At 68.5% G+C, this 115,343-nt stretch carries 103 protein-coding genes, 2 tRNA genes and 1 riboswitch (1 of these 106 running past the window's edge); of the genes, 44 read left to right on the forward strand and 61 right to left on the reverse strand.

Annotated features, from left to right (window positions below; genetic code table 11):
• The 5 genes in view from ACFVMC_RS04305 to dacB are tightly spaced (at most 55 nt apart) and all read right to left on the reverse strand, a layout consistent with a single transcriptional unit that may run on beyond the window.
• Positions 1–268, reverse strand: the beginning of a protein-coding gene (locus tag ACFVMC_RS04305) for a DMT family transporter (protein ID WP_379206736.1). 644 nt of this gene lie to the left of the window's left edge; the window shows 268 of its 912 coding nt (coding positions 1–268); the start codon lies at positions 266–268; the stop codon falls past the left edge of the window.
• A 41-nt stretch (positions 269–309) separates the two neighbouring features.
• Positions 310–867 carry a hypoxanthine phosphoribosyltransferase gene (gene hpt, locus ACFVMC_RS04310; RefSeq protein WP_379206738.1) on the reverse strand — a complete coding sequence of 186 codons (558 nt, stop codon included), beginning with the start codon at positions 865–867 and terminating at the stop codon, positions 310–312.
• Positions 868–922: 55 nt separating this feature from the next.
• Positions 923–1,909, reverse strand: a complete 987-nt coding sequence (gene tilS, locus ACFVMC_RS04315) for a tRNA lysidine(34) synthetase TilS (RefSeq protein WP_379206740.1) — start codon at positions 1,907–1,909, stop codon at positions 923–925.
• A 12-nt stretch (positions 1,910–1,921) separates the two neighbouring features.
• A complete protein-coding gene (locus ACFVMC_RS04320; RefSeq protein ID WP_379206742.1) occupies positions 1,922–3,040 on the reverse strand; it encodes a zinc-dependent metalloprotease in 1,119 nt (372 codons plus the stop codon).
• Positions 3,041–3,053: 13 nt separating this feature from the next.
• A complete protein-coding gene (dacB, locus tag ACFVMC_RS04325) occupies positions 3,054–4,514 on the reverse strand; it encodes a D-alanyl-D-alanine carboxypeptidase/D-alanyl-D-alanine-endopeptidase (protein WP_379206744.1) in 1,461 nt (486 codons plus the stop codon).
• Between the two features lie 162 nt (positions 4,515–4,676).
• Between dacB and ACFVMC_RS04330 the strand changes: the two genes are divergently transcribed.
• Positions 4,677–5,168, forward strand: a complete 492-nt coding sequence (locus ACFVMC_RS04330) for an inorganic diphosphatase (protein ID WP_379206746.1) — start codon at positions 4,677–4,679, stop codon at positions 5,166–5,168.
• A gap of 135 nt (positions 5,169–5,303) precedes the next feature.
• Here the strand turns inward: ACFVMC_RS04330 and ACFVMC_RS04335 are convergent, their stop codons facing one another.
• The 3 genes from ACFVMC_RS04335 to ACFVMC_RS04345 all read right to left on the reverse strand — a co-directional run bounded on the left by ACFVMC_RS04335 (position 5,304) and on the right by ACFVMC_RS04345 (position 8,368).
• Positions 5,304–6,896 (reverse strand): MDR family MFS transporter, encoded by a 1,593-nt coding sequence (locus ACFVMC_RS04335; protein ID WP_379206748.1) that lies wholly within the window; start codon positions 6,894–6,896, stop codon positions 5,304–5,306.
• A gap of 65 nt (positions 6,897–6,961) precedes the next feature.
• Positions 6,962–7,456, reverse strand: coding sequence for a MarR family winged helix-turn-helix transcriptional regulator (locus ACFVMC_RS04340; protein WP_379206750.1), 495 nt, complete (start codon positions 7,454–7,456; stop codon positions 6,962–6,964).
• A 90-nt stretch (positions 7,457–7,546) separates the two neighbouring features.
• Positions 7,547–8,368 carry a crotonase/enoyl-CoA hydratase family protein gene (locus tag ACFVMC_RS04345; RefSeq protein ID WP_379206751.1) on the reverse strand — a complete coding sequence of 274 codons (822 nt, stop codon included), beginning with the start codon at positions 8,366–8,368 and terminating at the stop codon, positions 7,547–7,549.
• Positions 8,369–8,616: 248 nt separating this feature from the next.
• Between ACFVMC_RS04345 and ACFVMC_RS04350 the strand changes: the two genes are divergently transcribed.
• Positions 8,617–9,081 carry a flavin reductase family protein gene (locus tag ACFVMC_RS04350; protein ID WP_379207814.1) on the forward strand — a complete coding sequence of 155 codons (465 nt, stop codon included), beginning with the start codon at positions 8,617–8,619 and terminating at the stop codon, positions 9,079–9,081.
• Between the two features lie 179 nt (positions 9,082–9,260).
• Here the strand turns inward: ACFVMC_RS04350 and ACFVMC_RS04355 are convergent, their stop codons facing one another.
• Positions 9,261–10,316: an alpha/beta fold hydrolase gene (locus tag ACFVMC_RS04355; RefSeq protein WP_379206753.1), complete on the reverse strand. Its 1,056-nt coding sequence runs from the start codon at positions 10,314–10,316 to the stop codon at positions 9,261–9,263.
• Between the two features lie 189 nt (positions 10,317–10,505).
• Here ACFVMC_RS04355 and ACFVMC_RS04360 point away from each other — a divergent pair, with 189 nt between their 5' ends.
• Both ACFVMC_RS04360 and ACFVMC_RS04365 read left to right on the forward strand, forming a co-directional pair.
• Positions 10,506–10,958, forward strand: a complete 453-nt coding sequence (locus tag ACFVMC_RS04360; RefSeq protein WP_379206755.1) for a DUF2752 domain-containing protein — start codon at positions 10,506–10,508, stop codon at positions 10,956–10,958.
• Positions 10,959–10,991: 33 nt separating this feature from the next.
• Positions 10,992–11,180: a hypothetical protein gene (locus ACFVMC_RS04365; protein WP_379206756.1), complete on the forward strand. Its 189-nt coding sequence runs from the start codon at positions 10,992–10,994 to the stop codon at positions 11,178–11,180.
• Here ACFVMC_RS04365 and ACFVMC_RS04370 read toward each other — a convergent pair.
• The 3 genes from ACFVMC_RS04370 to ACFVMC_RS04380 form a co-directional block, all read right to left on the reverse strand.
• The gene (locus ACFVMC_RS04370; protein ID WP_379206758.1) at positions 11,177–12,505 is read right to left on the reverse strand and encodes a M1 family metallopeptidase; all 1,329 of its coding nucleotides are present in this window, start codon (positions 12,503–12,505) and stop codon (positions 11,177–11,179) included. The genes ACFVMC_RS04365 and ACFVMC_RS04370 overlap by 4 nt on opposite strands.
• Complete coding sequence (locus ACFVMC_RS04375; RefSeq protein ID WP_379206760.1) at positions 12,505–16,422, reverse strand: Pls/PosA family non-ribosomal peptide synthetase; 3,918 nt, start codon at positions 16,420–16,422, stop codon at positions 12,505–12,507. Before ACFVMC_RS04375 ends, ACFVMC_RS04370 begins: the two co-directional genes overlap by 1 nt.
• 203 nt (positions 16,423–16,625) lie before the next feature.
• Positions 16,626–17,261 (reverse strand): LysE family translocator, encoded by a 636-nt coding sequence (locus ACFVMC_RS04380; RefSeq protein ID WP_379206762.1) that lies wholly within the window; start codon positions 17,259–17,261, stop codon positions 16,626–16,628.
• A gap of 125 nt (positions 17,262–17,386) precedes the next feature.
• Positions 17,387–17,501: riboswitch (SAM riboswitch) on the forward strand.
• Positions 17,502–17,548: 47 nt separating this feature from the next.
• Between ACFVMC_RS04380 and ACFVMC_RS04385 the strand changes: the two genes are divergently transcribed.
• The 4 genes from ACFVMC_RS04385 to ACFVMC_RS04400 all read left to right on the forward strand — a co-directional run bounded on the left by ACFVMC_RS04385 (position 17,549) and on the right by ACFVMC_RS04400 (position 22,005).
• On the forward strand, positions 17,549–18,859 hold the full coding sequence (locus tag ACFVMC_RS04385) for an aminotransferase class V-fold PLP-dependent enzyme (protein WP_379206764.1): 1,311 nt from the start codon (positions 17,549–17,551) through the stop codon (positions 18,857–18,859).
• Positions 18,860–18,883: 24 nt separating this feature from the next.
• Positions 18,884–19,516 carry a TetR/AcrR family transcriptional regulator gene (locus tag ACFVMC_RS04390; protein ID WP_379206765.1) on the forward strand — a complete coding sequence of 211 codons (633 nt, stop codon included), beginning with the start codon at positions 18,884–18,886 and terminating at the stop codon, positions 19,514–19,516.
• An 88-nt stretch (positions 19,517–19,604) separates the two neighbouring features.
• The gene (locus ACFVMC_RS04395; RefSeq protein WP_379206767.1) at positions 19,605–20,996 is read left to right on the forward strand and encodes a lipase family protein; all 1,392 of its coding nucleotides are present in this window, start codon (positions 19,605–19,607) and stop codon (positions 20,994–20,996) included.
• Positions 20,997–21,288: 292 nt separating this feature from the next.
• Positions 21,289–22,005 carry a hypothetical protein gene (locus ACFVMC_RS04400; protein ID WP_379206769.1) on the forward strand — a complete coding sequence of 239 codons (717 nt, stop codon included), beginning with the start codon at positions 21,289–21,291 and terminating at the stop codon, positions 22,003–22,005.
• Between the two features lie 137 nt (positions 22,006–22,142).
• Here ACFVMC_RS04400 and ACFVMC_RS04405 read toward each other — a convergent pair.
• The 5 genes from ACFVMC_RS04405 to ACFVMC_RS04425 all read right to left on the reverse strand — a co-directional run bounded on the left by ACFVMC_RS04405 (position 22,143) and on the right by ACFVMC_RS04425 (position 27,517).
• Positions 22,143–22,218: transfer RNA gene (locus ACFVMC_RS04405), tRNA-Thr, on the reverse strand.
• Positions 22,219–22,277: 59 nt separating this feature from the next.
• The gene (locus ACFVMC_RS04410; protein ID WP_379207816.1) at positions 22,278–23,519 is read right to left on the reverse strand and encodes a DNA polymerase III subunit delta'; all 1,242 of its coding nucleotides are present in this window, start codon (positions 23,517–23,519) and stop codon (positions 22,278–22,280) included.
• Between the two features lie 37 nt (positions 23,520–23,556).
• Positions 23,557–24,063 (reverse strand): DUF664 domain-containing protein, encoded by a 507-nt coding sequence (locus tag ACFVMC_RS04415; RefSeq protein ID WP_379206770.1) that lies wholly within the window; start codon positions 24,061–24,063, stop codon positions 23,557–23,559.
• A gap of 69 nt (positions 24,064–24,132) precedes the next feature.
• Positions 24,133–27,015 (reverse strand): type I DNA topoisomerase, encoded by a 2,883-nt coding sequence (topA, locus tag ACFVMC_RS04420; RefSeq protein WP_379206772.1) that lies wholly within the window; start codon positions 27,013–27,015, stop codon positions 24,133–24,135.
• A 295-nt stretch (positions 27,016–27,310) separates the two neighbouring features.
• Positions 27,311–27,517, reverse strand: coding sequence for a cold-shock protein (locus ACFVMC_RS04425; RefSeq protein ID WP_011206895.1), 207 nt, complete (start codon positions 27,515–27,517; stop codon positions 27,311–27,313).
• A 446-nt stretch (positions 27,518–27,963) separates the two neighbouring features.
• On the opposite strand from ACFVMC_RS04425, the gene ACFVMC_RS04430 reads away from it, so the two are divergent.
• The gene (locus ACFVMC_RS04430) at positions 27,964–30,312 is read left to right on the forward strand and encodes a DEAD/DEAH box helicase (protein ID WP_379207818.1); all 2,349 of its coding nucleotides are present in this window, start codon (positions 27,964–27,966) and stop codon (positions 30,310–30,312) included.
• A gap of 287 nt (positions 30,313–30,599) precedes the next feature.
• Here ACFVMC_RS04430 and ACFVMC_RS04435 read toward each other — a convergent pair whose 3' ends face one another.
• From ACFVMC_RS04435 to ssd, 8 genes are all read right to left on the reverse strand, one after another.
• A complete protein-coding gene (locus tag ACFVMC_RS04435; protein ID WP_379206774.1) occupies positions 30,600–31,349 on the reverse strand; it encodes an Rv3654c family TadE-like protein in 750 nt (249 codons plus the stop codon).
• Entirely contained in the window at positions 31,346–31,681 is a 336-nt protein-coding gene (locus ACFVMC_RS04440) for a TadE family type IV pilus minor pilin (protein WP_379206776.1), read from the reverse strand. Before ACFVMC_RS04440 ends, ACFVMC_RS04435 begins: the two co-directional genes overlap by 4 nt.
• The gene (locus tag ACFVMC_RS04445; protein ID WP_379207820.1) at positions 31,678–31,857 is read right to left on the reverse strand and encodes a DUF4244 domain-containing protein; all 180 of its coding nucleotides are present in this window, start codon (positions 31,855–31,857) and stop codon (positions 31,678–31,680) included. Before ACFVMC_RS04445 ends, ACFVMC_RS04440 begins: the two co-directional genes overlap by 4 nt.
• 981 nt (positions 31,858–32,838) lie before the next feature.
• On the reverse strand, positions 32,839–33,447 hold the full coding sequence (locus tag ACFVMC_RS04450; RefSeq protein WP_379206778.1) for a type II secretion system F family protein: 609 nt from the start codon (positions 33,445–33,447) through the stop codon (positions 32,839–32,841).
• A gap of 394 nt (positions 33,448–33,841) precedes the next feature.
• Positions 33,842–34,024: a hypothetical protein gene (locus ACFVMC_RS04455; RefSeq protein WP_379206780.1), complete on the reverse strand. Its 183-nt coding sequence runs from the start codon at positions 34,022–34,024 to the stop codon at positions 33,842–33,844.
• A gap of 201 nt (positions 34,025–34,225) precedes the next feature.
• Complete coding sequence (locus tag ACFVMC_RS04460; RefSeq protein WP_379206781.1) at positions 34,226–34,885, reverse strand: type II secretion system F family protein; 660 nt, start codon at positions 34,883–34,885, stop codon at positions 34,226–34,228.
• Between the two features lie 658 nt (positions 34,886–35,543).
• The gene (locus ACFVMC_RS04465) at positions 35,544–36,728 is read right to left on the reverse strand and encodes a TadA family conjugal transfer-associated ATPase (protein WP_379206783.1); all 1,185 of its coding nucleotides are present in this window, start codon (positions 36,726–36,728) and stop codon (positions 35,544–35,546) included.
• A gap of 28 nt (positions 36,729–36,756) precedes the next feature.
• Positions 36,757–37,869, reverse strand: a complete 1,113-nt coding sequence (gene ssd / locus ACFVMC_RS04470; protein ID WP_379206785.1) for a septum site-determining protein Ssd — start codon at positions 37,867–37,869, stop codon at positions 36,757–36,759.
• Between the two features lie 411 nt (positions 37,870–38,280).
• Here ssd and ACFVMC_RS04475 point away from each other — a divergent pair, with 411 nt between their 5' ends.
• The gene (locus tag ACFVMC_RS04475) at positions 38,281–39,114 is read left to right on the forward strand and encodes an HAD family hydrolase (protein ID WP_379206786.1); all 834 of its coding nucleotides are present in this window, start codon (positions 38,281–38,283) and stop codon (positions 39,112–39,114) included.
• A 404-nt stretch (positions 39,115–39,518) separates the two neighbouring features.
• Here the strand turns inward: ACFVMC_RS04475 and ACFVMC_RS04480 are convergent, their stop codons facing one another.
• The 5 genes from ACFVMC_RS04480 to ACFVMC_RS04500 form a co-directional block, all read right to left on the reverse strand.
• Positions 39,519–40,268 (reverse strand): oxidoreductase, encoded by a 750-nt coding sequence (locus tag ACFVMC_RS04480; RefSeq protein WP_379206788.1) that lies wholly within the window; start codon positions 40,266–40,268, stop codon positions 39,519–39,521.
• A gap of 63 nt (positions 40,269–40,331) precedes the next feature.
• Positions 40,332–42,017, reverse strand: coding sequence for a dipeptide ABC transporter ATP-binding protein (locus ACFVMC_RS04485; RefSeq protein ID WP_379206790.1), 1,686 nt, complete (start codon positions 42,015–42,017; stop codon positions 40,332–40,334).
• A gap of 8 nt (positions 42,018–42,025) precedes the next feature.
• Positions 42,026–43,051: an ABC transporter permease gene (locus tag ACFVMC_RS04490; RefSeq protein ID WP_379206792.1), complete on the reverse strand. Its 1,026-nt coding sequence runs from the start codon at positions 43,049–43,051 to the stop codon at positions 42,026–42,028.
• A complete protein-coding gene (locus ACFVMC_RS04495) occupies positions 43,044–43,970 on the reverse strand; it encodes an ABC transporter permease (protein ID WP_379206794.1) in 927 nt (308 codons plus the stop codon). The genes ACFVMC_RS04490 and ACFVMC_RS04495 overlap by 8 nt, the downstream gene beginning before the upstream one ends.
• A 66-nt stretch (positions 43,971–44,036) precedes the next feature.
• The gene (locus ACFVMC_RS04500; RefSeq protein WP_379206796.1) at positions 44,037–45,635 is read right to left on the reverse strand and encodes an ABC transporter substrate-binding protein; all 1,599 of its coding nucleotides are present in this window, start codon (positions 45,633–45,635) and stop codon (positions 44,037–44,039) included.
• Between the two features lie 387 nt (positions 45,636–46,022).
• Here ACFVMC_RS04500 and acs point away from each other — a divergent pair, with 387 nt between their 5' ends.
• The 4 genes from acs to ACFVMC_RS04520 all read left to right on the forward strand — a co-directional run bounded on the left by acs (position 46,023) and on the right by ACFVMC_RS04520 (position 50,811).
• A complete protein-coding gene (acs, locus tag ACFVMC_RS04505) occupies positions 46,023–47,978 on the forward strand; it encodes an acetate--CoA ligase (protein ID WP_379206798.1) in 1,956 nt (651 codons plus the stop codon).
• Between the two features lie 165 nt (positions 47,979–48,143).
• Positions 48,144–49,382, forward strand: a complete 1,239-nt coding sequence (gene nhaA / locus ACFVMC_RS04510) for a Na+/H+ antiporter NhaA (protein ID WP_379206799.1) — start codon at positions 48,144–48,146, stop codon at positions 49,380–49,382.
• Positions 49,379–49,861: a phage holin family protein gene (locus ACFVMC_RS04515; RefSeq protein WP_379206801.1), complete on the forward strand. Its 483-nt coding sequence runs from the start codon at positions 49,379–49,381 to the stop codon at positions 49,859–49,861. Before nhaA ends, ACFVMC_RS04515 begins: the two co-directional genes overlap by 4 nt.
• 17 nt (positions 49,862–49,878) lie before the next feature.
• Entirely contained in the window at positions 49,879–50,811 is a 933-nt protein-coding gene (locus tag ACFVMC_RS04520) for an alpha/beta fold hydrolase (RefSeq protein ID WP_379207822.1), read from the forward strand.
• Between the two features lie 2 nt (positions 50,812–50,813).
• On the opposite strand, the gene ACFVMC_RS04525 is transcribed toward ACFVMC_RS04520, so the two are convergent.
• The 4 genes from ACFVMC_RS04525 to nth all read right to left on the reverse strand — a co-directional run bounded on the left by ACFVMC_RS04525 (position 50,814) and on the right by nth (position 54,199).
• Entirely contained in the window at positions 50,814–52,007 is a 1,194-nt protein-coding gene (locus tag ACFVMC_RS04525; RefSeq protein ID WP_379206803.1) for a MarP family serine protease, read from the reverse strand.
• A complete protein-coding gene (locus tag ACFVMC_RS04530) occupies positions 52,004–52,711 on the reverse strand; it encodes an NUDIX hydrolase (protein ID WP_379206805.1) in 708 nt (235 codons plus the stop codon). Before ACFVMC_RS04530 ends, ACFVMC_RS04525 begins: the two co-directional genes overlap by 4 nt.
• Before the next feature lie 151 nt (positions 52,712–52,862).
• Entirely contained in the window at positions 52,863–53,495 is a 633-nt protein-coding gene (locus tag ACFVMC_RS04535) for a TlpA family protein disulfide reductase (protein WP_379206806.1), read from the reverse strand.
• Complete coding sequence (nth, locus tag ACFVMC_RS04540; RefSeq protein WP_379207824.1) at positions 53,492–54,199, reverse strand: endonuclease III; 708 nt, start codon at positions 54,197–54,199, stop codon at positions 53,492–53,494. Before nth ends, ACFVMC_RS04535 begins: the two co-directional genes overlap by 4 nt.
• Before the next feature lie 217 nt (positions 54,200–54,416).
• Here nth and ACFVMC_RS04545 point away from each other — a divergent pair, with 217 nt between their 5' ends.
• On the forward strand, positions 54,417–54,659 hold the full coding sequence (locus ACFVMC_RS04545; RefSeq protein ID WP_364988635.1) for a hypothetical protein: 243 nt from the start codon (positions 54,417–54,419) through the stop codon (positions 54,657–54,659).
• Positions 54,660–54,812: 153 nt separating this feature from the next.
• A complete protein-coding gene (locus tag ACFVMC_RS04550; protein WP_379206808.1) occupies positions 54,813–55,487 on the forward strand; it encodes a Crp/Fnr family transcriptional regulator in 675 nt (224 codons plus the stop codon).
• Between the two features lie 70 nt (positions 55,488–55,557).
• Here the strand turns inward: ACFVMC_RS04550 and ACFVMC_RS04555 are convergent, their stop codons facing one another.
• From ACFVMC_RS04555 to ACFVMC_RS04565, 3 genes are all read right to left on the reverse strand, one after another.
• On the reverse strand, positions 55,558–56,349 hold the full coding sequence (locus ACFVMC_RS04555) for an MBL fold metallo-hydrolase (protein WP_379206810.1): 792 nt from the start codon (positions 56,347–56,349) through the stop codon (positions 55,558–55,560).
• A 228-nt stretch (positions 56,350–56,577) separates the two neighbouring features.
• Positions 56,578–57,090, reverse strand: a complete 513-nt coding sequence (locus tag ACFVMC_RS04560; protein WP_379206812.1) for a RidA family protein — start codon at positions 57,088–57,090, stop codon at positions 56,578–56,580.
• A 3-nt stretch (positions 57,091–57,093) separates the two neighbouring features.
• Positions 57,094–57,258: a DUF4177 domain-containing protein gene (locus tag ACFVMC_RS04565; protein WP_194816913.1), complete on the reverse strand. Its 165-nt coding sequence runs from the start codon at positions 57,256–57,258 to the stop codon at positions 57,094–57,096.
• A 259-nt stretch (positions 57,259–57,517) separates the two neighbouring features.
• On the opposite strand from ACFVMC_RS04565, the gene ACFVMC_RS04570 reads away from it, so the two are divergent.
• Positions 57,518–58,474: an ArsA-related P-loop ATPase gene (locus tag ACFVMC_RS04570; protein ID WP_379207826.1), complete on the forward strand. Its 957-nt coding sequence runs from the start codon at positions 57,518–57,520 to the stop codon at positions 58,472–58,474.
• Positions 58,471–59,601: an ArsA family ATPase gene (locus tag ACFVMC_RS04575; RefSeq protein WP_379206814.1), complete on the forward strand. Its 1,131-nt coding sequence runs from the start codon at positions 58,471–58,473 to the stop codon at positions 59,599–59,601. The genes ACFVMC_RS04570 and ACFVMC_RS04575 overlap by 4 nt, the downstream gene beginning before the upstream one ends.
• A 58-nt stretch (positions 59,602–59,659) precedes the next feature.
• Here ACFVMC_RS04575 and ACFVMC_RS04580 read toward each other — a convergent pair whose 3' ends face one another.
• Entirely contained in the window at positions 59,660–59,983 is a 324-nt protein-coding gene (locus ACFVMC_RS04580) for a WhiB family transcriptional regulator (protein ID WP_054816825.1), read from the reverse strand.
• A 334-nt stretch (positions 59,984–60,317) separates the two neighbouring features.
• On the opposite strand from ACFVMC_RS04580, the gene ACFVMC_RS04585 reads away from it, so the two are divergent.
• Positions 60,318–62,711, forward strand: a complete 2,394-nt coding sequence (locus tag ACFVMC_RS04585) for a penicillin-binding protein (RefSeq protein ID WP_379206816.1) — start codon at positions 60,318–60,320, stop codon at positions 62,709–62,711.
• A gap of 57 nt (positions 62,712–62,768) precedes the next feature.
• Here ACFVMC_RS04585 and ACFVMC_RS04590 read toward each other — a convergent pair whose 3' ends face one another.
• Positions 62,769–63,233 (reverse strand): GatB/YqeY domain-containing protein, encoded by a 465-nt coding sequence (locus tag ACFVMC_RS04590; RefSeq protein WP_379206817.1) that lies wholly within the window; start codon positions 63,231–63,233, stop codon positions 62,769–62,771.
• A 125-nt stretch (positions 63,234–63,358) separates the two neighbouring features.
• Between ACFVMC_RS04590 and ACFVMC_RS04595 the strand changes: the two genes are divergently transcribed.
• From ACFVMC_RS04595 to ACFVMC_RS04620, 6 genes are all read left to right on the forward strand, one after another.
• A complete protein-coding gene (locus ACFVMC_RS04595; protein ID WP_379206819.1) occupies positions 63,359–64,321 on the forward strand; it encodes a metallophosphoesterase in 963 nt (320 codons plus the stop codon).
• A gap of 242 nt (positions 64,322–64,563) precedes the next feature.
• A complete protein-coding gene (locus ACFVMC_RS04600) occupies positions 64,564–65,661 on the forward strand; it encodes a hypothetical protein (protein WP_379206821.1) in 1,098 nt (365 codons plus the stop codon).
• 81 nt (positions 65,662–65,742) lie between these two features.
• Positions 65,743–65,816, forward strand: a tRNA-Pro gene (locus tag ACFVMC_RS04605).
• Between the two features lie 107 nt (positions 65,817–65,923).
• Entirely contained in the window at positions 65,924–66,259 is a 336-nt protein-coding gene (locus tag ACFVMC_RS04610) for a hypothetical protein (protein WP_379206823.1), read from the forward strand.
• A complete protein-coding gene (locus ACFVMC_RS04615) occupies positions 66,260–66,844 on the forward strand; it encodes a carboxymuconolactone decarboxylase family protein (RefSeq protein ID WP_379206825.1) in 585 nt (194 codons plus the stop codon).
• A gap of 455 nt (positions 66,845–67,299) precedes the next feature.
• Entirely contained in the window at positions 67,300–68,508 is a 1,209-nt protein-coding gene (locus ACFVMC_RS04620) for an FAD-dependent monooxygenase (protein WP_379206827.1), read from the forward strand.
• 560 nt (positions 68,509–69,068) lie between these two features.
• Here the strand turns inward: ACFVMC_RS04620 and ACFVMC_RS04625 are convergent.
• Genes ACFVMC_RS04625 through ACFVMC_RS04635 form a run of 3 tightly spaced genes read right to left on the reverse strand, consistent with a single transcriptional unit; the run spans position 69,069 to position 72,915 of the window.
• The gene (locus ACFVMC_RS04625; protein ID WP_379206829.1) at positions 69,069–70,535 is read right to left on the reverse strand and encodes a catalase; all 1,467 of its coding nucleotides are present in this window, start codon (positions 70,533–70,535) and stop codon (positions 69,069–69,071) included.
• Positions 70,536–70,589: 54 nt separating this feature from the next.
• Entirely contained in the window at positions 70,590–71,834 is a 1,245-nt protein-coding gene (locus ACFVMC_RS04630) for an ATP-binding protein (protein WP_379206830.1), read from the reverse strand.
• Positions 71,821–72,915, reverse strand: a complete 1,095-nt coding sequence (locus tag ACFVMC_RS04635; RefSeq protein WP_379206832.1) for a tetratricopeptide repeat protein — start codon at positions 72,913–72,915, stop codon at positions 71,821–71,823. Before ACFVMC_RS04635 ends, ACFVMC_RS04630 begins: the two co-directional genes overlap by 14 nt.
• A gap of 345 nt (positions 72,916–73,260) precedes the next feature.
• Here ACFVMC_RS04635 and ACFVMC_RS04640 point away from each other — a divergent pair, with 345 nt between their 5' ends.
• Both ACFVMC_RS04640 and ACFVMC_RS04645 read left to right on the forward strand, forming a co-directional pair.
• Positions 73,261–74,511, forward strand: a complete 1,251-nt coding sequence (locus ACFVMC_RS04640; protein ID WP_379206834.1) for an APC family permease — start codon at positions 73,261–73,263, stop codon at positions 74,509–74,511.
• Positions 74,512–74,551: 40 nt separating this feature from the next.
• Positions 74,552–75,886, forward strand: a complete 1,335-nt coding sequence (locus ACFVMC_RS04645; RefSeq protein ID WP_379206836.1) for a serine hydrolase domain-containing protein — start codon at positions 74,552–74,554, stop codon at positions 75,884–75,886.
• 1 nt (position 75,887) lies between these two features.
• Here the strand turns inward: ACFVMC_RS04645 and ACFVMC_RS04650 are convergent, their stop codons facing one another.
• The 5 genes from ACFVMC_RS04650 to ACFVMC_RS04670 all read right to left on the reverse strand — a co-directional run bounded on the left by ACFVMC_RS04650 (position 75,888) and on the right by ACFVMC_RS04670 (position 80,641).
• Positions 75,888–76,796, reverse strand: coding sequence for an aminotransferase class IV (locus tag ACFVMC_RS04650; RefSeq protein WP_379206838.1), 909 nt, complete (start codon positions 76,794–76,796; stop codon positions 75,888–75,890).
• A 226-nt stretch (positions 76,797–77,022) separates the two neighbouring features.
• Complete coding sequence (locus tag ACFVMC_RS04655; protein WP_379206840.1) at positions 77,023–78,057, reverse strand: aspartate-semialdehyde dehydrogenase; 1,035 nt, start codon at positions 78,055–78,057, stop codon at positions 77,023–77,025.
• Between the two features lie 3 nt (positions 78,058–78,060).
• Entirely contained in the window at positions 78,061–79,326 is a 1,266-nt protein-coding gene (locus ACFVMC_RS04660) for an aspartate kinase (protein WP_379206841.1), read from the reverse strand.
• Positions 79,327–79,451: 125 nt separating this feature from the next.
• Positions 79,452–80,039: a dihydrofolate reductase family protein gene (locus ACFVMC_RS04665; protein ID WP_379206843.1), complete on the reverse strand. Its 588-nt coding sequence runs from the start codon at positions 80,037–80,039 to the stop codon at positions 79,452–79,454.
• A gap of 29 nt (positions 80,040–80,068) precedes the next feature.
• Positions 80,069–80,641: a dihydrofolate reductase family protein gene (locus ACFVMC_RS04670; protein ID WP_379206844.1), complete on the reverse strand. Its 573-nt coding sequence runs from the start codon at positions 80,639–80,641 to the stop codon at positions 80,069–80,071.
• A gap of 74 nt (positions 80,642–80,715) precedes the next feature.
• Here ACFVMC_RS04670 and ACFVMC_RS04675 point away from each other — a divergent pair, with 74 nt between their 5' ends.
• The 4 genes from ACFVMC_RS04675 (at position 80,716) to ACFVMC_RS04690 (ending at position 83,552) form a co-directional block, all read left to right on the forward strand.
• Entirely contained in the window at positions 80,716–81,288 is a 573-nt protein-coding gene (locus ACFVMC_RS04675; RefSeq protein ID WP_379206846.1) for a TetR/AcrR family transcriptional regulator, read from the forward strand.
• 50 nt (positions 81,289–81,338) lie between these two features.
• Positions 81,339–81,527: a DUF1918 domain-containing protein gene (locus ACFVMC_RS04680; RefSeq protein WP_379206848.1), complete on the forward strand. Its 189-nt coding sequence runs from the start codon at positions 81,339–81,341 to the stop codon at positions 81,525–81,527.
• Positions 81,528–81,776: 249 nt separating this feature from the next.
• Positions 81,777–82,259, forward strand: a complete 483-nt coding sequence (locus ACFVMC_RS04685) for a hypothetical protein (protein ID WP_379206850.1) — start codon at positions 81,777–81,779, stop codon at positions 82,257–82,259.
• A gap of 81 nt (positions 82,260–82,340) precedes the next feature.
• Positions 82,341–83,552: a low temperature requirement protein A gene (locus ACFVMC_RS04690; RefSeq protein ID WP_379206851.1), complete on the forward strand. Its 1,212-nt coding sequence runs from the start codon at positions 82,341–82,343 to the stop codon at positions 83,550–83,552.
• Between the two features lies 1 nt (position 83,553).
• Here the strand turns inward: ACFVMC_RS04690 and ACFVMC_RS04695 are convergent, their stop codons facing one another.
• The 5 genes from ACFVMC_RS04695 to ACFVMC_RS04715 form a co-directional block, all read right to left on the reverse strand.
• Positions 83,554–84,360 (reverse strand): ion transporter, encoded by an 807-nt coding sequence (locus tag ACFVMC_RS04695; RefSeq protein ID WP_379206853.1) that lies wholly within the window; start codon positions 84,358–84,360, stop codon positions 83,554–83,556.
• Positions 84,361–84,424: 64 nt separating this feature from the next.
• The gene (locus ACFVMC_RS04700) at positions 84,425–86,071 is read right to left on the reverse strand and encodes a GMC oxidoreductase (protein ID WP_379206855.1); all 1,647 of its coding nucleotides are present in this window, start codon (positions 86,069–86,071) and stop codon (positions 84,425–84,427) included.
• Positions 86,072–86,149: 78 nt separating this feature from the next.
• Positions 86,150–87,820: an alpha/beta hydrolase gene (locus tag ACFVMC_RS04705; RefSeq protein ID WP_379206856.1), complete on the reverse strand. Its 1,671-nt coding sequence runs from the start codon at positions 87,818–87,820 to the stop codon at positions 86,150–86,152.
• A gap of 77 nt (positions 87,821–87,897) precedes the next feature.
• Positions 87,898–88,077, reverse strand: a complete 180-nt coding sequence (locus ACFVMC_RS04710; RefSeq protein ID WP_379206858.1) for a DUF1272 domain-containing protein — start codon at positions 88,075–88,077, stop codon at positions 87,898–87,900.
• A 13-nt stretch (positions 88,078–88,090) separates the two neighbouring features.
• The gene (locus tag ACFVMC_RS04715) at positions 88,091–88,858 is read right to left on the reverse strand and encodes a sulfite exporter TauE/SafE family protein (protein WP_379206860.1); all 768 of its coding nucleotides are present in this window, start codon (positions 88,856–88,858) and stop codon (positions 88,091–88,093) included.
• Between the two features lie 262 nt (positions 88,859–89,120).
• Between ACFVMC_RS04715 and leuA the strand changes: the two genes are divergently transcribed.
• Positions 89,121–90,920, forward strand: a complete 1,800-nt coding sequence (gene leuA, locus ACFVMC_RS04720; protein ID WP_379206861.1) for a 2-isopropylmalate synthase — start codon at positions 89,121–89,123, stop codon at positions 90,918–90,920.
• A 158-nt stretch (positions 90,921–91,078) separates the two neighbouring features.
• Positions 91,079–93,094, forward strand: coding sequence for a MinD/ParA family protein (locus ACFVMC_RS04725; protein WP_379206863.1), 2,016 nt, complete (start codon positions 91,079–91,081; stop codon positions 93,092–93,094).
• Between the two features lie 58 nt (positions 93,095–93,152).
• Here ACFVMC_RS04725 and ACFVMC_RS04730 read toward each other — a convergent pair whose 3' ends face one another.
• On the reverse strand, positions 93,153–94,049 hold the full coding sequence (locus ACFVMC_RS04730; protein WP_379207828.1) for a LysR family transcriptional regulator: 897 nt from the start codon (positions 94,047–94,049) through the stop codon (positions 93,153–93,155).
• 99 nt (positions 94,050–94,148) lie between these two features.
• Between ACFVMC_RS04730 and ACFVMC_RS04735 the strand changes: the two genes are divergently transcribed.
• The 8 genes from ACFVMC_RS04735 (at position 94,149) to ACFVMC_RS04770 (ending at position 102,103) form a co-directional block, all read left to right on the forward strand.
• Positions 94,149–95,075, forward strand: a complete 927-nt coding sequence (locus ACFVMC_RS04735) for an EamA family transporter (protein WP_379207830.1) — start codon at positions 94,149–94,151, stop codon at positions 95,073–95,075.
• Positions 95,076–95,168: 93 nt separating this feature from the next.
• On the forward strand, positions 95,169–96,353 hold the full coding sequence (locus ACFVMC_RS04740; RefSeq protein ID WP_379206865.1) for an RICIN domain-containing protein: 1,185 nt from the start codon (positions 95,169–95,171) through the stop codon (positions 96,351–96,353).
• A 251-nt stretch (positions 96,354–96,604) separates the two neighbouring features.
• Entirely contained in the window at positions 96,605–98,344 is a 1,740-nt protein-coding gene (locus tag ACFVMC_RS04745; protein WP_379206867.1) for an FAD-dependent oxidoreductase, read from the forward strand.
• Positions 98,345–98,405: 61 nt separating this feature from the next.
• Positions 98,406–99,047 (forward strand): pyridoxamine 5'-phosphate oxidase family protein, encoded by a 642-nt coding sequence (locus ACFVMC_RS04750; protein ID WP_379206868.1) that lies wholly within the window; start codon positions 98,406–98,408, stop codon positions 99,045–99,047.
• Positions 99,048–99,171: 124 nt separating this feature from the next.
• Positions 99,172–100,449 carry a MurT ligase domain-containing protein gene (locus tag ACFVMC_RS04755; protein ID WP_379206870.1) on the forward strand — a complete coding sequence of 426 codons (1,278 nt, stop codon included), beginning with the start codon at positions 99,172–99,174 and terminating at the stop codon, positions 100,447–100,449.
• Entirely contained in the window at positions 100,446–101,159 is a 714-nt protein-coding gene (locus ACFVMC_RS04760) for a type 1 glutamine amidotransferase (protein WP_379206872.1), read from the forward strand. Before ACFVMC_RS04755 ends, ACFVMC_RS04760 begins: the two co-directional genes overlap by 4 nt.
• Before the next feature lie 171 nt (positions 101,160–101,330).
• Positions 101,331–101,477 carry a hypothetical protein gene (locus ACFVMC_RS04765; RefSeq protein ID WP_379206873.1) on the forward strand — a complete coding sequence of 49 codons (147 nt, stop codon included), beginning with the start codon at positions 101,331–101,333 and terminating at the stop codon, positions 101,475–101,477.
• Entirely contained in the window at positions 101,474–102,103 is a 630-nt protein-coding gene (locus ACFVMC_RS04770; protein ID WP_379206875.1) for a hypothetical protein, read from the forward strand. Before ACFVMC_RS04765 ends, ACFVMC_RS04770 begins: the two co-directional genes overlap by 4 nt.
• 1 nt (position 102,104) lies before the next feature.
• On the opposite strand, the gene ACFVMC_RS04775 is transcribed toward ACFVMC_RS04770, so the two are convergent.
• The 4 genes from ACFVMC_RS04775 to ACFVMC_RS04790 all read right to left on the reverse strand — a co-directional run bounded on the left by ACFVMC_RS04775 (position 102,105) and on the right by ACFVMC_RS04790 (position 104,244).
• Entirely contained in the window at positions 102,105–102,722 is a 618-nt protein-coding gene (locus ACFVMC_RS04775; protein ID WP_379206876.1) for a LysE family translocator, read from the reverse strand.
• 63 nt (positions 102,723–102,785) lie between these two features.
• On the reverse strand, positions 102,786–103,394 hold the full coding sequence (gene recR, locus ACFVMC_RS04780; RefSeq protein ID WP_379206878.1) for a recombination mediator RecR: 609 nt from the start codon (positions 103,392–103,394) through the stop codon (positions 102,786–102,788).
• An 8-nt stretch (positions 103,395–103,402) separates the two neighbouring features.
• Positions 103,403–103,741, reverse strand: a complete 339-nt coding sequence (locus ACFVMC_RS04785; protein ID WP_379206880.1) for a YbaB/EbfC family nucleoid-associated protein — start codon at positions 103,739–103,741, stop codon at positions 103,403–103,405.
• Between the two features lie 68 nt (positions 103,742–103,809).
• Positions 103,810–104,244 carry an SRPBCC family protein gene (locus tag ACFVMC_RS04790; RefSeq protein ID WP_379206882.1) on the reverse strand — a complete coding sequence of 145 codons (435 nt, stop codon included), beginning with the start codon at positions 104,242–104,244 and terminating at the stop codon, positions 103,810–103,812.
• A 279-nt stretch (positions 104,245–104,523) separates the two neighbouring features.
• On the opposite strand from ACFVMC_RS04790, the gene ACFVMC_RS04795 reads away from it, so the two are divergent.
• Both ACFVMC_RS04795 and ACFVMC_RS04800 read left to right on the forward strand, forming a co-directional pair.
• On the forward strand, positions 104,524–105,936 hold the full coding sequence (locus ACFVMC_RS04795; protein ID WP_379206883.1) for an FAD-binding oxidoreductase: 1,413 nt from the start codon (positions 104,524–104,526) through the stop codon (positions 105,934–105,936).
• Positions 105,933–107,249, forward strand: coding sequence for a class I SAM-dependent methyltransferase (locus ACFVMC_RS04800; RefSeq protein WP_379206884.1), 1,317 nt, complete (start codon positions 105,933–105,935; stop codon positions 107,247–107,249). Before ACFVMC_RS04795 ends, ACFVMC_RS04800 begins: the two co-directional genes overlap by 4 nt.
• Positions 107,250–107,252: 3 nt before the next feature.
• Here ACFVMC_RS04800 and ACFVMC_RS04805 read toward each other — a convergent pair whose 3' ends face one another.
• Together ACFVMC_RS04805 and ACFVMC_RS04810 are read right to left on the reverse strand one after the other, a co-directional pair.
• Entirely contained in the window at positions 107,253–110,834 is a 3,582-nt protein-coding gene (locus tag ACFVMC_RS04805) for a protein kinase (RefSeq protein ID WP_379206886.1), read from the reverse strand.
• A gap of 220 nt (positions 110,835–111,054) precedes the next feature.
• Positions 111,055–111,507 (reverse strand): SgcJ/EcaC family oxidoreductase, encoded by a 453-nt coding sequence (locus ACFVMC_RS04810; RefSeq protein WP_379206888.1) that lies wholly within the window; start codon positions 111,505–111,507, stop codon positions 111,055–111,057.
• A gap of 91 nt (positions 111,508–111,598) precedes the next feature.
• Between ACFVMC_RS04810 and ACFVMC_RS04815 the strand changes: the two genes are divergently transcribed.
• Positions 111,599–112,033, forward strand: coding sequence for a MarR family winged helix-turn-helix transcriptional regulator (locus ACFVMC_RS04815; protein WP_379206890.1), 435 nt, complete (start codon positions 111,599–111,601; stop codon positions 112,031–112,033).
• 55 nt (positions 112,034–112,088) lie between these two features.
• Here ACFVMC_RS04815 and ACFVMC_RS04820 read toward each other — a convergent pair whose 3' ends face one another.
• Positions 112,089–112,874 (reverse strand): lytic polysaccharide monooxygenase, encoded by a 786-nt coding sequence (locus ACFVMC_RS04820; protein ID WP_379206892.1) that lies wholly within the window; start codon positions 112,872–112,874, stop codon positions 112,089–112,091.
• A 248-nt stretch (positions 112,875–113,122) separates the two neighbouring features.
• Entirely contained in the window at positions 113,123–115,270 is a 2,148-nt protein-coding gene (locus ACFVMC_RS04825; RefSeq protein ID WP_379206894.1) for a 3-hydroxyacyl-CoA dehydrogenase NAD-binding domain-containing protein, read from the reverse strand.
• Between the last annotated feature and the right edge of the window lie 73 nt (positions 115,271–115,343).

Here is a 115,343-nt window from a genome sequence, read left to right on the forward strand (position 1 = left end):
CGACGGTGACCACGCCGAATCCCGCCGCGATCACGGTCGCGCGCCGCGTCCACCGCCTGCGCCACGGCCGACGCCACACCAAGAGCACCACCGCGGCCGCCGCCGCGCGCAACCACGCCACCGTCGCCGGTTCGGTGGTATCGAACAGGAACACCCCGAGCCCGGCGCCCACATACTGCGACACCGCCGCCACCACGAAGATCAAGGGGACCGACCATCCGGGAATCCGGCGATGCTCGAGGCGCGGGGCAGACAGCGTGGACGACATCAGCCCACTATGGCGCGTGGCGAACCCACGCGCCCGCCGAACTACTCGCCGCCGTAGACGCGCGGATGCAGCGTGCCGATATAGGGCAGATCGCGGTAGCTCTCGGCATAGTCCAGGCCGTAACCGACGACGAACTCGTTCGGGATGTCGAAGCCCACATGGGCGACCTCGACCGGAGTCTTGAGCGCGTCGGGCTTACGCAGCAGGGTGACCACCTCGAGCGAGGCCGGATTGCGCGTCTTCAGGTTGCGCATCAGCCAGGACAGGGTGAGGCCGGAGTCGATGATGTCCTCGACGATCAGGACATTGCGGCCCGCGATGTCCTTGTCCAGGTCCTTCATGATGCGGACCACGCCGGAGGAGGAGGTGGAGGACCCGTAGGAGGACACCGCCATGAATTCCAACTGGGTCGGAATCGGTAGCGCCTTGGCCAGATCGGTCATGAAGAAGATCGCGCCCTTGAGCACGCCGACCAGCAGCAGATCACCCTCCGGGGCGTCCGGCGGATAGCGCTTGGCGATGATCTCCGCCAGCTCCTGGGTCTTCTCGGCGATTTGCTCCTCGGTGATCAGCACCGATGCGATGTCATCCCCGTACACGTAAGTTGGTTCCCTTCCGTGATTGTTCCCAACCCAGTCACCGCGCAGTCATTCATCAGCGTCTGCGCATGGTCAGCCTGCCATGTTCCCGCTCGGCAACCAACCTGATCCCCGGCGAACCACCGCCCAGGGCCACCCCGCCCTGCCCGCGCCAGTCCGTGACCAGGGCATCTACCGCCCGTAAATGCTTGTCGGTCACCGCTTTCGCGCCGCCGGCCAGCAGCCACAGACGGATCGCGCGGCGTCGCAGCGCCGCGGGCGCAGTGGCGAGGATCTCGACGGCAAGGGTCTCGGCACTGTCCCGGCGCGCGGCGCGCAGCAACCCATCGGCAAGTTCGTCCAGGGCCGCGCCGTCCTCGCGCAGCTGCTCGGCCGTGCGGGCCAGCGCCGGGCCGACCCCGCCGCCGAGCACGTCCTCGAGCAGCGGCAACACCTCGTGACGCAGCCGCACCCGGGTGAATTCGGGAGCGGAATTGTGCGGGTCCTCGTGCGGGGCCAGCTCGGTGTCGGCGCAGAACCGGCGGGTCACCGCGCGGCGGACACCGAGCAGCGGCCGCCCCCACGGCGCGGCGTAGGGCGCCATGCCCTGGATCGAGCGCCCACCCGACCCGCGCGCCAAACCCAGCAGCACCGTTTCGGCCTGATCGTCGAGGGTGTGCCCGAGCAGCACCGGCAACCCCGCGCGGGCCGCGTCCAAGCCCGCGTAGCGCGCGTGCCGGGCCGCCGCCTCCAGGCCGCCCTCCGCGCCGACCCGCACCGTCAGCACCCGCGCCGACCGGCAACCCAACCGGTGCGCGGTCGCCGCGGCCTCGGCAGCCACCCGGGCCGACCCGGACTGCAATTGATGATCGATGATCAAGGCGTCCACCGAGACCGCCTCCACGACGGCCGCCGCGGTCAAGGCCAGCGAATCCGCGCCACCCGACAGCGCGACCGCGACCGCGCCCGACGGCGCGAAAGCACCCAGCCAGCGCCGCACGGCGCGACGGATCTCCAGCACCGCGGCGGTCTCGGGCAACCGCCGCGGGTCAGCCGCGGGCACGGTGCGGCTTCCTCAGTTCAGGACGCGGGCGATCCACAGCTCCGGATCCTCGATTTCGGCTGGGCGGGGCAGGGTTTCACCCGAGGTCCAGATGACATTGAACTCTCGCATGCCGACCCGGCCGACCACATGATCGACGAAAGCCTTGCCGCGCACATACTGCGCGACCTTCGCGTCCACGCCGAGCAGTGCGCGCAGCAACCGCTGGACCGGATTGGCGGGACGGGTGCGGCGTTTGTCGAACGCCGCACGGATCTGGCCGACCGTCGCAACGACCTCGGGGCCGACGGCATCCATCACATGATCGGCGTGGCCCTCCAGCAAGGTGCCGAGCATGAGCAGCCGATCCAGCGCCTCGCGCTGGGCCGGCGGCTGGGAGGCGCGCAGCAGGCCGACCACGCCGCGCGTGGCGGGATCGTCGGCGCCGGTGCGGCGGCGCTCGCGAAGCTCGTCCACCAGGCGGGTCAGCATCTCGGTCATCGGTTCGTCGGCGACCTGGCCGAGCGTCTCGACATTGTGGCGCATGTACTCCGACAGCCACGGCGCGGAGGAGAACTGCACGCGGTGGGTCACCTCGTGCAGGCACACCCACAGCCGGAAATCGCCGGGCGAAACCCCGAGTGCGCGTTCCACGGCCAGGATGTTCGGCGCGACCAGCAGCAGGGTGCCGTCGGGGCCGGTGAACGGATCGTATTGCCCGAGAATGGCGGTCGAGAGGAAGGCCAGCATCGCGCCCGCCTGGACGCCCGCGGGTTTCCCGGCGAGCAGACCGCGCTCCTTGCCCGCCTCGGCGGGCCCGGTCAGCGCCGACATCGACTCGGCGGCGGCGGCGATCCAGCCCGGACGATCCACGATCCGGGCGGACGGCACCGGGCGATCATCGAGCAGACCGCTCACCGCGCGCACCGGGCCCTCCGCGCGCACCGACGCCTCGGCGAGCTCCGCGACCACCTGTTCGGCCGCCCCGCGTGCGACGCGCGGACCGGGGGGCACCAGCGCGCCGCCGGTCCGCGCGGCCAGCTTCCAATCGATCGCACCGGATAGCGACGAGCGGCGTCTCTTCTCCTCCGCTCCGGGACCCGAGGAACCGATCGCCTTGTCGGCGCCTTCGGCCGAACCTGTCTCGAACATGGTCAACCACCCGTCACGAGCATCCACAATTACGCAGGGCGCCGGCGATGGCGTCCAAGGCGGGCCTGCTCACCTCGGGCGGCCGATCGTTCGACATCAGTGCGAAGGTCAGCACCCGGCCGTCACGGTCGAGCACATACCCGACCAACGTGCTCGACACCGACAGAGTTCCGGTCTTGGCCCGCACCCACCCCGCCGCGGCATGGTTCTGGGTGACGTAGCGCACGGCCAGCGAGCCGGTCGCCCCGGCGATCGGCAGATCGTCCAGCAGCGGCGCCAAAGTGGCTGCGAGCTGGCTGTTCTCGGGCACGGCCTTGGTTCCGGCGGGCCGCACCAGCTGATCGCCGGTAGGCCGGGCGGCGGTGGCCAGCACCTGGTCGAGCAGCCGCGGCGGCAGCCGATCGTCGGTGGACAGACCGCTGTTGTCGTGCATGACCAATCCGCTGAGATCGAAGCCCGCCTTCTTCAGGGTGGCGGTCATGGCGGCCACCGCACCGGCGAACGACGGTTCGTGGCCGGTGGCCTTGGCGATCTCGCGGCCCACGGTCTCGGCGAGCACATTGTCCGAATGCACCATCAACTGGTGCAGCCGCTGCTTGAGCGGCGCGGACTTCACCTGCGCCACCTCCGGTGCGGCGGGCGCGGCGACACCGAGCCGCACGTTCGCCGGATCCAGGCCGAGCGCGACGGCCAGCGCCTGGCCCGCAGCCAGGCCGGGAGTCGCTGTGCGCGGCGAGTATTCGACCAGCGGCTCGAGCCGGCCGCCGTCGATCATGACCGATTCGATCGGCGCGATCGAGCCGCCCGGGATATCGCCGTCCTCCCAGCCCTGCGCCATGATCGGGCCCCGGTAGGCCGTGAGGTCCACGACGATGGTGTCGGCCTTGCGCCCGGACTTGCGGATCTGCTCGACCAGATCGGCCAGTCGCGGCCCGTCGGGGTAGTAGCCCTTGCCGTCCGGCAGCGCCGTCAGCGTGGGATCGCCGCCGCCGACCAATACCAGCTCATTCGGCGCGGCGCCCGTCACCACCTTGGTGGTGACCCGGGAATCCGCGGGCAGCGCCAGCAGCGCCGCCGCCGAGAGCAGGATCTTCGCGGTGGAGGACGGGATCATCGGCCGGTCGGCGTCCTGGCTCCACAGGGTCGCTCCGGTATCGGCGTCGGTGACCATCCCGGAGAACGCACCCAGATCCGGATTCGCGACGACCGGCGCCAGCGCCGCCGCCAGACCGGCCGCGCTCGGCGCGGGCGCGTTCGGCGGGGCGGGCACCACCTGCGGCGCCGGTTTCACCGGGGCGGGCGGATCGGCGATCGTCAGCCCGCCGTGCCGGAACTCCGGCGTCCACGGCCGCAGCACTGCCAATCCGACGCCGGCGCCCGCGCCGAGCAGGACCAGCACGAGCGCGATCGGAATCCATGTTTTGCGCCGTCGAGCGGGCGCCAGGCCACCATTGCTGTTGTTGCCACCTACCACGTGCCGCCGTCTCCCTGGCTTCGCCGAAGCGCACTCCCCGTGCACCTGTCCTGCAACCCAACCGCCCACACTATCCTCGTACCGCTAGCGTTCTCCCGAACAACCTGGCGAGTCGGCGGTTCTGCCTGCTCGAGACAACAGCCGTAGCAAGAAGGAGATGGCGTGGAGTTCGACGTCACCATCGAGATCCCCAAGGGTTCCCGCAACAAGTACGAGGTCGATCACGAGACCGGGCGCGTGCGCCTCGACCGCTACCTCTACACCTCGATGGTCTACCCGGCCGATTACGGCTTCATCGAGAACACCCTCGGTGAGGACGGCGATCCGCTGGACGCGCTGGTCCTGCTGCCCGCGTCGGTGTTCCCGGGCGTGATCGTCGAGGCGCGGCCGGTCGCCATGTACAAGATGGAAGACGAGGCGGGCGGCGACGCCAAGGTGCTGTGCGTGCCCGCGGGTGATCACCGCTGGGATCACATCCAGGATCTGGCCGATGTCCCCGCCGACGCGCTGGCCGACATCAAGCACTTCTTCGAGCGCTACAAGGATCTGGAGCCGGGCAAGTACGTCAAGGGCTCGGAGTGGGTCGGCCGGGCCGAGGCCGAGGCCGAGGTGGAGGCGTCGTTCAAGCGCCTGCAGGAAAACGGCGGACACTGATCCGGATCGAAAAGCGGGAAGTCCCACCGGACTTCCCGCTTTTCTGTGCCGGGACCGCCCGGCCTGCTCGGGGATCGCGGACGCGCGGCCCGGCACCTTCCACAACTACCGGAGTATCCGTGAGAATTCCGTGAGTTATTCGGCGGCCCTGGCGGCCTGGATGCCGCCGGCGGTCCGCAGCGGCACCTCCTTCCAGAACAGCACCAGGATCAACCCGATCAGCGCGAGACCGGTCGCCGCGAGGAATACCGAGGACATCGAATCGGCGAAGCCGACCTGGAACGGCCGGGCCAGCTCCGGGCTCAGCTGCTGGATGATCGAACTGTCCTGTAGCACGTCGGCCGCGGCGGAGGTGTCATGCGCGGCAAGACCTTTCGCCAGCGCCGCGTCCGCCGGGTTGCTGCTGTGCAGCCCGGCCGCGACGGCCTGCCCGAACCCCGGATCCTTGGCCGCGGCTGTCATCTGATCGGTGATGTTCGGCGTCAGCTGGGCGAACAGGATGGACAGGAACACCGCCACGCCCAGGGTGCCGCCGATCTGCCGGAAGAACGTCGCCGAGGCCGTGGACACGCCCATGTCCTTGGGCGGCAGCGCGTTCTGCAGTGCCAGGGTCAGCGGCTGCATCAGGTTGCCGAGCCCGAAACCGGTGCAGGCCATGAAGATCATGGCCAGCCACAGCGGGCTGTCCGCGTCCAGGAAGTGCAGCAGGAACAGGCCGAGGGTCAGCATGCTCGCGCCGATGATCGGGAAGATCCGGTAGCGGCCGGTACGCGAGATCAGCTGACCCGACAGCACCGAACCCGACATCAGGCCCAGCACCATCGGCAGCATTTGCAGTCCGGCCAGCGTCGGGCTCGCGCCCTTGACCACCTGGAGGTACTGCGGCAGCAGCGAGATGCCGCCGAACATGGCCGAGCCGACCACGAACGAGATGACCACGCCGAGCGCGAAGGTGCGATTGCCGAAGATCCGCAGCGGGATCAGCGCCGTGTCCTTCAGCCCCTTCTCCACCACGATGAAGCCGAGCACGCCGGCCACGCCGATCACATAGCAGGCGATGGAAGCCGTGCTGCGCCAACCCCATTCGCGACCCTGCTCGGCCACGATCAGCAGCGGCACCAGCCCCACGGCCAGCACCAGCACGCCCCACCAGTCCACCCGGTCGGTCGAGTGCGGCTTCTTCGGCAGCCGCAGCACCCGCGACACCACGGCCAGCGCGACCAGCCCCAGCGGCACATTCACCAGGAACACCCAGCGCCAGCCGGCCACGCCCAGCAGTGTGTCCTGCCCGGCGAACAGCCCGCCCAGCACCGGCCCGATCACGCTGGAGGTGCCGAACACCGCGAGGAAATAGCCCTGGTAGCGGGCGCGTTCGCGCGGGCTCACGATATCGCCGAGGATGGCCAGTGCCAGCGACATCAGACCACCCGCGCCCAGCCCCTGGAAGGCACGGAAGGCCGCCAGCTGATACATCGACTGGGCGAGCGTGCACAGCAGCGAGCCGACGACGAACAGTCCGATCGCGGCCATGAAGAACGGCTTGCGGCCGAACATGTCCGACAGCTTGCCGTACAGCGGTGTCGCCAGGGTCGCGGTGATCAGGTAGGCGGTGGTCGCCCAGGCTTGCATGGAATAGCCGTGCAGGTCATCGGCGATGGTGCGGATCGCCGTGGAGACGATGGTCTGGTCCAGCGAGGCGAGCAGCATGCCGAGCATGAGGCCGCTCATGATCGTAAGGATCTGTCTGTGGCTGAAGCTGGACTGCGTGTCCACCGGCGCCGTGGTGGTGGTGCTCAAGAGGCGTGCTCCGTTTCCCTGTCGTTCGCGTCCGCGACGGTGATCATGGCGGGCCGGGCCCGGTCGAAGTCGTCGACGAACCGCCGCAGCAGCTCGGCGAATTGCGACCGGTCCCCCGGCTCCCATTCGGCCATCACCCGGGTGAGGTTGACGCGCCGCCGCCGCCGGATCTCCTCGGCGATCTCACGGCCGCGGCCGGTGACCACGAGGACCGAGGCCCGGCCGTCGGCCGGGTCGGCGGTGCGCTCGAGCAGTTCACGTTCCACCAGGTGGGCGACCTGTCGACTGATCGTCGAGGCATCGGAGTGCAGTGCCTCGGCCAGTGCGCCCGAGCGCATGGGCCCGTCGCACAGCAACCGGAACAGGATCGCGAAGGCGGCCGGGTCGACGCCGGAGTCGTTGCGCAGTTGCATCGCCGCGCGTTCACGCAGCCGTTGCAGCCGCGTGAGTTGCACCGCGATGGTGTCGACTACCTGCTCGTCAGCGTCCACCCGTGGCCACCTTTACTTGTATCAATCAATTAGTTGCTTGATACAAGTAATACTCAGCGCGTCGCGAAAGGGCAAACGATTTCCAGGGCTTTACCGGCCCTTGAACTGCGGCTCGCGCTTCTGGAACACGGCCTGGATGGCCTCGGTCAGATCCTCCGACGGCAGGAACGCCGCGTTCCACGCCGACACATAGCGCAGCCCCTCGGCCACCGTCGACTTGGCACGCTGATCCAGCACATCCTTGACGCCCTGCACCACCAGCGGCGGGTTCGCCGCGATCTCGCGGGCGGTCGCGTACGCCGCGTCCAGCACCGCCCGCTGATCCGCGAACACCTCGTTGACCAGGCCGATCCGCTCGGCACGCGCGGCATCGATGTCCTTGCCGGTGTAAGCGAGTTCGCGCAGCTGCCCCTCGCCGATGATGCCCGGCAGGCGGTGCAGCGAACCGATATCGGCGACGATGGCGACCTTCGCCTCACGCAGACTGAACTTGGCCTCCGCGCTCGCGTAGCGGATGTCCACGGCCGCGATCAGATCCAGGCCGCCGCCGATGCACCAGCCCGAGACCGCCGCGATCACCGGCTTACCGCAGTCGGCCACCGCCGTGACCGCGGCCTGCATGCTCCGGATCTCCTTGAGGAAATCGGTGCGCGGCGCGGCCAGTGCCTGCTCACCCAGCAGCGGGCCGAAGGTCCCGGCCATGGCGGGCAGATCCAGGCCGTAGGAGAAATGCTCGCCCGAACCGGTGAGCACGATGGCACGCACCTCGGGATCGGCGTCGAGCTCGGCGAAGATCAGCGGAAGCTCACGCCAGAAATCCGGGCCCATGGCGTTGCCCTTGCCGGGACCGGTCAACGTCACCTGCGCGACATGGTCCTCGGTCTCGACAGTGAAGGCTTTCCAGTCAGTCATTTGTACAGCGTACTGCGCGGGTTTCGCCGTGCCCGAACGAGTTCGATTCGACGTGGACCGAATCACTTCCGACGGAATAACCACAGGTCAACGCGGACGCCCAGGCGCGGCGCCGCGACCGGAACCAACCGAGCCGGACGAACGGGGCGTAGGTTCGTCGTGTGACCGAAGTACCACCGCCCGAGACAACCGGCCTCACCGTCCCGGATGACCTGAGCGGCATCACCGCCGAGCTCTATCGCGCCTCCATGCGCCACTATTCGGCCGGCGTCACCGTGGTCACGCTCGACTCCCCCGGCGGCCCAGTGGGATTCACCGCCACCTCGTTCGCGTCACTGTCGCTGACGCCGCCGCTGATCTCGTTCAATATCGCGAACACGTCCTCGAGCATCCGAGCCATGCTCGACGCCGACTCGGTGGTCGTGCACATCCTCGGCGAGCACCAGCGACACCTGGCGCAGCGCTTCTCCCGTCGCGCCCAGGAACGCTTCACCGATCACTCACTGTGGACCACGCTCGACACCGGAGAGCCGGTCCTGCACGGCACCCCGATCTGGTTCCGCGCCGTGGTCCAGCAGCTCATCCCGATCGGCGATCACACCTTCGTGGTCGCCCTGGTCACCCGGGTGCACGACCAGACCGACGAAAAGCCCGCCGCCGCACCACTTCTCTACTACAACGGCCGCTATCACCGCCCGGTCGAACTGGACTGACCCGACAAGGAAAGCCCCGCATCTCCACGAGGAGCTGCGGGGCTTTCCTGTGGCGTTACCTCTGGACCGGGCGTCGTTGACCGCTCCAGGAGAAACGAGTGTCAGACCGCTGCGCCCCATCGGCGGTGTTCGCGACGCCCTTCATGGTCACGCTGCGCTACCTCCTCCGGGCTCTGAGCTCACACCGCAGCAGCGGCCTGCTGGTTCGCGGATTCCAGCACCGACCGGAGTTCGCCGTTGAACCGATCGGCGGCCTCGATATTGCCGAGATGCCCGGTCGGCCAGATGTGATAGCCCACCAGACTTCCGGCGCCACGCAGGGCCGCGACGATCGGCGCGTTCATCCGTTCCGGCAGCAGATGGTCCGCGGATCCGGCGATGACGGTGGTGGGCACGGTCAGATACTTGGCGGAGTCGCCGAGATCGAGGTCGGCGAGCGCGGCGGCGTAGAGCCCACGGATCAGCGGACGGCAGGCCCGCACGATCGAGAGCCCGAAATCCACCTCGTCGGCGGTGGCCCGGCCGGTCAGCACGCGAGCCTTGAACGCCGCGCGCACGGGTGCGATTCCGGTGAGCGGGACCGGGGTGGTCAGCACGGTGCGGCCGACCAGCGTCGGCATGCGCAGCTCGGCACCGAGCAGGCTGACCGGACGCCCGCCGAGCACCAGCGGCTTGTTCAGCAGCGGCAGCAGGTCCATCTCCTGCGGGATATCGGCGGCGGCGGTATTGAGCAGTACGGCCGCGGCGGCGCGTTCGCGCACCTGCTCCGGATAGCGGGCAGCCCAGGCCTGCACGGTGAATCCGCCCATGCTGTGGCCGACCAGCACGGCGCGGCGGCCGCGCGGGAGGGTGGCGTCCAGCACGCTGGCGAGATCGTCGGCGAGGGTGTCCGCGCCGGGCATGCGGCGGCCGAACTGGCTCTCGCCGTGCCCGCGCTGGTCGTAGCAGATCACGCGGTACCGGTCGGCGAAGGCGTTGATCTGCGGATTCCAGTACTCGAGGCTGCAACTCCAGCCGTGGATCAACACCAGGACCTCGCCGTCGGCGGGACCGTAGGCGTGCACCCGCAGACGTACACCGTCGACGGTGGTGACCGGGATAACCTCGGCAGGCGCCGCGGGCTTGTTGAAGGCGGCGGTTTCGAAGGTGCGGTTCCGCAGCGCGGCGCGATAGGCGGCGTTCAGCGGTTCGGCGGCACGCACCCCCGCCAACGTCTTCATTGACGTGACCAGCATTTCGAGCACTCCTTTGTGTCTGCCGCCACAGTAACAGTGCAAGCTGCCTGCTAGCTAGGGCAAGCACTCGATGACGGAAAATCCCGGCTCGAATGCTGGAATACCCGAAAAATCAGCCCGTCGAACCACTTTCGCGGGATCACGCACGGACTGGCCCGCCGGGCGGTTACGCGACTACCGTTGAGACTCGTGGACAGCACGCACCTCTTCTCCGGACCGGCCGTCCCCCCGGCGAAGCATTCGGGCTGGCGCGCCCTGCCCGCGCCCCTGCTCACCGCCGCCGCGGGCATCGGCGCGGTCGCGCTGCTGCACTTCCGGGACCCACACGTGGACGGGTCCTACGGCTACTGCCCGCTCTACTTCGCCACCGGGATCTACTGCCCCGGCTGCGGCGGCATGCGCGCGGTGCACAACCTGACCGACGGCCGGATCATCGATTCGCTGCACAGCAATCTGCTCGCCATCCCGCTGCTGGTCACCTTCGCGATGGTCGTCGGCCTGTGGACGGTCCGGGCCTGGCGCGGGCAGCGCATGACAATCCCGCAGGTCAACCGCCCGGCACTGGTGATCACGCTTATCCTGGTGGTGATCTACTCGGTCCTGCGCAACACACCGTGGGGCACCTGGCTCGCCCCGGTCTGATTGGGCCACCGGCAGAGAGGGCACGCGTCGACCATGAGTGACTCCTTGAAAGCACGTGTCCGCGCCAAGATCCTGCGTCAGCTCGCCGAAGACGGCGCTCCCGACTCCGAACTCGACGATCCACGCCAGATTGCGCTGACCACCGACCTCGATGATCTCGACAGCGTCGCCGACAACGACCCGCTGGTCGAGGAACTCGCTACCCGGTACCTGGTCTCCTAGCGCGCGGGCGGCGGCAGCGCGGGCAGTTGCTCGCGATACAGCCAGCTGTCCCACAGCGGCCGCAGCGGCACCGTGCTGTAGTGCCCGGCCAGATCCGTGAACTCCTCGGTGTCGACCGAGGCGTGCCGGTAGCGCGCGGTCCATTCCCGCAGCAGGTCGAAGAATGCCTGGTCACCCAGTTCCAGGCGTAGCGCGTGCAAGGTCAGCGCGCCGCGTTTGTACACCCGGTCGTCGAACATGTGCAGCGGGCCAGGGTCGCCGAGCAGCAGGTCCTGCGGCTGCCGGGACAGGTTGTGCCGGGCCGCCCGCGCCTGCTGGTCGGCGGTGGGCCCGCCGGACGCCTCGGACCAGATCCATTCCGCGTAGCAGGCGAAACCTTCGTGCAGCCAGATATCGCGCCACTGCCGGATGGTGAGGCTGTTGCCGAACCACTGGTGCGCCAGCTCGTGCGCCACCAACCGCTCCGCGCCCCGGCGGCCGTCGCAGTGATTCGCGCCGAAGACCGAGATCCCCTGCGCCTCGATCGGAATCTCGAGTTCGTCATCGGTGACCACCACCGTGTAGGCGTCGAACGGATATGGCCCGAACCGCTCGACGAACAACTCCATCATCTGCGGCTGTCGCGCGAAATCGTGCTCGAACGCGGCGCGCAGCCGGGTGGGCAGCACGGCCTGCATCGGCACCGGCCCCGGACCCAGCCGGTATTTCTGATAGGGCCCGATCTGGATCGTCGCCAGATAGGTCGACATCGGCTCGGACTGCTCGTACACCCAGGTGGTCTGGCTGGCTTTGGTCTGCTTGCGCAGCAGGGTGCCGTTGGCCAGGGCGTAGAACGGGCTGTCGGTGGTGATCGAAACGCGGAAGCTGGCTTTGGCGCTCGGGTGATCATCACAGGGGAACCAGGAGGCCGCGCCATTGGGCTGACTGGCCACCAGCGCCCCCTCGGTCAGCTCCTCCCAGCCGACCTCGCCCCACGGACCCCGCACCGGCTTCGGCACACCCGCGTATTGGACCACCAGCACCAGCGCACCGCCCGCCGGGATCTTCTGCGCGGGCGTGATCACCAGCTTGCCGCGCTGATGGACGTACCGCGCGGCCTTCGCGCCGTTGACGAAAACCTTACTGACACTCAGTGATTGGGACAGATCCAGGGCGAACCGGTCCCGGGCCGCGGTACTGACCGCGGTGATCTCGGCGCGGCCGGTGAGCCGGTTGCTGGCGACCTTGTACACCAGAGTCAGCTCGTAGCGCGAGACCCGGTAACCGCGGTTGCCGTTCTGCGGCAGGTATTCATCGATCGGGGACTCGTAGAACTTCCCCGGCATCAACGCCCCGTTCCCGGGTCACCCGTCCACGGCGCGATGGGATTGCCCCACCAGCGAGTCGACGGCGGCACCGCGTCACCGCGCATGACCAGCGAGGCGGGCCCGATGGTGGCGCCTGCGCCGATCCGGGAGGCGGGCAGCGCGACACAGTGCGGGCCGAGCGTGGCGCCCGGATCGAGGGTGACGGTGTCCATGGCCATGATGCGATCGTGGAACAGATGGGTCTGCACCACACAGCCCCGCTCCACGGTCGCGCCGTCGCCGAGTGTCACCAGATCCGCCTCCGGTAGCCAGTAGGACTCGCACCATACCCCGCGGCCGATCTTCGCGCCGAGTCCACGCAGCCACACATTGAGCACCGGGGTGCCGGTCGCGGCGCGCGCGAACCACGGCGCGGCCACGGTCTCGACGAAGGTGTCGGAGACCTCGTTGCGCCAGACGAACGAGCTCCACAGCGGATGCTCCTCGGCCGGGATCCGGCCCACCAGCAGCCATTTCGCGGCCACCGCGGTACCGCAGGCGAACGCGCCCGCGACCAGCAGCACCACGCCGCTGAGCAGCGCGGCCGTCAGGTGACCGAAGCGCTGCGCCAGCCAGGCCAGTGCGAAGAGCACCGCGAGCCCGATCGCGAAGGTCACGAAAACCGGTATCAGCCTGCATGTTTCGACGATCGCGCGGGCCACCCGCAGCCGCGTCGGCGGATCGAAGGTGCGTTCGGTATCGGCGCTCTCGGAGGCGCGGCGCAGCCGGACCGGCGGGCTGCCCAGCCACGACGAACCCGCCTTCGCCTTGCTCGGCGCGGCCGAAAGTACCGCTACCAAGCCATTCTTCGGCACTCGGCGACCCGGCGCGGTCATCCCGGAGTTACCGAGAAACGCCCGCTTGCCGACCTTCGCCTCGCCGATTCGCAGCCAGCCGCCGCCCAACTCGTAGCTGGCGATCATGGTGTCGTCGGCCAGGAACGCGCCGTCGGCGACCGTGGTGAATTTCGGCAGCAGCAGTACCGTCGACGCCTCCACCCGCTTGCCGACCTTGGCGCCGAGCAGTCGCAGCCAGACCGGGGTGAGCAGGCTGGCGTACAGCGGGAACAGGAACGTGCGCGCGCCGTCGAGCAGCCGCTCGGTGGACCAGGCCTGCCAGCCCACCCGGCTGCGCACCGGGTGATACCCCTCGGTCAGCCCGATACTGAACAGCCGCACGGCCACGATCGTGATCGCGGCGTAGAGGCCGAGGCTGAGCAGCATGGCCACCGGCAGGATCGCGAAAGCACGGGCCAATCCGGCGGTGAGTGTGGCGGTGTCACGAACCCACCAGGCGATGAACGCGCCGCCCGCGCCGATACCCAGGATCGGCACCGCCGCCAGCACCATCGAGGTGACCCCGAAGATCAGCACCCAGTGCGCGGCCCGGGCCGGGGTGCTGTCGGGCCAGCGATGCCGCGCCTTGCCGACTTTCACCGCGGGCGAGCCCGCCCACTCCTGCTCGGCCTTGACCTTGCCGGACACCGCCGAGCCCGGCGCGATCTCCGCGTTCTTCCCGATCTTGGTGCCGGGCAGCAGGATCGAGCGCGCGCCCACCACCGCGCCCGCCCCGATGGTGATCGGGCCGATGTGCACCAGGTCGCCGTCGATCCAGTAGCCGGACAGATCGACCTCGGGTTCGATGCTGCACCCGTCGCCGAGTTCGAGCATCCCGGTCACCGGCGGCAGCGTATGCAGATCGACGCCCGCGCCGATCTTCGCGCCGAGCGCACGCGCGAACGGAACCATCCACGGTGCGCCCGAAAGGTTCTCGGCGCCACTGGCCTCGGAGAGCCGGACCGCGGCCCACAGCCGCAGGTGCACCCAGCCACCGCGCGGGTGACTGCCCGGCTCGACACCGCGCAGCAGCACCCGCGACCCGAGGACGCACAGCGCCATCCGCCCGGGCGGGGAGATGAACAGCAGGAACGCCGCCAGCGCCCACCACCAGGACAGGTGCGGCAGCCACGGCAGCGCGCCGGAGCGGGCCGCGATATTGCCGACGATCGCCAGCCAGGTCAGCCACTGCATGCCGGTCAGCGTCGTCAGCGGAATGGTGGCCAGGACTTGGAACGCCTGGGCGCGCAACGGTGTCGGGGATACGACGCGTGCGTCGACGGCTTCGGCCGGTGCGCTGGCGTCCAGGAATTCGGCCAGCGCGCCGAGGCGCGGATGATCGTAGAGATCGGCGACCGCCACCCGCGGGTAGCGTTCGCGCAGCGCCGCCACCAGCTGAGCGGCCGACAGCGAACCGCCGCCGAGGTCGAAGAAGTCGCTGCCCGCTCCGGTGGCCTCCGCGCCGAGGATCGAATCCCACAGCCCCGCGACCCACTGCGCGGTCTCGGAGAGCCCTGGGTCCGCGTCGGCGTCTTTGTGCTTGGGTAGCGGCCACGGCAGGGCGTCGCGGTCGACCTTGCCGGAGGTGCGGGTGGGCAGCTCCGCCACCACCGCCAACCGTGGTACCAACGGTGCCGGAAGCTGGTCCGCCAGCAGGGATCTGGCAGCCGCGGCGTCGAAGTCCGGGCCCGGACCGGTCAGGTATCCGACCAGGATCTTGTTGCCCGCCTTCGTGGTCCGAATCGCCGCCGCCGCGCCGGTGACGCCGGGCAGGTGCTGTAGCGCGTTGTCGATCTCACCGAGTTCGATCCGCCGCCCGCCCAGCTTGATCTGATCGTCGGCCCGGCCGAGGAAGACCAGGCCCTGCGGGTCGTTGCGGACCAGATCGCCGCTGCGATAGGCGCGCTCCCACCCGACCGAGGGCAGCGGCGCGTATTTCTCCGCGTCCTTGGCCGGATCGAGATAGCGCGCCAGCCCGACACCGCCGATGACGAGTTCACCGGATTCGCCCGCCCCCACCGGGTTTCCGGCCGCGTCCACCACGGTGAGATCCCACCCGTCCAGCGGCAGGCCGATCCGGACGGGCCAGGTGCCATCGAGCAGCGCGGCGCACGCGACCACCGTGGCCTCGGTGGGGCCGTAGGTGTTCCACACCTCGCGCACCGAGTCCGGATCCCGGTTTCCCGCAAGCTTTTCCGCGAGTTCCGGCGGCACCGCCTCGCCGCCGAAGATGAGTAGTCGGACCGAGTCCAGCGCTTCGGCCGGCCAGGTGGCGGCCAGTGTCGGCACGGTCGACACCACGCTGATCTCCCGGCGCACCAGCCACGGCCCCAGATCCGCGCCGGTGCGCACCAGCGCGCGCGGCGCCGGGACCAGGCAGGCGCCGTGCCGCCAGGCCAGCCACATTTCCTCACAGGAGGCGTCGAAGGCCACCGACAGTCCGGCCAGCACCCGGTCACCCGGGCCGATCGGAGCGTCCTGGAGGAATAGCCGGGCCTCGGCGTCGACGAACGCCGCGGCGTTGCGGTGGGTGACCGCGACGCCCTTCGGCGTCCCGGTGGAGCCCGAGGTGAAAATGATCCAGGCGTCGTCGCCGGGGGTCGGCAGGTTCGTGGATTCGGCTGCGCCCGTAGCATTTTCGCCGCGCTCGATCCCCGCGGCGGTAACGATCGCGCTGACTCGCGCCTCGCCGAAGACCAGCCGGGCCCGCTCGTCGGGATCGTCGGCGTCGACCGGCACGTAGGCGGCACCGGCGTGCAGTACGGCAAGAATCGTGACGTAGAGCTCGCTGGTCCCCGAGGGCATCCGCACCCCGACCCGGTCGCCGGCGCGGACGCCCGCGGCGGCCAATCGCCCCACCACCGTGTCGATCTCGGCCAGCAGTTCGGTGTAGCCGAGCACCGTGGTTCCATCGTCGAGGGCGGGCGCGTCGGGGTAGGTGGCGGCGGTGGCGGCCAGGATATCGACCAGTGTCCGTGCGGGCGGCGCGAATTCCGCGCGCAGCAGCGGATCCGGGAGCGCTCCCCCGCTCGCTACCGCATCGACCTCCGGCTGGAGCATCCGTCCTGCCCACCTCTCATCGACCTACCAGCGCCGAGCTTCCGCGTCGAAACCCTCGTCGCACCCGGCGGCCGCCGGGTGCTGCGCGCGGTCCCGGTTAGCCCGGGACGGCGCAGATGATGCACGACCAGGGTTACCAGTGGGCAAACAAGGCGGTGACCAACTGTCCACGGTACCTCCGGTACCGGTGCCGACGCTGGACGCTAGGCGGCCGAGGTCGCGGTGCCGATACCGAGCGCGGCGAGGATTCCGGCGGAGACCTGCTCGAGCCGGTCCCGCACCGCGGGGCGCCGCAGCAGCGCCACGGCGCGGGACGCGAGCACCGCGACCAGCACCATTTCGATGGCGGCGATACCGGATTCGATGGCGCCGAGGGCCAGCGTGCCGGCGAAGGTGACCTCGGTGAGGAATTGCGGCAGCACGGCCAGATAGAACAGCCCGACCTTCGGGTTGAACAGACAGGAGACCAGCCCGGCGGCGAACGCCGAGCGAATGGGCGCGGGCACGGGCGTGGCCGCCTGCCCCGCCTGGTCCGCCGCCCCCGCCCGGCGTTGCTTGCGCAGGTCGATCAGCGCGCGAATTCCCAAGTACAGCAAGTACATTCCGCCGATCAGCTTGAGCAGCCGATAGGCCGTGGCCGACTGCTCGAGCAGAGCGGCGACCCCCGCCGCGACGACCACCGCCCAGACCAGGCCGCCCAGCGCCGAACCCACCGCCGCCGCGATCCCCGGTCGGGCATCCGCGAACGAGTAGCGCAGTACCAGGAAGGTATCCGGGCCGGGCGTGATCGAGAGCAGGATGCACAGGCCGATGAAGCTGAGCAGCAGCGAGGGAGTCACCTCTCCATGGGACCGCATTCGCCCCAAGAATGCAAGGTTATTCTCTCAATTGCATTTTCATGCAGTGCGCGACTCGGCGAAACTGCGGTTGACAGGCCGCCGATACGTCTGCCACTCTCGTTTCAGGTCATGAGTACCAGCGCTAAGCCCCGGCTAGCTGGTCGGCAACCCTCCTCCGCGGCGGGGTGCTCCGGGTGACGACCCGGCCGTTCGCCCACTCGGGCGCGGCAAGCGCGGACTCGACCGATCTCTCGATTGCGGGTCCCTGAATCGACGGGATTTTCGTGATGACCACTGTGGCCACCCAGACCTGCGCCCCGCTCGCCCGCGTCTCCGGCGACGACCTCCAGGTCCCCCTGGTACAGGGCGGCACCACCACCTACGCCAACTTCGACTACGCCGCCAGCGCACCCGCGCTGGCCCAGGTCACCGACCGGGTCCAACAGCTGCTGCCGTTCTACGCCAGCGTGCACCGCGGCGCGGGCTACGCCTCCCGCGTCTGCACCGAGAGCTACGAGTCGGCGCGCGGCTCGGTCACCCGTTTCCTGGACGCCGAGGACGACCAGGTCGTGATCTTCACCCGCAACACCACCGACTCGCTGAACCTGCTCGCCGCCTGCGTCCCCGGCGACACCGTGGTCCTCGACATCGAGCATCACGCCAACTTCCTGCCCTGGACCCGCCATGGCCGCCGCGTCGTGCGCGCCGCCGACACCCTCGAGGAGACCGTCCGGCTGCTGGTCGCCGAACTGTGCAGCAAGCCCGCCGCGCTGCTGGCCGTCACCGGCGCCTCCAATGTCACCGGCGAGGTGCTCCCGCTGGACCGGCTCGCCCAGATCGCGCACCAGTGCGGCGCGCGCATCCTGGTCGACGCCGCACAGCTGGCGCCGCACCGCCGAATCAGCCTGCGCGACACCGGCATCGACTATCTCGCGTTTTCCGGGCACAAGCTCTACGCCCCCTTCGGCGCGGGCGTGCTGGTCGGCCGACGCGACTGGCTCGATAGGGCCGAACCCTATCTGGCCGGTGGCGGCGCGGTCCGCGAGGTCACCACCACAGACGCGCGCTGGGCGCCCGCGCCGCAGCGCCACGAGGCCGGGTCGCCCAATGTGCTCGGCGCCGCCGCCCTCGCCGCGGCCTGCGACGCCCTGTGTCAGATCGCCCCCGAAACCCTCGTGGCCCACGAGCGCACGCTCGCGGACCGCCTGCGCGCTGGCCTGGCCGCCATTCCGGGAGTCACCCAGTTGCGGCTGTGGTCCGACAGCCCCGACATCGTCGGCATCGTCGCGTTCACCCTCGACGGATTCGCGCCCGGCGAAGTCGCCGCCTACCTGTCCGCCGAACACGGCATCGGCATTCGCGACGGCCGCTTCTGCGCCCATCCCCTGCTCGCTCGCCTGGGCCTGGACGGCGCGCTGCGCGCCAGCGTCGGCCTCGGCACCGGCACCGCCGATGTCGACCGCCTGATCCAGGCCGTCGCCACCCTGGTCGAACAGGGCCCCACCTGGTCCTACGCCAAGACCGACGGCCTGTGGAACCCCACCCCCGAAACCCGCGACTTCGCCGAGGGCAACGCGGGCGCGGCCGCCTGCCTCTGACACCGAGCACTACGCTGAGCGGCGATGGGTACGCCGCAGACCAGACACAGCTACGCCGGACAGTCGGTCCCGGAACGCCGCGCCGAACGGCGCGCCCTGTTCATCGACGCGGCACTGACCGTGTTCGCCGCCAGATCGTATGCGAAAAGCTCTGTGACAGAGATCTGTTCGGCGGCGGGACTGTCCCGGCGGCAGTTCTACGAGGAGTACTCCAGCCGCGAGGACCTGCTGATCGCCGCCTACGACGCGGCGCAGCAGGCCGCGCGGACGGCCGTCGCGGCGGCCGTGGCCGAGCATCCCGGCGGTTCGGCTCGTGAGCTGGTATCGGCCGGTCTGACCGCCTATTTGCACGCGGTGGTCACCGATATCCGCCGCGCCAAGATCGCCTACGTCGAGATCGTCGGCGTCAGCGATCGCGTCGAACAGCACCGGCTCGATGTGCGCGATGAATGGGCGCGCACCATCGAGGCCATCGCCTCGAACATCCCCGAGGTCCACGCCCCCGCCTGCGGCTGGCCCACCGCCATGGCCGGATTCATCGGTGCGCTCAACGGCGCGGCGCACCACTGGAGCATGGACGAGCACCGGCCGCCCGTCGGAGCACTGGTCGACATGCTCTCGACGCTGCTGTTCGCCTTGCTGATTCCCGACCACTGATTGCGATCCCCGTCACGTTCGTGCCATAGTTGCCCCCACCATTGAGACGCAGGTGTCTCAATGCGAAGGCAAGGATGTGGGTCGAGGGATGACCATGTGGAGATCACGCGCGCTACGCCGCACCGCGGCCGCGCTAGTCGGAATGAGCGCGCTACTGGCCGGAACCACCACGGCCGTCGCGGAACCGGAAACCCAACCGAGGATCCAGGCCCCGGCCCCGGTCCCGCTGCCACCGGAATTCGACGCCGCGTTCTACCAGCCGCCCGCCGACGTGGTCGCGAACACCCCGCCCGGCGGGCTCATCGCGGCCCGGCAGATCACGGTCGCCAACCTCGGGATCATCCCACTCAACGTCGACGCCTGGCAGGTCTCCTACCGCTCCAACAACACTGCCGGACAACCGATTCCGTCCGTCGCCACCTTGCTCAAACCGCGCGGCGTCAGTCCCGAGCCCCGCAAACTGCTGTCGGTGCAGATCGCCGAGGACTCGCTCGCGGGCTACTGCGCGCCGTCCTACGCGCTGCAATTCCTGTCCGTCGCCAGCTTCGCCGGTCAGATCGTGGCCCCCGCCGAATTCGTCTTCGCCCAGGCCGCGCTGCAACAGGGCTGGGCCGTCGTCATCCCCGACCATCAGGGACCCAACTCGGCGTACGCGGCCGGGCCGCTCGCCGGGCGGATCACCCTGGACGGCATCCGCGCGGCCACCGCGTTCGAACCGCTCGGCGTCGGTGACGCGCCGGTCGGCATGTACGGCTACTCGGGCGGGGCGCTGGCCACCCAGCACGCCGCCGAACTGAAGCAGAGCTACGCGCCGGAACTCAATGTGGTCGCCGCCGCCACCGGCGGCAACGGTCCCGACCTCGCCGCCGCGCTGAACATGGCCAACAATCAGGCCACCGCCGCACTGGTCTTCGCCGCCGTCATCGGATTGACCCGCGAATACCCGTATTTCGCCGAGTTCATCGACCGCACCATCGATCCGCTCGGCCGCGCGCTCATGATCGCCAAGGGCCCGCTGTGCGTCCAATACCAGTCCGCCCTGCTGCCCTTCCTGAATCTGAAGGGCATGCTGCGCACGCAGGGCGACCCGCTCGACGACCCGGCCGTGCGGCGCGTCATCGAGGAGACCCGCCTCGGCAAAACCGTCCCCGACATGCCGATGTTCGTGTGGCACTCACGCTGGGACGAGATCCTGCCCCTCGGCTCCGCCAACGCCATGGTCGACGCGTACTGCGCCACCCCCGGCACCCAGGTGCAATACACCCGCGACTGGGCCAGCGAACACATCGTCGCCGAAGTGAGCGGCGGCCCCGCCGCCCTGCTCTGGCTGCGTGACCGCCTCGACGGCGTTCCCGCCCAACCCGGTTGCAGCACCACCGACGTCCCGTCCATGGCCGCCGCCCCCGGCGTCCTCCCCTACGCGGGCTCTGTCCTGGGCGAAACCATCATGTCGTTCTTCGGCAAGCCGATCGGCGCCTAGACCGCCGCCCGTCCGATCACCACCACCCGCCTGCCGGCACGTCGTGTTCGCCGCCCCGGATTCGCCGGTCTTCCAGAGCATTCGCCGCGACTGGCCGAGCACCCTGATCGCCAACCCCTACCTCGGCCGTCGATGTCAGCGATAGCGGGCCGCGAAATGGCGCGGCGCCGGGAGAATCGCTGACATGACGGGTCTTGTGCTGACAGCGGAACGGCGGACCGAACTGGCGGAGTTGCTGGGGAATGCGCGGCGTCTGCGCGTCAGGTATCCGAAGCTCGCGGAGTATCTGGACGTGGCGCCTCGGCTGCGCGGGACGGATGATCCGGATGCGGACGCGGCCTTCGACCTGCGCGTCCTGCATTACACGACAGGTGGTGAGTCATCGACGGGTAATCCGTACTGGGACATCGTGAGACCGTCGCTGAGCGAGGTCGACGGTCGGCGCGTGATCGACGGCGGCATGCCAGGTGGAAGTGCGCGGCTGGCGTACGCGGAGACGATCTTGCAGGACATCTTCGCCTACGCGGTGCCGTCACCGGAGACCATCGCGTGGATCCGCGGGTTCGCCGACGGACGCAAGGTACTGGAGTTGGGCGCGGGGCGCGGCTACTGGAGCGGGCGGCTGGCCCACGCCGGCGTGGACGTCTCAGCCTTCGACTCGCATCCGCCCGGCACCGGGAACACGTCGTTCTCCGAAGCACTGATCCGAGATGAATGGTTCCCGGTCCGGGATCTGGCACGGTTCGCGGCAGAACCCGCTGCGGAGGCGGTCCTGTTCATGTGCTGGCCGCCGGGGTGGGGCGATGCGATGGCGTCGAATGCGTTGCGGACCTTCGAAGCAGCAGGCGGAAAGCACCTCGTCTACATCGGCGAACCTCGAGGCGGCCGGACCGGCGATGACGCGTTCTTCGATCGCCTCGACACCGCATGGACATTGGAATCGGTTGATACACAACATGTTACGTGGTGGAACCTCGCCGACATCGCGCAAGCATGGACACTGGGGTAGCCGCGGTCAGGTACACCGAAGCCCCGATGGAATCCCGCGCTTCACCGGAATCCGGGAGTCGCCCCCGCGCTTGTCGCACTCCTGGCAAGCGGAGACGCAGAAGGCCCTCCCCGGCGAACCGGAAAGGGCCTCTGATCTGGAGCCGCCTGGGGGAATCGAACCCCCGACCTTTTCATTACGAGTGAAGCGCTCTACCGACTGAGCTAAGGCGGCGTGCCCTTACGGGCGTCGCGAGTCTATCGTCTTGGTGTCCGGATCGCGAAAACGGCAGGTCAGGTGGACTGGGCGGCGATCAGGGTGGCGACCATGGCGGCCAGGGCGAAACGGGGCTTGACGTTCGTATCGAGGGCTTCGCGGCAGGCCAGGACGGCTTCGATGGAGCGGAGCAGGCCCTCGGGGCGGACACGATCGGCCAGATCATGGACCTGATCGGACAGGTCGGGGTGGGTGAGGGCGACGCCGGAACCGTTGCGGGCCGCGCCGAAACCGACGGCGAGTGCATCGCGGTAGAGACCGGCGATATCGATGAGTGCGCGGTCGAGGGCGTCGCGGCCCGTGCGGGTGGCGCGGGACTTCTGGCGACGCTCGAGATCCTTCAGCACACCCGCCGAACCGCGGGTGGCACTCGCCGCCCCCTTGCCGGTACCACCGGCCCCGAGCGCCGTCGCGAGCTCCTCACGTTCGCGCTCGTCGCGGACCGCGCTCATCTGCTTGGCCTCGTCATCGGCGGACTTCACCAGTTCGTCGGCGGCCGCGTAGGCCGCGCCGGGCCGGGCCACCGCCGCCACCAGCCCCAGCGCGCGCTGCCTGCGGGCGCGCGCGTCCTCGTCGGTGGCCAGGCGGCGAGCCCGGCCGACATGACCGCCGCTGATCGAAGCCGCCCAGGACGCCGTCTGTTCGTCGAGCTGATCGCGGTCGCGCAGCACCTGCGCGATAGCGGGCACCGACGGGGTGACCAGATGCACGTGACGGCAGCGCGAACGCAGGGTGATGGAGATGTCCTCCGGATCCACCGACGGCGCGCACAGCAGGAACACCGTGCGGTCCGGCGGCTCCTCGACCACCTTCAACAGCACATTGCCCGCGGCCTCGGTCAGCCGATCGGCGTCCTCGATGACGACCACCTGCCAGCGCCCGGTACTGGGCCGGCGCGCGGCGACCTGCACGATCTCGCGCATCTCCTTGGTGCTGATACTCAGCCCCTCGGGCACCACCCGCCGCACATCACCGTGCGTTCCCGCCATGGTCGTGGTGCAGGCGTGACAGCGACCGCAACCCGGTGTCCCGGCATCGGTGCATTGCAGCGCGGCCGCGAAACACAGCGCCGCGATCGACCGGCCGGAACCCGGCGGACCGGTGAACAGCCAGGAGTGCGTCATCGCGCCTTCCACCACCCCGGCGCGGGCCGCGATCGCGGCGGCCGTCAGCTCGGCTTCGACCGCATCCTGGCCGACGAGACGATCGAAGACACCTGGGGATTGGTGGGAGGCGGAACCGACGGGGTGGGTATGCACTGCCACGGGATACACCCTAGCGGGCGATACCGACAGCTCAGGACACTCGGCTGTAGGTGCTGTTCTGGCCGTCGAGCTCCTCGCGAATGATGTCGGCGTGCCCGCAATGGTGCGCGATCTCGCGCAGGATGTGCAGGATGGTGGTCCGCACCGACTGCCAGACCTGCCCCTGCACCCACGGATTCGTCGGTGTCGGAATCGAGGTGTCGAGGGTGTCCACCGTGCGGATCAGCTCGGCCGTCGCGGCGGCCGTCGCATCCCAGGCGGCGAGCAGCCCGGCCAGCGTCTCCTCCGGCGCCATCACGTATTCGCCGGCGAACGCGGCGACATCCAGTGCCGCGTGCTCGTCGCGGTCGACGATGACCTTGGTCCAGTGCCGTTCACAGTTGTTCAGGTGATGCAGCAGCCCGCCCAGCGTCAGCTCGCTGGCCGTGGTGCGCTTGCGCGCCTGATCGTCGTCGAGCCCGCGCACCGTGATCTTGAACAGCTCACGCTGGTCGGCGAGCATCGCGATCAGATCCTCGCGCTCCTGGTCGATGGCCATGCGAACCGTCCTTTCACCGTGCGATACCGCCTGAGGCTACGACGATTCCGGGCGCGTGGAAACCCGAACTCAAGCCTTCTTGGCGGCGGTCTTCTTCGCGGCGGCTTTTTTGGTGGTGGTCTTCTTGGCCGCCGTCTTCGCGGTGGTCTTCTTCGCCGCCGTCTTCTTGGCGGGCGTCTTCTTCGCCGCGGCCTTCTTGGCCGTCTTCTTCACCGGCCCGCGTGCGCGCCGATCCGCCAGCAGCTCCGAAGCCCGCTCGTCGGTGATGGATTCGACCTCGTCACCCTTGCGCAGGCTGGCGTTGGTCTCACCGTCGGTGACATAGGGACCGAAACGGCCGTCCTTGATCACCATCGGTTTACCGGTGGCGGCGTCGTTGCCCAGCTCACGCAGCGGCGCCGTGCTCGCGGCCTGACGCCCGCGGCGCTTGGGCTCGGCGAAGAGTTTCAGCGCCTCCTCCAGCGTCACGGTGAAGAGCTGGTCCTCGGTGGCCAGCGACCGTGAATCGCTGCCCTTCTTCAGATACGGGCCGTAGCGGCCGTTGAGCGCGCTGATCTCTTCGCCCGAGGCCGGATCTGCGCCCACCACGCGCGGCAGCGACAGTAGTTTCAGCGCGTCCTCGAGGGTGATCGTCTCCAGATCCATCGTCTTGAGCAGCGAACCCGTACGCGGTTTGGGCGCGTCGGCCGCCTTCTTCGCCGTCTTCTTGGCGGGCGCCTCGGCGGCTTCGGCGGGCGGTTCGGGCAGGATCTCGGTCACGTACGGACCGAAACGTCCTTCCTTGGCCACGATCTCGTTCCCGGACACCGGGTCGACACCGAGCTTGCGGCCCTCCTGCGGAGTCGAGAACAGCTTCTCCGCGACCTCGAGGGTCAGCTCGTCCGGCGGTAGGTCGTCGGGCAGATTCGCCCGCTGCGAGATCGAATCACCTTCCGGGTCATCGGGATTGGTGATCATCCGCTCCAGGTACGGTCCGAACCGGCCGACCCGGACCACCACGTCGCGGCCCTGCGCATCGCTGAACAGCTTGATCGAATTGACCTCGCGGGCATCGATGTCGTCGAGCCGCTCGCCGACCATCTTCTTCAGCCCGCCCGAACGCGCGACCGAACCCTCGACACCGTGATCGCCACCGAAATAGAAGGAGGACAACCAGTTTCCGCGCTGTTCGCGGCCACCGGCGATGGCGTCCAGATCGTCTTCCATGGCGGCGGTGAAGTCGAAGTCGACCAGGCGGCCGAAATACGACTCCAGCAGCCCGATCACCGCGAACGCCACCCACGACGGCACCAGCGCACTACCGCGCTTGTAGACATAGCCGCGGTCCAGGATCGTCTTGATGATCGAGGAATAGGTGGACGGGCGGCCGATCCCGAGCTCCTCGAGCGTCTTGATCAGCGAAGCCTCGGTGAAGCGCGCGGGCGGATTCGTGCTGTGCCCATCGGGATTCAGCTCGACCGCCGTGACGCCCTGCCCCTCGTCCAGTGCGGGCAAACGGGATTCGGCGTCGTCGGACTGGCCGCCCGCCTCCTCGTCCACACTCTCGACATAGGCCTTGAGAAAGCCCGCGAAGGTGATGGTGCGGCCCGAGGCGGAGAACACGCATTCCTCGCCGGTGCCCGCGATGCCGTTGATCCGCAACGTCAGCGTGGTGCCCCGGGCATCGGCCATCTGTGAGGCGACGGTGCGCTGCCAGATCAGCTCGTAGAGCCGGAACTCGTCGTTGTCCAGCCGCGCGTGCAACTCGCCCGGCGTCTGGAAGGTATCGCCGGCGGGACGGATCGCCTCGTGCGCCTCCTGCGCGTTCTTCACCTTGCGGTTGTACTGGCGCGGCGACGGCGAAACGTATTCCGAACCGTAGAGCTGCGTCGCCTGCGAGCGCGCCGCATCGATCGCCGACTGCGACAGCGTGGTCGAGTCGGTACGCATGTAGGTGATGTAGCCGTTTTCGTAGAGCCGCTGCGCGACCCGCATGGTGCGCTCGGAGCTGAATCGCAGCTTGCGGCCCGCCTCCTGCTGCAACGTCGAGGTCATGAACGGCGGATACGGCTTGCGCGAGTACGGCTTCGACTCCGCCGAGGACACCACCAGATCGGCGCCGTCCAGGGCCTCCGCGAGCCGGCGGGCGTGCGCCTCGTCCAGCACGACGACGCCGCTGCCCTTGAGCTGGCCGTCCGCGCCGAAATCCCGGCCGCTGGCCACGCGCGCGCCGTCGACCTGGACCAGCCGCGCACCGAAGGTCCGCGGATTGGCGGCATCGGTTCCAGCGCCCGCGCCCGCATCGAGTTTGGCTGCGATATCCCAGTATTCGGCCGAACGGAACGCCATGCGCTCACGCTCACGCTGCACGATCACCCGGGTCGCGACCGACTGCACGCGGCCCGCCGACAGGCGCGGCAGCACCTTCTTCCACAGCACCGGACTGACCTCGTAGCCGTAGAGGCGGTCCAGGATGCGGCGGGTCTCCTGCGCGTCGACCAGATCGTTGTCCAGCTCGCGGGTATCCGCGGCGGCGGCCCGGATGGCCGGTTCGGTGATCTCGTGGAACACCATGCGGCGCACCGGCACCTTGGGCTTGAGCGTCTCCAGCAAGTGCCAGGCGATCGCCTCGCCCTCACGGTCGGGGTCGGTGGCGAGATAGAGCTCGTCGGCGTCCTTGAGCAGACTCTTCAGCTCGGAGACCTTGGCCTTCTTGTCCGGGCTGACCACGTAGACGGGTTCGAAGTCGTTGTCGACGTCGACGCCAAGGCGGCCCCAGGATTCGTTCTTGTACTTGGCCGGAACGTCCGCGGCATTGCGCGGCAGGTCCCGGATATGACCGACAGAGGCTTCGACCGTGTAGTTGCGACCCAGGTACGGCGCGATCTTGCGGGCCTTGGTCGGGGACTCGACGATCACGAGACGACGCAGGGGACGGCCCTGGTCGGCTGTACCGAGGTCTCGTGCTGCCACCGGCGAATACACCTTTCCTTCTCGACCCGCGTGACGCTGTTGCGTCCTGCACGCGGTTGGGGCAAGCGATGGCACCCTCTGCCGCCGCTACCAGACACGTTTATACCTTGATGTTGGTTGCGGGCGATTGCTTGCGACCCCGAACCACCGAGCGTACGTGGTAACCGAACCCCAGTATGCAGTGTGTGGAGCGGAAGGTGCCGTATGCCACTCGGTGTCGTGCCTTACCCCAGATATAGCTCGTCCCCCACCTCCGTTACCCGGCGGTGAGGGACGAGCTGATGGATTGCGTCGCTCAGCTGAGCGCGCGAACTCCGGTGGCCTGCGGGCCCTTGGTGCCCTGGCCGACCTCGAACTCGACCTTCTGGTTCTCCTCGAGGGTGCGGAAGCCCGAACCCTGGATCTCGGAGTAGTGGACGAAGACGTCAGCGGAGCCGTCCTCGGGCGCGATGAAGCCGAACCCCTTCTCCGCGTTGAACCACTTCACAGTTCCCTGTGCCATTCTGTTCCTTCTCTTTTCTTACCGGAACGGCGGACAACTGGGTTCGTCCACCGGGCCCGTTCCGACCGTTGTACTGTTGGTTCCCCCTGCAAGGAAAGCACCAAGCACACCGTTCGCAACATCGATCCTGCTGACGGTTTGGACTTTGGATCCGTCCCTCGAACACAGAAGCTTGCGACCAGGAACCAGTGAACCATGTCTTCGAGCAATTCAACAGTCGAGTTACCGACAATTTGCAAAAAAGTTGATCTTGCGAATGCGCAGGTGAGGGACACAATGGGTGAATCCAGACTCGTGGTTCGTTTGCCCCTGGATAACCTAGTGAGCATCTGGCAAACCCCCTGTGACCCGGATCGCTATTTGGTATCGAAATGGCAGGTGGGCGTTGCTAACCGCACACGTTTCACACTTACTCGGCGTGTCGGATGCCCCACGTCGTGAATCCACTGGAGTCGGCAACCCTCGCGCACAGCATCCACGAGCCCAGCTACGGGCGATCGTTGCTGAATCGTGTCCTACCCGGTGACCCCCGACTCACCCATGTCGTAGAGCTACCGGCACGGCCTCCCGAGCACACCTCCTGGCCCGGGTGGGCACCGCCCCAAGTGGTCGACGCGCTGCGCGCCACCGGAATAGAACAGCCCTGGAGTCACCAGACGCGGACCGCCGAACTCGCCATGGGCGGACAGCACGTCGTGGTCAGCACCGGCACCGCCTCCGGAAAATCGCTGGGATACCAACTGCCCGTACTCACCGCACTGCACACCGACCCCCGCGCCACCGCCCTGTATCTGGCGCCCACCAAAGCTCTGGGCGCGGACCAACTGCGCGCGATCGGCGCGCTGACCGACGCCGCAACGTTGCGCGATATCCACCCCGCCACCTACGACGGCGACACCCCCGCCGAGGTCAGGCAGTGGGTGCGGGCCAACGCGCGCTGGATCTTCACCAACCCCGACATGCTGCATGTGGGAATTCTGCGCTCTCACCAACGCTGGGCACGGGTGCTGCGGCAGCTGCGCTACATCGTGATCGACGAATGCCACGCCTACCGCGGCGTCTTCGGCTCGCACGTGGCACTCGTGCTGCGGCGGTTGCACCGCCTCGCCCGGTACTACGGAGCGGATCCGGTATTCGTGCTGTGCTCGGCGACTACCGGCGAACCCGCGGCCGCCGCCACCCGGCTGATCGGCGCGCCCTGCGTCGCCGTCAGCGCGGACGGATCACCGCAGGGCGCGCGCACCGTCGCCCTGGTCGAACCACCCCTGACCACACTGACCGGCGAAAACGGCGCTCCCATCCGGCGCTCGGCGACCGCCGAGGCCGCCGGGATCATGGCCGATCTGGTCGCCGAGGGAGCGCGGACGCTGACCTTCGTGCGCTCCCGGCGGGCCGCCGAACTCATCGCGCTGGACACCCGGCAGCGGTTACACGAAGTGGATCCCGAACTCGCCCAGCGGATCGCGGCCTATCGCGCCGGATACCTGGGCGAGGATCGACGCGCGCTGGAAGCGGCACTGTCCGACGGCACCCTGCTCGGCGCGGCGACCACCAACGCGCTGGAACTCGGTGTCGACATCGCCGGGCTGGACGCGGTCGTGATGTCCGGATTCCCGGGGACAGTGGCCTCCTTCTGGCAGCAGGCGGGCCGAGCCGGGCGGCGCACCCAGGGGTCACTGGTCCTGCTGGTGGCCAGGGACGATCCGCTCGACACCTACCTGGTGCGGAATCCGGAAGCGCTGCTGGACAAGCCGGTCGAGGCCACCATCACCGACCCGCACAACCCCTACGTCCTCGGGCCGCAATTGCTGTGCGCGGCGCTGGAACTCCCGCTCACCGACGCCGAGGTGGACGCCCTCGAGGCCCGCGACCTGATGGCTGATCTCGCAGCTCAGGGCCTGATTCGCCACCGGGCCCACGGCGGCGGGCGATGGTATGTGACCGATCCGCAGGCCGGGCCGCACGACGCCGTCGACGTGCGCGGCGGCATCGGGACGCCGGTAGCCATCGTGGACCGCGAGACCGGGCGGCTGCTCGGCACCGCCGACGCCGGGCGCGCACCCGCCACCCTGCACGACGGCGCGATCCATTTGCATCAGGGCGAGACCTATCTGGTCGACGAACTGGACCTCGAGGACGGGGTCGCGTTCGTGACCGCCGTCGATCCCGGCTTCACCACCAGCGCGCGACAGCGCACGTCCATCGAGATCGACGCCATCGCGGTCGAGCACCGCCACGGCGCGGTGACCAGCGGATTGGCCGAGGTCCTGGTGACCAGCCAGGTGATCGGCTACCTGCGCACGCTGCGCACCGGCGAGGTGCTCGACCTCGTCGAACTGGATCTGCCGGCGCAGACCCTGCCCACCCGGGCCGTCTTCTACACCGTCACACCCGAACTGCTGGACCGGGCGGGCATCGAACCGGCCGATGTACCCGGCGCCCTGCACGCGGCCGAGCACGCCGCGATCGGCCTGCTCCCCCTGGTCGCGACCTGCGACCGGTGGGATATCGGCGGCGTCTCCATCGCCGAGCATCCAGACACCGGGCTGCCGACCGTCTTCGTCTACGACGGGCAGCCCGGCGGGGCCGGATTCGCCGAGCGTGGCTTCGCTCGCCTGCGGCAGTGGCTGGCCGCGACGCGGGCGACCATCCGGGGCTGTGGATGCGCCACGGGGTGCCCGTCCTGCGTGCAGTCACCCAAGTGCGGCAACGGTAATCACCCCCTGCACAAGGGGGCCGCGGCCCGGCTGTTGACCGCCGTACTCGGCGAGTTGGGGCCGGAATCCGATTCGTGACGGCGTCGCGTTCGCGGCGTGACCGGGCCGCCACCTGGCTGGTCGATCACCAGGTCGGCGCGGTTCGGGCCGGGTCGGGTCGCCCCGAGCGGTCGGCCCGCGAATAAAAAGGACCGATTTCATGTTAACTGGGTCATTGCCGTAGTCCATTCCAACGCGACGTGCGGTTTTATTCGAATGGCTTGATGGGTTCACGCATAAATAGAACTCGAGTCGCATTTGTCGGTCATCGCAATTACCGGAATTGCGCGCAATCGGTTCGCCGCGCGGTAAGTCGGCAGTGCGTCTCACAGTTCCTCCTCGACCGGTCCGGCTCGGGCAACCGCGCTAACTTCACGAAGACCAAACAGACCCATTGGTACATTTCGTTCGGCCGTCACAGTTACATCCCATTGCGCCGCCTCGCACCCGCGCATCCGCGCACCCATAAGCCGCACGATCTCCCCCGCCGCGGCACACCCCTCCTCCGGACCCGCCACCAATGCACCGGCTCCCGCCAGCGCCCCCAAGTCCGCGGCCGCCTGCACCCGATGCCGCGCCACCACCCCAACCCCCACCTCACCGATCAATCCTGTAGCCACGATCAACCCCGCCAACGCCAAGCACGCCGCGACCGTCGCACCCCCACCGTCCCCCCGCCACCGATCACCACGCGCCCGCACCGTTACCCCTCGCCTCGAAGGCCACCGAGCGATCTCGCCCACCGCTTTCCCCGCCGAACCACGAACGACGATCCGGCACACGGCAGCTCGAAGCGTGCGGGTCCGAGGTGTGGGCGTTCGAGACGCGGCGCGGTTCGAGACGCGGGGGCTCGAGGCGCGGGGCGTCGGGGAAACGGTGACAGGCGGATGATTCGGGCTGGAGTCGTCGCTCCGGGTTCTCGCGCTGCGGGGTCCTGGGCGCGGGAGTTTCGAGGCGCAAGGACTCGGGGCGCAAGGACTCGGGGCGCAAGGGCTCGGGGCGTATGGAGGTTGGAGGCGCAGGGGCTGTGGGACGCGAGAGTTCGGGGAGGGCGGGGCGATTCGGGGTGGGGTCATGGGGTGACTCCGGGTTCTCGAGCGGCGGTGGCGGCTGCACGCAGGACCAGTGGGAGGAGGGGTGGGCGGATGGAGACGACGGCGGTGACGTGGTCGCCTTCGGTGCGCAAGGTGATGTCGGCGCCGGGTGGTGCGACGCGACGGGCGAACGACAGGGCGTTGTCGTGATCGCCGCGGGCAGCCAAGCGGGCGGCTTCCCGCGCGGCGTCGACACAGCGCACCTGTGTCGACGCCGCCAGCAACGCACCGAAACACAGTGCGACCGCGACCATGACCGCACTCAGCGCGATCGCCGCCTCCACCGTCACCGCACCCCGGTCGCCGCGCCTCACACCGCGGTGTTGAGCGCCTTGTCGATGATCTTCGTCAACGCGTCGACAATCGACTCCCCGGTCACCACGGCGTAGAGCACCGCCCCGAACGCCGCCGCCGCGATCGTGCCGATCGCGTACTCCACCGTGCTCATCCCGTCGTCGGCCACCGCAGCCCGGACCACCCGAAACCTCAGCTCCCGGTACGCCCGCCCGACGGCCTCCACCACCCGAACGGTCAGCGGTACGGTCACCGAAGCCAGCGATACGGTCATCGAACCGCTCGGTGCGACGGAACACTCCGATTGTGAAACGCGCGCGGCACTTTCGAGCCCCTCCCGCGCTAGCGACACTGCGGCGCTTCGAGGCCGCTGCACTGGACTCGAGCCGGTGTCGGCCATCTTCTCGCCGCTCGTTGTACCGCCGACCTCGTCCGTGCGCCGTCGTCGACGACCGGTCCAGCGCCCTCCGAAACCACCTCCGCATGGCATAGCGCAGATCGGTCGACCAGGTCGACCCGGGAGCGCGGTGGGCCGAGCCGTGTGGGCCGGGTTCGGAGGCACAACTTGCGAAGCGGCCTCCGAACTGTGGACCACATTCGGAGACACAGGTTGCGAGGTGGGCCCCAAACTGTGGATCAGATCTGAAGACACGGCCTTCGGGCTGGAAACAGGAGTGTGGATCAAGCCCGAGGGCGGAGCCTTTGGGGTGGGCTGAGTGGTGTGGGCCAGGTTCAGCGGCACAGGTTGCGAAGCCATCCCCGAGCTGTGGACCAGATTCGGCGACACAGGTTGCGAGGCGGGCCGTGAACTGTGGGTCAGGCCCAACGGCAGGGCCTGCGAGGTGGGCCCAGTGGCGTGGACCGGGTTCGGAGACACGGGTTGCGAAGCCACCCCCGAGCTGTGGACCAGATTTGGCGACACAGGCTGTGAGGTCGGCCCCGAGCTGTGGATCAAGCCCGAAGACAGGGCCTGCGGGGTGGAAACAGGAGTGCGGGTCGAGCCCGCAGGCACAGGTTGTGGGGCGGGGATCGGGTTGGGGGGCATGGGTTGTGGGGTGGGTGTGGCGGTGGGTGGCGGTCGGTGCACGGTGGCATCGGGTGCAGGTTCGTTTCGCATCGGGCTCCCCTATCTCTCGGGTCCGCGCGGTCGTTCCGCGCGGGCAGGTCTTCGTCGTGGTCACAGGAGGCCGTCGCCGAGAACGCGGCCGGCCAGGCCGATCACCACGGGCACGATCCCCAGGCACAGGAAGGCGGGCAGAAAACACAGGCCAAGCGGACCACTGATCAGGACACCCGCACGCTCGGCGCGGGCTACGGCCGCGTCCTCGAGCGCGCTGCGGTACTGGTCGGCGAGTTCCGCCACGGCGAGTGCCAGCGAGGCCCCGGATCTGGCCGAGCGCCGTGCCATTCGCGCCAGTGCCTCCACCTGCTCGGCCCCGTCGCGCCCGGCCGTCTCGTGCACCGCGCGCTCCCAGGCCGTCGAAGCGTCGGCGCCCAACGCCAGCAGATCCGATGCGCGGCGCAAGGCGGCCCCGAGCACCTCGGGAGCGCACGGCGCCACCGCTCGTGCCGCTCCGCCCATCGGCAGACCGGCCCGCAGACACGCTGCCAGCAGATCGAAAACCGTAGCGACGTCCAGCGGATCGACCGGCCGCCCCCGAACCCGCTTGCGCGCCACCGGCTCCGCGGCACACCAGAGCCGCCGCGTCCGCCGCGTCATTCGCACCCGTCCCGGCGCCAGCATCACAGCCGCCGCCAGCAGCGCCAACGCACCAGCTCCAACCATCCCCAGCTCTCCTCATGTCATCCCCATCCTTCGAACGACCGCACCCTGGTATCGGCGGTATTGGGCCAGCACGCCGAAGCCGATGCAGAACGGCGGCTGAACAGGTTGTTCGTCCCTCGGAACAGGGACCACCACGGAAGTTCTCGACCGGGTCGCTGCACCCGGCCCGCGGTGCCCTCCGGGTAACCTCGGCCGCTCGACGACGTCGTCCGCCGAGCGCAGTGGACGAGAGCGGACGTCAACTTCTGGGCACATCGGCTGCCGCGCCGCGCGGAAGTGTCACGGCATGTCTGAGTTGTCCACACTGATCCCCAGTCGGGTCGTCTCCGGCTGGGTGCGTCACGACCGAGGTGTCGGCCTCGGGTACCAGTGCGGATCCGTCCACCCACCCGCGTCATGCGGGCGGAGAGTGCTCGCCGCCGGTCGGGAACACCGGAAACACCCACAGCGGCCCGACCGGCAGCACTGCCGCCCGCACCGCGACTGCCGCCATCGCCATCGCCATCGCCATCGCCATCGCCATCGCCATCGCCATCGCCATCGCCACGAGCAGGGTGGTGTGGGGCAGAACGCCCACCAAACGACCGGGTAACCGGCACCGACTCGGATTCACCCGAGGCAGAACCGCTTTCGAATCGGCGAGATGCCGCCGAATCACGAACAGCGGTGACAGCTGCCGGCGCAGACCCGCTCGCCGATCGGCCTGCTCCTGCTGACTCGAGCCCTGTGATGGTGCAGCGGGATGGTTCGAGGTTGTGCACAGCTGTCCCCAAGGGGTTCATGTCAGCACCTTTCGGGTGATGGTGTCGGTCCAGAGCAGGCCGGCGCAGGCCAGGGCGGTGCCGAGTGGGAGCAGGAGCGTGCCCGCGGGTTCGAGGAACAGGGTTTCGAGCGGGTCGGCGTTCATCAGCTGCCCCAGGGCCAGACCCAGTAGGGGTAGGTAGGCGAGAACGGTCGCGGTGGCGCGCGGCCCGGCGAGAGCGGCGTCGGCGCGGCTGCGAAAACGGGTGCGGCACAGCAGATCCGCACGAGCGGCGGCGAGCAGTTCGGCCAAGGCCAGCCCGTGCTGTTCGGCCACCTGCCAGGCAGTCGCGATCCTGGCGAGTTCAGGTGCGATGACGCTCACGGGGCACAGCAGACCGGCGGCCCCCGATCCGCCGAGTCGACTGCGGGCCGCACTGGTGGTGAAGGCCGCGGCGGCGAGACCACGCGACTCCCGAGCGGCCACCTCGGCGGCGGAACTCGGGTGCGCACCGACCCGCAATTCGCCGATCACCACCTCGAGCGCATCGAGCAGGTGCGCGGACTCGACCACCCGCGCACGCGCCCGCCGCGCTCGACGACCGCGAATCGCCACCGTCGCGATCACCAGCACCGCCGCGGTCAGCGGCCCCACCCCCACCAGCACGACCGCCGCCAAGACCAAACCGGTCGACACCGGAAACAGTAAGCGCGGCGCAAACTTTCGTATCGAACCCCGCTTGCCGAACACCGCCCGATACCTCCGGCGAGCTGGCGCAGCCGGGACCACCACCAGCGCGATGACTACACATACCACCGCGAACATCACCAAACCCCTCCTCCCGCAGCACCCGCATCCTTCGCCCCACACGCAGCGCACAGCCACCAACGAATCCGCTCCAACGACGCTTGGCCTCGCCAACCACGAATCCGCACCAACGGCCCTCGGCCCCGCCAACCACGAATCCGCACCAACGGCCCTCGGCCCCGCCAACCACGAATCCGCACCAACAGCCCCCGGCCCCACCAACCACGAACCCACACCAACGCCCCCCGGCCCCGCCAACCACGAATCCGCACCAACAGCCCTCGGCCCCGCCAACCACGAATCCGCACCAACGCCCCCCGGCCCCACCAACCACGAACCCACACCAACGGCCCCGGCCCCGTCGCCATCGAATCCGCACTGTCGGGCGATATGTCCGGCCACCCTGCGCAGGGAGGATTCGCCGACCGAGCGGCCTGGCAGGTGCGCACCGCGAAGGGCGCACTCAGCGGTGGCTGCGCCGACGACCAGTTCGGCGACCAGCAGGGTGCGGTGACCAGCACGGGCAGAGCCGTGGGCTGCGGCCCGCTCATCGGTCGAGCCGTTCGGCGAGCAGGCGGGCGAGGGTGGGGGCGGCCGGAGTCGGGGCGGTGGCGTGCCAGGCGGGAACTATGTGGACTCGGCCCGTTGGGGTGCGTTCGAGGAGACCGATTTCGCGGAGGTGGCGGGTGCCGTCGGGGCGGCGGTGCACGTGCAGGATGACCTGGACGGCGGCGGCCAACTGGCTGTGCAGTGCGTCGCGGTCCATGCCGCCCAGGGCCGCGAGGGCTTCGAGGCGAGCGGGGACTTCCCGCGGCGAATTGGCGTGCACGGTGCCGGCGCCGCCGTCGTGGCCGGTGTTGAGAGCGGTGAGCAGGTCTACGACCTCGGCGCCGCGTACCTCGCCGACGACGATGCGGTCGGGCCGCATGCGCAGGGCCTGGCGGACCAGGTCGCGGACGGTGACCTGGCCTACGCCTTCGACGTTGGCGGTGCGCGCGACCAGCCGGACGACGTGCGGGTGCGGCGGGGACAGCTCGGCGGCGTCCTCGACGCACACGATGCGCTCGCCTGGGTCGACCTCGGCGAGCAGACCGGACAGGAGGGTGGTTTTGCCGGCGCCGGTGCCGCCGACCACCAGGAACGCCAACCGCGCCCGGATGATCCGTTCCAGCAGCGCCTTCGCCGCGGGCGGCACCGCGCCGGTGGCGGCGAGCGCGTCGAGCCCCTGTGTTGCGGGCCGCAGGACCCGCAGGGACAGGCAGGTGCCGCCGTGCGCGATCGGGTCGAGTACCGCGTGCAGCCGCACGCCGAACGAATCACCAAGGGCTGCTTCACTTCCGGCGAGCCGTCCGTCTACCCAGGGTTGCGCGTCGTCGAGCCGGCGGCCCGCCGACAGGGCCAGCCGCTGCGCCAGGCGACGCACCGCGGCCTCGTCGGTGAAGGTAACGGCGGTGCGCTCCAGACCGCGACCGCGATCGATCCACACGGCATCCGGTGCGGTGACCAGCACATCGGTGACTTCCGGATCGTGCAGCAGCGGCTCGAGCACGCCCGCGCCGGTGAGTTCGGTTTGCAACAGGCGCAGCGCGCGCAGCAGATCGGTGTCACCGAGCACCGCACCCGCTTCGGCGCGGATAGCCGCCGCGACCTGAGCGGGTTCCGGCGCTCCGGTGTGCCCGGCCAGCCGCTCGCGCACCCGGTCCAGTAGCTCCGCGGTCACCAAGGTCGGCATCGCATTCTCCTTTCCAGGCCAACGACCTTCACCGAATCCCTTGCCGTGCAGGCGAACTCACTACCGACAACACCGCATCGGCGGCATCCAGAAGCGGCCCGCGCCTCGGCAGCGTGAGCCCGCCCCGCTCCAGCCGAGCCGCCAGGCCGGGCTGGGCACGCACCGCCGCGAGCAACGGCAGGTCCAACACCTCGGCGATCTCGGCGCCACGCAGACCACCGGGTGCCGGACCACGAACTATCAAGCCCTGGTTGGGATTTCGTGCCGCAATAGCGGCTGCGACGGTTTCCGCCGCGGCGACGGCGCGTAGCCGGGCGGGCACGATCAGGACGACGAGATCGGCCGCGTCGAGAATCGTCTCGGTGTGCGGGCCACGATCGCCGGATAGGTCGCAGATCACGAGATCGCCTGCGGCCCTTCCGGCTTCGAGTACGGCATGGATCGCGGCGGGTGTGATGCCGGTTGGCAATCGGCCCGCACCACCTCGCTCGCAGGACAGCACGGGCAGACCGGGCGCGGCCGCGGGCAGGGCGGCGTGCAGCGCGGCGGCGGAGATGCGGCCGTCCTCGACGACCAGGTCGGGCCAGCGCGGCCCGGCGCTGTTCTCGAGGCCGAGCAGCAGGTCCAGGCCACCGCCGTGGGGTGCGGCATCGACGAGAACGGTGTCGGAACGGAACCGCTGGGCTGCCGATCGCAGGCCGATGGCGGCGGCCAGCGTGGAGGCTCCGGCACCGCCGCCCGCACCTGCCACGGCGATAACCACACCGTCGCCGTGACGGTATTCGGCATGCTCAGCAAACTTCTCGACAAGTCGTTCCGCGGCGGCCGGCAGCGCGATGACGAGCTCTGCGCCGACCGCCGCCGCGGCCTGCCAATCGGGCAGTTCCGGCTCCCCGTCGGTGACCAGGACAACACCGGCGCGACGCGGATATCCGGTGTCGGCGCAGGCGCGCGCGGCGCCGGTGTCGAGGATGGCCAGTGGCGCGGCGGCCCAGCTGTGCCGGCCGATCGGGAGCTCGCGTTCGTCGAGGCCGCGTTCGGCGGCGGCCGCGATCCGGCGGACTTCCTCGCGGAGGCGACTGTCGCGAATGAGCACAAGGCCCGGTGGAGCCGCGATCACCTGCGCTGCTTCGAGTTCCATGCGGCGAGCGTGCTGCATCACGGAAACTCGCGAAAGACCCGTCATGCCGAATGTGGATAACTCGGGGGGTGTGGATAACTTTCCGCCGGAACGGGCGGCCGTCCTCGAAATAGAGGACGGCCCCAGCCGGGGGGGGGGAGGAGGCTGGGGCCGTCGGGTTCAGCCCCGGGGGGTCGGGCTGAACGCGCCTGGACTATGTCCAGGTGCCAGCAATACTACACCCAAGCCCGGGCAAGAACGCAAGTCCGTATCTGGAGAAATTTGAACCCCGCCGAGGGCCCGGCAGCGCGCGGGCAAACATCGGGTCACCATATGCGCGGCGGCGATCGATCCCCGCGTGCCCCGCTCTCGTTCGCGCACCACCGGTCGGTCGATCCGCGGGCCCGGCCCAGGCGGCCCTATTCTGGACGGGTGACGGCCGACGTTGATCCGACATCGCACCACTCCGAGAGCCGCGGCGACCGCGTGGCCGCGTTCTTCGACCTGGACAAGACGGTGATCGCCAAGTCGAGCACGTATGTATTCAGTAAGCCTTTCTTCGCCCAGGGCCTGCTCAACCGCCGCGCCGTCCTGGAGAGCAGCTACGCGCACTTCATGTTCCTGCTGTCGGGCGCCGATCACGATCAGATGGAGCGGATGCGCGAGCATCTCACCAAGATGTGCGCCGGCTGGGATGTCGAGCAGGTGAAATCCATTGTGGCGGAGACACTTCACGAGCTCGTCGATCCGCTCATCTACGCCGAGGCCGCGGATCTGATCGCCGACCACAAGATCCGGGGCCACGACGTGGTGATCGTGTCGGCCTCGGGTGAGGAGATCGTCGCGCCGATCGCCGAGGTGCTCGGCGCCGAGCACACCGCGGCCACCAGAATGGTGGTGCGCGATGGCAAGTACACCGGCGAGGTCGAGTTCTACTGCTACGGCGACGGCAAGGTGCAGGCGATCGAAAAGCTCGCCGCCAGTTCGGGTTACGACCTCGCGCGCTGCTACGCCTACTCCGATTCGGTGACCGACCTGCCGATGCTGCAGGCGGTGGGTCATGCGACGGCGGTGAACCCGGACCGGAATCTGCGCCGGGAGGCGACGGCGCGGGGCTGGCCGGTGCTCACCTTCTCCAATCCGGTGTCGCTGTGGGCCCGGTTCCAGGCGCCGTCCTCGACCACGCTGGCGGCGACCGCCGCGGTGGGGATCAGTGCCGTGCTGGCGGGTGCGATCTCCTATCGGCTGCTGCGCCGACGTCGCTGAGCGACCCGCATTTAACCACGAAACGCCGCAGGACACGCCGGTAATTTGATGTTTTCGCAGCTCTTGAGTGGCGCCGGTCACAGTGGTAGAAAGGTAGGCAAGGAAGGACGGAAGGCTTAGGCGGAATCGGAAGAGAAGATTCAGTCTCCCGACCCACCCTTCCCAGCACGGGCACCGGGCACCCACGCGGAGCACGCCGCGACAAGGGCAGAAGCGTTGTGGGCCTGCGACATTCGAATTGGTACGGCGAGAGCCTCGCACAGGTTGCGGGGATGAACCGTAGGAGTCCGAATCATCGCCGAGGCCGCCGAACACAACCCACCTAGCACGCTTGGTAACCCGGTAGTCCGTGCTTCGCGGGCGGTGAAGTCGCAGTAGCGGCTACGCCGCCCGCTTTGATGTGTCTAGGCCACTGCCGAATCCGCGATCGAGGCCGCCTCTCGGGCGCCGTCCTCCAGCGCGCCGCAGCTCAGGATCACCCAGCCGCCGACCGCGTCCGGATCCCCGCTCGCGAACGCCGCGGCCGCGTCCAGGTAGGCCTGGCGGCGGCGGAACCAGAACACCTCGGGAACTCCGAGACTGTGCGGGTCCAGCCCACTGGACACCGTGACCAGCCGCGAAGCCGCCCGCGCGACGATGCCGTCGGCTGTGCCGAAGGGACGCAGCGCCAGCAGCTCACCGTGCACGACCGCCGCGATCACCGGCGCGGGCGCGCGGGTGGACAGCACCGTCTGCGCCAGCAGGTCCAGTCGCTCGGCCACCCCGGGCTCGGTGCGCGGCCGGCCGAGCAGCGTCTCGTCGGTGACCAGATCGGCCGCGGCCAACAGGTGCAGCCGGGCCAGCGCCTGCAACGGCGCCCGCTGCCAGGTGCCGGCGAGGGTGCGCAACGCCTCCCCGTCGAGCGCCTGCCCGACCCGCAGCGATCCGGCCAGGATCGGATCCTCGACGAAACCGTCGACCGTGGGCAGCCCGGTGCTGCCGCCGTCGATGGCGGCCGAGGAACGCGCGGCGCGCACCGCGGCCTCGGCGGCCGTGGTCGGCCAGCCCCGTCGATTGGCCTTGTGCCGGTGCACCGCGGCCAGCGCGTCCCGGGCGCGGTCGGCGGCATCGCGGACGCCGGGCAGGTCGACGAGGGGCTGCAGCGGATCGGTCACGAGGTACGAGGCTAGCGGCAGGCCGCGGCGGACGCCCCGCCGGGAAGCGGGGCGTCCGCCGGTTCAGCCGACCAGCAGTTCGCGGCCCGGGATGGCATCCAGCAGCCGGCGCGTGTATTCGGTCTGCGGATTGTCGAATACCTCTGTGGTGGTAGCGGATTCGACGACGCCGCCCTTCTGCATGACCAGGACGTTGTCCGCGATCTGCCGGACCACCGCCAGATCATGGGTGACGAACAGGTACGACAGACCAAGCTCGGCTTGCAGATCGTTGAGCAGGTTCAGGATCTGCGCCTGCACCAGCACGTCCAGCGCCGAGACGGCCTCGTCGCACACCACCACCTCCGGCTCCAGCGCCAGCGCCCGCGCGATCGCCACGCGCTGACGCTGCCCGCCGGACAGCTCGTTCGGATAGCGGCGCATCACCGTCGACGGCAGCGACACCTTGTCCAGCAGATCGCGCACCGTGGCCTCGCGCTCCTTCGCGGTACCGATGCCATGCGTGCGCAGCGGCTCCTCGATGGTGCGATAGATCGAGTACATCGGATCCAGGGAGCCGTAGGGATCCTGGAAGATCGGCTGCACCCGCCGCCGGAAAGCGAAGGCCTCCTTGCGGTTCAGCTTGGCGACCGTGCGGCCGTCGAAGGTGACCGAACCCGAGGTGGGCTCCAGCAGGCCGAGCACCATCTGCGTGACGGTCGACTTACCGGACCCGGACTCGCCGACGATCGCCGTGGTCGTGCCTCGCTTCAACCGAAACGACACATTGTCGACGGCGATGAAATCCGTCGACTTCCACGGCACACTCCCGCGGATCTTGAACGCCTTGGTGAGGTTCTCCGCGATCACCACGTCGTCGGGTACCGCCGCGGTCGCCGTATCCTCGGCCGCCACCTGCTCGGCGACCTCCACTGCCTGCTCACGGATCTCGGCGCGTTTACGCACCGCCGAAAGCCGCTGTGAGGCCAGCGAAGGCGCCGAGCTGACCAGCTTCTTGGTGTAGAGGTGCTGCGGATTGCGCAGGATCTGCAGCGCGGGCCCGGATTCCACCACCCGGCCCCGGTACATCACCACCAGATGCTCGGCGCGTTCGGCGGCGAGCCCGAGATCGTGCGTTATCAGCAGCACGGCGGTGCCGAGTTCGCTGGTCAGCTCGTCGAGATGGTCGAGGATCTGACGCTGCACGGTGACATCGAGCGCGGAGGTCGGCTCGTCGGCGATCAGCAGCTTGGGCCGGCACGACAGGCCGATGGCGATGAGCGCGCGCTGGCGCATACCGCCGGAGAACTCGTGCGGATACTGGTTCACCCGGCGCTCGGCATCGGACATGCCCGCTTCCTCGAGCAGTTCGGCGGCCCGTACCGCCGCCTGTTTGCCCTTGGCGATCCCGTTGGCCTCCAGCGTCTCCCGGATCTGGAAACCGATCTTCCACACCGGGTTCAGATTCGACATGGGATCCTGCGGCACCAGCCCGATGCCCCTACCGCGCACGGCCACAATGTCTTTCGCCGACGCGGCGGTCAGGTCCTTGCCGTCGAACATGATCTGTCCGGAGGTGACCTCACCGCTGCCCGGCAGCAGATCGATGATGGCGTGCGCGGTGGTGGACTTACCCGACCCCGATTCGCCCACGATGGCCACGGTCTGGCCCGGATACACCGCCAGGCTCACCCCGCGGACCGCGGGGATCTGCTTGCCCTCGGAGGTGAAACAGACGTTCAGGTCCTCGATCTCGAGCAGTGGCTCCATGGCGGCGGTCACCTCTTCCTGGATTTCGGATCGAGCGCGTCGCGCACCGCGTCACCGAGCATGATGAAACTCAGCACGGTCAACGCCAGGGCGGTCGCGGGATAGAACAGGATCGCGGAGGTCCGGATCTCGATGCGGGCCTGCGCGATATCCGAGCCCCAGGACACGATGGTGCGCGGCAGCCCGACGCCCAGGAACGACAGCGTCGCCTCGGTGACGATGAAGACGCCGAGCCAGATCGTGGTCACCACGATCAGCGGGCCCGCCGCGTTGGGCACCACGTGCCGCAGCAGCGTCCGGAATCGGGAGACACCCAATGCCTTTGCCGCCGTCACATATTCGCTGTTTCTGGCTTCGATCACCGCGCTGCGGGCGATGCGCGCCGCCTGCGGCCAGGTGAAGGTGGCCAGAATGCCGATGACGGTGAAGATGGTCCGCTGGTCCAGCAGCTGCATCACCACGATGGCGGCCAGCATCAGCGGGATGGCGTAGAACACCTCGCCGACCCGCGACACGATCGAGTCGAGCAGACCGCCGTAGAACCCGGCGAGCGCACCGAGCGTGCCGCCGATCAGCAGGAACAGCAGCGCCGAGCCGACACCGGCCTGGACCGAGGCGCGGGCGCCGTACACGGTCCGGGCATAGATGTCGCAGCCCTGCTTGTCGAACCCGAACGGGTGCCCGGCGCCGCGCGGCGCCATGCTGAACGCGCCGTCGCAGTACTGCGGGTCCTGACTGGTGAACAGCGACGGGAAGAACACCACCACCATGACGAACACGATCATCAGCATGGCGACCACGAAGATCGGGTTGCGCCGCAGTTGCCGCCACGCGTCGGTCCAGATACTGGTCGGGGCGCCGCTCTCGTCGACTTTGTCGGTCGCCAGCACCTCGACCTCGTCGGGTGGGGCTACGTAATACTCCTGGCCGGGCCGGGATCCCGCCTGGGAGGCCGAGGCGCGCAGCGCCAAAGAGTCGGGGGCGTGGGGGTGTCCCCCACCGGACTCAGCGCTTGGCTTTTCGAGGTCAGGCATAGCGGATCCTCGGGTCGAGGGCGGCGTACAGCAGGTCGATCAGCAGGTTCGAGAGCAGGAAGATCACGATCAGCACCGTGACGAACGAGACCACCGTGGGTGGTTCACCGCGCACCACCGCCTGATAGAGCGTGCCGCCGACACCCGGAATATTGAAGATGCCCTCGGTGACGATGGCGCCGCCCATCAGCGCGCCGAGATCGGCGCCCAGGAAGGTGATCACCGGGATCATCGAGTTGCGCAGAATGTGCACGGTGATGACCCGGGGCCGGCTCAGGCCCTTGGCCGTCGCGGTACGCACGTAGTCGGCGGTCATGTTCTCCGCCACCGAGTTCCGGGTCAGGCGCAGCACATAGGCGAACGACAGCGACCCGAGCACGAACGCCGGGACGAGCAGTTCGCCGTAACTGGCCTTGCCGGTGACCGTCACCGGCGCGATGCCCCACTTCACACCGAGCAGGAACTGCGCCAGGAAGCCGACCACGAAGACGGGGACGGCGATGATCACCAGGCTGATCACCAGCATGGTCGAGTCGAACAGTTTGCCCTTACGCAGACCCGAGACCAGACCGAAGATGATGCCGAAGATGCCTTCGATCGCCACCGCCATCAACGCCAGCTTGATGGTGATCGGGAAGGCCCGGGCGAGCTCGTCGCGCACCGGCCGCCCGGAGAACGCCGTGCCGAAATCGAAGGTGACGATGCCCTTCAGGTAGTACAGGTACTGCATGATGAAGGGTTCGTCGAGGTTGTAGCGCGCCCGAAGGGTGGCCTCGACCGCGGGTGTCAGTGGTTTCTCACCGGCCAGCGCCTTGATCGGATCGCCCGGGATCAAGAACACCATCGCATAGATCAGCAACGTCGCCCCGAGGAAAACGGGGATCATCTGGAGCAGACGCCGCAGGACATACCAAGCCATAGCTGTATTCCTCCGGAAAGGCTGAAAGCCGCACCCCGTGACGGCGGTGCGGCTTCAGCGAGTCGACTACTTCTCGATGTTCTCGAAGTCGAACAGGCCGTTCCAGGCCAGCTTGCCGGACTTCACCTTGTCACCGATGCCCGCGGCGGCGATGTAATCCCACAGCGGAATGTCGGCCATGTCCTTGATCAGCAGGGCCTGCGCCTCACCGACCAGCTTGTAGGACTGCTCCTCGGTGGCCGCGGCGAGCGCGTCGTTGAGCAGCTTGTCGAACTGGGGGTTGTTGTAGTCGACGTTGTTGGTCTCGGAGTGGCTGTAGTACTGCGAGGTGAGGAACTGCAGCATGGTCGGGTAGTCACCCTGCCAGCCGTAGCGGAACGCCTTGCCGATGGTCTTGGCGTTGACCTCGTCGCGGATCTGCTTGAACGTCGGATACGGGGTGGCGACGGCGTCGATGCCGAGGGTGTTCTTGATGCTGTTGATCACGGCCTCGGCCCATTCCTGGTGGCCGCCGTCGGAGTTGTAGGAGAACTGGTACTGGCCCGACCACGGGGACATGGCGTTGGCCTGGGCCCAGATCTTCTTGGCTTCCTCGGGGTTGTACTTCAGGGTTTCCACGCCGGGCAGGTTGCCGTTGAAGCCGGGCAGGGTGCTGGCGGTGTAGTCCAGCGCGGGCTTGCGGGTGCCGTGGAAGATCTTGTCGCAGATCTGTTCCCGGTTGATCGCCATGGACAGGGCGCGGCGGCGCAGCACGCCTTCCTCGCCGCCGAAGTGCGGCACGGAGGTCTGGATGCCGATGTGCTGGTTCTGCGCGGTCGGCTTGGTGATCGCGCGGTCGCCGAGGTCGTTCTTGTAGGTGGCCAGCGCGCTGGACGGGATGGTGTCGAGCGCGTCCAGGTTGCCGCCGAGGAGATCGGCGTAGGCGGTGTCGAAGGACTGGTAGTGCACGAACCGCAGGCCCTTGTTCTTGGCCGGGCGACCGCCCTTGTAGTCCGGGTTCACGTCGAGGTCGATCTTGACGTTGTGTTCCCAGGTCTTGAACTTGTACGGGCCGTTGCCGACCGGCGCCTCACCGAAGGCCTTCATGTCCTTGAACGCGACATCGGGCAGCGGATAGAACGGCGCGTAGCCCAGTTCGGTCTCGAAATCGATGGAGGGCTGGGTGAGTTCGACGGTGAAGGTGCGGTCGTCGACGACCTTCAGCCCCTTCATGGTCTGGGCCTTGGGCGGGTCCGCCGAGACCTCGTCGAAGCCGACGATCGGGGTGAAGACGTAACTCTGTAGCTGGGCGTTGGTGCCTAAGGCGCCGTAGTTCCAGGCGTCGACGAAGTTCTTGGCCTTGACCACGGTGCCGTCGGTGAACTTCCAGTCCGGCTTGATCGTGATCTTGTAGTTCTTGCGATCGGTGGTCTCGATCTTCTCGGCCAGCTCGTTGTGCGCCTTGCCGTCGGCGTCGTAGAACTTCAGCCCGGCGTAGAGCCGGTCGACCACCCGGCCGCCCATGTTCTCGTTCGTATTCGTGGGCACCAAGGGGTTCTGCGGCTCACCCGCGTTGACCGTAACGATGCCAGCGTCGGCACTGTCGTCCGACGAACAAGCGGTCAGCCCGAGGCTTGTGGCCACCAGTGCTGCCGCGGTCAGCGCGATTGCTCTGTTGAATCTCAACGCAACTCCCGATCTCGGTGCGAGGGGAGCGGTGGGCACGCACGATCCGGCACGCATCCCGGCCGTTCCCCCAGGATGCATCGGAGGTTAACCATCCTGGACAGTCCTGTCCTGAGATCGAGCAAGGTTCATCCCACAATTTACATATCCGGTGGATTGCTGGGTGAACAGAAAAGATCGCGCAAATACCACCCATCCGCCGTAACTATGCCTCCACGCGAGGCTTCGCACTATTCAACGGATCGGCTCGGCTCACAACCGATTTTTCCCAGCTGTGATCGTGTGAAACCTGGCGGACACACTCGACCCGGCGGGCGGCCCGGTTGACTACTGTCGAGGCTGGCCGCTCGAATCGTGCGCTCAGGTTACGTGGAAAGAAGAGAAGAGATGACCGAAACCACTGCCGATCATCAGGATTCGTACCCCCCGTCGCCGGAGTTCGCCGCTACGGCCAATGCGAATGCCGCCCTCTACGGGCAGGCCGAGGCCGACCGCGACAAGTTCTGGTCCACCCAGGCCGACCGGCTGCACTGGCACGAACGCTGGTCGCAGGTGCTGGACTGGTCGGACGCGCCGGTCGCGAAATGGTTCGTCGACGGCAAACTCAACGTCGCCTACAACTGCGTGGACCGGCACGTGCTCGCCGGGCATGGCGGCCAGGTGGCCATCCACTGGGAGGGCGAGCCGGGCGATTCCCGCGACCTCACCTACAACGATTTGCTGGCCGAAGTCTCCAGGGCCGCAAACTATTTCACCGAACTCGGACTGGTCGCCGGGGATCGCGTAGCCATCTACATGCCGATGGTGCCCGAGGCGATCATCGCGATGCTGGCCTGTGCCCGACTGGGGCTCACCCACTCGGTGGTCTTCGCGGGCTTCTCCCCCACCGCGCTGCGCCAGCGCGTGGACGATGCCGAGGCACGGCTCATCATCACCACCGACGGGCAGTGGCGGCGGGGTAAGCCGGCGCCGTTGAAGGAAGCCGTCGACGAGGCGCTCTACGCGAACGGCGATGTGCCCCATAGCGTGGAGCATGTGCTGGTGGTGCGTCGCACCGAGATCGAGGTGCCGTGGACCGAGGGACGCGACCTGTGGTGGCACGAGACGGTCGGTCAGGCATCCCCGGAACACGAGGCGCAGCCCTTCGATGCCGAGCATCCGCTGTTTATCCTCTACACCTCCGGCACCACCGGAAAGCCGAAGGGCATCCTGCACACCACAGGTGGGTACCTGACCCAAGCGTCGTACACCCACCACAACGTGTTCGATCACAAAGCGGGACACGACGTCTACTGGTGCACCGCCGATATCGGCTGGGTCACCGGGCACACCTACATCGTGTACGGACCGCTGTCCAACCGGACCACCCAGGTGGTCTACGAGGGCACGCCCAACTTCCCCGACGAGCACCGGCACTGGAACATCGTCGAGAAGTACGGCGTCAGCATCTACTACACCGCCCCCACCCTGGTCCGCACCTTCATGAAGTGGGGCAGGGAGATTCCCGCCGCCCACGACCTGTCCTCCCTGCGCCTGCTCGGCTCGGTCGGCGAACCGATCAACCCCGAAGCCTGGCGCTGGTACCGAGACGTCATCGGCGGCAACCGAACCCCCATCGTCGACACCTGGTGGCAGACCGAAACCGGCGCCATCATGATCTCCCCGCTGCCCGGCGTCACCGCCGCCAAGCCGGGCGCCGCCATGACTCCCCTGCCGGGTATCTCGGCCAAGGTTGTCGACGAGGACGGCAAGCCCGTGCGCCTCGGCGAGACCGAGGCCAACGGCTACCTCGTGCTGGATCAGCCGTGGCCGTCCATGCTGCGCGGCATCTGGGGCGATATGGACCGCTACCGGGCCACCTACTGGGAGCGCTACGCGGAGCAGGGCTGGTACTTCGCCGGTGACGGCGCCAAACTCGACGCCGACGGCGACCTGTGGGTCCTCGGCCGCGTAGACGACGTCATGAACGTCTCCGGCCACCGCATCTCCACCGCCGAGGTGGAATCGGCACTGGTCGGCCACTCCGGCGTCGCCGAAGCCGCCGTGGTCGGCGCCAGCGACGACACCACCGGGCAGGGCATCGTCGCCTTCGTCATCCTGACCGCCGAGGCGCGCGATACCGGCGCCGGACTGGTCGACGAGTTGAAGGCCGAGGTCGCCCGCGAGATCAGCCCGATCGCGCGACCGCGCGAGATCCACGTCGTCCCGGAACTGCCCAAGACCCGCAGCGGCAAGATCATGCGCCGCCTGCTGCGCGACGTGGCCGAAGGCCGCGAACTGGGTGACACCTCCACGCTGGTGGATCCGAACGTGTTCGAGGCGATCCGGGCCAGCCGGGCCTGAGCAGGGTGCATTATCGGGCCGGTGACCGTTCGGGTCACCGGCCCGATCCGTTAGGATTGCGTAAGGTGTGCCGGGAAGTCTGGTCGGCGTGCGGACGAGCGCCCCGCGGCCGAGACGGCAGGGCGGCGAGTTCGTGGCTTCGCCCATCCTGCCGAAAGGTTTCCCGTGATCAGCCAAGTCCGCTCGGAACTGACCCGCTACCTGCGGACCGAGACCGTCGGCGGCGCAATCCTTCTCATCGCCGCGGCGATCGCCCTGCTCTGGGTCAACTCCCCCTGGGGGCACAGCTACACCACGATTGCCGAGACTGTGCTGCCGATCAAGGCGCTGCACCTCGAGCTCACCGTCGCCGACTGGACCAAGGACGGCCTGCTGGCGATCTTCTTCTTCGTCGCGGGCCTGGAGGTCAAACGCGAACTCGTGGTCGGTGAACTCGCCGATCGGCGTCGTGCCGCGCTGCCGATCATCGCCGCCGTCGGCGGTGTGCTCACCCCCGCCCTGATCGCGCTGGCCGTCGGCTTCGGCGCACCCGGCATGGACAAGGGCTGGGCCATCCCGGTCGCCACCGATATCGCTTTCGCGCTGGCCGTGCTGGCCATGACCGGCTCGCGGGTACCGACCAGCGCGCGGGTCTTCCTGCTCAGCCTGGCCGTCGTCGACGACCTGCTCGCCATCCTCCTGATCGCGGTGCTGTTCACCACCACGATCTCGTTCCTGTGGCTGCTAGGCGCGGCGGCCGCCGCCGCGGCCTGGTGGCTGGCGCAGCAGCGGCGCATCCGCACTCCACTGATCTATCTGCCGCTGGCGCTGGTGTGCTGGTATGCCCTGCACGAGGCCGGAATTCATCCGACGCTGGCCGGCGTCGCCCTGGGCCTGCTCACCCGCGTGCGCCCCGACCCCGACGAGGACGAGGCGCCCGCCACCCGGCTCGAACACCTGGTGCAGCCGATCTCGGCCGGGCTGTGCGTCCCGCTGTTCGCGCTGTTCGCCTCCGGGGTTCCGCTCAACGGCGCGGTGCTCGGTCAGCTGTTCACCGACCGGCTCGCGCTGGCGGTGATCCTCGGCCTGCTGGTCGGCAAAACCCTCGGCATCTTCGGAATCAGCTGGGCGGCAATCCGGTTGGGCATCGCCAAACGGCCGGCGGATCTGGAGTACCGCGACATGTTCGCCCTGTCGGTGCTGGGCGCGATCGGATTCACCGTTAGCCTGCTTGTGGCAGAACTCGCGCTGGAAGGCAGCTCGGTCGAATTGGCGAAGGCCGCGGTGTTGATCACCTCCATGGCGGCATCGCTGGCCGGTTCGGCGCTACTGTTGCGGCGTGGGCGCGTCCATCAAGCGCGGCGCGACGCTCGAGGCAGACAACCCAGGCTGGACCGGGACATGGAAGAAGGGTCGACGAAGTGAGTTTCGCACAGGGCAACGGGAACGACGGTTCGCGCGACGGCACGGTGTCTTCCATCCCCCTGACCGACGCCAATCCGCCCGGATCGGCGAGCTTCGGCACCCTGGTCCGCGACGCCACCGAACAGATGTCGACGCTGGTGCGCGCCGAGGTCGCCCTGGCCAAGGCCGAGGTGACCGGCGAGATCAAGAAGGGCCTGCAGGGCAGCGTCTTCTTCATCCTGGCGCTGACCGTGCTGCTGTTCAGCAGCTTCTTCTTTTTCTTCTTCCTCGGCGAACTGCTGGATGTGTGGCTGGAGCGCTGGGCGGCGTTCCTGATCGTGTTCGCGCTGATGATCGTCGCCACGGTAGTGCTGGCGCTGCTCGGCTGGCTGCGCGTGAAGAAGCTGCGCGCGCCGGAGAAGACCATCGATTCGCTCAAGCAGGCCAAGACAGTGCTGCCCAGCGGATTCGGCTCCGACGCCCGCGAAATCCGCGGCTAAACTCCCTGGGCGTGTCGATCAACTTTCCGGACCCGTCCAGCGTCCGCTACGACGGGCCGTGGACGCATCGGGACGTGCATGCCAACGGCATTCGCTTCCACGTCGTCGAAGCCGCGGCCACCGCGGACCGGGTCGACGCGCCACTGGTGGTGCTGCTGCACGGTTTCGCCGACTTCTGGTGGTCGTGGCGGTATCAGCTGACCGGGCTGGCCGAACGCGGCTTCCGAGTGGTCGCGGTGGATCTGCGCGGCTACGGCGACACCGACAAACCGCCGCGCGGCTACGACGGCTGGACCCTGGCCGGCGATGTCGCCGGACTGATCCGCGCGCTCGGCCACACCGACGCGACCCTGATCGGGCACGCCGACGGCGGACTGGTCTGCTGGACCACCGCCGTCCTGCATCCCCGGCTGGTGCGCGCCATCGCCGTGGTCAGCTCGCCGCATCCGGCTGCGCTCAAGCGGGCGGTGCTGCGCGACGGCGCCCAACGCCGGGCCTGGCTGCCGAACTTCCTGCGCTACCAGCTCCCCCGCTATCCGGAGCACCTGCTCACCACCTCGGACGGATTCGAGGTGGAGCGGCTGCTGCGGCAGCGAGTCGGCGGAAACTTCTCGGGCACCACCGAATTCGTCGACACCGCGCGGCGCATGCGCTCGGCCATCCAGATTCCGGGCGCTGCGCACTGCGCCCTGGAATATCAGCGCTGGGCCTTCCGCAGCCAGTGGCGCCCGGACGGCCGCCGCTTCATGGCGACCATGCGGGTGCCGATCGATATCCCGGTGCTGGCCCTGCGCGGCGAACTCGACACCTACATCCTGCCGCGCACCTTCCAGCGCGGTCAGCAGTGGGCGCCGGGAGCCCGGCCGGTCACCATCTCCGGCGCCGCCCACTTCGCCCACCAGGAGAACCCGGAGGCCGTGACCTCCGAGCTCGCCAAGTTCCTGTCCTGAGCTCAGCTCAGCACGCAGGCTCCGGTGTTGATCGGAGTATTGGCGGCATCCGCGGCCACGATGTCGGCCTGGATCTCCGCGAGGGTCAGCACATATCCGGTGTCCTCGTCGGTGACGGCCGCGCCGAAGACGATGCCGAGCACCTTTCCTTCGGTATCGACCAGCGGCCCACCGGAATTGCCCGCCCGCACCAGACCGCGCACCGTGTACACCTCGCGCTCGACGGTGCCGTTGCGGTAGATCGTCGGACCGGTCAGATCCAAGGTCTCGCGGATACGGGCCGCGCTGGCGGTGTATTTGCCGCCGCCCGGATAGCCGAGCACGATCGCGCTGTCCCCGGACCGCGCCGGTTCGGGCGCGCGATCGACCAGCGGCGCGGTCAGCCCGGGCACCTTCAGCACCGCGACATCGCGCGACGGATCGAACAGCACGACGGTCGCGTCCAGCGGACCACTCGCGGTGTCCACCGCGACACTGGTGGTGCCCGCGACGACGTGGGCGTTGGTGATCACACGCTCGTGCGCGATCACGAAACCCGAACCCTCCAGGGCGCGCTGGCAACTGGGTGCGACGCCGCGGATACGCAGCACGCTCTGTTGCAGCTGGGCGGCGACCGGGCTGGCCAGCACACTCGGGTCGGGCGCGGCGACCGGCGCGGTGGGCGCGCGGCCGAACGGCCCGATGACATCCGGCAGCCCGGAGGTGTTGAGCAGCTTGGAGAATTCGTTGGGCACCTTGCGCAGCCAGTTCGGCGCGACCTGGTTGACATCGGCCAGCACCCGGGAGCCGTTGATGGCGGTGGCGATCGCGGGCTGAGACGACGTGGCCAGCGGCAGCGCCAGCAGCCACGCGGTGACCAGCACCGCCACCGCCTGCAACACCGCACCGGTCACGCTGTCCACACTGCGGGTGAACGGATGCCGCATCCCGCCGCGGGCCGCGCGGCCGAGCACCATGCCGGCCACCTCGCCCACGATCACCAGTAACACGATCAGCAGCACACCGGTGAGTACCCGGGTGCGGCCCTCGTCCACATGCTTGAGGATGTGCGGGGCGATCAGGATGCCGGCGACCGCGCCGAGCACCACGCCCAGGAACGCCAGGGCCGAGGCCACCGCGCCCTGCCGCCAGCCCGAGGAGGCGGCGAGCAACGCGAGCAACACGACGGCGATGTCGAGCCACACCGAGGACGTCATAAGGTCATCCCCACAGCGGCCAGCGCTTCTTCGAGGTCACGCACGTCATTGTGGTCCCAATCCAGTTCCCACCCGGCATTTTTGAAGATCCCGTTCAGGATGCCGCCGGTCAGGCCCCACACCAGCATCCCGTCGACCTGGAAGGCGGGGCTCTGATAGCCGGTGCGGCGCACCATGAACCGATTCGCCGGATCCAGCAGTTCCGACAGCGGAACCCGCACCACGCGCTCGGTCTCGCCGGTGTTCACCACGCGGACCTCGGCCGGGTTGTGCCAGTAGGCCAGCACGGGCGTCACGTCGAAACGCGAGGGCGGCACGAACAGCGTGGGCATCACGGCCAGCGGAGTCACGTCCTCGCGGCGCACACCGGTTTCTTCACAGGCCTCGCGCAGCGCGGTATCGACCGGGCCCTGATCACCGGGATCGACCGCGCCGCCGGGAAAGGCGACCTGGCCGCGATGCTGGCGCATGGTCGAGGCCCGCTGGGTGAGCAGGACATCGGCGTCGTCGGGCCGGACCGGGCCGGTGGCGTCACCGCTGAACAGCACCAGCACCGCCGCCTGCCGCGGCTCTTTGACCACGGCCATCGCCCGGCGCATGGCCCGCGCCACGGACATGGTGTCGAGGGTGTCGGTGGCGTCGGCGGCCGCCGACTCGACCGCCGGGCGTAGCCAGGGCGGGGCCTGCTGCGGCTCGAGGTTCATCGGCCGCTGCCCGATCTCGTGCTCACTCCAACCTCCGCCACCGAAATTCGCCTCCGCAGCGGTTGCTGCGAGATACCTTGCGCTCTAGACCTTCTCATGATCGCACCGTCGTCCGCAGGGATCGGGCGGTCGTCATCGCGCCGCGGCATGGTCATGCCCGGACTCCGAGCCGCGCGGCGACCGTGTCGGCGATGTCCTCGACATCGGTGAACCGGCGCACCACCACCTCGGCGACGGATCCGTCGGCGCGCAGCAGCACCGAGACCGGCAGCACCGCCGGGGCGCCCACCGTGGTGCGCAGTTTCGCGTCCGGATCGAGCACACCCGGCAGGGTGACGTGCAGCTCGGTCAGCATGGTCAGCGCCGCGGCGGTCTGGGGATCGCTGTGCACGGTCAGCACGGTGAGCGCGGAGCCGGCGCGCTCGGCGTAGCGCTGCAGGTCGGGCAGTTCCTCGCGGCACGGACCACACCAGTAGGCCCACAGGTTGAGCAGCGCCGGTTTGCCCGCGAGCGCGGCGGCCAGCTCGAGGGGCGCGCCGTCGGCCAGGCAGCTGACGGTGAGCCCGGCCAGCGGGCCGCCAGCGACGGCCCCGGGGGCGGGGCGCGGGCAGGGCGTCAGCCCGGCGGCGGCGCGCAGTTCCTCCGAGACCTGGCTGGTCTGCTGGACCCGGCGTTGCGGCTCGGCCTCGCCGTCCTCGTCGCGCGGCCAGAGCGCGACGGCCAGCGCCAGCACGGCGATCAGTCCCACCAGCGCCCAGCGCAGCGCGACCGGAAGCTGTTTCACAGGCCGGCCATCCGGAGCAGATGCTCGCGCTCGGGCCCCTTCACCAGCTTGGCCGCGGCCTCGGGTTCGGTCGGCCCGGCCCCGAAGGACGGGCAGTCGGCGGCCAGCACACAGACACCGCATGCCGGTTTGCGCGCATGGCAGACCCGCCGGCCGTGAAAGATGACCCGGTGCGAGAGCATCGTCCAGTCCTTGCGCTCGATCAGCGCGCCGACGATGTGCTCGACCTTGACCGGGTCCTCCTCGGCGGTCCAGCCCCAGCGGCGCACCAGCCGGCCGAAATGCGTGTCGACGGTGATGCCCGGGACACCGAACGCGTTACCGAGAATGACATTGGCGGTCTTGCGGCCAATGCCGGGCAACTTCACCAGCTCCTCGAGAGTGTGAGGTAACTCACCCTCATGGTGTTCCAGCAGGGCCTGCCCGAGCCCGATCAGGGAACTGGTCTTGTTGCGGAAGAACCCCGTCGGCCGGATGTATTCCTCCAGCTCCGCACGGTTCGCCGCGGCGTAGGCGCGGGCATCGGGGTACTTCGCGAACAGCGCCGGAGTGGTCAGATTCACCCGCTCATCGGTGCACTGCGCGGAAAGTATTGTCGCCACCGCCAATTCGAGTGGCGTGGTGAAGTCCAGCTCGCAGTGCGCATCCGGGAAGGCCGCCGCCAGGACCCGGTTCATCCGACGGGCCCGGCGCACCAGACCCAACCGGGTTTCCGCTTGTCGGGACCTGGTTTTGCGCTTCGGCGCGGCGGGAGCGGCGGGCTGTGCGACGGCCGCCCCGGCATCCGGCGACGACCCGCTGACGGCGGTTGCAGAGGGGGTGACACGCACCCGTCCACCATACGGACTCGCCGTGTGACGGTGCCCGCTCAGTTCTCTCCCCGTGTTCCATCTGAGACCTCGACCGTGTTTACTTCCCGGTATGCAAGGACTCGCTGTGGTGCTCTTCCCAGTGGCGTTGATGCTGTTCGCCCTGGTGATGGAGCGGGTCGAGAATCGGCTCCGCAAACTTCTGGAACCCGACCCGGAGGTTCAGCAGTACCTGGACAAGGCAAGCAACGCCGAGGTCACCGAGCTGACCAAGCTCGGCCTGCCCGCCGCGGTAGCCCGGATGCGCAAGCGCCGGACCCGCAGTGAAGAATTGGACGTCGCCCGCGCCAGCTGAGGCCGGGGTGTCCTACTAACCGCAGGGCAGTGCCCAACGCAATGCACTCTTTACGTGGTGTCTGTCACTACCGTTCAGTAAAGCCGCGTAGACTGCGCTGTTGGCCGATCGCATCGGTCCAGGACAGAGCCATATCCCATAAGGAGCACATTCGTGGACGAGGCCCTCGCCAGAGCAGGCATCTTCCAAGGCGTTGAGCCCACCGCGGTGGCCGCGCTCGCCAAACAGCTGCAGCCCGTGGATTTCCCACGCGGCCATGTCATCTTCAATGAGGGTGAGCCCGGCGATCGGCTGTACATCATCACGTCCGGCAAGGTGAAGATCGGCCGCCGCTCCCCCGACGGCCGGGAGAACCTGCTGACCATCATGGGCCCGTCCGACATGTTCGGCGAGCTCTCCATCTTCGACCCGGGCCCGCGTACCTCCACCGCCACCACGGTGACCGAGGTCCGCGCCGTCACCATGGACCGGGAAGCGCTCAAGGCCTGGATCGACCAGCGCCCGGAGATCGCCGAGCAGCTGCTCCGCGTGCTTGCCCGGCGTTTGCGCCGCACCAACAACAACCTGGCCGACCTCATCTTCACCGACGTCCCCGGCCGGGTCGCCAAGGCGCTGCTCCAGCTGGCGCAGCGCTTCGGCACCCAGGAGGCGGGCGCGCTGCGGGTCACCCACGACCTGACCCAGGAAGAGATCGCCCAGCTGGTCGGCGCCTCCCGCGAGACCGTGAACAAGGCCCTGGCCGACTTCGCGCACCGCGGCTGGCTGCGGCTCGAGGGCAAGAGCGTGCTGATCTCCGACTCCGAGCGGCTGGCGCGCCGCGCGCGCTGAGGCCCGCCCGCGAATTCCATACCGAGAAGCCCGCCGATTCGTCACACGGACCGGCGGGCTTCGGTGTCCCCTAAGAGTGGGTGCGCAGGTATTCCAGCTGGGCCTGCACCGAACTGCGGGCCGCGAGCCACAGCCGCTTGTCCACATCGGCGTAGACCTTGCGGACCACCGCCATCGCTCCCGCGTCCGGCCCGAGTTCGCGCAGTGCCGCGCGGACCTGATCGAGGCGTTCCAAGCGGTGCTTGATGTAGTAGCGCGCGACCGGTTCCAGATCCGGATGGTCCGGGCCGTGCGCGGGCAGCAGCGCCTTGCCCGAGCCGGCCGCGAGCAGCCGGTCCATCGACGCCAGATAGTCGGCGAGGGTGCCGTCGGTGGAGTCGAGCACGGTGGTGCCGCTGCCGAGAATAGTGTCGCCGGTGAGCACCGCGTCGTCGAGCACGAAACTCACCGAATCACCGGTGTGCCCGGGCGTTGCCAACACCTCGATGCGCAGCCCCGCCGCTTCGATCACCTCGCCGTCGGACAGCGGGGTGTCCGAGCCGCGCAGGAACTCCGGGTCGACGGCGCGCACCGGCGTCCCGGTCAGTTTCACCAACTTGTCGATCCCGCCGGTGTGGTCGTGATGCCGGTGCGTGATGAGCGTCAGCGCAATCCGCCCGCCGGTGCACGCCGCGATCGCGGCGCTGTGCGCCTTGTCCTTCGGCCCCGGATCCACCACCACGTACTCCGGACAATCCGGCGCCCGCAGGATCCAGGTATTGGTCCCCTCGAGCGTCATCTGGCCCGGATTCTCCGCGAGCAATACCGCGGCAGTCGGCGTGACCTGCCGCAACTGCCCGTACGCGGGATGTTTCAGCGTCATCGCAATCCTAAGTTTCCTGCGTCCCAACGCATTCGACGCTAGACCGCCTTCCCTCCACACGCACCCCGTCCGGAGGGAGTCTTACGACCGACCGTTTGCGGCCGTCTCGCATCCGAGCGGTCGAAGCGATGCGCGCAGCGCGAGTCTCGACCGCTCGGATGCGAGACACACAGGGCCGCAAACCCGCGGCGCCCGCGCCGCCAGCAACACTGCGCCCGCGCCGCCATGTCACCGCACCTCGGCGATGACCTCGACCTCGACCGGGACGCCCCTGGGGAGTTCGGCGACGCCGACGGCGGCGCGCGCGTGCACGCCGGCCGGGCCGAAGACCTCGCCCAGGAACTCCGAGGCGCCGTTGATGACCAGCGGCTGGTCGGTGAAGCCCGGTGCGGATGCGACGAATCCGGTGACCTTCACGATCCGCACCACATTGTCCAGCCCGACCAGGGCGTGGATGGCGGCGAGCGCGTTCAGGGCGCAGGCCTCGGCGGCCTTGGCGGCCTCGTCCAGCGAGATGTCCGCGCCTGCCTTGCCGATCCAGGGCAGTTCACCCTTGACGAACGGAATCTGGCCGGAGGTGTAGACCAGCGAACCGCTCCGCACCGCCGGAATGTAGGCCGCGACGGGGGCCGCGACCTCGGGCAATGTCAGACCGAGCTTGTCCAGATTGGCTTGCCACTGGGGGATGGCGGGAGGCGTAGCCGACGGGGTAGGTGAATTCGGCGTGGCGGGGGCGGTCATCGGTTACTGCTTCGGGCGCTTGAGGTAGGCGACGTGCTGCTCACCGGTCGGGCCGGGCAGCACCGAGACCAGTTCCCAGCCGTCGGCTCCCCACTGGTCGAGGATCTGCTTGGTCGCGTGCGTCAAAAGCGGAACGGTGGCGTACTCCCACACGGTCAAGTCACTCATGAGGTGAGTCTATGGGGCGGCCCCTCATACGAATCGGACCGGTTCGGTTACCTACGTCTCACTGTCTGATACAGAACTGCCGAAACGGCGCGCTGGAACCGGATCCCCGGGGCGCGGGGAGAAAACGAGTTATAGGCTCGCGAGCGTGGGAGTACCAACAGCAGTGCCCATTTCGGCCTCCAATGACGGAGCGGGCGATCGCAGCGCCGCGGAGCCGGGTCCGGCGACCGGGTGGCCGGAGCGCGCCGAGAAGGCACGCCTGCACTATGTATCCGGTAAGGGCGGCACCGGAAAATCCACGGTCGCAGGCGCGCTCGCGCTCGCGCTGGCCGCCGGGGGCCGCCGGGTGCTGCTGGTCGAGGTGGAGAGTCGCCAGTCCATCGCGCAGCTGTTCGATCTGCCGCCGCTGCCGCCCACCGAGACCCGGATCGCCACCGCCGACGGCGGCGGTGAGGTGATCGCGCTCGCGCTCGATATCGAGCACGCATTCCTGGAATACCTCGACATGTTCTACAACCTCGGCTTCGCGGGCCGGGCCATGCGCCGGATGGGCGCGATCGAGTTCGTCACCACCATCGCGCCCGGCCTGCGCGACGTCATCGTGACCGGCAAGATCAAGGAGTGCGTCGTCCGGGTGGACAAGGCGGGCAAGCGGGTCTACGACGACATCGTGGTGGACGCACCGCCGACCGGCCGGATCGCCAGCTTCCTCGACGTCACCCAGGCCATGAAGGAGATCGCCAAGGGCGGCCCGATCGCGGCGCAGGCCGAGGGCGTATCCAAGCTGCTGCACTCGGATCAGACCATGATCCATCTGGTCACCCTGCTCGAGGCGCTGCCGGTGCAGGAGACCGCCGACGCGGTCGCCGAACTCACCGCCAACGATCTGCGGATCGGCACGGTGATCGTGAACCGGGCCACCGAGGGGCAGCTGCCCGCCGCGGTGCGCGATCGCGCCGCGGTCGGCGAGATCGACCGCGACGCGATCGCCGCCGGCCTGGACACGGCCGGAATCTCGCTCACCGACAGCGACTTCGAGGGCCTGATCACCGAGACGGTGGAGCACGCGGCGACGCTGGTGGCGCAGGATGCGAGCGCGCGCGAACTCCGTCAGGTCGATGTGCCGCAGCTGTACCTGCCCGCCTTGGCGGACGGCATGGACCTCGGCGGCCTGTACGAGCTGGCCGAACATCTGAGCAAGCAGGGCGTGAAATGAACGATTCGGTGCCGTCGCTGGACATCTCGGGGATCATCGCCGACCGCTCCGCCCGCGTGGTGGTGTGCTGTGGTTCCGGCGGGGTCGGCAAGACCACCACCGCCGCGGCCATCGCGCTGCGCGCCGCCGAGCTGGGGCGCAAGGTGGTCGTGCTGACCATCGATCCGGCGCGCCGGCTGGCCCAGTCACTGGGCGTCGCCGATCTGGACAACGCGCCGCAGCGGGTGGAGTTGGGCCCGGACGCGGAGGGCGAGCTGCACGCCATGATGCTGAACATGCGCCGCACCTTCGATGACATGGTGCTCGAGCACACCAGCCCGGAGAAGGCGGAGCAGATCTTCGCCAACCCGATCTATCAGACGGTGGCCTCGTCGTTCGGCGGCACGCAGGAGTACATGGCGATGGAGAAGCTCGGCCAGCTGGCCGGGCGCCGCGAGTGGGATCTGATCGTGGTCGACACGCCCCCCTCGCGCAACGCGCTGGATTTCCTGGACGCGCCCAAGCGGCTCGGAAACTTCCTCAACGGCAAGATGATCCGGCTGATCATGGCACCGGGCCGCGGTGTCGGCCGGTTCGTGACCGGCGCGATGAGCCTGGCCATGCGCGGGGTGTCGACCATTGTCGGCGGCCAGATGCTCAAGGACGCGTCGAATTTCCTACAGTCGCTGGAGTCGCTGTTCGGCGGTTTCCAGGACCGGGCCGATCGCACCTACGCGATGCTGTCCAAGCCGGGCACGCACTTCCTGGTGGTCGCGGCGGCCGAACCCGACGCGCTGCGGGAAGCGTCGTTCTTCGTCGACCGGCTATCCACCGAACGCATGCCGCTGGCCGGTCTGGTGCTCAATCGCACCCATCCGGCGCTGAGCACCTTGCCCGCCGATCACGCGCTGACCGCGGCCGACCAGCTGGCCGAGTCCGATCCGCTGACCGCGGCCGCGCTGCGCATCCACGCGCAGCGGGTGGAGACCGCCAAGCGCGAACAGCATCTGCTGCACCGGTTCACCGGCGCGCACCCGCGGGTGCCGATCGCCGCGGTGACGGCACTGCCCTTCGAGGTATCCGATCTGAAAGCGCTACGCGCGGTGGGCGATCAGCTGACCGGAGTCCAGCCGGTCCAGATCGAATAGCTATGGGACAAAACGAAACCGAGCCCGCAACGCGGGCTCGGTTTCGAACTTTTCGGCGCTACATCGCAATCTGATGCTGCCGCTGGGCCTGGAAGAAGTCGGCCCAGGACGTCACCTCCGGGTGCTGTTTCAGCAGCGCACGGCGCTGCCGTTCGGTCATGCCGCCCCACACACCGAATTCGACCCGATTGTCGAGTGCGTCGGCACCACACTGCATCAACACCGGGCAGTGCCGGCAGATGGTCGCGGCTTTGCGCTGCGCCGCACCGCGGACGAACAGCTGATCGGGATCTACTTCCTTGCATCGGGCCTGGGCTACCCAGGCGATTCGCGCTTCGGCCTGCTCTACGTCCAATCGAGCGATGGGGGTTGTCATATGCATTTGGTGTGCCCCTTTGCAGTCCGAACACCGGGTCACGGCGCTCCAGAATCGCGTGCAGGCCCCGCAGCAACCCGAACCCCGCTGCGAACTGCACCACATTCCACTTTGAGTGTTAGCTCTATCACACTGGGTTCTCAATCTAGGTAAAGGTATGGGGCTAGCGCAAGACCGTCTCGAGATTTTTTGGTACGTCCGTCCCTGCACTCCGTCTGCCCTCGCGCGACACGCGGAAGCCCGCGCGACGACACGCCCAACGGGGGCACGAACCGCACGTTCGGACAAAGTCGCAAACACACCGGAGAGAGCTGAAGGGGTTACCCGTAGGCTGGAGTTCGTGCCGATCACGCCGAATTCACCCACCCCGTCGGCTTCGCCTCCTACCATCGCGCGGACACTCGCCAAGCTGGCCGGCAGCTGCGCGCTGGCCGCGGTGCTCGTCGCCGGGCTGTTGTTCCCTCTCGCAGGCGGTTTCGGATTCGTCTCCAACCGCGCCGCCGACGCCGTGGACAACGTCTCCGCGGAACTGGTGGAGGGCACCGTTCCCGCCGTCTCGACGATGGTGGACACCACCGGGGCGCCGATCGCCTGGCTCTACGAGCAGCGCAGGTTCGAAGTACCCAGCGACAAGATCTCCAACGACATGAAGCTGGCGATCGTGTCCATCGAGGACCGGCGCTTCGCCGACCACGCGGGCGTCGACTGGCAGGGCACACTGCGCGCGTTCCTCACCAATACCTCGAGCGGTGAGGTGCAGCAGGGCGCGTCCACCCTGGACCAGCAGTACGTCAAGAACTTCCAGCTGCTGGTGGTTGCCAAGACCGACGCCGAACGCCGCGCGGCCATCGAGACCACCCCGGCCCGCAAGATCCGCGAGATCCGGATGGCGCTCACCCTGGACCGCGAGCTCACCAAGGACGAGATCCTCACCCGCTACCTGAACCTCGTCCCGTTCGGCAATTCCTCCTACGGCATCCAGGACGCGGCCAAGACCTACTTCGGCGTCGACGCCGCCGATCTGAAGGTGCCGCAGGCGGCGATGCTCGCGGGCATGGTGCAGTCCAGCTCCAAGCTGAACCCCTACACCAACGAGCAGGGCGTGCTGGCCCGCCGGAACACCGTGCTGGACACCATGATCCAGAACATCCCCAGTCGAGCCGAGGAATTCCGCAAGGCCAAACTGGAACCGCTGGGCGTGCTGCCCGAGCCCAAGGGCCTGCCGCGCGGCTGCATCGCGGCCAACGACCGCGGCTTCTTCTGCGACTACGCGGTGCAGTACCTGGCCAATGCCGGGATCAGCCGGGACCAGATCGACAAGGGCGGCTACCTGATCAAGACCACCCTCGATCCGGCCGTGCAGGACTCGGTGAAGCGCGCCGTCACCGAGACGGCCAACCCGAACCTCGACGACATCGCGCAGGTGATGTCGGTGGTCGCGCCGGGCCAGGACTCCCACCCCGTGGTGGCCATGGCCTCCAGCCGCACCTACGGGCTCAACCGCGACGCCAACGAAACCATGCAGCCACAGCCGTTCTCGATGGTCGGCGACGGCGCCGGCTCGGTCTTCAAGCTGTTCACCACGGCCGCGGCCATGGAGAAGGGCATGGGCATCAATGCCCAGCTCGACGTGCCCGGCCGGTTCGACGCCAAGGGCATGGGTAACGGCGGCGCCCGCGGCTGCCCGCCCGAGACCTACTGCGTGGAGAACGCGGGCAAATACAAGTCGCCGATGTCGGTCACCGAAGCGCTGGCCACCTCGCCCAACACCGCGTTCGTCAAACTGATCCAGGCCGTGGGCGTCACGCCCACCGTCGATATGGCGGTCCGGCTCGGCATGCGCTCCTACACCGAACCCGGCAGCTCGGGACACAGCAACCAGAGCCTGGCCGACATGGTGAAGAGCCAGAACCTGGGCTCGTTCACACTGGGCCCGGTCGCGATCAACCCGCTGGAACTGTCCAACGTCGCCGCGACGCTGGCCTCCGGCGGAAAGTGGTGCCCGCCGAACCCGATCCGCGAGGTCGTCGACCGCACCGGCAAGTCGGTCCCGCTCACCCAGCAGGCCTGCGAGCAGGTCGTCGAACCCGGACTGGCCAACACCCTGGCCAACGCGATGGGCAAGGACCACGACCCGGGCGGCACCGCCTCGGCCGCGGCCGGCTCCACCGGCTGGAACATGCCGGTCGCCGCCAAGACCGGCACCACCGAGAGCCACCGCTCCTCGGCCTTCCTCGGATTCACCAATTCGCTGGCCGCCGCCACCTATATCTACGGCGACAGCCCGACGCCCGGCGAGATCTGCTCGTTCCCGCTGCGCAGCTGCGGCAGCGGGAACCTGTTCGGCGGTAACGAACCCGCGCGGACCTGGTTCAACTCGATCAAGGGCGTCCAGGATCGGTTCCCGCCGCCCGCCCTGCCGCCGCTGGACGACAAATACGTGCGCGGCTCCAACAACGCGCAGGTTCCCGACGTGGTCGGGCTGACCCAGGGCGAGGCGACCGCCGCGCTGTCCGCCGCCGGGTTCCAGGTCACCGCGGTGAACGGGAACGGCCCGCTGCCCAAGGGCGCAGTGATGAGCACCGCGCCGAACGGGTCGGCGATCCCCGGCTCCGTCGTGACGATCTACATCAGCGACGGCACCCAGCGCGCGCCCACCCCGGCGCCGGGCCCGGCCGCACCACCACCGGCGCTGCCGCCGGGGTTGCCGCTGCCGCCCTGGTGGCCCAGGTAGTCCAACGAAAAACCGCCGACCCGGAACACCGGGTCGGCGGTTTCGTTTTCGGACTCCTCAGAGGCGGGCCTTGACCGCCGCCGAGATCCGGGAACCGTCGGCCTTGCCCTCGGCCAGCGCCGACGCGACCTTCATGACCTGGCCCATCTGGCGCATGCCCGGCCGCTCCCCGATCTGCTCGGCAATCTGGGCGATCGCGGTGTCGGCGAGATCAGCGATCTCGGCGTCGGTGAGCTGCGTCGGCAGATACTCGTCGATGATGCGCGCCTCGGCGTGCTCGTTGGCGGCGAGCTCGCCGCGGCCGTTCTGGGTGTAGATCTCGGCCGACTCGTTGCGCTTCTTCGCCTCTTTCTGCAGCACGACGATGACCTCGGCGTCGGAGAGCTCACGTGCCTCCGAACCCGCGACCTCGGCGTTCTGCACCGCGGCCAGCAGCATGCGCAAGGTGGCCAGGCGCAGGGTGTCCTTGGCTTTCATCGCGGCGGTCATATCCGTCCGCAACTTCGCTTTGAGTTCCGACATGGCCCACACGCTAGCCGCTGGCCGGTCCAGCGCCCACTACATTTCCGCGGGCCGCGCCCGCCGCAAATCCGGACAGTGCCCAAACACACTCGGCGGTTCCCAGGTGCCTCACCTATGCTGGGCAAATGCCCGTGCTTTCGACTTCCGCCGTCCGCCGCACCGCACTGGGAGCCGCCGGGGCCGCGGTGGCCGGAATCGGCTATGCCTCGCTGATCGAACGCAACGCGTTCGTGCTGCGTGAGGCCACCATGGCGGTGCTGCCGACGGGCTCGTCCAGCCTGCGGGTACTGCACCTCAGCGACCTGCACATGATGCCCGGCCAGAAACTCAAGCAGCAGTGGCTGCGCGAGCTGGATCGGCTCGAACCCGATCTGGTCGTCAATACCGGTGACAATCTCTCGCACCTGAAAGCGGTGCCCTCGGTCGTGCAGTCCATGGGCGGATTGCTGTCTCGCCCCGGGCTTTTCGTCTTCGGCAGCAACGACTACTTCGCGCCGGTGCCGAAGAATCCGCTGAAATACTTCAAGAAGGATCACCGCCGCGTCTACGGTGCGCCGCTGCCCTGGCAGGACCTGCGGGCCGCGTTCACCGAACGGGGGTGGCTCGATCTCACCCATGTGCGCCGGGATCTCGAGGTGGCCGGGGTTCGTATCGCCACCGCGGGCGTCGACGACCCGCATCTACAGCGCGACCGCTACGACACGGTCGCCGGAGCGCCGAATCCGCTGGCGGAGCTGCGCATCGGGCTGACCCACTCCCCGGAACCGCGAGTACTGGACCGGTTCGCCGAGGACGGCTACGACCTGGTGCTCGCCGGGCACACGCACGGCGGTCAACTGGTGCTGCCGGGGTACGGCGCGCTGGTCACCAACTGCGGGATCGACAAGTCCCGGGTGAAGGGCCCGTCGAAGTGGGGGGAACATACCCAGTTGCACGTGTCGGCGGGCGTCGGTACCTCGCCGTGGGCGCCGTACCGGTTCTGCTGCCGCCCCGAGGCAACACTGCTCACCCTGGTCGCCGCGCCGCCCCGGCGCCCGGTCAGCGAATCCGATCGCGGAGTGTCGGCTTCCCAGGCCGTGGCACGCTGAGTTAGCCCTACCCGACGCCGCTTGCTAGGGTCCTCTGCCGAAGCGAGAAGTCAACGCAGGGGACAACTTTGAGCAGCAGCGGATTGACCGGCCCGCACAGTGCGGCAGCGGGCCACACGGGGGCGGGGTATCCGCAGCAGGCCCTGAACCGGAGCGAGGTCGCCCAGACCGGGCCGCAGCAGGCCGGACCATGGCCGCAAGCAGGTCCCACCCAGACTGGGCCAGCACCGCAAGCAGGTGCGGTGCCACCCGGATCGAATATGCAGTGGCAGCCGGTGTTTCAGGAGGCAGCGCCACAGCTCGGCCAGCCGGAAAACCCCGGCGGCGCAGTTCCGGCCACCCCACAGTTCGGTGCGCCCGACCACCTCAGCACGCCGGGCCAACCCGCCCCACAACTCGGTGCGCCTGACCGCTTCAGCGCACCGGGCCAGCCCGCTCAGCAACTCGGTGTGCCGGAACATTTCGGCGGACCGGGGTCGGCGGCCGGGGTGGAGTATTTCGGTGGCGCAGGTTCGGCGGGTTCGCAGTTCGGGGGTGGCGGACCGCATGCGACCGGGTGGGGAATGCCGGTGGCCGCGCCGCCGGGGGGCGTCCATTTCGACAGACCGCAGCCGGGTGGGCGCAGAGCTTGGATCGGGATCGCGGTCGCGGTGCTGGTGCTCAGTGGTGGGGCGGCAGTGGTCGCCCTGCACGACGGTGACACGAAGGCGGCAGCCGCCGATGCGCCCGGGATGGTGAGCGCGCTGTCCACGAAGGCGAACCCGGCCGCGAAATCGAAGACGGCGACCTCGACCGCGGCCCCCAGCGCCGAGCAGCCGAAGGTACCCGGATATCAGGTGGTGATCGCGCCCGACAGCGGCGCGGCCTACGACGTTCCCGCCGACTGGACCGTTGCCGCGCCCGAGGTCACCGGCAAGTTCGGTGCGCCGCCGGACACCGTGATGGGCAAGGGGATGGCCTCCGAGGGCCGGGACTACTGCCCCGGGTCGACCCGCACAGTCTCCCTGCTCACCGGTTCCGACAGCACCGATTCCACCAGCGCCGCACTCGAACTCGGCGCCAAGGCCGCCCGCGCCTACTCCAGCGGCGCCAACCCCGGTCCACCGCAACCGCTGACCTCCTACGACGGCAGCCAGAACGGCGTCTTCGTCGAGACCAGGGGCACCATCGCCAATCCCAACCCCGGTTGCGCCGCCGAATACTCGGTGTACACCTTCGCCACTCCGGCCGAGCAGGGCAGCTTCGTCATGGTGATCGCCGCCGATATCGGCGTCCCCAAGGCCGTCGACCCGGATACCGCCAAACGCATCTTCGCCAGCGTCCGCCCGCACGGAGACTGATCAAGCGCCCAAATCATCCCCCTGACCAGCGGATTTAACTCCTACCGCCGCCCTGTTGTAAGCTACTCCAGGTTCGCTTCACGGGGTGTGGCGCAGCTTGGTAGCGCGCTTCGTTCGGGACGAAGAGGTCGCAGGTTCAAATCCTGTCACCCCGACTCGTGTGGTTGAGACACGATACGGCTCCCAGCCTTCACCGGCTGGGAGCCGTTCTGTTTTCCGGCAGCGGTTCCGACCGGCGCGCTCAGGGCCTATCGTGGGGCACGTGTCAGAACCCGCTGCACCCCAGGCGGACAGCAAGCGCGTCGCGTATCTCGACCTTGTGGACCGTGTCCGCCACGGTGCGGGCCGGGCGGATCCCGAGCTGCGCGATCGCGCCTTCCACGGCGTCGGCCTCCCGTCGGCTGTGCAGACAGTGATCGACCAAGTGACAACGCGCCCGAACACGTTGACCGACGGGGATTTCGCCGCGGCCACCGTCGCGGGTTTCACCGAGGACCAATTGTTCGAGCTGGTTATCTGCGCCGCCGTCGGCCGTTCGACCCGCCTGTACGAGGCGGGCATGGCAGCTTTGGACGCAGCACTGCGAGAGGAGGAGTAGATGCGCCTCGACATTCTGAATCACGGCTACCGGCCCGCCACCAGGGCACTGTTCACGCTCATCCGCGTCTTCTCCGGCCGACCGCTTCCCGACGCCGCGAAGCTGACCTTCTACCGGCCCGATTTCTACGGTGCTCGCGCCAAGCGGTTCACGCACGCGGCGATGCGCGGCCCATCCGCCTGGTCGGTCGCCGACCGGGAGTTGATGGCCGCCTATGTCGCCACGATCAACGAGAGTTCGTTCTGCATCGGAGCCCACACCGCAACCGCCGCACAGGCCTACGGCGACGGAGCCATAGTCGACACAGCCCTGAGTGACCTCGACTCGGCCCCCATCGCCGATGGCCTGCGCGCCACATTACGCATGCTCGGCAAGCTCACCCGCGATCCGAACGCTGTCACGCCCGCGGACATGCGCGCGGTCCTGGCCTCCGGTGTCACACCGGAGCAGATCCGCGACGCCCTCGCCGTTTGCGCCGCCTTCGACACCACCGCTCGGCTGGCCGATGCCTTCGCTTTCGACCTGCTCACCTCAGAGGGCTATGCCGCGGGAGCCAAGTTCCTGCTCGCGCGCGGCTACCGATAGTCGCTGTCTCGATAGACATTTCGCGTCACGCAAGATTGCGTGGCACGCAATTTCCACAGCGTGGGCGTGCGGCATTCATAGTGGGCGCAAGAAGCTCGCGACCGGGAAGCATTGGCGTACGCGGCATTACGGCTGGCGATCGAGCGTGGGCGGACGCGGCCGGTATCGACCCGATCTGGCGGCTTTGCGCGCCGCGGCAGGCAAGCTGGTGTTCGCGCACGGGCCGAGACCACTTCCCCGCACTCCCAATCGCGTGCCGGCCAGGGAACTTTCGCTGGAGTTGTGCAAGTTCCGCGGTGATCACGTCGGGCTACATCCACCGACCCGCGGAGTTCGCCGCGAAGCTACGGGCGGTGCTCGCCGAACGAGTGATTTAGACATTTGTACTAGACAAACGTGCAACTCCTCTGTTAGACATATGTCTAAGACATTCGATTCACAGCAGAGGACACACCATGAACCAGCCCCGCATCCTCGTCTCCGGCGGCGGCATCGGCGGCAATGCCGTCGCGCTGCAACTCCTCCGGGCCGGTATCCGCGCCACTGTGGTCGAGCGGGCCACCGCTCCCCGACCGGGCGGGCAGTCCGTCGACCTGCGCGGCGCCAGCGGCGCGGTCGCCGAGCGAATGGGTCTGATGGACAGCATCCGCAAGCGCCAGATGGACGAGCGCGGCGTGGTCTTCGTGGACGACAACGGGGCGGCCATCGTGCGGATGGACATGGAATCGCTGGACGGCAAGGGCGCGGTCGCCGAAATCGAGATCACCCGCGGCGATCTCAACCAGATCCTGCTGGACGAACTCGATTCGGCGGGCGGCGTCGACTACCGCTACGGCGAATGGATCACCGACCTCGCCCAGGACGCCGACGGCGTCGATGTCACCCTCGCCTCGGGCGCGACCGAGCGCTTCGACCTGGTGATCGGCGCGGACGGCCTGCATTCGGCGACCCGCCGACTGGCCTTCGGCCCCGAGCAGGACTTCAGCACCTACCTGGGCGGCTACATGTCCTTCTTCACCATGCCCACCCCGGCCGAGGTGGAACCGCACTGGTTCGCCATGCATTCCATCCCCGGCGGCGCCAGCGTCGGGCTCCGGCCGGACTTCGACCCGGCCACCTGCAAGGCCATCATCACCATTCGCTCCGACGCCGATCCGGCGCTGCGCCGGGATACCGCGGCACAGCAGCGGCTGATCCGGGAGCGGCTCAGCGGCGGCGGCTGGGAGTCCGGCACGGTGCTCGCCGCCATGGACCAGGCCACCGACTTCTACTTCGACGAACTCGCGCGCATCGACCTGCCGAACTGGTCGGCGGGCCGGGTGGTGCTGCTCGGCGACTCGGCCTTCTGCGGTTCGCCGCTGGCCGGGCAGGGCACCGCCATGGCCATCACCGGCGGCTACATCCTGGCCGGGGAGATCGCCGCGCACAGCGGCGATCCGCTGCGCGCCCTGGCCCGCTACGAAGAGCTGATGCGGCCGTTCGTCGCGAAATCGCGGGACCTGCCGCCCGGCGGCATCAAGGCCATGGCCCCGATGACCCGCTTCGGCATCCGGGCCGGGCACACCATGACCAAGCTGATGATGTCGAAGGTGATGCGGCCCTTGATGATCAAGATGCTGAGTACCACCGAGGACTACGACCTGCCCGAATACCCCGCCCGCTGACGTCGAACCGCTGGGCGGGCCGGTCACCCCTCATGATCGGCCCGCCCCTTACCCGTGGGTGGGATCGTCGGCGCTCCCCGAATGGTTACCTTCGGCAGCGGCGCGGCGCCGGTCAGCTCCCGGAAGAGCCACTGAGTGCGTGCCCGGTAGCCACCGACCGGGCCGGCCACCCCTCGTGGACCGGCCCGATCAGCGCTACCTCCGTGACGCGGTCTGCCACCCCTCGTGGACAGGCCGTGCCCCGGATCCCCACCCCGGTGGTGGCTTGCTCCGGCGTTGAGACAACTTTGCAACCGCGCTCTTAGCGGGCACTTAAGAAGAGCTTGTACGACCAAATACGCAGGTAGAGCGCGAATTTCACCCAGACCCCGCGCGCATGGCGGATGATGGAGGCAGACCAACGAGGGATTGGGGTTCGCGATGGAAACCGTGGTGGTCTGGGTCCTGGCCTGCTTGCTCTACTGGTGGGGTCTGCTCTGATCACCCGCCGCGTTTCCGCCTCCGGATAGACGAAAGCCGGGGAGGTGCGGTGTGCACCTCCCCGGCTGTTCGGCGGCGGTTCAGCCCGCCAGACCCTCCCGGACGCCTACCTCGACGCGTTTGCCGAGATCGGCGTCGACGTTCTTCCAGTACTGGAAGACGCGGGACAGGATCGGTTCCTGTACGCCGCCCAGGATGTGGCCGACGATATTGTCGATCAGACGGGCGCGCTGGTCGTCGTCGAGCACTTCACGGACCAGGGTGCCGGCCTGGGCGAAATCGTTGTCCTCGCGGTGTTCGAGGTAACCCGCCCGGATCATGGTCGGGTCGAAGTCCCAGGCGCCACCGTCGGGCGCCAGGCCGGGCTGGGCGTGCGGGCCGCCGAAGGAGTTCGGCGCGTACACCGGGACGCTCGGATCGTTGTAACCGAAACGCATGGCGCCCTCCTTGGAGTAGGAGTTCACCGCCGCGGCCCGGGCGCGGTTCGGCGGCAGTTCGTGATGGTTGACGCCGATGCGGTACCGGTGCGCGTCGGCGTAGGCGAAGACCCGGCCGAGCAGCATCTTGTCCGGCGAGAAGCCCACGCCCGGCACGAGATTCGACGGTGCGAAGGCGGCCTGCTCGATTTCGACGAAGAAGTTCTCCGGGTTGCGGTTCAGCGTCCAGCGGCCGACCTCGATGAGCGGGTAGTCCCGCTGGGACCACACCTTGGTCAGGTCGAACGGGTTGAACCGGTAGGACTCGGCCTCGGCCACCGGCATGACCTGGACCTTCAGCGTCCAGCTCGGGAACTCGCCGCGCTCGATCGCCTCGTAGAGGTCCTTGCGGTGGTGGTCGGGGCTGGTGCCGGCGAGGGTGTCGGCTTGCGCCTGGGTCAGGTATTCGATGCCCTGGTCGGTCTTGAAGTGGTATTTCACCCAGAAGCGCTCGCCCTCGGCATTGATCCACTGATAGGTGTGCGAGCCGAAGCCGTCCATGTGGCGCAGGGTCCTGGGGATGCCGCGGTCGCCCATCAGCCAGGTCACCTGGTGTGCGGTTTCCGGGCGCAGGGTCCAGAAATCCCACTGCATGGTGTGATCGCGCAGGCCGCTGCCGGGCAGACGCTTCTGCGAGTGGATGAAGTCGGGGAACTTGATCGGGTCCTTGATGAAGAACACCGGGGTGTTGTTGCCGACGATGTCGTAGTTGCCGTCCTCGGTGTAGAACTTCACCGCGAAACCGCGCGGATCACGCCAGGTGTCGGGGCTGCCCTGCTCACCGGCGACGGTGGAGAACCGGACCAGCGATTCGGTGCGCGCACCCGGCTGGAACAGCTTGGCCTTGGTGAATCGGCTGACGTCGTTGGTGACGACGAGTTCGCCGTAGGCGCCGCTGCCTTTCGCGTGCACGACGCGCTCGGGCACGCGCTCGCGGTTGAAGTGCGCGAGCTTTTCGATCAGGTAGTGATCGTGCAGCAGGATCGGGCCCTGGGTACCCGCAGTCAGCGATTCGTCGTCGCTGGAGACCGGGGTACCGGTGTTGGTGGTGGTCGGCTTGATGCGGGACATGCACCCCATGCTGCTGGCTATTTTTGAATTAGTCAAGAAACAGAACCGCAACAGTTAATGCTGCCTGCGCGCTTTCATGTACCGCGCGAGCTCGTCGTAGGTCCCGTCCCCGTTGGCGAACTCGACCACATTGCGCGCCGCTTCGAACCACGCGGCCGCACTCGGCCGGACCTCGGCCAACGCCACCTCCAGATCCGACCTGGCGACCGGCCGGACCGCACCCGTACGCAGCGAATCGGCCATGGCGAGCTGCGTGGCCGAGGTGCAGACATGGGCCAGATCCGCGCCGGACAGGCCCTCGGTGCGCCGCGCCACCTCGGCCGGATCGATCCCGGCCACCGGACGGCCACGCAGGTGATAACTCAGAATCGCGGCGCGCGCGGCCGTATCGGGCAGGCCGACCAGAACCATGCGATCGAACCGGCCCGGTCGCCGCAGCGCGACATCCACGTCCCACGGATGGTTGGTGGCGCCCAGCACGTAGACGCCGGAGTTGTCGGCGGTGGCCGAATCCAGTTCGGTGAGCAGCTGATTCACCACGGTGCGCATGGTCGAGGAACCCGACATCTGACTGCGCCGGTGCCCCAGCGCGTCGAGCTCGTCCAGGAACAGCACACAGGGCGCGTTGCGCCGCGCCACCTCGAAGACGCCGTGCAGATTGCGTTCGCTGGCGCCGGTGTAGATATCCAGGATGTCGGCGATCTCGATCGGATAGAAATTGGCGCCCAGCTCCCCCGCCACGGCGGCCGCCAGGAAGGTCTTACCGCAACCGGGCGGGCCGTACAGCAGCAGTCCACCGCGCGCGGAGGTGCCGAACGCTTGCGCCAGGGCCGGATTCCGGAGCGGCCCGAGCAACGCAAGCTCGAGCTGACGCTTCACCTCCGCCATGCCGCCGACATCGGCCAGCCGCACCGTGGACCGCTCCACAGTCCCCGCATCCCCATCGGTGGCGAACTCGGCGGGCCCCGCATCGGGGAAGGCCGGGGCGACGATATCGCCGACCTGCTGTTCGGCGGCCGCCCAGAAGTCGTAATCGCCGAGATCGGGTTCGGCGGGCGGCAGCCGGACCGGCCGGCCGCCGCTGCCCAGCGCGATCGTGCACTGCCGTAGCAGACCCAGCACCTGGGCGTTGCCCGGCTCCTGGGTCAGCGCGGCGCCGCACTGCGCCAACGCCTCGGTGAACAGCCCGCGCTCGACCTGCAACTGGATCACCCGCACCCGCAGGGCCAGCACCTCGGGACTGCGCTCCAGCGCGGCGAGCATCTCGATCAGCACCGGGTCGTCGTCAGGCCGGAACATGGCGTCGCTCCTTCACAGCTCGAATGATCCAGCGCAGGATTTGCAGGGCCAGCGCGCCCAGCACCACGCAGGGCAGCGCTATGGCGATCGGGTCCGCGGAGCCGGTGACGATGGCCAGCAGCACGAGCAGGAAGATCACGCCGAGCAGCAGCACCCGGGCCACCGACACCACATCCGAGCGCAGCGCCGACCACACGCTCGGCCGGTGCCGGCGCGGCAGCGACCGCACGCCGACGACCACCGCGGCCAGCACCGCCGCCGAACCCACCACCCCGATCACCCGGCCGGGCCCGGTCACGACATCCACGGTCCGCGCGGACGCGGCCTCGGGGGCCGAACCGAACAGCAGCACCGCCCCGACCACCAGGAACATCAGCAGATGCAGCCGGACCAGCGCCCGGTGCACGATCAGGCCGATATTGCGCCGGACCAGCGGGCCCATCGTGGCCGGGTCCAGTTCCCCGACGCGCAGCAGCCCGTCGGCCGCGGCCCCGAGCCGGCCGGACCGCAGGCGCACGATCGCCAGGTCGTGCGCGGCGGCGGCGTGTTCGGGGTCGATGTCCAGGGCGCGGCTGAACGCGGTGGCGGCTTGCGCCGCGGTCCGCAGCCCCGCCTTGCTCTGCTGCAACAGGATCGATCCGTGCAGCCAGTGCAGGTTGGCATTGTCCGGATTCAATTCCAGGGCCCGTGCCAGCGCGGGCAGCGCGACCTGCGGATCGGACCGGGTGACGGTGGCGAGCACGCGATAGTTCGCCGCCGAGTCGGGCCCGATCTCGACGGCGCGCCAGGCGGCCGCCGCGGCGGCGTCCGGGTCACCCAGGCCGCTCTGCGCCAGGGCCCGGGCGCGCAGGCCGAACTCGGAGTCGGGCCGCACGCGCAGGGCCGCGTCGGCGGCGGACGCGGCGGCCGGATAGTCGCCGAGGGACAGGCAGGAGTCGGCCAGGTAGGCGGCGGCGGTGGCGTTGTCCGGATCGCTGGCCAATTCCTCGGCCAGCAGGGTGCGGGCGTCGCGGTACCGGCCGAGCCGCTCCAGATGCACGGCCCGCGCGAGGCGCGTGCCGGTCGCCGAACCCTCGCTCACCAGACCACCTCGTCTCGGTTGCCGATCTCGCGATCCTAAATTTGCGGACCGCTCGGTATGCGATGGTCCGGGTGTTCCGATACCGAATCGTTTCCCCTGGTCACATGCGGTGAGTGAGGCCACATCCGGCTACCGGAACAGACCTGCGGCAGCACGGGTTGTAGCTGTACGTCGGCGTCCGGACAGCCCCGGGCCCCACCCCATAGTCGCTGCGAGCGACCACCCGCCGTGAGGCGCTTGTGGGACGTCGACATGCACACCGAACGCCGTCAGGTCCTCCCCCGACCTGGCGGCGTTCGTCGTCGCGGAGTCGCGGCGCGGGTCGCCGTACGCCAGGATGGCGCTGTGACTGCGCACGACGAGACACTGCGGCGACGGCTGGGGCTCGGCGATTCGGTGGTGATCGGGCTCGGCTCGATGGTGGGCGCCGGAATCTTCGCGGCGCTCGCCCCGGCCGCGGCCGCCGCGGGATCGTGGCTGCTGCTCGCGGTCGCGATCGCGGCCGTGCTCGCGTACTGCAACGCGATGTCCTCGGCTCGTTTGGCGGCGCGGTATCCGGTCTCCGGCGGCACGTATGTGTATGGGCGCGAACGACTCGGCACCTTCTGGGGGTACCTGGCGGGCTGGGGTTTCGTCGTCGGGAAGACGGCCTCGTGCGCGGCGATGGCATTGACGGTCGGCAACTACGCCTGGCCCGAACACGCGCGAGTGGTGGCGGTGGCCGCCGTGGTCGCGATCACCGCGCTCAGCTACACCGGCGTCCAGAAGACGGCGCTGGCCACCAGGATCATCGTCGCCGCGGTCCTGGCCGTGCTGACCGTGGTCATCGGGGTCGGCCTGTTCGGAAATCACTCGGCGGCAACGGCTCTGCCGGCGACGGTGGGACCGCGCGGCGTGCTGGAGGCAGCGGGGCTGCTGTTCTTCGCGTTCGCCGGGTACGCGCGCATCGCCACACTCGGCGAGGAGGTGCGCGATCCGCAGCGCACCATCCCGCGCGCCATCATGATCGCGCTCGGGGCGGCGCTCGCGATCTACACCCTGGTGGCGGTGGCCGCGCTGGCCACGCTCGGCACAGGCGGGCTGGCCCACGGTGCGGATCCCCTGGCCCGGGTGGTATCCGCCGCGGGCGCACCGGAATTGACGCCGGTGGTGCGGGTCGGCGCGGTACTCGCGGCGACCGGGTCGCTGCTGGCGCTGATCCTCGGGGTCTCGCGGACCGCGCTCGCCATGGCGCGTGACCGCTGGCTGCCGGGCGCGCTGACCGCGATACATCCGCGGTTCGGCGTACCGCACCGCGCCGAACTCGTGGTGGGTGCGATCGTCGCGGTGGTCGCGGCGAGCTTCGATCTGCGTGCCGCCATCGGCTTTTCGTCGTTCGCGGTCCTGACCTACTACCTGGTCGCGAATGTCGCGGCGGGCACCCTGCGCGCCGACGAGGGACGCCCGCCGCGCTGGGTCCCGGTCTCGGGTGCGGCCGGCTGCGTGGTCGTCGGATTCTGTCTGCCGCTGACCTCGGTACTCACCGGGCTCGGCGTGCTCGCGATCGGCGCGGGCTGGTATCTCGTTCGGCGCGACCGCGCCGGAACACGGGAGTAATCCGGGGTAGAACAACCCGCACCCGTTAGCCTCGATTCCCATGGGGCGCATCGGTGGATTCCTGATCGGTTTCGCGGCGACAACGCTGGTGGGGAGCTGTGTTTTCGCCCCCGGCGCACAGGCCGCCGAGCCCGAAACACAGTGTTCGGTGACCTCCGCGCGCGAGCTGCAACGCGCCAGACCCGAACAGGTCGGCATGGATCCCGCCGCGGTCCAGAAGGCCCTGGAATTCGCGGCCGGTCGAAACCGATTCAATGTGCAGATCTTTCGGCACGACTGCCTGATCGGCGAGGGACTGACCAACGACCAGAGCGGAAACACCGCCTGGAACATCTGGAGCTCCACCAAGAGCGTGGTGTCCCTGCTCGCCGGAATCGCCTGGGATCAGGGCAAACTCGACCTCACCGCACCGATCGGCGACTACCTGCCCGCCGGGCTCGGCGACGAGCTGCGCCGGTCCATCACCGTGGCGAACCTGCTCACCGAAACCTCCGGCATGCGAACCGGCGTGTTCACCGAGGGCATCACCGGGGTGATCCCGATCGACCCGAACAGCGCCGTGCAGGCGCTCGGCGTGCCGCTGGACAGCGCACCGGGCACCCGATTCAGCTACAGCCAGCGCAATGTCGACCTGCTGGCCTACGTGCTGGAATTGGCGGTGGGCGAACCGTTGCAGCAGTTCTCCCAGCGTGAGCTGTTCGATCCGCTCGGCATCGCGCGCGGCGACTACTACTGGGCGCGCGACCGTGCCGGGCACACCTACGGGTACGCGCATCTGATGATCCCGCCGAACGATTTCGCCAAGATCGGCCTGCTGGTCCACAACAACGGACGCTGGGGCGCACGGCAGTTGCTCGCACCGGACTACCTGTCGAAGGCGCTCGCTCCCTCGACCACCAATCCCTGCTACGGCTATCTGTTCTGGATCGGCGCCGGCTGCGCGGAAATCCCCGACTTCCTGCCTTCGGACACCTACGCGATGTCCGGGCTCGGGCTCCAGAACATCTTCTTCATCCCGAGCCTGGACCTCACCGTCATGTGGACCGGCGTATTCGGCAATGTCTCCCGGTACGGGTTGCAGGGAATCCTGCAGAACTTCGAGGAAGTGCCGCACGAGTTCTTTCGCAGGCTGCTCGGCGCGTTCCCCGGCACCGCGGACCCGGGGCCCTATGTCGAACCGCCGATCCGGATCGACCCGAGCCGCTACTTCGACATCGACATCCTGACCGCGGTCTTCGGCCTCGGACCATCTGCCTACCCCGGCTGCAATGTCGTCGCCTGCCTGAACTATCCGCTGGCGCCGCCGTTCGCCGACACCGCCCCCGGCTGCGCGGTCCTGGTCTGCCTCGGACCCGAAGCGCCCGGAATCCGCTGAGCTACAGCGGGGTCACCCAGCCGTGCACCTGGTCGGTGCGCAGCGCCGCGGCATGGCGTTTGCGCAGCGACTGGGTGATCGGGCCGGCGGCATCGGCGATGACGCGGCCGTCGACCTCGAATACCGGGGCGCATCCGGCGGAGGTACCGGTGACGAAGACCTCGTCGGCGATGTAGAGCTCGGTCAGGTCGACGGTGCGCTCCTGGACGGGGATTCCGTCCTCGGCGGCCAGGGTGAGAATGCTGCGGCGATTGATGCCGTCGAGGATGTCGCAGGAGACATCCGGCGTGATCAGGGTGCCGCCACGAACCAGGAAGAGATTGGCCGCCGATAGTTCGCAGACATGACCGTTGCCGTCGAGGAAGACGCAGTCGTCGTACCCGCTGTCGATGGCGTCCTGCTTGGCCAGCACCGAATTCACGTACGCGCCGTTGACCTTGGCGCGCGAGGGAATCGCATTGTCCGGAATACGCCGCCACGGGCTGGACTTCAACCGCATGCCGTCCTGCGGGACGATCGGCGTGGCCGGATAGACGAACATGCTGACCTGGATGTCACAGCCGCGCACCCGGGTGCCCGGAATCGACTGCACCACGTGCACCGTGGCGCGGACGAACACATCCTCGGCGGGCGCGTTTGCGGCGACCAATTCCATTGCCGCCGTACGAAATCGCTCGTAGTCCCACTCCTGAGCGAAGCGATCGATGCCGATGATCCGGCAGGACTCGACCATCCGGCGGAAGTGGTCCGGCAGGCGGAACGCGGTGCGTTCGGCGCCCGCCACGAACACCGGAAAGACCGTGTAGACGCTGAGCCCGTACAGCACCGCCGACGAGGCCACGCTGACGTGGGCCGCCGCAGCGGGCACGAGTCGATCACCGAGATACACCTGGGGGTAGGGATCAGCCATCGCCGCAATCTACCAGCCGCGGTGACGGCGAACCGCCGCGTTGCCGCTCCACCAGTTTCGATCGGTGAGCAACGGACCTGCCGCGTTCAACGACGACTCCAATTCCCTGCGGGCTTGTTCGCAGGCCCGCCGACCCCGCTCTTCTCGCTCCAAATCCTGAACCATGAGTCCATGATTCGGCCGCGGGCCCGCCGCCGTCCACCGATTTTCCGGCGGAGTGGACCGCTCAGCGCTGGCTGAGCAGCACCTCCGCGATCTGAATCGTGTTGAGCGCGGCGCCCTTTCGCAGGTTGTCGCCCGAGATGAACAGGGCCAGGCCGCGACCGTCCGGAACGCCGGGATCCTGGCGGATACGACCGACCAGGGACTCGTCGATACCGGCGGCCTGGAGCGGCGTGGGCACATCGACGAGCTTGACGCCGGGGGCATTCGCGAGAATCTGCTGCGCGCGCTCGACCGACAGCGGGTCGGCGAACTCGGCATTGATCGACAGCGAGTGACCGGTGAAGACCGGGACACGGACACAGGTGCCGCTGACCAGCAGTTCGGGCAGGCCGAGAATCTTGCGGCTCTCGTTGCGCAGCTTCTGATCCTCGTCGGTCTCGCCGGAGTCGTCGTCGACCAGCGAACCGGCCAGCGGGATCACGTCGAACGCGATCGGCGCGACGTATTTGTTCGGCGCCGGGAAGCGCACGGCGCTGCCGTCGTGCACCAGCTTCTCGGCGTCGTCGACCACGGCGCGCACCTGCGAGGCGAGTTCTTCCACACCGGCGAGGCCGCTACCGGACACCGCCTGGTAGCTGGAGACGATCAGGCGCTGCAGGCCCGCTGCCTCGTGCAGCGGCTTGAGCACCGGCATGGCGGCCATGGTGGTGCAGTTCGGGTTGGCGATGATGCCCTTGACCAGGTTGCGGGTGGCCTCCGGGTTGACCTCGGACACCACCAGCGGCACGTCGGGATCCTTGCGCCAGGCCGAGGAGTTGTCGATGACGGTGACGCCGGCCGCGGCGAAGCGGGGCGCCTGCACCCGGGACATGGTGGCGCCGGCGGAGAACAGCGCGATGTCCAGGCCGGTGGGATCGGCGGTCTCGGTGTCCTCGACGACGATGTCCTGACCGCGGAACGGCAGCGTCTTACCGGCCGAGCGCGCGGAGGCGAAGAACCGCACCTCGTCGGCCGGGAAGTTGCGCTCCTCCAGCAGTTTCCGCATGACGGCGCCGACCTGTCCGGTCGCGCCCACGACGCCTACGCGAATTCCCATGACCTATCGCCCCGTTCCCGCGTGCACCACGGCGACCTCGTCGCCGCCCAGATCGAAGGCCTTGTGCAGCACCTGCACGGCCTCGTCGAGTTCGGTGTCCTTGACCAGCACCGAGATGCGGATCTCGGAGGTGGAGATGAGGTCGATATTGATCCCGGCCTCGGCCAGCGCCTCACAGAACTTGGCGGTGACGCCCGGGTGGCTCTTCATGCCCGCGCCGACCAGGGACACCTTGCCGATGTGGTCGTCGAAGATGATCTGGGAGAAGCCGATCTCGTCCTGCTGCTTGGTGAGTTTCTCCACCGCGCGGGAGAGTTCGGCCTTGGGCAGGGTGAAGGTGATATCGGTCTTGCCGGTCTCGACCTTGGAGATGTTCTGCAGGACCATGTCGATATTGATCTCGGCGTCGGCGACGGCACGGAACACCTTGGCGGCGTAACCCGGGACATCCGGCAGACCGACCACGGTCACCTTGGCCTCGCTGCGGTCGTGCGCGACGCCGGTGAGAATCGCTTGCTCCAAGGGGATGTCCTCCATCGATCCGTAAACGTAGGTGCCCTGCTTGTCGGTGTAGGACGAGCGCACATGCACGGGCACGTTGTAGCGGCGCGCGTACTCGACGCAGCGCAGCATCAGGACTTTCGAGCCGCAGGCGGCCATCTCCAGCATCTCCTCGTAGGAGACCTGCTCGAGGCGCTGGGCGTCGGAGACGATGCGCGGGTCGGCCGTGAAGACGCCGTCCACGTCGGTGTAGATCTCGCAGACATCGGCTTCCAGCGCCGCGGCGAGCGCGACGGCGGTGGTGTCGGAGCCGCCGCGGCCGAGCGTGGTGACGTCCTTGGTGTCCTGGCTGACGCCCTGGAAGCCCGCGACGAGCACGATCGTGCCCTCGTTCAGGGCTTCGCGCAGGCGGCCCGGGGTGACGTCGATGATCTTCGCGTTGCCGTGCGCGCCGGTGGTGATCACACCCGCCTGCGAGCCGGTGAACGAGCGCGCTTCGGCGCCGAGCGAGTGGATGGCCATGGCGACAAGCGCATTGGAGATGCGCTCACCGGCGGTGAGCAGCATGTCCATTTCGCGCTGGGGTGGCGTGACCGCCACCTGCTGGGCCAGATCGAGGAGTTCGTCGGTGGTGTCACCCATCGCCGAGCAGACGACCACCACGTCGTGGCCCTGCTTCTTCGTCTCCACGATCCGTTCAGCGACGCGCCGGATACGCTCGGCGGTAGCCACCGAGGATCCTCCGTACTTCTGAACCACGAGAGCCACGAGCAGGTCCTCCAAGATCGACTAACAGCTGGTAACAGCCACCAAGGGTACCGGCCGGGGTGCACCGGATCTCCCGCTACCTCCCCTGCCTGTGGAAATCGGCACATTCACACATACTTCGGCTATTACTGGGAATCGGCTCGATGGAACCAGCTGACCTGGGTGCCGTTCTCGAATTCCTGTCGCCGGTCGAGCGCGAACTGGGTCGGGTTGAAGACACCGGTGAATGCGCGGGTGCCCTCGCCCACGACGCACGGATAGGTCTTGATGACCAAGCCGTCGATCTCGTCGATCAGCTGCCCGGCGAATGTGCCGCCACCCGCGAGCCAGATGTCCTTGCCTTCCTCTTTCTTCAGCCGGCGCACCAGTCCGACCGGGTCGCCGCCGACCAGTTCGACGCCGGGCGCGTCGATGCTGTCCAGGCTGCTGGACACGATGTACTGGGTCCGCATGTGCGGGTACGGGCTGGCGATGCCGACGGCCAGCGCCGGATCGTAGGTGCCGCGGCCCATGACCAGCGTGTCGAAGTGCGCGGGCGCGGTGCCGGGCTCGATTCCGAAATGCGGCCACACGTGGGCGGGCAGGGTTTCGGGGTAGGCGCTCGCGAGCCAGGCCCAGAAGTCGTCGCCGCCCTGGAAGGGGGCGATGTCGTCGTTCGGGCCGGCGATGTAGCCGTCGAGGGACATGCCGACGAAGTAGATGAGCTTTCGCATGGGTGATCCTGCTTTCGTGGTGGGAGCGCTCAGGCGCGAGTGAACCAGGTGACCAGGGTGCCGCTGCCGTATTCCTTACGGCGGGCGGGCGTGAAGAGCGTGGGCGCGAATCCGTCGGTGCACATGGAGATTCCGCCACCCGCCAGCACCGGATAGCTCTTGACGATCATCTCGTCGATTTCGCCGACGAGTTGCGCGGCGAGATTGCCGCCCCCGCAGAGATAGATGTCGAGACCGTCCTGCTGCTTGAGCCGCCGCACCAGCCCGACCGGATCACCGGCGACCAGCTCGACGTTCGGATCGTCGAGGCGCAGCGTGCTGGATAGCACGTACTGCCGCATATGGGCATACGGGCTGGTGACGCCCTCCGATAGCGCGGCATCCCAGGTGCCGCGCCCGGAGACGACGGTGTCGCAGTGCCGGTTCGGTTCGTCCACCGCCATCCCCACGTGGTGGCGCAGGTGGCTGGGGACGAACTCGGGATAGTCGGCATTGAGGTCGGCCATCTGCTCGCCATCGTGGGGATAGAAGTCGAATTCGCCGTTCGGCCCGGCGATGTACCCATCGATCGACACGGCGATGTAGTAGATCAGCTTTCGCATCGGTTGACCGCCCAATCTGTTGTACTCTGTCTGTAGTGATTTGAAATGTAGTACTACGGATGGAGTGGTGTCAAGTGCGGACCAACCCGGAACGACGGCAAGCCCTGGTCGACGCGGCCATCGAGGTGCTGGCCGGCGAAGGCGCGCGCGGATTGACCTTCCGCGCGGTGGACAAGGCCGCCGGTGTGCCCGCCGGCACGGCCTCCAACTACTTCGCCAATCGCGACGATCTGTTCACGCAGGTCGGCGCGCGCTTCTACGAGCGGCTGCAACCCAGCGAGGCGACCATGTCCCAGCTGACCGACGGCCCCAAGACCCGGGAGAACATCGTCGCCCTGATGCGGGAGGTGGTCGGCCGGATCGAGGCGTTCCGCACCGGCTATCTGGCCCTGCTGGAACTGCGCCTGGAAGCCACCCGGCGACCGGAACTGCGCAAGGTGCTGACCGAGCGGGTGCGCGCCGACATCGACTTCAACGTGCGCAATCACCTCGACTCCGGCATGCCCGGTGACAAGGAATCGGTCGAACTGCTCTACCTGGCCCTGAACTGGCTGATCGTGGATCGGCTCACGCTGCCCGAGGTATTCACCGAGGAACAGAGCCAGGCCCTGATCGAGGCTGCCGTGAATCGGGTCGTCCCGGAGTGAAAGCCCGCAATCGGCTGCGACAGCGTGGTGCCCGCTCGGATAATCGAGTGATGATTGCGAACGTCGGAGACCGGCTGCATGTGCACGGCAACGTCGTCGGACAGGGCGATCGGCAGGGCGAGATCATCGAGGTGCGCGGGCCGGAGGGCGCGCCGCCGTACGTGGTGCGCTTCAGCGACGGCCACGAATCGCTCGTCTTCCCCGGCCCGGACGCCGTCATCGAACCTGCGAGCGACTGACCTCCCCGAGAACTGAGCGTTAGCGACGGCGACCGCGCGGTTGCGCGATCGTCCACGCATCGATCGTCGCGGAGCTCCGTTCGAGGGCGCTGGTCCCGGAGAACCGGGGCTCACGCCGGGGCCTGCACCCGAGCTCCCCCGGTTTTGCCCCCGGATTGCGGGGTGATCTAGAAGAGACTGCTTGGTTGACGTGCGGTGAACGCCTGTGCACAATCGGCCGAGTTGGTTTGTGGGGGGTGTGAGGTTGGCATGCGCACGAAAATTGATATTCACTTCACCGTCGATGCGACGCCGGCGCAGGTGTTCGAAGCGCTGGCAGCCACCGAGATGCTGCCCGAATGGTCCGCCTATCAAGACGCCCGGGTCGCGACGCGGGACGCGAACAACCGCCCGACCAAGATCTACGTGACCGCCGATGTGCACGGCAGCCCCGACCTCCAGGTCCTCGAATGGCACTGGACCGCGGACCGGGTCACCTGGCAGGTCATCGACAGCTCACGCGGTATCCGCGGCGGCGGCTGGTACGAGGTCGCCGAGAGCCAGGACGAGACCCAGGTCTGGTACCACGCGGAACTCCAGACCAAGATCCCGCTACCCGGTCTGCTGCTGAAACGAACCCAGCAGCGCTGGCACGAGACCATCGTGGAGAACTTCATCGAGTTCGTCGAGAGCCTGCACGAGACCCCGAGCTACGACGACTACCTGGATCCGGCATACACCGACCAGGTCTGACCATGACGCCGTAAGCGAAATCGCCCGAGCCGCACCACTTCCGGGACGCGCGGCGCGCGCCGGGGTGCGACGATGGGCGCCATGATCGGTAGCAAGCGTCCCCGATTCCAGCCGATGGTCGAGGGCAGCTCGGTGACCCAGCTGGAACTGTTCTTCGATCTGGTGCTCGTCTTCGCCTTCACCATGGTCACCGCCATCGCCGCCACGCCGACCAGCGCCCAGAACATTCTGCGGTCGCTGCTGGTGCTGGCGGTCATGTGGTGGGCCTGGATCGCCTACTCGTGGCTGGCCAACACGGTCCGCGCGGACGAGGGAATCACCCGGGTGGCCATGTTCGTGGCCATGGGCGGTGCGTTCATCGCCGCGCTCACCATCCCGGAGGCCTTCCAGGACGCGCCCGGCGGCTGGTCCGGCCCGCTCGTCTTCGCCCTGGCCTACCTGGTGGTCCGGCTGGTGCACCTCGGCGTGTATCTCATGGGCACCGGCGACGATCCGGCGCTGCGCGCCCAGGTCGGCAAGTGGGGAATCGGGTCGATCGGCATCGGCACCACCCTGCTGATCATCGCGGCGATGACGCACGGCACCGTGCAGATCGGCCTCTGGATCGCCGCCATCGCCGGTGACATGCTGTGGACGATGGTCGCCGGATTGCAGTGGCGGGTGCGCTCGCCGCGGCACTTCTCCGAACGGTACGGGCTGATCATCATCGTGGCGCTGGGCGAATCCATCGTCTCGATCGGCATCGGGGTGAGCGGGCAGCCGATCTCGTGGCCGATCACCGTGGGATCGCTGCTCGGGCTCGCGGTGTCCGGTCTGCTGTGGTGGAGCTACTTCGATGTCGCGGCGCTCTCGGCCGAGCACGCGCTCGCCCGGGCCACCGGCGAACGACAGGTCCGGATCGCCCGCGACGGCTACACCTACTGGCACTTCCCCATGATCGTCGGCATCATCGGACTCTCGCTCGGGCTGAAGAAGGTACTGAGCTATGTCAGCGACGCGACACACCACTCCCTCACCGACGCCCTGTACGGGATTCCGCTGTACGCGCTGTACGGCGGCGTGGTGCTGTATCTGACCGGCCTGGTCGGCTTCAAATACGCGGCGACCGGGCGGATCACGCGTTCGCACCTGGTGGCGGTGGTCGTGCTGCTGGCCCTCGTCGCGCCCGCGACGGCGCTACCCGCCCTCGCCGCGCTCGCGGTGCTGTGCGCGGTGCTGATCGCCCTGGTCGGCTGGGACACCGTGCGCGACGCGCGTGGGCGCGAGCAGATCCGGCACGCGCACGGTTCGTGAATCACTCGTTGCGCAGCAGCCGCAACTTGTGCGCGACCGTGTGCTCCATCGCCGTCGGGCCGTAGGCGGAGGGCTCGACCCGCACACCGTCGTGTACGGCCTGCCGGATCTGGTCGACGTTCTCCCGGATCGCGTCGGAGACCAGTTCGTCGGTGCGCGGATCGGCGAGCACGCCGAACAGGATCCGGAACACCGTGTCGGCGATCAGCCGCAGGATCTCGTCGTGGAACGGGATGTAGCGGACCTTGCCCGCCTGGGGATCGCTCTTGATCAATTCGACGATCATGGCGTCCATCTCGGTGCGGTTCTCCTCCAGCGCCGCCGCGATATTGCGGGTGTAATGGCCGGTGCGCAACACGTGGGCGACCTCGTCCATCACCGCGATGGTCATCGGACGCCTGGTCAATTCGATGATGGTGGGCAGGAACCGGTTCACCACCGCCGCCACGATGCGTTCGGTGAAGGCGCGATCCGCGGCCCGCACCAGCCGTGCCAGGACGACCAGCACCCGCAGCAACCGGAACCCGCGCAGCCACGGGCTGGTCACCGGGATCAGGCCGAGCACGTCGTACCAGTAGCGGAACGGGAACGTCCAGCGCCAGCCCGCGCGGGCCCACCGCCGGACGAACTCGACCGCGAACACCGCGCAGATCGCGTAATCGACGAAAACGACCGTGCGGCGGGTGTTCTCGTCCACCGACCCCACCGTGATCCACACCAGCAGCGCCACCGACACCACGGCCAGCGCCAGCATCAGAATCTCGGCCCACAGCGGCGATGGCTTACGCGGGTACACGACACGGGCCACAGCACAGTCCCTTCGACGCCGAACGGTCTCGCCGAGATTAATCGGCCGGGGCGCTGCGCGCCGGTTACTTGCCCGAGCGGATGATCGCCTCGATATTGCGCTCGGCCAGCGCGGCGATGGTCAGCGACGGGTTCACGGTGCCGGTGCTGCCCGGAATCGCGGCGCCGTCGAGCACATACAGCCCCGGATGACCGTGCACCCGGCCGTATCCGTCGGTGGCCAGGCCCAGGACCGCGCCGCCGAGTGGATGGGCGGTGAACAGCGCGTTGGCGTCGTAGCCGAGCGCGCCGTATTCGACTACGGCCCCGGCCTGCTCGGCGATGCGATGATCCACCGCACGGGCCACCCCGACGATCTCGTCGCGGTTGCGAGCCGACCAGCTCAGGCCGACCGAGTCCGTGGCCCGGTGGTAGCCGAAGCGGGTACGGGCCGAATCGAGCACCATGCCGAGCGAGGCGAGCGCGCCGGTCTCGAACGGGATTCCCGGGATATACCAGTTCTCCAAGGTGAGCGGCAGACCCGACTCGTCGAAGATGCGGCTGGCGCTGGGCACACCCTGACCGAGCCCCGCCAGCTGGCTGGCGCCGCGGGCCAGCACGACATCGCCGTTGGTGCCCCAGCCGGCGCCGACATGCTCGTTGAGGTTGGGCAGTGTGCCGGTGGCCTGCGCGCGGACCAGCAGTTCGGAGGTGCCGACCGAGCCCGCGCCGAGGAAGAGCTGATCGCAGGTCAGGGTGCGGGTGGCCAGCACATCGCCGGTGGGCGCCAGCTTGGTGACGGTGACGACGAACCGCCCCGAACCCTCCTGCGCGATGGCGTCGACGCGATGTCCGGGATACACCGTCGACCGGCCGGTCTCCTGGGCGTAGCGCAGATAGTTCTGGTTCAGATCGAACTTGGCGCCGTTCGAGTTGCCGAGATTGCTGCGCGCGGCCGTCGCGGATGGCCGGGCGGCTCCGGACAGTTCGGCGCGCAGCACATCCCAGTTGAAGATGGAGTCGTTGGCCACCGGCTGAAAGCCCGCCTTGCGGACCTGATCGTCCCAGGCGCGCGAGTGCGAGAACGGGCCGGAGTTGTAGATGTCGGCGGGAATCGGACTCAGCCGCAACATCTCTCGGACCCGCGGGTAGTAGACGCGGTCGAGTTCGCCGTAGTCGACCACCCCGCCGAAGACGTGATCGAAGAAGCGCCGCTGGGGGGCGACCATGGCGCCGGTGAAGATCACCGAGCCGCCGCCGACCGCGGCGGCACGCCACACATCGATGCCGGGGTAGCTGGTGCAGTCCAGGACGCCGCCGAATTTGGTGAACGTCATCGGCACCTTGGTGACACCGGTGAAGCTGGTGCGATGCCAGAATCCGCGGCCGTCGGGCAGGTCGTCGCCGGTGAAGATCTCCCGCCACGGGTCGTTGGGCCAGCGTGAACCGCGCTCCAGCACGGTGTTCGCGATTCCGGCCTGGGCCAGGCGCAGCGCCGTGACCGCGGCGCCGAACCCGGAGCCGATCACGATGGCGGTGGTGTGCTCCGGCGGATCCGCCAGTGGCGCGAAGATCTCGGGCACCCACTGCCGGAACTGGCCGGGCCCGGAAGGATTGGCGGCCTGCGCGATACCCGCGCCCGGCACCTGCCCGGCCGCACCGAGTACAGCGGCGACCCCCGCCGCCTTGAACAGCGCACGTCTACGCACCCAGGCCACCTCCTCATCACGCATGGCCGAGCGCAGATTACCCGGAAGTCAGGGCCCGCCCCAACCGCTCGAGCCGCCAATTTCGGGAAGCTCGAGCGGAGTTCAATCGATGAAGGGCCGGGTGTCCAGGGTGCAGGTGGCGCCGGGGGCGGGCAGTTGCAGGTCGACGAGGTAGCGCTCGCGCAACCGGCTGACGCAGGCGCCGCCGGTCTCGTGGCCGTAGCCGTCGGTGACCACGACCAGACGCGCGTTCACCATGGCCTGCTGCGCGCCCCGGGCGAAGGTCAGCGGGGTGACCGGGTCGTAGCGATTGTTGATCAGGAGCGCGGGCTTGTCCGAACTCAGGGTCCAGGGACCGGTGTAGCGCTGCGGATAGCCGTCGCCCGGGGCGGGCCAGGTCGCGCAGGGTTGCCGCTGGTACAGCCAGAACGGGCCGTATGCCGTTGCGGCGCCGGTGAATTCGCGAGCGATCGTGGGCCACTGCTCGGGCTGGCGCAGCTGGCTGTTGTCCGCGCAGATGATGGCGGTGTAGGAGTCGAGGAAGTCCAGGCCGACGCCGCCCGCGGCCAGGATGGTCTGCACCGTTTCCGAATTTCCGGCGGGGCCGCGTTCCAGTTCGGTGAGCAGCCGGGCCAGCGCGGGCCAGCCTTCCTCGACGTCGTAGAGCAGCAGCGCGCGGGCCTGCATGACCTCGGTGTGACTCACCTGGATCGCGCGCTCGCGCTCCCCGACCGTGATCGGGCCCTGCCGCAGTGCCGTCATGAGCGCGGTATCTCGCTCCCGCAGCGCCTTCGTCACCTCGGGCGCCGCGCGGGTGGTGGTCGGATAGGGCGTGGTGGTCGGAGTGCCGGCGGTCTCGCCCGGTGCCGCGCCCTGCCCTCGGCGTTCCTCGGCCCGTTCCGGGCCACCTGCGAACGCGCACCGCGACCGGCCCGCCTCGGCGCACAGTCGCAGGAATTCGTCGAACACCTCCTCGGTGCCGATCGCGGTCTCGGTGACCTCCCTGCGCGTGTCCTCGGTGTAGATATCCGGGTCGAGCATGGAGCCGAGCAGCAGTGCGCGCACCCGGTCGCCGAACAGCGCGCCGTACACCTGGCCCAGGTAGCTCGCGTAGGAGCCGCCCTCGTAGGAGATCTTGTCCTCGCCGAGCGCCCGGCGCAGCAGGTCCAGGTCGCGGGCGGCGTCCACCGTAGTCAGGTGCGGCAGCAGATCGGCGCTGTGCGCCGCGCAGCCCGCCGCCAGTTCGCGGCTGCCCCGCTCGGTCGCCGCCGCCTGCTCCGGATTCACCGGCGGGATCGTCGCGCTCTCCCAGAACCGTTGCTGCGCACGGGAATCGGCGAAGCAGCGGACCTGTCCGCTGCGGCCGATCCCGCGCTGATCGAAGGTCACCACATCGAAGCGGCGGCTGATCTCACCGGCGAACAGCGGGCCCTTGGCGGCCCAGTCCAAGCCCGAGCCGCCCGGCCCGCCGACCGCCGCGAACAGCGTGCCGATCCGGCGATCCGGATCGGAGGCGGGCTGCCGCAGCACCGCCAGATCCAGTGTCGGGCCGTGCGGCTGGGTGTAGTCGCGCGGCACTTTCGCGACCGCGCACTGGAATCCGCTCAGATCGGTGTCGGCGCACGGGGCCCAGGTCAGCTCGGGGGTGGGAGCGGCATCGGCCAGGGCCGCCAGCTCGCCCGCCGCCGACTTCCCGGCGGGCAGACCGCAGCCGCTCAGCACGGACAACGCGAGGGCGAGCACCCCCACCAGCACCAGCTTGCTCGCACGCATACCGATCATGGTGTGCCCCACCGCCCTTCGACGTCGTCATCCTTAATGACGAAATCCTCCCCAACCCACCCTGAAACCTAGCGCGCCACGCGCCGAGGGCGACGCACCAGTTCCCCGCCGCAGTTCGGGCAGACCCGCTGCATGGCTGCCGCGCACTCGTCACAGAACGTGCACTCGTAGCTACAGATCCAGGCCACCCCGCCCGCGTCGACGCCGGTCGTGCAGCGCTCACAGTCCGAGCGCATCTCGAGTGCCATGGAAACTCCTCCTTCAGGACATCAGCAGCCGGACCACGGCGATCACGCCGACCACCACGATGACGCCACGCAGCAGGTTCGGCGACATCCGGCGTCCGACCGTCGCGCCGAGCTGGCCGCCGATGATCGAGCCGACCGCGATCAGCGCCGCCACCCGCCAGTCGACCGTGGCGATCACGATGAAGATCACCGCGGAGACCGCGTTCACGATCAGGCCGAGCACATTCTTCACGCCGTTGAGCCGCTGGATGTCCTCGTGCACGAATACACCCAGCAAACCCATCAGCAGCACACCCTGCGCGGCGCCGAAGTAGCCGCCGTAAACGCCCGCCGCGTAGATACCGGCCAGCAGGATCGGGCCGCCGTGCGCGGGCGGTGCGATGTTGTTGACCTCCCGGCGCTGCTTCACCCAGCGGGCCAGCCGCGGCTGCACCACCACCAGGATCAGCGCCGCGATGATCAGCACCGGGACGATCGCCTTGAAGGCATCGGCGGGCAACTTCAGCAGCAGCACCGCGCCGGTGATACCGCCGAGCAGCGAGGCCGAACCCAGTTTCAGCAGCCGGGCGCGCTGACCGGCCAGTTCTTTGCGATAGCCGACCACACCGCTGATACCGCCCGGTACCAGGCCGATGGTGTTGGACACATTCGCGGTCACCGGCGGCAACCCGAAGGCGAGCAGCACCGGGAAGGTGATCAGGGTGCCCGAACCCACGATGGTGTTGATGCAGCCCGCGGCGATTCCGGCGCCGAAGACGGCGAGCATTTCCAGCAGAGTCATCTCGTTTCCTCACGTCCCGTCGGGGCGCTTCCCCCGTACAAGCGTTCGTTTCGTGAGCGACGCTATCGTTTTGCCGGATTCGGGGCAGCAACGGGACCGCGCTTTCGGCGTCGCATGCCGCACGGTAAACTCACGGTCATCATGCAGCGGACGCTTCTTCTCGACCGCCGCGACGGGGTCTGATCAGACCGGCTCCCCGTCGCGGGGTTTTGCCGCGTCGGTCGACCCCAAAACGGGATCCACCACACCCTGGAGAAATCGCATGTCTTCCGCTGACGCTTTCATATCGGGCGCCTCGCGCACCATCACCGCGCCGTCCAAGCCCGCCCCCGCCGACCAGCCGGCCTGGAACACCCAGAAGAACTCGTCGATGCCGTCCTTCCGGTACCGGCCGTTCGCCGAGGAAGTCGAGCCCATCACGCTGCCCGACCGCACCTGGCCGGACAAGATCATCGATCGCGCGCCCGCCTGGTGCGCGGTCGACCTGCGCGACGGCAACCAGGCCCTGATCGACCCGATGAGCCCGGCACGCAAGCGCCGCATGTTCGATCTGCTGGTCCGGATGGGCTACAAGGAGATCGAGGTCGGCTTCCCCGCGGCCAGCCAGACCGATTTCGACTTCGTCCGCGAGATCATCGAGGACGGCGCCATCCCCGCCGACGTCACCATCCAGGTGCTGACCCAGTGCCGCGCCGAACTGATCGAGCGCACCTTCGAGGCCTGCGCGGGTGCGCCGAAGGTGATCGTGCACTTCTACAACTCCACCTCGATCCTGCAGCGCAAGGTGGTCTTCCGGGCCGACCGCGCCGCCGTCAAGAAGATCGCCACCGACGCCGCGACGCTGTGCCTGGAGATCGAGCAGCGCTACCCGGACACCGACTGGCGCTACGAGTACAGCCCCGAGTCCTACACCGGCACCGAACTGGAATACGCCAAGGACGTCTGCGACGCGGTCACCGAGATCATCGCGCCCACCCCGGCCAAGCCGATGATCATCAACCTGCCCGCCACCGTCGAGATGGCCACCCCGAACGTCTACGCCGACTCGATCGAGTGGATGAGCCGCAACCTGGCCCGCCGCGAGTCCATCGTGCTGTCGCTGCATCCGCACAACGACCGCGGCACCGCCGTCGCCGCCGCCGAACTGGGCTACCAGGCCGGCGCGGACCGGATCGAAGGCTGCCTGTTCGGCAACGGTGAGCGCACCGGCAATGTCTGCCTGGTCACCCTGGGCATGAACCTGTTCTCCCGCGGCGTCGACCCGCAGATCAACTTCTCCGATATCGACGAGATCCGCCGCACCGTCGAATACTGCAACCAGCTGCCGGTGCACGAGCGCCACCCCTACGGCGGCGACCTGGTCTACACCGCGTTCTCCGGTTCGCACCAGGACGCCATCAACAAGGGCCTGGATGCCATGAAAGCCGCTGCGGACGCGGCGGATTCGGATGTCGACGACATCACCTGGGAGGTGCCGTACCTGCCGATCGACCCGAAGGACGTGGGCCGCACCTACGAGGCCGTCATCCGGGTCAACTCGCAGTCCGGCAAGGGCGGCGTCGCCTACATCATGAAGACCGACCACGGGCTGGTGCTGCCGCGGCGACTGCAGATCGAGTTCTCGCAGGCGATCCAGCAGATCACCGACGGCGAGGGCGGCGAGGTCACGCCCAAGGAGATGTGGGATGTCTTCTCCGAGGAGTACCTGTCACCGATCCAGCCGCTGGAGCGGATCCGGCAGAAGGTCACCGCGTCCGAGACCGACGGCGGCGTGGACTCGATCGCCGCGGTCGTGAAGGTCGACGGTGTCGAGCAGGAGGTCACCGGCAACGGCAACGGCCCGCTCGCCGCGTTCGTCGACGCGATCGCCGCGGTGGGCTTCGAGGTGCGGGTGCTGGACTACTCCGAGCACGCCATGTCCGCGGGTGACGACGCGCAGGCCGCGGCGTACGTGGAGTGCGCGATCGGCGACAAGGTGGTGTGGGGTGTCGGCATCGCCACCTCGATCACCACCGCCTCGCTGCGCGCGGTGGTCTCCGCGGTCAACCGCGCCGCGTCTTAAGCGACGGTTAAGGCCCGGACACCCAGGGTGTCCGGGCCTTTTTGCACCTGCATATACCACTGTCCGCGCGTGGGCGCGGGCCACTGAACCGCGTGCTAGCGTGGATTCGCACTCAAGCGCCGAGCTCTCTGCTCGCTTACCGAGCAGATGGGGGAACCGTGACAAACAACGACCACAACTCGACCTCACCGCCCTGGCTGGCCGGGCCGGCCACGGAGACGGCGGAGGACATCAGCGAGTCGACCACCGCGCCGGAGGACACCTCCGAGGCAGCCGCCGAACCGGCGGCCGAGGCCGACAGCGCCGCCGAGGCACCGAAGCCGGAGCCCGACCCCTCGGCGCAGCCGGAAAGCGCCGGGCCCGCGGACCCGACCGTGTACGCGAGCAGTGCACCCCAAAGCTATGGCCCGCCCGAAGGTTTCGCGCCGCCACCGCCGCCCTACCCGACCGGCGCGCAGCCCGTGCCGGAGCCGCATCAGGGTCCGCGCTACGGCGATGACTACCGCCAGGAGATCGGCCCCGACGGGCTGGTCCGGCGGGTGCTCCAGGACCAGCCCGATGGCGCGCCGCCGCAGGAATCCTCGGACGGCCCGATCTACAGCTGGGCGCCCCCGCCCCCGCCGCCCATGCAGCAGCCGTCGTTCGCCCCGCCCGGCGTGGGCGATCCGAACGCACCCGGCCAGCCGTGGCCCGGCGGACCGCAGCAGACGTTCCAGCCGCCGGGGCCGGGTGGTCCGGGCTTCGCCGGACCGCAGGGCCCCGGCGGGTTCGCGCCCGGTGGTCCGGGCGGGTTCTCCGCGCCCGGTGGATACCCCGGCCCGGATGGCCCGGGCGCCGTCGGCGCGCCCGGCGGCCCGGGTGGGTACCCGGGTTCCGAAGGGCCCAGCGGTATTTCAGCGCCCGGCAGCTACACCGGGCCGGAAGGTCCAGGCGGCGTATCCGCCCCCGGCGGTCCGGGCGGCGGCTCGGCACCTGGCGGGTATCCCGGTTCCGAAGGGCCCAGCGGCATTTCAGCGCCCAGCGGCTACACCGGGCCCGAAGGTCCCGGCGGTCCGAGTGGATACCCCGGCCCCAACGGGCCGGGCGGCAGTTCCATGCCCGGTGGTCCCGGCGGGATGTCCGCGCCGGGTGGTCCGGGGCAGCCGTGGCAGGGTGGACCGTCGCCCGCGCAGCAGCAACCGTTCCAGCCGCAGCACATCAATCAGCCGGGACAGCCCGGGCATTCGGTCAATGACCTGAATCTGTTGAAGCGGGCCCGCAAGGCGCCGCGCAGCGGTTGGCGGCGCGCGGTGCACAAGGCGTCCGGCGGCATGATCAACCCGGGCGAGTCCGCGGCCGATGTGGTGTTCCGTGATCTGGTCGATCGGGTGAACCAGCCGGTGCGCGGCGACTACCGGATCGCGATCCTGTCGCTGAAGGGCGGTGTCGGCAAGACCACCACCACGGTCGGTCTCGGCTCCACCTTCTCCTCGCTGCGCGGTGACCGCGTCATCGCCATCGACGCCAATCCCGACCTCGGTACGCTCGCGCACCGGGTGCCGCGGCAGACCCGCTCCACGGTGCGCAATCTGCTCGAGGACAACCAGATCTCGCGCTACTCCGATGTCCGGGCGCACACCTCGCAGGCTCCGAGCCGCCTGGAAGTGCTTGCCTCCGAACAGGATCCGGCAGTGTCGGAGGCGTTCAGCGAGGCCGACTACCGCAAGGCGATCGGCATCCTGCAGTCCTTCTACAACATCATCCTCACCGACTGCGGCACCGGTCTGATGCACTCGGCGATGTCGGGCGTACTGGATATGGCCAGCTCGCTGGTGCTGGTCACCTCCCCCGCCATCGACGGCGCCCGTTCGGCCTCGGCCACCCTGGACTGGCTGGACCACCACGGCTACGGCAAGCTCGTCGAACGCACCGTGGTGGTGGTGAACGCGTCCCGCCGTGGCGCCTCCACCGTCGACCTGGACCAGCTGCGCAAGCTGTTCCTCGACCGGACTCGCGCCGTGCAGATCGTCCCCTTCGACGATCACCTCGCCGAGGGCGCCGAGATCGATCTGGAGCTGGTCAGCAAGCCCACCCGGCGCGCCCTGCTGGAACTGGCGGCCATGGTCGCCGACGACTTCGGTTTCGCGGGCAACCAGCCGTACCGCCCGGGCCCGCCGCCCATGGGCCGGCACTAGCTCGAATCCCGAAACCCGACGCCGCCCGGCAGTTGCACTGCCGGGCGGCGTTGTCGGCTCAGCCCAGCGTGATGTGCCGGGCGGCGGCTTCGAAGGCGGCCAGGACGGTGACGATGGCGGGCCGGTCCGCGGCGTGCGGCCGGGTGGCCAGTTCGTAGAGCCGGGCGGCGCGCACGCCGGACAGGCGCAGCAGCACCAGGTCGGGGTGGGCGACGGCGAAGCGGGGCATGAGCGCGATGCCGTAACCCGAGTGCACCAGGGTCTCGATGACGCGGAAATCGTTGAGGCGCTGGGCGATCCGCGGTTGCACCCCGGTCAGGGTGGCGATCGAGCGCAGCACGTCGTCGACCGGGAAGCCGCCGCGGACGCTGATCCAGGTCTCGTCGGCCAGTTCGGCGGGACTGACCTCGGTGCGGCCGGCCAGCGGATGATCCGGCGCGACCAGGACGTCGGTGGGTTCACGCATCAGCAGCCGGGTGGCGATGCGGGGCCCGGCCAGCGCGGGCGCGCGTTCGTCGCGGTGGGTCAGGACGATGTCGTAGTCGGCGAGCAGGCGCGTGGCTTCCGAAGGCGGGACGTCCTCGTCGCTGGCGATCACCTCGACGCCGCTGTCGGCCAGGGCGGGCAGCACGTGCGGGAGCAGCAGCGCCGCGCCGGACGGGAACAGCGCGACTCGGACCCGTCCGCGCGGTGACGCCCGGTAGTGCGCCATCTCGGCGGCCGCGCGGTCCAGCGCAGCGAGCACCTCGTCGGCGCGTACGACCAGGGCGTGGCCGGCGTCGGTGAGCCGGATGCGGCGGCCGTCGGGTTCGAGCAGCGGCACCCCGGCTTCCTTGGCCAGAACCTTCAGCTGCTGCGATACCGCGGACGGCGTCATGGTCAGCGCCGCGGCCACCGCGCCGATGGTGCCGCGATCGGCGAATTCGCGCAGGACCCGTAGTCGGTCCACCGACAGCATCGGCGTGCCCCTCCGTCAGATAGTGAAGTACACCTACATTATTACTGCAATTTATTTCGATTGTTCTGAAGCTTTTCGAATCAGACGATGAGTGACGTGAACAGTCGCGACCGCCTGATCGGCCTCTCCGTCGTCCTGCTCTGGGGCGTGAACTTCATCGCCATCCGGGTGGGCCTCGACCACTTTCCGCCCTTCTTCTTCGCGGGACTGCGATTCGCGGTGCTGGCGATTCCGGTCGTCCTGTTCGTGCCGCGCCCGCAGGTGCCGGCGAAGTGGTTGCTGCTCTACGGATTCGGCTTCGGCACCCTGCAGTTCGCGTTCCTGTTCAGCGCCATGCGGGCCGGCATGCCGACCGGCCTGGCCTCGCTGGTCCTGCAATCCTCGGCGCCGTTCACGGTGGTGCTGGGTGCGATCTTCCTGCGGGAGCGGCTGCGGCCGATTCAGCTGGCCGGGTTGGGTGTAGCGGTCGCCGGCATGGTGGTGATCGGCGTGGACCGGGCGCAATCGGCCGCCCTGTTGCCGCTGCTGCTCACCCTGGCCGGCGGATTGGGCTGGGCCTTCGGCAATCTCGGCTCCCGCAAGGCCGCCGCCGGTGGCGCGGTGAACACCATGCACCTGACCCTGTGGATGGCGGTGGTGCCCCCGATTCCGCTGTTCGCGCTCTCCGCTGTCGCCGAGGGACCCACCGCCGGACTGGACGCGCTCACCGATATCGGCGCGGCGAGCTGGTGGCCCGCGCTGATCGCCGTCACCTATATCGCCGTGCTGGCCACCGTGGTCGGCTCGGGCATGTGGACGTATCTGATGAGCCGCTACCCCGCGGGCACCGTGGCCCCGCTGACGCTGCTGGTGCCGGTGGTGGGTATGGGCGCGGCCTGGCTGGCGCTGGGCGAGCGGCCGTCGACGTGGGAGGTGATCGGCGGCGCGATCGTCATCGCGGGCGCGTTCACCGCGACCAGCGTGGGCACGCGGCCGTCGGCACCGGTCGTGGCCGAACCGGCCCGAGTCCTGGTCAAAGTCTGACCTGCGCGCGGAGCGAGCGAGGCAACCGGACGATAGGGTGATAGCGGTTTAACATCACGCGACTCCTCGTTCCCCGACCTGGAAGGCAGCGCGATGCTCGAACGGATTCCGGCCACGCGGCACCGCGCCGGTCTCGCGACGGCGCTCCTGGTCCTGGCGACCGGGGCGTGCGCCGCCCCCGAACCGGCGCCGCCGCAACCGCGCCCGGCCCGGCTGGCGCAGGCACCGCAGCCACCGCAGCGGATCGCGGAACCACCGAGCGGCGAACGTGGCGCCACTCCCAGCAGCTCCGTGTTCTATCGGATGGGCGGCGAGCCGCTGACCGACGTCACCTTCGGCATGACCGTCAGCACCGATCCCGGACGCGGAAATGTCTTCTGGTCCAATCAGTTCGGCTTCACCTCGCACAACGGCTACACCGGCATGCAGGCACACGCCGACGGCCGCGGCATGTTCGTCTTCACGGTGTGGGGCGCCGCGGACGCGCGACCGGGCAAGGACGGCGCCACCTGCCTCACCGACGCCGACGGGCTGCCGGGCCGCAGCTGCCGCATCGACAAGCGCTTCGCCCGCGATCACCTGTACCTGTTCCATCTGCTACCCGACGGCGACGGCTGGTACCAGGCCCGGGTCGAGGACACGACCGATCGCAAGACCATGACCATCGGCAGCATCAAGGTCGACTCCGGAGCGACCATCAAGCCCGACAGCCTGACCAACTGGGTCGACTACTGGGACTGGAACAATCGCGCCGCGACCTGCCTGGACGAGCCGTATTCGGTGGCGCGCTTCGAGGTGCCGCGGGCCAACGCGGGCAGCGTCACCGGTGCGGTGACCGAATCGAAGATCAGTGGCAGCTGCCCGAAGCAGGTGGAGGTCACCGTCGGCTCCGACGACACCGGCCAGGACAGCACCCACCGGCTCGGCATCGGCAACTCGGTCGGCGACCGGATCACCACCCCCGATGGCCGGTGCCTCACCGCGGGCGCGTCGAGCGCCGGGGTCGGCGGCTGCGATCGAAAACGTAATCAGGCCTGGGTCGCCGCCGCCGATCGCACCTTGCGCGCCGATTTCACCTGCCTGACCGCCACCGGTTCCGCCGAGGTCGAAGCCGCCGCCTGTGACGGCTCGCCCGCGCAGGAGTGGGCGCGCGTGCCCAACGGGCCGATCACCAACCGGGCCACCGAACGCTGCCTCACAGTGATCGAGGACTACACCGCGCTGCGACCGTGTGCGGGGTCCGCCGCGCAGCAGTGGACCGGCCCCGGCGACAAGTAGCCGATCGATCTCGGTCTGCCGGAAACCACCTCATCCGGGCGAGTTCTGCCGGTAGTCTTCCGCCGTACCTCCAGATCGGCCGGAGCGCTGCGTTTACCCGCCCCGGTCGGCCGCACTTCCCGCTCCATCCCCCAGGACCGCCGAGTCTGCGGTGATGGGGGTGGGTGGCCCACGAGCGGTTGACAACGCCGCTTTACAGTGGTGCGGCGGGGGACGTAGTGGCGGCACAGTCTAGGCAGCGAAGAAGCTCAATGGCAGAACACCGATGGACCGTTTCACGACGCTCGATACTGCGCGGTGCCGCGGCGGCGGGGGTGGTCTCGGCAACCGGCGCGATGGGCCGGGCCGGGGCGAATCCCGGTGGCCCACGGGTCGCGGTGTTCGGCGGCGGCGTCGCCGGATTGACCGCGGCGCACGAATTGGCCGAACGCGGCTTCCAGGTCACCGTCTACGAACGCAGAGCCCTCGGCGGCAAGGCCCGCAGCATTCCGGTGCCGGGCACCGGTTCCGGCGGTAGACCCGACCTACCCGGCGAGCACGGCTTCCGCTTCTTTCCCGGCTTCTACCAGCACATTCCGGATACCATGCGCCGGATTCCGTTCGCGGGCAACGCCCAGGGCGTGTGGAACAACCTGATCGCCGTCCCCGAGGCCCGCTTCGCCCGGCGCGGCGGCGACGATTTCCATCTACCGCTGGGCCGCCATGTCGCGGTCGCCACCACCCCCGAGGCCTTCCTGGAAACCGTCGGCGCCGCGGTGTCCACCACGCTGAAACTGCCCCCGGCCGAGGGCCTGTTCTTCGCCAACCGGCTACTGGTGTTCAACACCAGCTCCGACGCCCGCCGCATCGGGCAGTGGGAGCACATGTCCTGGTTCGACTATGTCGGCGGGCATCGCCGCTCGCACGAGTTCCGCGCGCTCATCTCGCGTGCGCTGACCAGCATCATGGTCGCGGCCAAGGAGGACATCGCCAGCGTGCGCACCATCGGCACCATGGGCGAGCAGTTCCTGGGCAATCCGCTCGAGGTCGGCAATGACGGCGCCCTGGACCGAGTGCTGAACGGCCCCACCAATGCCGCCTGGATCGATCCCTGGACTCGGCGGCTGTCCGAGCTGGGTGTGCGGTTCGAGCTCGGCGCGGAGGTGCGCGGGCTCGAGGTCCGGGATCGGCGGATCTCGGCGGCCCGGATCGTGTCCGGCGGCACGCAGCGCACTGTCGAGGCCGACTATTTCGTGGTCGCGCTGTCCGCCGAACAGGCATGCACCCTGTGGTCGCCCGACGTGCTCGCGGTGCGGCCCGAATTGGCCGCCATGGATCAGCTCTTCGTGGATTGGATGACCGGTATCCAGTTCTATCTGCGCGAACCGGCGACCATTTCCCGCGGCCACACCGCCTATGTGGACGCACCGTGGTCACTGACCTCGATCAGCCAGAACCAGCTGTGGACCTCGAAACTCACCGGCTTCGGCGACGGTTCGGCGCAGGACTGCCTGTCGGTGGACATCTCGGACTGGAACACCCCGGGCGTGCTGTACGGCAAGCCCGCCAAGGAATGCACCCACCAGGAGATCGCCCGCGAGGTGTGGGCGCAGATGAAGGCGCACGTCGGTGACGCGCTGCGCGACGACGCGCTGCACTCCTGGTTCCTGGACCCGGCCATCACCTGGCACAACGGCCGCAACAGCAACGCCGATCCGCTGCTGATCAACACCGCGGGCTCCTATCAGCACCGGCCGGAAACCCACGGTGATCTCGAAAACCTGTTCCTGGCAGGCGATTACGTGCGCACCAATGTCGATCTGGCGACCATGGAGGGCGCCAACGAGTCGGCCCGGGCCGCGGTGAACGCGCTGCTGGACGTGGCGGGCTCGAACTCGGAGCGCTGCCGCAAGTTCACGCTGTACCGCGCGCCGGAACTGGAGCCGCTGCGCCGCATGGACGCGGACCGCTACGCGGCCGGGCTGCCGAACTTCTTCGACACCCGGCTGTGATCGTCGGCTCACCGACCGGAATTCGGCTGCTCGCGTAGGTGTTCCGATGCTTCAATGACCTATGGGCGAGATCACGAATACGAACGAGATCACCGACCCGGCGGACCTGCGCCGCCTGCTGGGCGACCCGGTACCCCGCGCCGTCAGCAAGGAACGGGTGGCCCTGCATCGCAGGGACCGCGACTGGATCGCCGCCTCCCCGTTCCTCGTCCTGGCCACCAGCGACGCCGACGGGAACTGCGATGCCTCCCCGAAAGGCGACCCGGCGGGTTTCGTCCACGTCATCGACGATCACACCCTGGCCATTCCGGAACGTCCGGGTAACCGCCGCGCCGACGGCTACCTGAACATCCTGAGCAATCCCCATGTGGGCCTGATCTTCCTGGTCCCGGGCCGCACCGAGACGCTTCGAGTCAACGGCCGGGCCCGCCTGGTGCGCGAGGCCGCCTACTTCGACGACATGGTGGTACGCGGGCATCGGCCGATCCTCGCCGTCGAGGTCGATATCGAGCAGATCTTCTTCCACTGCGCGAAAGCGTTCCTGCGCAGCAATCTCTGGGATCCGCAGCGGTGGCCGGTCAGCGACCTGCCCTCGCCCGCGCAACTGGTCAAGGAACTCCAGCCGGAGGTCACCGAAACCGTCGAGGAACTCGAGCGGCATTACGCCCCGGCGAATTACGAAACCAAGCTCTACCAAAGCTGACACCGGCGCGGTATCTATTTGCGGCCCTCGCAACGCCCTCCGTGGTCACGCTCCGCTGCCGCCTCCGGGCGCTGAGCTCGCGCCGCGTGCGACGTCACACCACCGCACCTCATAGACTCGCCCCGTGGCAGACATAACGGTGCGTGGGCGGATCGCCCTGCGAGCTGCGGCGGCCGCGTCGTGGGCTTCGCAGCAGGCCGGTCGGGGCAAGGGGTCGATGATCGGCGGGCTGATCGCGCTGAAGATCGATCCGACCATCATGGACCAGCTCGGCCGGGGCCGGCGCACGGTGCTGGTCACCGGCACGAACGGCAAGTCGACCACCACCCGGATGACCACCGCCGCGCTCGGCACGCTCGGCCGGGTCGCCACCCAGGCCGACGGCGCGAACATGGACGCGGGAATCGTCGCGGCGCTGAGCGCGCACCAGGGTGTGGCCCTGGCCGCGATCGAGGTCGACGAGTTGCATCTGCCGCACGTCACCGATTCGCTGAACCCCGCGGCGGTGGTGCTGTTGAATCTCAGCCGCGACCAGCTGGACCGGGTCGGCGAGATCAATATGATCGAGCGGAAGCTGCGAGCGGGCCTGGCCCGGCATCCCGACACCGTGGTCATCGCCAACTGTGACGACGTGCTGATCACCTCCATCGCCTACGACCATCCGAAGGTGGTGTGGGTGGCCGCGGGCAGCGGCTGGGCGGTCGATGCGACCAGCTGCCCGCGCAGCGGTGAGCCGATCGTCTGGGAAGGTCAGCACTCGGGGACGGCAGGAGGCGAAGCCGACGGGGTGGGTAAGCACTGGCGGAGTACCGGTACGGATTTCGAACGCCCGCAACCGGATTGGTGGCTGGACGGCGATGACCTGCTCGGCCCGGACGGAATTCGCCTGCCGTTGACGCTCGCGCTGCCCGGCCGCGCGAACCGGGGCAATGCCGCCCAGGCGGTCGCCGCGGCGGTCGCGCTGGGCGCCGAACCGGCCAAGGCCGCCGAGGCGGCCGGGACGGTGCGCGAGATCGCGGGCCGCTATCGCACGGTCCAGGTCGGCGCGCACGAGGCCCGGTTGCTGCTGGCCAAGAATCCGGCCGGTTGGCAGGAGGCACTGTCCATGATCGAGCCCGGCTCGGCGGGCCTGGTGATCGCGGTGAACGGGCAGGTGCCCGACGGCGAGGACCTGTCCTGGCTGTGGGATGTGCGATTCGAGCATTTCGAGGGCGTGCAGGTGGTGGCCGCCGGTGAGCGCGCCACCGATCTCGCGGTGCGCCTGACCTACGCCGGCGTCGAGCACACCACGGTGCCGGATCCGCTGCGCGCCATCGCCTCCTGCCCGCCCGGGCATGTCGAGGTGCTGGCCAACTACACCGCGTTCCGCGACCTGAACCGCGACCTGGAGGCGCGCAAATGACCGCTGACTCGACCGTGCGGATCGGCCTGGTCCTGCCGGATGTGATGGGCACCTACGGTGACGGCGGCAACGCGCTGGTGCTGCGGCAGCGGCTGCGCATGCGCGGCCACGACGCCGAGATCGTCGAGATCACCCTGGCCGAACCGGTACCCGAGTCGCTGGACATCTACACCCTGGGCGGCGCGGAGGATTCGGCGCAACGCCTGGCCACCCGGCACCTGCAGCGCTATCCCGGCCTGCAGCGGGCCGCCGCCAAAGGCGCGCCGGTCCTGGCGATCTGCGCCGCCATCCAGGTGCTCGGCCACTGGTACGAGACCTCGAGCGGTGAGCGAGTGGAAGGTGTCGGCCTGATCGATGTCACCACCGCGCCGCAGGCGGTGCGTGCCATCGGTGAGGTGACGACCACACCGCAGCTGAGCGGTCTCACCGCCGCGCTCACCGGATTCGAGAACCACCGCGGCGGAACCACGCTCGGCCCGGATGCCACCGGCCTGGCCCGGGTCACCCGCGGGGTCGGCAACGGCGTCGGCGACGGATTGGAAGGCGTGGTGCAGGGTTCGGTGATCGGCACCTACATGCACGGTCCGGCGCTGGCCCGCAATCCGGAGCTGGCGGATCTGCTGCTGGCGCGCGCGCTGGGCGTTGCCGACCTGGAACCGTTGCGGTTGCCCGAAGTCGAGCAGTTGCGCCGGGAGCGCCTGCGCGCCTGAAAGGGTTTCGGACTCGCGACACACAGCGGAGGTCCCACGTCCGGATCGCGCACGGTGATAGGACCGTAGCAATACCCGATCTCGCCCAGGAGGTCACCGATGCGACTATCGACTTGCCATTCCTGCGCTTCCACGATCGACCATTGTCACGGAACCCTGATCCTGCACACTGTGCAACGACCCGAATGCACCGACGACAGCTGCGCTGATCCGAGCCACGCCCGGCACGACTTCGTCGTCGACTGCACCGTTATCGCGGGCGGCTGCGTCTGCGCCGCGGACCACGCGTCGAAAGCTGCCCGTAGTCTGAACAAGTGAACTACGATCTCCTGCTGCTGCCATCCGGCGCTGCCACCATCGCCGATGTCGACGAGTATCTGAGCACGCAGCAGGGGCGCACCGAGACCGAAACCGTCGCCACGATCGCCGCGGAACTGAACAAGCGCAATTCCGAATTGCCCGCCGCCGACACCTTCCTCGGTACCGAGTCCGTGGGCGGCGCACCGTCGGGCGCGGTACTGCATGTCTCCAGCCCGTACGACGCCATCGGTTTCGTGCGCAACCTGCTGTTCGAGCTGGCCACGCCCCGGGGCTACGCCCTCTACGACCCGCAGCTGGCCTGGCTGGTCGACCCGGCCGGCCGGGTCGAGGTCGCCGTCACCCACGGCGGCGCCGGCGAGTTCCCCTATCTCACCGAAAGCCTTCTGGCCCAGTGGATTCCGGAGCTGGCCGATCCGGCTCCGTTCCTGATCGCCGAACGCGCGCCGGAACACTACATCCAGACCTATCGCCTCGATGACGGTTACGTCGTCGAATACCGGGACGGCTCCGCGAAACGGCATTTCCGACTGGACACCGCCGACCCGGCCGAGGTCGCCGCGCTGATCTGGGCCTGGGCCACCGAGACCCCGCGCCCGGCGGACTGGACCCGCGTCAAGCTCTGACCTACTGGTTCTGCACCGCCAGTCGCCCGGCCAGGGCGATGAACGAGGCTCCGAACACCCGCCGCATCCAGGTGACGACCACCGGCCGCGTGATGACGTGGTTGCGCACCGCGGCCGCGAACGCGCCGTACACGGCGAACACCAGGAAAGTCGCGAGCATGAAAATGCCGGACAGCTCCAGCATCCGGACCAGGCCGTTGGGTGAACCGGCGGGCACGAACTGGGGCAGGAAGGCGAAGAAGAAGATCGTCAGCTTGGGGTTCAGGATGTTCAGCAGGATCGCGGAGGTGATCACCTGCCGCACCGAAGGCGCCTGCGCACCGTTTTGTTCCGGGACGGCCAGCGCGCCCTTGTCCCGGAAGGTGTTCCACGCCATGTACAGCAGATAGAGCACACCGAGGTATTTCAATGTCTGGAACGCGACGGCGCTGGCGTTGAGCAGCGCGGCCAGGCCGGTGATGGCGGCCAGCATGTGCGGGACGGTGCCGAGCGTGCAGCCGAAGGCCGCGATCACACTGGCGCGGGTGCCCCGGGACAGGCCCGCCGCCAGTGTGAAGAGCACTCCGGTGCCCGGTGTCGCGCAGATGACCAGTGTGGTCAGCAGGAATTCGAGGCTCACCACCGGCACAGTAACGCGATCGGGCGACAGCGCAACCCTGGAAGGTATTGCTGAACAATCTGTTCAGAGGGCGCGGCGACCGGAGAGCGCCCGGCCCAGGGTCAACTCGTCCGCGAACTCCAGATCGCCGCCCATCGGCAGGCCCGAGGCCAGCCGCGTCACGGTCAGGCCCGGGAAATCGCGGAGCATGCGCACCAGATAGGTGGCCGTCGCCTCGCCCTCGGTATTCGGGTCGGTCGCGATGATCACCTCGCTGACGTCGACGCCGTCCTGCTGATTTCCGATGCGCGCCAACAGTTCCCGGATCCGGAGCTGATCCGGGCCGACACCGCTGAGCGGGTCCAGCGCGCCACCGAGCACGTGGTAGCGACCGCGGAATTCGCGGGTGCGCTCGATGGCCTGCACATCCTTGGGCTCCTCGACCACGCAGATCATGGTGCGGTCGCGGCGCGGGTCGGCGCAGATCCGGCACAGCTCGTTGTCGGCGACGGTGCCGCAGACCACGCAGAACTGCACGCCGTCACGCACCTTCTGCAGCGCGGCGGTGAGCCGGTCGATATCCGGCGGCTCCACCGACAGCAGGTGAAAGGCGATGCGCTGGGCGCTCTTCGGCCCGACGCCGGGCAGTTTGCCCAGTTCGTCGATCAGATCCTGGACCGGACCCTCGTACAACGGTTACCTCAGAATCCGGGGAGGCCGGGGATGCCGCCGCCCATGCCGCCGGAAAGCGGGCCGAGCTTCTCGGCCGCGAGGTGCTGCGCGTTGGCCATGGCGTCGTTGATCGCGCCGATCACCAGATCTTGCAGACCCTCGACGTCCTCGGGATCGACGACCTTCGGGTCGATGGTCAGCGAGACCACCTCGCCGGTTGCCTTGATCTGGGCCTTGACCAGGCCATTTCCAGCCTGCCCCTCGACCTCCGACGCCGCGATCTCGGCCTGCGCCTCCATCACCGCCTGCTGCATCTGCTGCGCCTGGGCGAGTAATTGCTGCATATCGAACTGACCACCGGGTTGCACGGCTTCGTCCTTCGCGTCGGGGAAATGTCTGCCGCCGAGCCTAGCCCTTCGGCGGTATCGGGCTGACGTCAGCCGATTTCGCGCTTCAGGTTCGCCAGCACCTCGGCCTGGATCTTCTTCAGTCCGAGCGGGGCGAAGATGCCCTCGAAGATGCCCTTGACCCCGCCCGCGCCCTGCCAGGTGGTGCGCAGTGTGACCTGGGCGCCGGAGCCATCGGGGGTCACCGTCCAGGTGTTGACCATGGAGGAGTTCTTGTCCCGTTCGGTCACGATGGAATCGGCGACCGAGACCACGGCCCGCACATCGCGCGAGCGGGTATCGGTGGCCTGCAAGGTCCACTCGGCCACGGTGCCCGCGCCGACGCCGCCCTCGAGCACCTGGTAATCGCGGTAGTGCGAGCTGAGGATGCGCGGGCGCACCGTCTTGTAGTCCGCGATGGCGTCGAGCACACGCTGTGCGTCCGCCGCGACGACGATCGAACTGCTGGCGCTGACCTGTCCCACAATGAGCTCCTCTGTATCAATTTGCGGCGTTCGCTAGGCCCTGCGTGGTTACGCTTCGCTACCGCCTCCGGGCCTCGAGCTCGCGCCGCGTCCGGCTGCGATGACCGGACTCCATCCTGCCCTGCCGCCCTCGTAACCCGGCGTTCAGGGCAGGCTCCGAACAGGTTCGGTGAACCGGTGGGAAGTCGAAAACATTCCCGGTGCAACATATGCGTGACATTTCTTGCCCGTCGACAGCTTTCCGTGGCTGTCGGCCATCGTGCGTACTAGCGTCGAAGGGTGGCAGTGAGTCTGAACGAATCGGGTTTCGCAGCACATCAGGCGGGTGTGGACCGGCTCCTGGCGAGCTATCGCGCCATCCCCGCCGACGCCGACGTGCGGCTGGCCAAGAAGACATCGAATCTGTTCCGCGCCCGAGCGAAAAACCCCGCGCCCGGGCTGGATGTCTCCGGTCTCGCGAAGGTCATCCAGGTCGATCCGGAGGCCGAGACCGCCGACGTCGCGGGCATGACCACCTACGAGGATCTGGTCGCCGCCACGCTCCCCTACGGCCTCGCGCCGCTGGTCGTGCCGCAACTCAAGACCATCACACTGGGTGGCGCGGTCACCGGGCTCGGCATCGAATCCACCTCGTTCCGCAATGGCCTGCCGCACGAATCGGTCCTGGAAATGGATGTGCTCACCGGTGCGGGCGAGATCATCACCGCGACCCCGGACAACGAGCACGCCGAACTGTTCCGCGGTTTCCCGAACTCGTACGGAACGCTCGGCTACAGCGTGCGACTGAAAATCGAATTGGAGTCGGTGCAGCCGTTCGTCGCCCTGCGGCACGTGCGTTTCCACGATCTGCGCGAGCTGGAATCGGTGCTGGCCCGGATCGTCACCGAGAAGTCCTATGACGGTGAACCCGTCGACTATCTGGACGGGGTGGTGTTCACCGCCGAGGAAAGCTATCTGACGTTGGGGCGTCGGACCGATACACCCGGCCCGGTCAGCGACTACACCGGGATGGATATCTACTACCGATCCATCCAGCACGAATCGGGCATAAAGACCGATCGGCTGACCATTCACGACTACCTGTGGCGCTGGGACACCGACTGGTTCTGGTGCTCCCGGGCCTTCGGCGCCCAGAACCCGCGGATCCGGAAATTCTGGCCGAAGCGCTACCGCCGCAGCAGTTTCTACTGGAAACTCGTCGCGCTCGACCACAAATACCGCATCGGCGACAAAATGGAAGCGCGGCAGGGCAATCCGCCTCGCGAGCGCGTGGTGCAGGACATCGAGGTGCCGGTCGAACGTACGGCCGATTTCGTCGACTGGTTCCTGCGCGATATTCCGATCGAGCCGATCTGGCTGTGCCCCCTGCGGTTACGCGACGCCGCCCCGGAAGGCACCACCGAACGCCCCTGGCCGCTCTACCCGCTGCAACCCAACCGCACCTACGTCAACGCCGGATTCTGGTCCGCGGTGCCCACCGTGCCCGGACAGCCCGAAGGCGCGGCCAACCGCGCCATCGAACACAAGGTGACCGAGTTCGACGGGCATAAGTCGCTGTACTCCGATGCTTTCTATGACCAGGAAGAGTTCGCCGCCCTCTACGGCGGCGAACACTACACCGAACTGAAGAAACGCTACGACCCAGACCAGCGACTGCTGGATTTGTATTCGAAGGCGGTGCAACGCAAATGACGACATTCAAGGACCGTTCCGATGTCCTCGCGGATCTCGGAACCAAACTCAGCATTGCGGAAATCTTCGAGACCCTGATCGACGGCCCGATGCCGATCCGGTTCACCGCGTATGACGGCAGTGCGACCGGTCCCGAGGATTCGAAGTTCACCCTCGACGTCAAAACCGCGCGCGGCATCAACTACCTGGCCACCGCGCCCGGCGATCTCGGGATGGCCCGCGCCTACATCTCCGGCGATATGGTCGCCGAGGGCGTCCACCCCGGCGACCCGTACGAGATCCTGAAGGCGCTGGACAGCCTGAAATTCCATCGTCCGTCCGCGCTGGCGCTGGTCACCATCGCCCGCTCGCTGGGCTGGGAACGCCTGAAACCGGTCGCCCCGCCCCCGCAGGAAACTCTGCCGCGCTGGCGCCGGATCGCACTGGAAGGGCTGCGGCACAGCAAGACTCGCGATGCCGAGGCCATCCACCACCACTACGACGTCTCGAACACCTTCTACGAGTACGTGCTCGGCCCGTCCATGACCTACACCTGTGCGGTCTACCAGGACGAGAACTGGACCCTCGAGCAGGCCCAGGAGAACAAATACCGCCTCGTCTTCGACAAATTACGACTGAAGGCAGGTGACCGGCTGCTCGATATCGGCTGCGGCTGGGGCGGCATGGTGCGCTACGCGGCCCGGCGCGGGGTCGAGGTGATCGGCGCGACCCTGTCGGCCGAACAGGCGGAATGGGCGCAGCGCAAGATCGCCGAAGAGGGCCTGTCCGACCTGGCGGAGGTGCGGCATTCGGATTACCGCGATATCCCCGAGGGCGAATTCGACGCGGTCTCCTCGATCGGCCTGACCGAGCACATCGGCGTGCACAACTACCCGTACTACTTCGAGTTCATCAAGAGCAAGCTGCGCGACGGCGGCCTGTTCCTCAACCACTGCATCACCCGCCCCGACAATTCCCGCACCACCAAGGCGGGCGATTTCATCGACCGGTACGTGTTCCCCGACGGGGAGCTGATCGGATCCGGGCGGATCATCTCCGAGATCCAGAATATCGGCCTCGAGGTGCTGCACGAGGAGAACCTGCGCGAGCACTACGCCCTCACCCTGCACGAATGGTGCAAGAACCTGGTCGCGAACTGGGACGCCTGCGTGGCCGAGGTCGGCGAGGGCACCGCGAAGGTGTGGGGCCTGTACATGGCCGGCTGCCGCCTGGGCTTCCAGCGCAATGTGGTTCAGCTGCACCAGGTGCTGGGCGTCAAGCTGCCCCCGAACGGCGAATCCGGGCTGCCGCTGCGCCCCTGGTGGACGGCCTAGCGCTCAGTCGAGCAGCTCGGCCAGGAACAGTGCGGGCAGCGTGATGTCCTCGGACTGATTCGGCGGCTGATGCATGTCGGTGCGCAGCACCCGCAGAATGGCGACGACACCCGGCCCCGCGTCCAGCAGGGGCCGGGTCCAGCCGAGTTCGGCGCAGGTGGCGGCCGCGGGCAACAGCAGACCGGTGGCCTCACCCACCCAGCCGGAAGCCGCCAGGCACTCGGCCAGCAGCAGCGCGGTATCCAATTCCGCACGGGGACGATGCTGTTCGGCCATCCGGCCGTGCAGCGCGCGGGCCCGGCGCACCGCGGTGTCGTCGGAGCGCAGCTGACGCTGGGCGAGCAGCCCGCGAATGGCGGCGATCTCCTCCGCCTCCGCCGTCAGTGCCGCCGCGCCGCGCAGCCGGTGCGAATGATGGATGGCGCCGATCCGATCCGGCTCGCCGAGCCCGTCGCCCGCGCCCACGGGCAGGCCGAGCCGGAGGCGTTCGGCGCGGATATGCGCGGCCAACCGGGTCAACCGGCCGTCCTCGGCGATCCGCGCGCCCTCGTCCAGCCGTGCCGCGGCCGTGTACAGATCACCGCGCACCGCCTTCACGCGCGCGCCGACCACGAAGGTGGAGATCAGGAAGTCGACCGGGCCGACCCGGGTGACCAGCTGATGGCTGGCGTCGAGCAACCGGTCCGCCGCGTCCAGATCGCCACGGCGGTAGGTCAATTCGCCGAGCAGTGCCGCGGCCACCCGCACCGCGTGCGAGCGCGGCCCGGCCTGCTCCCGCGCGGTGTCCCAGGCCTGCTGGAAGTGCCGCAGCGCGGTCGGGATCTCGAGCTGCTCGTAGGCGGCGGCGCCCTGCGAGCACAGACCGAACACCGTGCCCAGCGGATCCTTGGACCGCTCGTGGTACGGCCGCGCCCACTCCTGGATCTCGGCGGCACCGTCGAAATCGAAATCGCACAGGCGGACGAAGGAGGTCAGATTCGCCGCGGTCGACACCGTCCAGGCGGGCAGGTCCTCGGGATGCTCCAGGCACACCGCGACCCGGTCCAGCACGCCCTCGGTGTGATCGCCCGCGACCTGATCCGACGCCGACAGCACCGCCGCCTCGCACCGCTGCCGGGCCACGTCCGCGTCGGTCGCCGACCCGCGCGCCAGAATGCTGGACAACCGGCCCAACGCGGTCCGCGCCGCACCGGACTGCTGCAGGTTCACATTCGCCCGGGCCACCGCCATCAGCAGTTTGGAGCGCGAGGACACCTGCTGCACCGGCAGTTTCGATACGGTGCCGAGCAGCGTCGCCAGGCGGGACCCGTCGATCAGGTCCATGCCGCCGCCCTCGAGCAGATCCAGCGCCAGCTTCAGGTCCGTGGCCGCGAGCGCGTGATCGACCGACTTGCGCAGCTGCTGATGCTCGGCGAACCACCAGGATGCCCTGCGGTGCAGCGACTTCAGCCGGCCCGGGTCGGTCTGTTCCAGCCGAGCGCGCAGATGCTCGGCGAACAGCGGCTGCATCCGGAACCACTCCGGGTCGTGCGGGCTGCGCTGCAGGAACAGCTCACGCTGCTCGGCCTGAGCCAGCAGCAGTTCGCCCTCGCTGTCCTCCGACAGCGCGGAAGCCAGTGAGCCGCAGGTCTTCTCGGTCACCGAGATGGCGGTGAGGAAGTCCAGCATGCGCGGCTCGAGCGTGTCGAGCACGTTCTCCGCGAGATACTCCCGGATCCCGTGCGTGCCTTCGCAGAGCGTGGCGATCAGCTGATCGGCGTCGGCATTGCCGCGCAGCGCGAGCCCGACCAGCTGGATGGCGGCCGGCCAGCCGTCGGTGGCGGTCTGGATCTGCTCGATCTGGGTGTCGCCGAGCGCGAAGTCGTGCCGGTCCACCAGCACCGCGCGCGTCTCGTCGAGGGTCAGGCGCAGCGCGTTCGATCCGATTTCGACCAGTTCGTCGTGCACCCGCATCCGGCTGGTCGGCAGCCCGGACTGCTCGCGACTGGTGACCACGAAACGCAGATGGTGACAGCCGTTGTCCAGTAACGAATCCATCACCCGGTGCGCGCCCGGGTCCTCGACCCGATGCCAGTCGTCGACGATCACCACGATGGTCTCGCCGCTGCCGTGGATCTCGTCGATGAGCGTGGCGACCACGTAGGCGACGGCGTCGACGGGGCGCTCCTCGAGCACCTGATCCAGCCCGGTCCCGATATCGGGCCGGACCCGGCGGATCGCCTCGATCAGATGCGCCAGGAACCAGACCTCGTTGTCGTCGTCGCGGCCGATGCTGAGCCAGGCGACCGGCACCCCGCGCGCGGCCAGCTCGGTGCGCCACTGCGCGGCCACGGTCGACTTGCCGAACCCGGCGGGCGCGTGAACGACCGCGAGCCGCCGGTCCCCGCCCGCGCGCAGCGTGTCCAGCAGCCGGGGCCGCAGCATCGGCTCGCGCGCGGGTGTGGGCGGCCGGAACTTGGTCGCCGCGGTCGGCGGCAACGTCGGGCCCACCGCGCCGCCGGAATGCTGCGATACCGCCGGGCGCAGCGTCAGCGGCCAGCTGCGCCGGGTGAACGTGGGCCGGGCCGCCGGTGCCGGATGCGTGGATTCGCCTGTCGCGCGGTCGATCTCGTCGAGCAGGACCGCGGGGTCGAGGAGCGCCATCTCGTCGGGCAGCATGTCGTGCGCCCGCTGCACGCCACGGAGCAACTCGCCGAACTCGAAGGCCGAGGCGGGCCGCTGCTGCGGTTCGATGGACATGGCCTGCTCGATCGCCGCCGCCACATCGGCGGGAATGTCCTGGTCGCGCAGGTCGGGCACAGGCTGGGTGGTGATCCGCAGGAACTGCGCGACCACCTTCTCCCCCGCCTGCCGTTCGAAGGCCGCGTGCCCGGTGAGCAGCGCGAACAGGGTGGCGCCGAGACTGTAGACATCGGAGCGAACGGTCGGCTCGTCGCCCTTGAGCACCTCGGGCGCGGTGAACGCGGGCGACCCGGTGATCAGGCTGCTCGAGGTGCGGAAACCACCGGGGATACGGGCGATTCCGAAATCGGTGAGCTGCGGTTCACCGTAGGCGCTGAGCAGCACGTTCGCCGGTTTCACATCCCGGTGCAGGATCCCGGCCCGGTGCGCACTCTCGATCGCACCGGCCAGCTTCACCCCCGCGCGCAAGGAATCCGACCAGGTCAGCGGGCCACGGTCGCGAATGAGCTGCTCCAGGGAGCCATGGGTGCAGAAGGGCATCACAATGATCGGCAACCCACTGGCCGTGACGTCGACCTGGAGGATGTCGACGATATTCGGGTGCCCGGACAGGCGGCCCATGGCCTGTTCCTCGCGCAGGAAACGTTCCCGGCTCTCGGCATCGATCTCCGAGGAGAGCACCTTGACGGCGACCACCCGCTCCAACGCGATCTGCAGACAGCGATACACCACACCGAACCCACCGCGACCGACCTCGACGGCCCCCGCCAGTCCCATGGCGGCGAGCTCGTCGGCGACCGCGATCGGCTCGATCCGCTGGGTATCGGTAGGCTTGCGAATTACCGGATCGGCGGCCTCCCCCGCCCCGGGTTCCCCTGCGCCCGAATGCGACTGTGGATCCATGTGACCACCTCGAACTCACATCGAATCGGCGACATCGGCGATCGTGCCCAGCGCCGACATCGGACTCACCGCAGGCGCCCCGGCGTGTCCGTATTGTCTGCGCTTATTCCAACGTAGCGCGGTAACCCGGTGGACGGGTGGAGAATCGGGGCAGTGTCGTTTCCACTCGGCTTCGCGTTCGCTCGCCGTTGTTTTCGGCGTCGCGCGCCGGGCCCGCCGTTCAGCGTGCGGCGGCCGGGCGGGCGCCGGGCGTGGTCCGGAACGTGATGAATTCCAGGATCCGGTGGCGCCTGGTGTTGTGGAACGCGGTGATCAGCCAGCGGCCGTCCCGGCGGACCAGCATGTAGGTCTGCACCTTGGTGAGCCGCTCGGGCCGCCGCCCCTTGTAGGTGTCACCACGGCCGATGACCACCGCGACGTCCGGGGTCACCAGCCGGATGTCGACCAGTTCGCCCGCGAGCTCGGTGCCCTTCAGGAAGGTGCGCAGCAGGGCCCGGTGCGATTCCACGATGTCGGCACGGCCGCGGTACTGGGCGCCGAAGAACGCGGTGTAGGTGGCGTCCTCGGTGAACAGGGCGCCGTAGGCGTCGGCGTCTCCGCTCGCCCAGGCCGCGTACATGGCGTCGAAGACGGCCCGGATCGCGGTGATGTCGTGCGGTTCGGTGCTGGTCACGGCGTCCTCCATGGTAAATTTCTGCGCGGAGGAGCTTTCTTCTTCTAAGAAGTCTCTTCCTTTAGGAAGAGATTATGAGAGGAGAGGTCTCATGTCAACGCCGAGTGAGGTGTACCGGCGCTACCTGAGCGCCGTCGTCATGCACGGCCAGGCCGGAGCCCGCGCGGTCGGCCTGGGCGCGACCGACCTGTACGCGCTGAACATCCTGGAACTGTCCGGGCCGCTCACCCCGGGCGAATTGGGCGCGCGCAGCGGGCTCACCACCGGACCCACCACCCGCCTGATCGACCGGCTGGAAGACGCGGGCTACGTGCGCCGCGTGCCGGTCCCCGGCGATCGACGCAAGGTGACCGTCGAATTGATCAGCGCCCCAGAGGAATTGGATACAGTGCTGGCACCGGCCCGGCAGGCGGTAGGCGAGATCTTCGACGGATACGGCCCCGAACAACTCGCGGCGCTCTTCGACTACTTCGAGCGCGCCGCCGACGCCTACTACCAGGCCACCGAGGAACTGCGCGGCCGGTGACGAAAAGCCCGCCCTCGCCAGCGCGAGAGCGGGCTCCGATTCGGTCGGCGGCCGATCAGATCGGCTGCCAGAGAGCCGGAGTGGCGGCGGGCGTCCAGTTCGGATCGTGCGCGGTATGCGCTTGCAGGCACCGATACTTCTTACCCTGATAGATCGCCTCGTCGCCGATCGCGAAGGTGTCGTGCGGCGCCCAGACGCGGCCGGACGGATTCGGCTGGGTCGTCACCGGAGTGCTCGGCGGCGCGGTCGTGGTGGGCGGCGCAGTGGTGGTGGTAGGCGCGGGTGCGCTCGTGGTCGGCGCGGGGGCCGTACTGGTAGGCGTCGAACCGCCGCCGCCGATATTCAGATCGACACACGAATAGAAGGCATTCGCCGTATCACCGATGTTCCAGATGGCCAGCAACTTCTGCTTGCCACTGAACCCCGACAGGTCGATCCGGTGCGTCTGAGTCTTCGAATCGGGGACCGCGTTCCCCTCGTCTACGAAACCGACGCGCTTGTCGCCGATGTAGTACTCATAGCTCGCGGTGCGATGCAGCGCGGTCAGCGTCCACGTGAAATCGACCGCGCCGCTGACCTCATGAACCGTCCACGGCTTGCTGTCGTCATCGAGTTCCTTGAAGTTCGCCAGACCAGCGCTGCAATTACGCTGCCCCTTGGCGCCTTCCACGCTTTGCGGTTCATAGGACACCGGTCCGCAGGACACGGCCCCCGCGGCGCATTGGGCTTGACGACTGGCCGGGCCGAACACATAGCCGTGCGCGGACGCCGTCGCGGCGGGCAGGATCGCCAGCGCGACCCCGAGAGCAGCACCGGCCGTACAAAGGGCACGAATACCCACTGTTGTTCTCCCTCATCGATATGGACGAACAGTAAGAGACCGGCGTTACTGTTCTGTTATAAACGCGTTTGTGAACCATATGCGTTCAGGATCGAGAGGGTCAAGGAAATCGGGTAACTAGACGAAAACTGTTGAGTTGCTACAAAACTCGAGCGGGATACCGACGAGTAGTTGGCCGAACCCGCGAAACGACGAAGCCCGCCGGCACGAATCGTGCCGGCGGGCTCAGCCGCAGTACTACCGCAGGATCAGCGCAGCGACGCCGGAACCTGGAAACGCTCACCGTACTTCGCGGCCAGCTCGTCGGCCCGGGCCACGAAGCCCGCCTGGCCGCCGGGGTAGCCCACGATGAACTGGTGCACGCCACCGGTCCAGGCCGGGTAGCCGATACCGAAGATCGAACCGATGTTGGCGTCGGCGGTGGTGATCAGCACACCCTCGTCGAAGCACTTCTGAGTCTCGATCGCCTCGATGAACAGCATGCGGTCGATCAGATCCTGGATCGGCACACCGAAGCCGGTGGTCGACTTGAAGTGCTCACGCAGGCCCGGCCACAGGCCGGTGCGCTTGCCGTTCTCGTCGTACTCGTAGAAGCCGGCCTTCTCCAGGCGGCCCGGACGACCCTCGCCCACCAGGTACTCGATCACGTCGATCGCCGGGTGACGCTTCTTGCCCATGGCGGCATCGCCACGCGCGATCGCCTCCTCGGTCTCCTTGGCGATCTTCAGCATGAGCTTCATGTTCAGCTCATCCGAGAGCTGCAGCGGCGCGGCCGGGTAGCCCGCCTGCTGGCCCGCCTGCTCGATGGTGGAGGGGTCGATGCCCTCACCCAGCATGGCGATCGCCTCGTTGACGAAGGTGCCGATGACGCGCGAGGTGAAGAAGCCGCGGCTGTCGTTCACCACGATCGGGGTCTTCTTGATCGCGAGGGTGTAGTCGAACACCCGGGCCAGCGCCTCGTCGGAGGTCTTCTCACCGCGGATGATCTCCACCAGCGGCATCTTGTCGACCGGCGAGAAGAAGTGGATACCGATGAAGTCCTCCTGGCGCTTCACGCCGGTCGCGAGACCGGTGATCGGCAGGGTGGAGGTGTTGGAGCCCAGCAGGGCGTCCGCGTCGACGATGTCCTCGATCTCCTGGAACACCTTGTGCTTGAGCTCGGTGTTCTCGAAGACGGCCTCGATCACGAAATCGACACCGGCGAAATCGGCCGCGTCCGCGGACGGCTTGATCCGATCCAGCAGCGCCTTGGACTTCTCCTCGGTGGTCTTACCGCGGGAAAGGGCCTTGGCCTCGATCTTCTCGGAGTAGTTCTTGCCGCGCTCGGCCGCCTCGATGGTGACGTCCTTCAGCACGACCTCGTAGCCCGCCTTGGCGGAGACGTAGGCGATGCCCGCGCCCATCATGCCGGCGCCGAGGACACCGATCTTCTTGATGTCCTTCTTCGGGACATCCTTCGGACGGGAGCCGCCGTTGTTGATCGACTGCAGGTCGAAGAAGAACGCCTGGATCATGTTCTTCGCGACCGGGCCGGTCAGCAGGTGCACGAAGTAGCGGGACTCGATCAGCGACGCGTTGTCGAAGTCGACCTGCGCGCCCTCGACCGCGGCGGACATGATCGCCCGCGGGGCCGGCATGTTCGCGCCCTTGATCTGCTTGCGCAGGTTGGCCGGGAACGCGGGCAGGTTCGCCGCGAAGGCCGGGGTGGACGGGGTGCCGCCGGGGATCTTGTAGCCCTTGACATCCCAGGGCTGCACACCCTTGTCCGGGTTCGCCTTGATCCACGCCTTGGCCGCGGGGACCAGTTCCTCGATCGAGCCGACGACCTCGTTGACCAGGCCGACTTCCTTGGCCTTGGTGGCGTTGAACTCGTTGCCCTGCAGCAGGATCTGCATCAGCGCGTTCTGCAGACCGAACATCCGCACGGTGCGGGTGACACCGCCGCCGGCGGGCAGCAGGCCCAGCTTCACCTCGGGCAGGCCGATCTTCAGGCCACGCACGTCGGCCGCGATGCGGTAGTGGGTCGCCAGACAGATCTCCAGGCCACCGCCCAGCGCGGCGCCGTTGATGGCGGCCACGACCGGCTTGCCCAGCTGCTCCAGGCGGCGCAGCGCGCCCTTGATGTTGCCCAGCTCGTCCATCAGGCCCTGGCCGTCTTCCGGGCCGACCTTCATCATGTTCTTCAGGTCGCCGCCGGCGAAGAAGGTCTTCTTCGCGGAGGTCAGCACGACACCGGCGATGCTGTCCTTCTCGGCTTCCAGACGCTCGACGGTGGCGGTCATCGAGTTCTTGTACAGCTCGTTCATCGTGTTGGCGCCCTGGTTCGGGTCGTCCATCGTCAACACGACGATGCCGTCCGAATCCTGCTCCCAACCGATCATGTTGTTTTCGGTCACAGCTCTTTGTCTCCTTGTGAAAGTCTGTACCTATTCGCGGTGTTCACTACGCCCTGCGTGGTTACGCTGCGCT

Origin of the sequence: Nocardia sp. NPDC127579 (genome assembly GCF_042672005.1) — a bacterium.
Classification (GTDB): domain Bacteria; phylum Actinomycetota; class Actinomycetes; order Mycobacteriales; family Mycobacteriaceae; genus Nocardia.

Excerpts from the sequence above, each read along its gene's own strand:
- ACFVMC_RS04320 (WP_379206742.1), bottom strand. The coding sequence starts at position 3,040 with ATGTTCGAGACAGGTTCGGCCGAAGGCGCCGACAAGGCGATCGGTTCC.
- ACFVMC_RS04335 (WP_379206748.1), bottom strand. The coding sequence starts at position 6,896 with ATGAGCGGCCTCATGCTCGGCATGCTGCTCGCCTCGCTGGACCAGACC.
- ACFVMC_RS04345 (WP_379206751.1), bottom strand. The coding sequence starts at position 8,368 with ATGACTGACTGGAAAGCCTTCACTGTCGAGACCGAGGACCATGTCGCG.
- ACFVMC_RS04350 (WP_379207814.1), top strand. The coding sequence starts at position 8,617 with ATGCGCCACTATTCGGCCGGCGTCACCGTGGTCACGCTCGACTCCCCC.
- ACFVMC_RS04355 (WP_379206753.1), bottom strand. The coding sequence starts at position 10,316 with ATGCTGGTCACGTCAATGAAGACGTTGGCGGGGGTGCGTGCCGCCGAA.
- ACFVMC_RS04365 (WP_379206756.1), top strand. The coding sequence starts at position 10,992 with ATGAGTGACTCCTTGAAAGCACGTGTCCGCGCCAAGATCCTGCGTCAG.
- ACFVMC_RS04370 (WP_379206758.1), bottom strand. The coding sequence starts at position 12,505 with ATGCCGGGGAAGTTCTACGAGTCCCCGATCGATGAATACCTGCCGCAG.
- ACFVMC_RS04375 (WP_379206760.1), bottom strand. The coding sequence starts at position 16,422 with ATGCTCCAGCCGGAGGTCGATGCGGTAGCGAGCGGGGGAGCGCTCCCG.
- ACFVMC_RS04385 (WP_379206764.1), top strand. The coding sequence starts at position 17,549 with ATGACCACTGTGGCCACCCAGACCTGCGCCCCGCTCGCCCGCGTCTCC.
- ACFVMC_RS04390 (WP_379206765.1), top strand. The coding sequence starts at position 18,884 with ATGGGTACGCCGCAGACCAGACACAGCTACGCCGGACAGTCGGTCCCG.
- ACFVMC_RS04395 (WP_379206767.1), top strand. The coding sequence starts at position 19,605 with ATGACCATGTGGAGATCACGCGCGCTACGCCGCACCGCGGCCGCGCTA.
- ACFVMC_RS04415 (WP_379206770.1), bottom strand. The coding sequence starts at position 24,063 with ATGGCCATCGACCAGGAGCGCGAGGATCTGATCGCGATGCTCGCCGAC.
- ACFVMC_RS04425 (WP_011206895.1), bottom strand. The coding sequence starts at position 27,517 with ATGGCACAGGGAACTGTGAAGTGGTTCAACGCGGAGAAGGGGTTCGGC.
- ACFVMC_RS04435 (WP_379206774.1), bottom strand. The coding sequence starts at position 31,349 with ATGACCCCACCCCGAATCGCCCCGCCCTCCCCGAACTCTCGCGTCCCA.
- ACFVMC_RS04450 (WP_379206778.1), bottom strand. The coding sequence starts at position 33,447 with ATGGTTGGAGCTGGTGCGTTGGCGCTGCTGGCGGCGGCTGTGATGCTG.
- ACFVMC_RS04465 (WP_379206783.1), bottom strand. The coding sequence starts at position 36,728 with ATGCCGACCTTGGTGACCGCGGAGCTACTGGACCGGGTGCGCGAGCGG.
- ssd (WP_379206785.1), bottom strand. The coding sequence starts at position 37,869 with ATGGAACTCGAAGCAGCGCAGGTGATCGCGGCTCCACCGGGCCTTGTG.
- ACFVMC_RS04485 (WP_379206790.1), bottom strand. The coding sequence starts at position 42,017 with ATGGAGCCACTGCTCGAGATCGAGGACCTGAACGTCTGTTTCACCTCC.
- ACFVMC_RS04490 (WP_379206792.1), bottom strand. The coding sequence starts at position 43,051 with ATGCCTGACCTCGAAAAGCCAAGCGCTGAGTCCGGTGGGGGACACCCC.
- ACFVMC_RS04495 (WP_379206794.1), bottom strand. The coding sequence starts at position 43,970 with ATGGCTTGGTATGTCCTGCGGCGTCTGCTCCAGATGATCCCCGTTTTC.
- acs (WP_379206798.1), top strand. The coding sequence starts at position 46,023 with ATGACCGAAACCACTGCCGATCATCAGGATTCGTACCCCCCGTCGCCG.
- ACFVMC_RS04525 (WP_379206803.1), bottom strand. The coding sequence starts at position 52,007 with ATGACGTCCTCGGTGTGGCTCGACATCGCCGTCGTGTTGCTCGCGTTG.
- ACFVMC_RS04530 (WP_379206805.1), bottom strand. The coding sequence starts at position 52,711 with ATGAACCTCGAGCCGCAGCAGGCCCCGCCCTGGCTACGCCCGGCGGTC.
- ACFVMC_RS04545 (WP_364988635.1), top strand. The coding sequence starts at position 54,417 with ATGCAAGGACTCGCTGTGGTGCTCTTCCCAGTGGCGTTGATGCTGTTC.
- ACFVMC_RS04555 (WP_379206810.1), bottom strand. The coding sequence starts at position 56,349 with ATGACGCTGAAACATCCCGCGTACGGGCAGTTGCGGCAGGTCACGCCG.
- ACFVMC_RS04560 (WP_379206812.1), bottom strand. The coding sequence starts at position 57,090 with ATGACCGCCCCCGCCACGCCGAATTCACCTACCCCGTCGGCTACGCCT.
- ACFVMC_RS04565 (WP_194816913.1), bottom strand. The coding sequence starts at position 57,258 with ATGAGTGACTTGACCGTGTGGGAGTACGCCACCGTTCCGCTTTTGACG.
- ACFVMC_RS04575 (WP_379206814.1), top strand. The coding sequence starts at position 58,471 with ATGAACGATTCGGTGCCGTCGCTGGACATCTCGGGGATCATCGCCGAC.
- ACFVMC_RS04580 (WP_054816825.1), bottom strand. The coding sequence starts at position 59,983 with ATGCATATGACAACCCCCATCGCTCGATTGGACGTAGAGCAGGCCGAA.
- ACFVMC_RS04590 (WP_379206817.1), bottom strand. The coding sequence starts at position 63,233 with ATGTCGGAACTCAAAGCGAAGTTGCGGACGGATATGACCGCCGCGATG.
- ACFVMC_RS04595 (WP_379206819.1), top strand. The coding sequence starts at position 63,359 with ATGCCCGTGCTTTCGACTTCCGCCGTCCGCCGCACCGCACTGGGAGCC.
- ACFVMC_RS04615 (WP_379206825.1), top strand. The coding sequence starts at position 66,260 with ATGCGCCTCGACATTCTGAATCACGGCTACCGGCCCGCCACCAGGGCA.
- ACFVMC_RS04620 (WP_379206827.1), top strand. The coding sequence starts at position 67,300 with ATGAACCAGCCCCGCATCCTCGTCTCCGGCGGCGGCATCGGCGGCAAT.
- ACFVMC_RS04625 (WP_379206829.1), bottom strand. The coding sequence starts at position 70,535 with ATGTCCCGCATCAAGCCGACCACCACCAACACCGGTACCCCGGTCTCC.
- ACFVMC_RS04630 (WP_379206830.1), bottom strand. The coding sequence starts at position 71,834 with ATGTTCCGGCCTGACGACGACCCGGTGCTGATCGAGATGCTCGCCGCG.
- ACFVMC_RS04645 (WP_379206836.1), top strand. The coding sequence starts at position 74,552 with ATGGGGCGCATCGGTGGATTCCTGATCGGTTTCGCGGCGACAACGCTG.
- ACFVMC_RS04650 (WP_379206838.1), bottom strand. The coding sequence starts at position 76,796 with ATGGCTGATCCCTACCCCCAGGTGTATCTCGGTGATCGACTCGTGCCC.
- ACFVMC_RS04655 (WP_379206840.1), bottom strand. The coding sequence starts at position 78,057 with ATGGGAATTCGCGTAGGCGTCGTGGGCGCGACCGGACAGGTCGGCGCC.
- ACFVMC_RS04665 (WP_379206843.1), bottom strand. The coding sequence starts at position 80,039 with ATGCGAAAGCTCATCTACTTCGTCGGCATGTCCCTCGACGGCTACATC.
- ACFVMC_RS04670 (WP_379206844.1), bottom strand. The coding sequence starts at position 80,641 with ATGCGAAAGCTGATCTACTACATCGCCGTGTCGATCGATGGGTACATC.
- ACFVMC_RS04680 (WP_379206848.1), top strand. The coding sequence starts at position 81,339 with ATGATTGCGAACGTCGGAGACCGGCTGCATGTGCACGGCAACGTCGTC.
- ACFVMC_RS04685 (WP_379206850.1), top strand. The coding sequence starts at position 81,777 with ATGCGCACGAAAATTGATATTCACTTCACCGTCGATGCGACGCCGGCG.
- ACFVMC_RS04690 (WP_379206851.1), top strand. The coding sequence starts at position 82,341 with ATGATCGGTAGCAAGCGTCCCCGATTCCAGCCGATGGTCGAGGGCAGC.
- ACFVMC_RS04700 (WP_379206855.1), bottom strand. The coding sequence starts at position 86,071 with ATGCGTGATGAGGAGGTGGCCTGGGTGCGTAGACGTGCGCTGTTCAAG.
- ACFVMC_RS04705 (WP_379206856.1), bottom strand. The coding sequence starts at position 87,820 with ATGCGTGCGAGCAAGCTGGTGCTGGTGGGGGTGCTCGCCCTCGCGTTG.
- ACFVMC_RS04710 (WP_379206858.1), bottom strand. The coding sequence starts at position 88,077 with ATGGCACTCGAGATGCGCTCGGACTGTGAGCGCTGCACGACCGGCGTC.
- ACFVMC_RS04715 (WP_379206860.1), bottom strand. The coding sequence starts at position 88,858 with ATGACTCTGCTGGAAATGCTCGCCGTCTTCGGCGCCGGAATCGCCGCG.
- leuA (WP_379206861.1), top strand. The coding sequence starts at position 89,121 with ATGTCTTCCGCTGACGCTTTCATATCGGGCGCCTCGCGCACCATCACC.
- ACFVMC_RS04740 (WP_379206865.1), top strand. The coding sequence starts at position 95,169 with ATGCTCGAACGGATTCCGGCCACGCGGCACCGCGCCGGTCTCGCGACG.
- ACFVMC_RS04745 (WP_379206867.1), top strand. The coding sequence starts at position 96,605 with ATGGCAGAACACCGATGGACCGTTTCACGACGCTCGATACTGCGCGGT.
- ACFVMC_RS04750 (WP_379206868.1), top strand. The coding sequence starts at position 98,406 with ATGGGCGAGATCACGAATACGAACGAGATCACCGACCCGGCGGACCTG.
- ACFVMC_RS04760 (WP_379206872.1), top strand. The coding sequence starts at position 100,446 with ATGACCGCTGACTCGACCGTGCGGATCGGCCTGGTCCTGCCGGATGTG.
- ACFVMC_RS04800 (WP_379206884.1), top strand. The coding sequence starts at position 105,933 with ATGACGACATTCAAGGACCGTTCCGATGTCCTCGCGGATCTCGGAACC.
- ACFVMC_RS04805 (WP_379206886.1), bottom strand. The coding sequence starts at position 110,834 with ATGGATCCACAGTCGCATTCGGGCGCAGGGGAACCCGGGGCGGGGGAG.
- ACFVMC_RS04815 (WP_379206890.1), top strand. The coding sequence starts at position 111,599 with ATGTCAACGCCGAGTGAGGTGTACCGGCGCTACCTGAGCGCCGTCGTC.